Origin of the sequence: Enterobacter cloacae complex sp. SHL021 (genome assembly GCF_049237765.1) — a bacterium.
GTDB classification, from domain to species: domain Bacteria; phylum Pseudomonadota; class Gammaproteobacteria; order Enterobacterales; family Enterobacteriaceae; genus Enterobacter; species Enterobacter cloacae.
Window position 1 is genome coordinate 57,672 of record NZ_JBMKJG010000002.1, and the last position, 115,343, is coordinate 173,014.

At 55.1% G+C, this 115,343-nt stretch carries 93 protein-coding genes, 1 tRNA gene and 2 pseudogenes (2 of these 96 cut by a window edge); 46 read left to right on the plus strand and 50 right to left on the minus strand.

The window, feature by feature from the left end; genetic code table 11:
• From ACOTZF_RS02465 to arcA, 4 genes are all read right to left on the minus strand, one after another.
• Window positions 1-424 carry the 5' portion of a YfcC family protein gene (locus ACOTZF_RS02465; protein ID WP_029883481.1) on the minus strand. Its footprint begins 980 nt before the window's first position, so the window shows 424 of its 1,404 coding nt (coding positions 1-424); its start codon is at window positions 422-424; its stop codon lies beyond the left edge, outside the window.
• Window positions 425-471: 47 nt separating this feature from the next.
• Window positions 472-1,476: an ornithine carbamoyltransferase gene (argF, locus tag ACOTZF_RS02470; RefSeq protein WP_013095369.1), complete on the minus strand. Its 1,005-nt coding sequence runs from the start codon at window positions 1,474-1,476 to the stop codon at window positions 472-474.
• Between the two features lie 92 nt (window positions 1,477-1,568).
• On the minus strand, window positions 1,569-2,480 hold the full coding sequence (locus tag ACOTZF_RS02475) for a carbamate kinase (RefSeq protein ID WP_013095370.1): 912 nt from the start codon (window positions 2,478-2,480) through the stop codon (window positions 1,569-1,571).
• A 9-nt stretch (window positions 2,481-2,489) separates the two neighbouring features.
• Window positions 2,490-3,710, minus strand: a complete 1,221-nt coding sequence (gene arcA, locus ACOTZF_RS02480) for an arginine deiminase (protein WP_038985625.1) — start codon at window positions 3,708-3,710, stop codon at window positions 2,490-2,492.
• 672 nt (window positions 3,711-4,382) lie between these two features.
• Here arcA and ACOTZF_RS02485 point away from each other — a divergent pair.
• From ACOTZF_RS02485 to ACOTZF_RS02505, 5 genes are all read left to right on the plus strand, one after another.
• Window positions 4,383-4,835 (plus strand): YhcH/YjgK/YiaL family protein, encoded by a 453-nt coding sequence (locus ACOTZF_RS02485; RefSeq protein WP_129253148.1) that lies wholly within the window; start codon window positions 4,383-4,385, stop codon window positions 4,833-4,835.
• A gap of 238 nt (window positions 4,836-5,073) precedes the next feature.
• On the plus strand, window positions 5,074-5,982 hold the full coding sequence (yagE, locus tag ACOTZF_RS02490) for a 2-keto-3-deoxygluconate aldolase (protein ID WP_058680796.1): 909 nt from the start codon (window positions 5,074-5,076) through the stop codon (window positions 5,980-5,982).
• A 14-nt stretch (window positions 5,983-5,996) separates the two neighbouring features.
• On the plus strand, window positions 5,997-7,964 hold the full coding sequence (gene yagF / locus ACOTZF_RS02495; RefSeq protein ID WP_348563250.1) for a xylonate dehydratase YagF: 1,968 nt from the start codon (window positions 5,997-5,999) through the stop codon (window positions 7,962-7,964).
• A gap of 223 nt (window positions 7,965-8,187) precedes the next feature.
• Window positions 8,188-9,570: an MFS transporter gene (locus tag ACOTZF_RS02500; RefSeq protein ID WP_129253181.1), complete on the plus strand. Its 1,383-nt coding sequence runs from the start codon at window positions 8,188-8,190 to the stop codon at window positions 9,568-9,570.
• Between the two features lie 11 nt (window positions 9,571-9,581).
• Window positions 9,582-11,192, plus strand: coding sequence for a glycoside hydrolase family 43 protein (locus ACOTZF_RS02505; RefSeq protein ID WP_129253152.1), 1,611 nt, complete (start codon window positions 9,582-9,584; stop codon window positions 11,190-11,192).
• Window positions 11,193-11,196: 4 nt separating this feature from the next.
• On the opposite strand, the gene xynR is transcribed toward ACOTZF_RS02505, so the two are convergent.
• From xynR to argL, 3 genes are all read right to left on the minus strand, one after another.
• Window positions 11,197-11,955: a DNA-binding transcriptional repressor XynR gene (gene xynR / locus ACOTZF_RS02510; protein ID WP_129253154.1), complete on the minus strand. Its 759-nt coding sequence runs from the start codon at window positions 11,953-11,955 to the stop codon at window positions 11,197-11,199.
• Between the two features lie 174 nt (window positions 11,956-12,129).
• On the minus strand, window positions 12,130-13,134 hold the full coding sequence (gene argF, locus ACOTZF_RS02515) for an ornithine carbamoyltransferase (RefSeq protein ID WP_129253156.1): 1,005 nt from the start codon (window positions 13,132-13,134) through the stop codon (window positions 12,130-12,132).
• Window positions 13,104-13,199, minus strand: coding sequence for a putative translational regulatory protein ArgL (argL, locus tag ACOTZF_RS02520; RefSeq protein ID WP_213014347.1), 96 nt, complete (start codon window positions 13,197-13,199; stop codon window positions 13,104-13,106). Before argL ends, argF (ACOTZF_RS02515) begins: the two co-directional genes overlap by 31 nt.
• Before the next feature lie 99 nt (window positions 13,200-13,298).
• On the opposite strand from argL, the gene rraB reads away from it, so the two are divergent.
• The 5 genes and pseudogenes from rraB to ACOTZF_RS02545 all read left to right on the plus strand — a co-directional run bounded on the left by rraB (window position 13,299) and on the right by ACOTZF_RS02545 (window position 16,943).
• Window positions 13,299-13,724 carry a ribonuclease E inhibitor RraB gene (gene rraB, locus ACOTZF_RS02525; protein WP_006810300.1) on the plus strand — a complete coding sequence of 142 codons (426 nt, stop codon included), beginning with the start codon at window positions 13,299-13,301 and terminating at the stop codon, window positions 13,722-13,724.
• 46 nt (window positions 13,725-13,770) lie between these two features.
• The gene (miaE, locus tag ACOTZF_RS02530) at window positions 13,771-14,529 is read left to right on the plus strand and encodes a tRNA isopentenyl-2-thiomethyl-A-37 hydroxylase MiaE (protein ID WP_100168194.1); all 759 of its coding nucleotides are present in this window, start codon (window positions 13,771-13,773) and stop codon (window positions 14,527-14,529) included.
• A 30-nt stretch (window positions 14,530-14,559) separates the two neighbouring features.
• Window positions 14,560-15,282 (plus strand): topoisomerase II, encoded by a 723-nt coding sequence (locus tag ACOTZF_RS02535; protein WP_129253158.1) that lies wholly within the window; start codon window positions 14,560-14,562, stop codon window positions 15,280-15,282.
• Between the two features lie 106 nt (window positions 15,283-15,388).
• Window positions 15,389-15,473: transfer RNA gene (locus tag ACOTZF_RS02540), tRNA-Leu, on the plus strand.
• Window positions 15,474-15,671: 198 nt separating this feature from the next.
• Window positions 15,672-16,943, plus strand: a pseudogene (locus tag ACOTZF_RS02545) (tyrosine-type recombinase/integrase).
• A gap of 88 nt (window positions 16,944-17,031) precedes the next feature.
• Here the strand turns inward: ACOTZF_RS02545 and zorE are convergent.
• The 3 genes from zorE to zorA2 are packed head-to-tail and all read right to left on the minus strand — an operon-like array spanning window position 17,032 to window position 20,493.
• Complete coding sequence (zorE, locus tag ACOTZF_RS02550; protein WP_038981703.1) at window positions 17,032-18,123, minus strand: type II Zorya anti-phage system protein ZorE; 1,092 nt, start codon at window positions 18,121-18,123, stop codon at window positions 17,032-17,034.
• Window positions 18,124-18,126: 3 nt separating this feature from the next.
• Window positions 18,127-18,834 (minus strand): type II Zorya anti-phage system protein ZorB2, encoded by a 708-nt coding sequence (gene zorB2, locus ACOTZF_RS02555; protein WP_023343022.1) that lies wholly within the window; start codon window positions 18,832-18,834, stop codon window positions 18,127-18,129.
• Window positions 18,835-18,840: 6 nt separating this feature from the next.
• The gene (zorA2, locus tag ACOTZF_RS02560; RefSeq protein WP_038981704.1) at window positions 18,841-20,493 is read right to left on the minus strand and encodes a type II Zorya anti-phage system protein ZorA2; all 1,653 of its coding nucleotides are present in this window, start codon (window positions 20,491-20,493) and stop codon (window positions 18,841-18,843) included.
• A gap of 213 nt (window positions 20,494-20,706) precedes the next feature.
• Here zorA2 and ACOTZF_RS02565 point away from each other — a divergent pair, with 213 nt between their 5' ends.
• The 6 genes from ACOTZF_RS02565 to ACOTZF_RS02590 all read left to right on the plus strand — a co-directional run bounded on the left by ACOTZF_RS02565 (window position 20,707) and on the right by ACOTZF_RS02590 (window position 46,867).
• A complete protein-coding gene (locus ACOTZF_RS02565) occupies window positions 20,707-24,066 on the plus strand; it encodes an STY4851/ECs_5259 family protein (protein WP_129253161.1) in 3,360 nt (1,119 codons plus the stop codon).
• Window positions 24,066-30,392: a DEAD/DEAH box helicase gene (locus ACOTZF_RS02570; RefSeq protein ID WP_038981708.1), complete on the plus strand. Its 6,327-nt coding sequence runs from the start codon at window positions 24,066-24,068 to the stop codon at window positions 30,390-30,392. The genes ACOTZF_RS02565 and ACOTZF_RS02570 overlap by 1 nt, the downstream gene beginning before the upstream one ends.
• Before the next feature lie 224 nt (window positions 30,393-30,616).
• Window positions 30,617-33,475: a DEAD/DEAH box helicase gene (locus ACOTZF_RS02575; RefSeq protein WP_038981710.1), complete on the plus strand. Its 2,859-nt coding sequence runs from the start codon at window positions 30,617-30,619 to the stop codon at window positions 33,473-33,475.
• A 2-nt stretch (window positions 33,476-33,477) separates the two neighbouring features.
• Complete coding sequence (locus ACOTZF_RS02580) at window positions 33,478-38,412, plus strand: class I SAM-dependent DNA methyltransferase (protein WP_038981712.1); 4,935 nt, start codon at window positions 33,478-33,480, stop codon at window positions 38,410-38,412.
• A complete protein-coding gene (locus ACOTZF_RS02585) occupies window positions 38,412-44,753 on the plus strand; it encodes a DEAD/DEAH box helicase (RefSeq protein ID WP_038981714.1) in 6,342 nt (2,113 codons plus the stop codon). Before ACOTZF_RS02580 ends, ACOTZF_RS02585 begins: the two co-directional genes overlap by 1 nt.
• Window positions 44,750-46,867: an ATP-dependent helicase gene (locus tag ACOTZF_RS02590; RefSeq protein ID WP_038981715.1), complete on the plus strand. Its 2,118-nt coding sequence runs from the start codon at window positions 44,750-44,752 to the stop codon at window positions 46,865-46,867. Before ACOTZF_RS02585 ends, ACOTZF_RS02590 begins: the two co-directional genes overlap by 4 nt.
• Window positions 46,868-47,284: 417 nt before the next feature.
• On the opposite strand, the pseudogene ACOTZF_RS02595 reads toward ACOTZF_RS02590, so the two are convergent.
• The 3 genes and pseudogenes from ACOTZF_RS02595 to ACOTZF_RS02605 all read right to left on the minus strand — a co-directional run bounded on the left by ACOTZF_RS02595 (window position 47,285) and on the right by ACOTZF_RS02605 (window position 49,311).
• Window positions 47,285-47,425 (minus strand): annotated as a pseudogene (locus ACOTZF_RS02595) (AlpA family phage regulatory protein).
• A 288-nt stretch (window positions 47,426-47,713) separates the two neighbouring features.
• Window positions 47,714-48,298, minus strand: a complete 585-nt coding sequence (locus ACOTZF_RS02600) for a class I SAM-dependent methyltransferase (RefSeq protein WP_038981716.1) — start codon at window positions 48,296-48,298, stop codon at window positions 47,714-47,716.
• On the minus strand, window positions 48,298-49,311 hold the full coding sequence (locus ACOTZF_RS02605; protein ID WP_038981717.1) for an HNH endonuclease domain-containing protein: 1,014 nt from the start codon (window positions 49,309-49,311) through the stop codon (window positions 48,298-48,300). The genes ACOTZF_RS02600 and ACOTZF_RS02605 overlap by 1 nt, the downstream gene beginning before the upstream one ends.
• Window positions 49,312-49,757: 446 nt before the next feature.
• Between ACOTZF_RS02605 and ACOTZF_RS02610 the strand changes: the two genes are divergently transcribed.
• From ACOTZF_RS02610 to ACOTZF_RS02625, 4 genes are all read left to right on the plus strand, one after another.
• Complete coding sequence (locus tag ACOTZF_RS02610) at window positions 49,758-50,225, plus strand: SymE family type I addiction module toxin (RefSeq protein ID WP_080314640.1); 468 nt, start codon at window positions 49,758-49,760, stop codon at window positions 50,223-50,225.
• Window positions 50,226-50,405: 180 nt separating this feature from the next.
• Entirely contained in the window at window positions 50,406-50,921 is a 516-nt protein-coding gene (locus ACOTZF_RS02615; protein WP_306458811.1) for a DUF2778 domain-containing protein, read from the plus strand.
• Window positions 50,896-51,159 carry a hypothetical protein gene (locus ACOTZF_RS02620; protein WP_038981718.1) on the plus strand — a complete coding sequence of 88 codons (264 nt, stop codon included), beginning with the start codon at window positions 50,896-50,898 and terminating at the stop codon, window positions 51,157-51,159. Before ACOTZF_RS02615 ends, ACOTZF_RS02620 begins: the two co-directional genes overlap by 26 nt.
• 9 nt (window positions 51,160-51,168) lie before the next feature.
• On the plus strand, window positions 51,169-51,711 hold the full coding sequence (locus ACOTZF_RS02625) for a hypothetical protein (RefSeq protein ID WP_224085174.1): 543 nt from the start codon (window positions 51,169-51,171) through the stop codon (window positions 51,709-51,711).
• On the opposite strand, the gene ACOTZF_RS02630 is transcribed toward ACOTZF_RS02625, so the two are convergent.
• Both ACOTZF_RS02630 and trpS read right to left on the minus strand, forming a co-directional pair.
• The gene (locus ACOTZF_RS02630; protein WP_058679390.1) at window positions 51,646-52,017 is read right to left on the minus strand and encodes a hypothetical protein; all 372 of its coding nucleotides are present in this window, start codon (window positions 52,015-52,017) and stop codon (window positions 51,646-51,648) included. The two genes, ACOTZF_RS02625 and ACOTZF_RS02630, sit on opposite strands and share 66 nt — an antisense overlap.
• 576 nt (window positions 52,018-52,593) lie before the next feature.
• Window positions 52,594-53,598, minus strand: a complete 1,005-nt coding sequence (trpS, locus tag ACOTZF_RS02635) for a tryptophan--tRNA ligase (protein WP_038981719.1) — start codon at window positions 53,596-53,598, stop codon at window positions 52,594-52,596.
• A 199-nt stretch (window positions 53,599-53,797) separates the two neighbouring features.
• Between trpS and fosA the strand changes: the two genes are divergently transcribed.
• The gene (gene fosA / locus ACOTZF_RS02640) at window positions 53,798-54,223 is read left to right on the plus strand and encodes a FosA/FosA2 family fosfomycin resistance glutathione transferase (protein ID WP_038981720.1); all 426 of its coding nucleotides are present in this window, start codon (window positions 53,798-53,800) and stop codon (window positions 54,221-54,223) included.
• On the opposite strand, the gene ACOTZF_RS02645 is transcribed toward fosA, so the two are convergent.
• Complete coding sequence (locus tag ACOTZF_RS02645; protein ID WP_129253173.1) at window positions 54,209-55,216, minus strand: LacI family DNA-binding transcriptional regulator; 1,008 nt, start codon at window positions 55,214-55,216, stop codon at window positions 54,209-54,211. The two genes, fosA and ACOTZF_RS02645, sit on opposite strands and share 15 nt — an antisense overlap.
• A 185-nt stretch (window positions 55,217-55,401) precedes the next feature.
• Between ACOTZF_RS02645 and ACOTZF_RS02650 the strand changes: the two genes are divergently transcribed.
• Both ACOTZF_RS02650 and ACOTZF_RS02655 read left to right on the plus strand, forming a co-directional pair.
• Complete coding sequence (locus ACOTZF_RS02650; RefSeq protein ID WP_129253175.1) at window positions 55,402-56,490, plus strand: cellulase family glycosylhydrolase; 1,089 nt, start codon at window positions 55,402-55,404, stop codon at window positions 56,488-56,490.
• Between the two features lie 50 nt (window positions 56,491-56,540).
• Window positions 56,541-57,962 carry an MFS transporter gene (locus ACOTZF_RS02655; RefSeq protein WP_129253177.1) on the plus strand — a complete coding sequence of 474 codons (1,422 nt, stop codon included), beginning with the start codon at window positions 56,541-56,543 and terminating at the stop codon, window positions 57,960-57,962.
• Here ACOTZF_RS02655 and ACOTZF_RS02660 read toward each other — a convergent pair.
• The 4 genes from ACOTZF_RS02660 to ACOTZF_RS02675 are packed head-to-tail and all read right to left on the minus strand — an operon-like array spanning window position 57,925 to window position 62,671.
• Entirely contained in the window at window positions 57,925-58,746 is an 822-nt protein-coding gene (locus ACOTZF_RS02660; protein WP_014830493.1) for an alpha/beta fold hydrolase, read from the minus strand. The genes ACOTZF_RS02655 and ACOTZF_RS02660 overlap by 38 nt on opposite strands.
• A gap of 30 nt (window positions 58,747-58,776) precedes the next feature.
• Window positions 58,777-60,396 carry an MFS transporter gene (locus tag ACOTZF_RS02665; protein WP_013095408.1) on the minus strand — a complete coding sequence of 540 codons (1,620 nt, stop codon included), beginning with the start codon at window positions 60,394-60,396 and terminating at the stop codon, window positions 58,777-58,779.
• Entirely contained in the window at window positions 60,393-60,800 is a 408-nt protein-coding gene (locus ACOTZF_RS02670) for a DoxX family protein (RefSeq protein WP_129252086.1), read from the minus strand. The genes ACOTZF_RS02665 and ACOTZF_RS02670 overlap by 4 nt, the downstream gene beginning before the upstream one ends.
• Window positions 60,800-62,671 (minus strand): amidohydrolase, encoded by a 1,872-nt coding sequence (locus ACOTZF_RS02675; RefSeq protein WP_038418608.1) that lies wholly within the window; start codon window positions 62,669-62,671, stop codon window positions 60,800-60,802. Before ACOTZF_RS02675 ends, ACOTZF_RS02670 begins: the two co-directional genes overlap by 1 nt.
• Window positions 62,672-62,888: 217 nt before the next feature.
• Between ACOTZF_RS02675 and ACOTZF_RS02680 the strand changes: the two genes are divergently transcribed.
• From ACOTZF_RS02680 to ACOTZF_RS02700, 5 genes are read left to right on the plus strand one after another with little or no spacing between them, the layout of a single operon-like run.
• On the plus strand, window positions 62,889-63,575 hold the full coding sequence (locus ACOTZF_RS02680; RefSeq protein ID WP_013095411.1) for a hydrolase: 687 nt from the start codon (window positions 62,889-62,891) through the stop codon (window positions 63,573-63,575).
• Between the two features lie 60 nt (window positions 63,576-63,635).
• Window positions 63,636-63,848 (plus strand): DUF1427 family protein, encoded by a 213-nt coding sequence (locus ACOTZF_RS02685; protein ID WP_013095412.1) that lies wholly within the window; start codon window positions 63,636-63,638, stop codon window positions 63,846-63,848.
• On the plus strand, window positions 63,845-64,105 hold the full coding sequence (locus ACOTZF_RS02690; RefSeq protein WP_013095413.1) for a XapX domain-containing protein: 261 nt from the start codon (window positions 63,845-63,847) through the stop codon (window positions 64,103-64,105). Before ACOTZF_RS02685 ends, ACOTZF_RS02690 begins: the two co-directional genes overlap by 4 nt.
• A 22-nt stretch (window positions 64,106-64,127) precedes the next feature.
• The gene (locus ACOTZF_RS02695) at window positions 64,128-64,508 is read left to right on the plus strand and encodes a response regulator transcription factor (RefSeq protein WP_013095414.1); all 381 of its coding nucleotides are present in this window, start codon (window positions 64,128-64,130) and stop codon (window positions 64,506-64,508) included.
• A gap of 9 nt (window positions 64,509-64,517) precedes the next feature.
• Window positions 64,518-70,100, plus strand: coding sequence for a trifunctional serine/threonine-protein kinase/ATP-binding protein/sensor histidine kinase (locus tag ACOTZF_RS02700; protein WP_348563252.1), 5,583 nt, complete (start codon window positions 64,518-64,520; stop codon window positions 70,098-70,100).
• Between the two features lie 3 nt (window positions 70,101-70,103).
• On the opposite strand, the gene ACOTZF_RS02705 is transcribed toward ACOTZF_RS02700, so the two are convergent.
• Both ACOTZF_RS02705 and ACOTZF_RS02710 read right to left on the minus strand, forming a co-directional pair.
• Window positions 70,104-70,721 carry a response regulator transcription factor gene (locus tag ACOTZF_RS02705; protein WP_023620669.1) on the minus strand — a complete coding sequence of 206 codons (618 nt, stop codon included), beginning with the start codon at window positions 70,719-70,721 and terminating at the stop codon, window positions 70,104-70,106.
• Between the two features lie 179 nt (window positions 70,722-70,900).
• A complete protein-coding gene (locus ACOTZF_RS02710) occupies window positions 70,901-71,287 on the minus strand; it encodes a VOC family protein (protein WP_029882203.1) in 387 nt (128 codons plus the stop codon).
• Between the two features lie 81 nt (window positions 71,288-71,368).
• Between ACOTZF_RS02710 and ACOTZF_RS02715 the strand changes: the two genes are divergently transcribed.
• From ACOTZF_RS02715 to ACOTZF_RS02725, 3 genes are all read left to right on the plus strand, one after another.
• Window positions 71,369-72,139: a DeoR/GlpR family DNA-binding transcription regulator gene (locus ACOTZF_RS02715; protein WP_038981735.1), complete on the plus strand. Its 771-nt coding sequence runs from the start codon at window positions 71,369-71,371 to the stop codon at window positions 72,137-72,139.
• A 63-nt stretch (window positions 72,140-72,202) separates the two neighbouring features.
• Window positions 72,203-72,799, plus strand: a complete 597-nt coding sequence (locus tag ACOTZF_RS02720) for an ATP-dependent Clp protease proteolytic subunit (protein WP_013095419.1) — start codon at window positions 72,203-72,205, stop codon at window positions 72,797-72,799.
• 136 nt (window positions 72,800-72,935) lie between these two features.
• On the plus strand, window positions 72,936-74,057 hold the full coding sequence (locus ACOTZF_RS02725; RefSeq protein ID WP_129252082.1) for a cupin domain-containing protein: 1,122 nt from the start codon (window positions 72,936-72,938) through the stop codon (window positions 74,055-74,057).
• 96 nt (window positions 74,058-74,153) lie between these two features.
• Here the strand turns inward: ACOTZF_RS02725 and ACOTZF_RS02730 are convergent, their stop codons facing one another.
• Window positions 74,154-75,569: a PLP-dependent aminotransferase family protein gene (locus ACOTZF_RS02730; protein ID WP_129252080.1), complete on the minus strand. Its 1,416-nt coding sequence runs from the start codon at window positions 75,567-75,569 to the stop codon at window positions 74,154-74,156.
• 176 nt (window positions 75,570-75,745) lie between these two features.
• Here ACOTZF_RS02730 and ACOTZF_RS02735 point away from each other — a divergent pair, with 176 nt between their 5' ends.
• Complete coding sequence (locus ACOTZF_RS02735) at window positions 75,746-75,907, plus strand: DUF1127 domain-containing protein (protein ID WP_020687816.1); 162 nt, start codon at window positions 75,746-75,748, stop codon at window positions 75,905-75,907.
• Window positions 75,908-75,993: 86 nt separating this feature from the next.
• Here the strand turns inward: ACOTZF_RS02735 and ACOTZF_RS02740 are convergent, their stop codons facing one another.
• Complete coding sequence (locus ACOTZF_RS02740) at window positions 75,994-77,382, minus strand: PLP-dependent aminotransferase family protein (RefSeq protein ID WP_129318204.1); 1,389 nt, start codon at window positions 77,380-77,382, stop codon at window positions 75,994-75,996.
• Between the two features lie 102 nt (window positions 77,383-77,484).
• On the opposite strand from ACOTZF_RS02740, the gene ACOTZF_RS02745 reads away from it, so the two are divergent.
• The gene (locus ACOTZF_RS02745; protein WP_129318203.1) at window positions 77,485-77,964 is read left to right on the plus strand and encodes a carboxymuconolactone decarboxylase family protein; all 480 of its coding nucleotides are present in this window, start codon (window positions 77,485-77,487) and stop codon (window positions 77,962-77,964) included.
• Here the strand turns inward: ACOTZF_RS02745 and ACOTZF_RS02750 are convergent.
• The gene (locus tag ACOTZF_RS02750; RefSeq protein WP_023620661.1) at window positions 77,951-78,853 is read right to left on the minus strand and encodes a LysR family transcriptional regulator; all 903 of its coding nucleotides are present in this window, start codon (window positions 78,851-78,853) and stop codon (window positions 77,951-77,953) included. The genes ACOTZF_RS02745 and ACOTZF_RS02750 overlap by 14 nt on opposite strands.
• 100 nt (window positions 78,854-78,953) lie before the next feature.
• Between ACOTZF_RS02750 and ACOTZF_RS02755 the strand changes: the two genes are divergently transcribed.
• From ACOTZF_RS02755 to ACOTZF_RS02785, 7 genes are all read left to right on the plus strand, one after another.
• On the plus strand, window positions 78,954-80,369 hold the full coding sequence (locus tag ACOTZF_RS02755; protein ID WP_058678941.1) for an aldehyde dehydrogenase family protein: 1,416 nt from the start codon (window positions 78,954-78,956) through the stop codon (window positions 80,367-80,369).
• A gap of 94 nt (window positions 80,370-80,463) precedes the next feature.
• Window positions 80,464-80,787, plus strand: coding sequence for an antibiotic biosynthesis monooxygenase family protein (locus ACOTZF_RS02760; RefSeq protein WP_061772024.1), 324 nt, complete (start codon window positions 80,464-80,466; stop codon window positions 80,785-80,787).
• On the plus strand, window positions 80,780-81,178 hold the full coding sequence (locus ACOTZF_RS02765; RefSeq protein ID WP_058678940.1) for a hypothetical protein: 399 nt from the start codon (window positions 80,780-80,782) through the stop codon (window positions 81,176-81,178). The genes ACOTZF_RS02760 and ACOTZF_RS02765 overlap by 8 nt, the downstream gene beginning before the upstream one ends.
• Window positions 81,150-81,845, plus strand: a complete 696-nt coding sequence (locus tag ACOTZF_RS02770) for an ArsR/SmtB family transcription factor (protein ID WP_038418621.1) — start codon at window positions 81,150-81,152, stop codon at window positions 81,843-81,845. The genes ACOTZF_RS02765 and ACOTZF_RS02770 overlap by 29 nt, the downstream gene beginning before the upstream one ends.
• A gap of 202 nt (window positions 81,846-82,047) precedes the next feature.
• Window positions 82,048-82,518, plus strand: coding sequence for a MarR family winged helix-turn-helix transcriptional regulator (locus ACOTZF_RS02775; RefSeq protein ID WP_013095432.1), 471 nt, complete (start codon window positions 82,048-82,050; stop codon window positions 82,516-82,518).
• A complete protein-coding gene (locus ACOTZF_RS02780; protein WP_095440265.1) occupies window positions 82,515-83,582 on the plus strand; it encodes an HlyD family secretion protein in 1,068 nt (355 codons plus the stop codon). The genes ACOTZF_RS02775 and ACOTZF_RS02780 overlap by 4 nt, the downstream gene beginning before the upstream one ends.
• Window positions 83,572-84,648: a DUF2955 domain-containing protein gene (locus ACOTZF_RS02785; RefSeq protein ID WP_013095434.1), complete on the plus strand. Its 1,077-nt coding sequence runs from the start codon at window positions 83,572-83,574 to the stop codon at window positions 84,646-84,648. Before ACOTZF_RS02780 ends, ACOTZF_RS02785 begins: the two co-directional genes overlap by 11 nt.
• Here the strand turns inward: ACOTZF_RS02785 and ACOTZF_RS02790 are convergent.
• Window positions 84,618-85,916, minus strand: coding sequence for a DUF445 domain-containing protein (locus ACOTZF_RS02790; protein ID WP_129252076.1), 1,299 nt, complete (start codon window positions 85,914-85,916; stop codon window positions 84,618-84,620). The genes ACOTZF_RS02785 and ACOTZF_RS02790 overlap by 31 nt on opposite strands.
• Before the next feature lie 169 nt (window positions 85,917-86,085).
• Here ACOTZF_RS02790 and ACOTZF_RS02795 point away from each other — a divergent pair, with 169 nt between their 5' ends.
• Entirely contained in the window at window positions 86,086-86,373 is a 288-nt protein-coding gene (locus tag ACOTZF_RS02795) for a BrnT family toxin (RefSeq protein ID WP_058683981.1), read from the plus strand.
• Entirely contained in the window at window positions 86,360-86,662 is a 303-nt protein-coding gene (locus ACOTZF_RS02800) for a BrnA antitoxin family protein (protein WP_023620649.1), read from the plus strand. The genes ACOTZF_RS02795 and ACOTZF_RS02800 overlap by 14 nt, the downstream gene beginning before the upstream one ends.
• 30 nt (window positions 86,663-86,692) lie before the next feature.
• Here ACOTZF_RS02800 and ACOTZF_RS02805 read toward each other — a convergent pair whose 3' ends face one another.
• Both ACOTZF_RS02805 and ACOTZF_RS02810 read right to left on the minus strand, forming a co-directional pair.
• On the minus strand, window positions 86,693-87,331 hold the full coding sequence (locus tag ACOTZF_RS02805; RefSeq protein WP_129318101.1) for a LysE family translocator: 639 nt from the start codon (window positions 87,329-87,331) through the stop codon (window positions 86,693-86,695).
• 48 nt (window positions 87,332-87,379) lie between these two features.
• The gene (locus ACOTZF_RS02810) at window positions 87,380-88,123 is read right to left on the minus strand and encodes a helix-turn-helix transcriptional regulator (protein WP_048972195.1); all 744 of its coding nucleotides are present in this window, start codon (window positions 88,121-88,123) and stop codon (window positions 87,380-87,382) included.
• A 137-nt stretch (window positions 88,124-88,260) separates the two neighbouring features.
• On the opposite strand from ACOTZF_RS02810, the gene ACOTZF_RS02815 reads away from it, so the two are divergent.
• Window positions 88,261-89,631, plus strand: a complete 1,371-nt coding sequence (locus ACOTZF_RS02815; RefSeq protein ID WP_129252072.1) for an NAD-dependent succinate-semialdehyde dehydrogenase — start codon at window positions 88,261-88,263, stop codon at window positions 89,629-89,631.
• Window positions 89,632-89,672: 41 nt separating this feature from the next.
• On the opposite strand, the gene ACOTZF_RS02820 is transcribed toward ACOTZF_RS02815, so the two are convergent.
• The gene (locus tag ACOTZF_RS02820) at window positions 89,673-89,993 is read right to left on the minus strand and encodes a hypothetical protein (RefSeq protein WP_013095439.1); all 321 of its coding nucleotides are present in this window, start codon (window positions 89,991-89,993) and stop codon (window positions 89,673-89,675) included.
• Complete coding sequence (locus ACOTZF_RS02825) at window positions 89,993-90,538, minus strand: YfaZ family outer membrane protein (protein ID WP_013095440.1); 546 nt, start codon at window positions 90,536-90,538, stop codon at window positions 89,993-89,995. The genes ACOTZF_RS02820 and ACOTZF_RS02825 overlap by 1 nt, the downstream gene beginning before the upstream one ends.
• A 402-nt stretch (window positions 90,539-90,940) precedes the next feature.
• Here ACOTZF_RS02825 and ACOTZF_RS02830 point away from each other — a divergent pair, with 402 nt between their 5' ends.
• The gene (locus ACOTZF_RS02830; RefSeq protein ID WP_045295464.1) at window positions 90,941-92,299 is read left to right on the plus strand and encodes an esterase-like activity of phytase family protein; all 1,359 of its coding nucleotides are present in this window, start codon (window positions 90,941-90,943) and stop codon (window positions 92,297-92,299) included.
• Window positions 92,300-92,357: 58 nt separating this feature from the next.
• On the opposite strand, the gene yjiA is transcribed toward ACOTZF_RS02830, so the two are convergent.
• From yjiA to hpaG, 14 genes are all read right to left on the minus strand, one after another.
• The gene (yjiA, locus tag ACOTZF_RS02835) at window positions 92,358-93,311 is read right to left on the minus strand and encodes a GTPase (RefSeq protein ID WP_038981101.1); all 954 of its coding nucleotides are present in this window, start codon (window positions 93,309-93,311) and stop codon (window positions 92,358-92,360) included.
• A 10-nt stretch (window positions 93,312-93,321) separates the two neighbouring features.
• Window positions 93,322-93,525: a YbdD/YjiX family protein gene (locus ACOTZF_RS02840; RefSeq protein ID WP_003856610.1), complete on the minus strand. Its 204-nt coding sequence runs from the start codon at window positions 93,523-93,525 to the stop codon at window positions 93,322-93,324.
• A 114-nt stretch (window positions 93,526-93,639) separates the two neighbouring features.
• Window positions 93,640-95,793, minus strand: a complete 2,154-nt coding sequence (locus tag ACOTZF_RS02845) for a carbon starvation CstA family protein (protein ID WP_029882188.1) — start codon at window positions 95,791-95,793, stop codon at window positions 93,640-93,642.
• A gap of 205 nt (window positions 95,794-95,998) precedes the next feature.
• Window positions 95,999-96,901 carry a helix-turn-helix transcriptional regulator gene (locus tag ACOTZF_RS02850; RefSeq protein ID WP_020688847.1) on the minus strand — a complete coding sequence of 301 codons (903 nt, stop codon included), beginning with the start codon at window positions 96,899-96,901 and terminating at the stop codon, window positions 95,999-96,001.
• A 178-nt stretch (window positions 96,902-97,079) separates the two neighbouring features.
• On the minus strand, window positions 97,080-97,592 hold the full coding sequence (locus tag ACOTZF_RS02855) for a 4-hydroxyphenylacetate 3-monooxygenase reductase subunit (RefSeq protein WP_020688846.1): 513 nt from the start codon (window positions 97,590-97,592) through the stop codon (window positions 97,080-97,082).
• Window positions 97,593-97,609: 17 nt separating this feature from the next.
• On the minus strand, window positions 97,610-99,172 hold the full coding sequence (gene hpaB / locus ACOTZF_RS02860) for a 4-hydroxyphenylacetate 3-monooxygenase, oxygenase component (RefSeq protein WP_013095447.1): 1,563 nt from the start codon (window positions 99,170-99,172) through the stop codon (window positions 97,610-97,612).
• 177 nt (window positions 99,173-99,349) lie between these two features.
• Window positions 99,350-100,282: a 4-hydroxyphenylacetate catabolism regulatory protein HpaA gene (hpaA, locus tag ACOTZF_RS02865; protein ID WP_029882186.1), complete on the minus strand. Its 933-nt coding sequence runs from the start codon at window positions 100,280-100,282 to the stop codon at window positions 99,350-99,352.
• A 9-nt stretch (window positions 100,283-100,291) separates the two neighbouring features.
• The gene (hpaX, locus tag ACOTZF_RS02870; protein WP_040020168.1) at window positions 100,292-101,638 is read right to left on the minus strand and encodes a 4-hydroxyphenylacetate permease; all 1,347 of its coding nucleotides are present in this window, start codon (window positions 101,636-101,638) and stop codon (window positions 100,292-100,294) included.
• A 21-nt stretch (window positions 101,639-101,659) separates the two neighbouring features.
• Window positions 101,660-102,457 carry a 4-hydroxy-2-oxoheptanedioate aldolase gene (gene hpaI / locus ACOTZF_RS02875; RefSeq protein ID WP_038981110.1) on the minus strand — a complete coding sequence of 266 codons (798 nt, stop codon included), beginning with the start codon at window positions 102,455-102,457 and terminating at the stop codon, window positions 101,660-101,662.
• Window positions 102,458-102,466: 9 nt separating this feature from the next.
• Window positions 102,467-103,270 (minus strand): 2-oxo-hept-4-ene-1,7-dioate hydratase, encoded by an 804-nt coding sequence (gene hpaH / locus ACOTZF_RS02880; protein WP_061771700.1) that lies wholly within the window; start codon window positions 103,268-103,270, stop codon window positions 102,467-102,469.
• Window positions 103,271-103,337: 67 nt separating this feature from the next.
• Complete coding sequence (locus ACOTZF_RS02885) at window positions 103,338-103,718, minus strand: 5-carboxymethyl-2-hydroxymuconate Delta-isomerase (RefSeq protein ID WP_129252068.1); 381 nt, start codon at window positions 103,716-103,718, stop codon at window positions 103,338-103,340.
• Between the two features lie 9 nt (window positions 103,719-103,727).
• Window positions 103,728-104,579 carry a 3,4-dihydroxyphenylacetate 2,3-dioxygenase gene (hpaD, locus tag ACOTZF_RS02890; protein ID WP_029882183.1) on the minus strand — a complete coding sequence of 284 codons (852 nt, stop codon included), beginning with the start codon at window positions 104,577-104,579 and terminating at the stop codon, window positions 103,728-103,730.
• Between the two features lies 1 nt (window position 104,580).
• Window positions 104,581-106,047: a 5-carboxymethyl-2-hydroxymuconate semialdehyde dehydrogenase gene (hpaE, locus tag ACOTZF_RS02895; protein ID WP_013095454.1), complete on the minus strand. Its 1,467-nt coding sequence runs from the start codon at window positions 106,045-106,047 to the stop codon at window positions 104,581-104,583.
• The gene (hpaG, locus tag ACOTZF_RS02900) at window positions 106,044-107,321 is read right to left on the minus strand and encodes a 4-hydroxyphenylacetate degradation bifunctional isomerase/decarboxylase (protein ID WP_040020160.1); all 1,278 of its coding nucleotides are present in this window, start codon (window positions 107,319-107,321) and stop codon (window positions 106,044-106,046) included. Before hpaG ends, hpaE begins: the two co-directional genes overlap by 4 nt.
• Before the next feature lie 268 nt (window positions 107,322-107,589).
• Between hpaG and hpaR the strand changes: the two genes are divergently transcribed.
• The gene (hpaR, locus tag ACOTZF_RS02905; RefSeq protein WP_013095456.1) at window positions 107,590-108,030 is read left to right on the plus strand and encodes a homoprotocatechuate degradation operon regulator HpaR; all 441 of its coding nucleotides are present in this window, start codon (window positions 107,590-107,592) and stop codon (window positions 108,028-108,030) included.
• Between the two features lie 83 nt (window positions 108,031-108,113).
• Window positions 108,114-109,778, plus strand: a complete 1,665-nt coding sequence (gene tsr / locus ACOTZF_RS02910; protein WP_013095457.1) for a methyl-accepting chemotaxis protein — start codon at window positions 108,114-108,116, stop codon at window positions 109,776-109,778.
• Window positions 109,779-109,850: 72 nt separating this feature from the next.
• Here the strand turns inward: tsr and ACOTZF_RS02915 are convergent, their stop codons facing one another.
• From ACOTZF_RS02915 to ACOTZF_RS02940, 6 genes are all read right to left on the minus strand, one after another.
• Window positions 109,851-110,369, minus strand: a complete 519-nt coding sequence (locus ACOTZF_RS02915; RefSeq protein WP_129252066.1) for a GNAT family N-acetyltransferase — start codon at window positions 110,367-110,369, stop codon at window positions 109,851-109,853.
• Window positions 110,369-112,660, minus strand: a complete 2,292-nt coding sequence (gene opgB / locus ACOTZF_RS02920; protein ID WP_038981280.1) for a phosphatidylglycerol--membrane-oligosaccharide glycerophosphotransferase — start codon at window positions 112,658-112,660, stop codon at window positions 110,369-110,371. The genes ACOTZF_RS02915 and opgB overlap by 1 nt, the downstream gene beginning before the upstream one ends.
• Window positions 112,661-112,930: 270 nt before the next feature.
• The gene (locus tag ACOTZF_RS02925) at window positions 112,931-113,413 is read right to left on the minus strand and encodes a DUF2501 domain-containing protein (protein WP_013095460.1); all 483 of its coding nucleotides are present in this window, start codon (window positions 113,411-113,413) and stop codon (window positions 112,931-112,933) included.
• Between the two features lie 83 nt (window positions 113,414-113,496).
• The gene (gene dnaC, locus ACOTZF_RS02930; RefSeq protein WP_013095461.1) at window positions 113,497-114,234 is read right to left on the minus strand and encodes a DNA replication protein DnaC; all 738 of its coding nucleotides are present in this window, start codon (window positions 114,232-114,234) and stop codon (window positions 113,497-113,499) included.
• Window positions 114,231-114,776: a primosomal protein DnaT gene (gene dnaT / locus ACOTZF_RS02935; protein ID WP_014830554.1), complete on the minus strand. Its 546-nt coding sequence runs from the start codon at window positions 114,774-114,776 to the stop codon at window positions 114,231-114,233. Before dnaT ends, dnaC begins: the two co-directional genes overlap by 4 nt.
• Window positions 114,777-114,924: 148 nt before the next feature.
• Window positions 114,925-115,343 carry the 3' portion of an organic hydroperoxide resistance protein gene (locus ACOTZF_RS02940; RefSeq protein WP_013095463.1) on the minus strand. It continues 10 nt past the right edge of the window, so the window shows 419 of its 429 coding nt (coding positions 11-429); its start codon lies beyond the right edge, outside the window; it ends in the stop codon at window positions 114,925-114,927.

Genomic DNA, 115,343 nt, shown 5'->3' on the forward strand with positions numbered 1-115,343 from the left:
CTTCGGCCATGCCGTAGATGGTGCCGCCTGCGGCGAACAGCGCCATCAGGATCGGGATCATCCACTCTTCACGCCCGCGTAATCGCGTGGTGACGCGCTCGATCCCGGCGTCGATCGCCCCGGTTTTGGTGACGATCCCGAGAAATCCCCCGATGATCAGAATAAACAGCGCTACGTCGATCGCCCCGGCCTGGCCGGACTCCGGATCGTACAGCCCGGCAATGGGAGCCATCAGTACGGAAACCAGCCCCTGCGGGTGGGCCGCCACGTGCGCGTAGGTCCCGGCAACCGGCACGTCCTTGCCGAGCGCCTCGTTCATTGCCATATGGTACTGTCCGGCCGGAATAATCCACGTCAGCACGGCCACGACGGCAATCAGAAAAAAGAGAATGGTGTAAGCGGAGGGAAACTTAAACTTGCCCATGATGTTCTCCTGAACCCCGGCGCACCCCGTGGCGCGCCGGGCGGTGATTAGTCGCCGAGTGTCGCCACCATGACGGCTTTTATGGTGTGCATACGGTTTTCTGCTTCGTCGAAGACAATAGAGTTTGGTGATTCAAAGACCTCTTCCGTCACCTCCAGCCCTTTCAGGCCGTAGGCCATCTCAATTTCGCGGCCCACTTTGGTGTGTTCGTTGTGAAACGCCGGCAGGCAGTGCATAAACTTGACGTTCGGGTTGCCGGTGGCCTTCATCACCTGCGCATTGATTTGATACGGCTTCATCAGGCTGACGCGCTCGGCCCAGGCTTCCTTCGGCTCTCCCATGGAGACCCACACGTCGGTGTAGAGGAAATCGGCTCCCTGCACACCTTCTTCTACGTCGTCGGTAAGGGTGATGCGTGCGCCCGTTTCTTTGGCGATGGCGCGGCACTGCTCAACCAGCCCCGCTTCCGGCCAGAAGGACTTTGGTGCCACCAGGCGGATATCCATCCCCATCTTGGCCGCACCGACCATCAGCGAGTTGCCCATGTTGTTGCGCGCGTCGCCCAGATAGGCAAAGCTCAGCTCCGGCAGGGTTTTGCCCGGCGAGTGCTCCAGCATGGTCATCAGATCGGCGAGGATTTGAGTGGGGTGGAACTCGTCAGTCAGGCCGTTCCATACCGGCACACCCGCGTACTCGCCCAGCTCTTCAACGATGGCCTGGCCGTAGCCGCGATACTCGATGCCGTCATACATGCGGCCCAGCACGCGGGCGGTGTCTTTCATCGACTCTTTATGACCAATCTGTGAGCCGCTTGGGCCGAGGTAGGTGACCTGCGCGCCCTGGTCAAATGCGCCCACTTCAAAGGCGCAGCGGGTACGGGTGGAGGTTTTTTCAAAAATCAGGGCGATGTTTTTCCCGACCAGCGTTTGCTTCTCACGTCCGGCTTTTTTGGCGGCCTTCAGTTCGATGGCGAGGTCGATCAGGTACTGGATCTCCGCCGGGGTATAGTCCAGCAGTTTGAGGAAGTTGCGGTTTTTCAGGTTGATGGTCATGTGGGAAATCCTTTTTAAAATTTTGCTGTCTGGTGCCCTCACCCCGGCCCTCTCCCACGGGGAGAGGGAGAGTCGGGTGAGGGGGAAGTTATTCAGTTACGAATCAACGTGCCTTTCTCGCCCGCGAGGATCTCCGCGCCGTCGGCCAGCGCGCCGATCCCGGCAATCCCGTTGCAGGCCTCAACAAACTCGCGGCAGGCGGCCACTTTCGGCCCCATTGAACCGGCGTCGAACGCCATGCCCTTGAGCAGTTCCGGCGTCACCTGTGCCAGCGGACGCTGGGTTGGTTTGCCCCAGTCGAGGTACACCGCGTCGGCATCGGTGAGGATCAGCAGGGCATCCGCCTCAATCTGGCGCGCCAGCAGGGCGGCGGAGAGGTCTTTGTCGATCACCGCCTCAATGCCGTGATAGCCATTGGCGTTTTCCACCACCGGTACGCCGCCACCGCCGTTGCAGATCACCAGATGGTCGCGCTGGATCAGCGCCGCGATGGCGTCGCTCTCAACGATGCGTTTCGGCTGCGGAGAGGGCACCACGCGGCGGAAGTAGCTGCCGTCGGCCTTGAACACCCAGCCTTTCTCCGCCTGCAGCGTTTTTGCCTGGGCTTCGCTGTAGACCGGGCCGATGTACTTGGTCGGGTTGCTGAAGGCCGGGTCGGCGGCGTCCACCTCCACCTGGGTGAGCAGGACGCTCACCTCGCGCTGGGGCAGGCTGTTTTTCAGCGCCTGCTGGAGCATGTAGCCGATCATCCCCTGGCTTTCGGCACCGAGAACGTCCAGCGGGTAGGGGGCGACTTTGTCGTAGGCGCTGTTCTGCAACGCCAGCAGCCCGACCTGCGGCCCGTTGCCGTGCACCAGCACCACGCGCCACTGCTCCGTCAGCCCGGCGATGGTTCGGGCCGCGAGATCGATGTTTTTACGCTGGATCTCGGCTTCTAGCGGTTCGCCGCGTTTGAGCAATGCGTTGCCGCCCAGGGCCACAACCAGAGTGGGTTTTCGTTCCATAGTGGCTCCTTAAATTCCGTCGCGTTCCAGTGGGCAGCTCATGCAGCGCGCGCCGCCGCGACCGCGTCCCAGTTCGTCGCCCGGGATAGGTAGCACGGTGATCCCCGCTTTGTCGTATTTCTCGTTGGTCCAGACGTTGCGCTCGTAGCCGATCACCACGCCCGGGCGGATGGTGAGCACGTTATTGGCGTCGTTCCACTGCTCGCGCTCGGCTTCAAAGGCGTCGCCGCCGGTGGTGATCAGGCGTACCTGATTAATGCCGAGCGCTTTCTCGATGGCGTGCAGCAGGTCGGTTTCCTGGGTGCGCAGCAGGCCGCCGCGTCCGTCCGGGGTGAGCGTCCAGCACTGGGCGTCTTTACGCACCACTTCCGGGTAGACGGAGAAGGTGTCCACGTCGATGTGGGTCATGACGGTGTCGAGGTGCATGCAGGAGCGGTGTTTTGGCAGCTCAACGGCAATCACGCGCTCGGCCTGGCGATGTTTAAACAGGCTGTTAGCGAGGAACTCCACGCCCTGCGGGGTGGTGCGTTCAGACATGCCAATTAATACCGCGCCGCGGCCAATCACTAATACGTCGCCGCCCTCCAGGGTGGCGTGGTCATAATTAATATTCTCGTCGCCGAAATACTTAATAAATTCGCCATCGGCGAATGCCGGGTGCCAGCGATATATGGCTCGCAGGTTATTGGTTTCACGCTGGCGGGCCGGTTTGGCCATCGGGTTAATGGAGACGCCGTTATAAATCCAGCACGAGGTATCGCGGGTAAATAAATGGTTTGGCAGCGGCTTCATAATAAAATCATTCGCCGTGTGGGTATCCACCACCATATTTTTAATCGCCGCCGGAATTTCACCGTAGGTTAATCCGCCGCTCAGTCTGCGCGCCAGTTCCCGGTGCGGCATATCTGCCAGCCAGCCGCGCACGTCGCTGGCAAAGGTTGGCCCGAGACGGTAGTCGGAGATTTGCGTCTCCAGCAGCCAGGCTTTCGCCTCTGTAATATCAAGCGTTTGAGTGAGAAGGTCGGTCAACAGCAGGACTTCCACACCCTGCTCGCGCAGCGTGTTTGCGAAAATGTCATGCTCCTCACCCGCCCGCTCAACCGAGAGCACATCATCAAATAACAGTTCCTGACAGTTTGATGGCGTTAAGCGCTTAAGACTTAAATTAGGGCGGTGCAGCATCACGCTACGCAATTGACCAATTTCAGAACCGACATAATGCTTTTCCATAATTATTCCTTTAACTGTTTTTCAGAATAAAAAGGGCATGCGCCATATTCGTGTAATGATATGGCGGCTAAGCTCAATTGATTTCGTGGTCAATAGTAGGCGCTTAAATAAACCGTATTGTGATGTTGCTCACGTGAAATTAGGTATTGAGTGGTTTGTTTTCATTTGCATGATTCGCATCAGATAATGATTAATTTGATATTATTAGCCGGTGAATAGCTAAGCAGGATCCGTTGGCATTATTTGAGGTTGTTATTATTTTGTAGAATTTAATGTTTTGACATATTTGGTTATGTTGTTGATTTTAAATGATTTTATTTCATGTGCGGAATGGCTATGCAGAATAGCCAATTAACTATTTTTGACTTAAGAAAAATCAATAAATAATTATGGAATTTAATAGCAAATAATCAAAATGATAAAGTGTGAAGCTGGCGCGAGTTTTATGATGAAGGCAGTACAATCAGTGAGTTAGCGTCACGGCATCGTCACGACGCGCTGAGGTTATGCATAACAACTGCATAAATGCCTGTGAGGGATTAACAGCAGATTAACACCTTTCCCGATAAACATGCGTTCGCGCAACTCTCCGCGAAAAAGGGCTGGTATGGCAGTTTGAATTCTCGTATAAAAGATAAAAATGAAACAGTGTTTTATTATGAGGGTTTAATTATGATTATCGGCAACATCCACCATCTGCAAGCCTGGCTACCGGAACCCCTGCGTCTGGCCATCGAGCACGTTAAAGCCCACGTCACCGACGCCACCCCGCCGGGCAAACACGACATCAACGGCAGCAACCTGTTTTATCTGGTCTCCGAAGACATGACCCAGCCGTTTGCCGAGCGCCGCGCGGAGTACCATGCGCGCTATCTGGACATTCAGATTGTGCTCAAAGGGCAGGAAGGGATGACGTTCAGTACGTTGCCACACGGCACGCCGGACACCGACTGGCTGGCGGATAAAGACATCGCGTTCCTGCCGGAAGGCGAGCAGGAGAAAACCGTGGTGCTGAGCGAAGGGGATTTCGTGGTGTTCTGGCCGGGTGAAGTGCATAAGCCGCTGTGCGCGGTGGGGGGGCCTGCTAAGGTCAGAAAAGTGGTTGTTAAGATGTTGGTGGAGTAATTTCCCCTCACCCCGGCCCTCTCCCAAGGGGAGAGGGTGTAAAAGTTCCCTCTCCCTGTGGGAGAGGGTTAGGGTGAGGGCACCAGACCGCACCCTCTAATATGTGATCCAGCTTAAACTTCCCACACTCCCTCCTCATCTCTCATTTACCTGCGCTTTTTCTGCGTCATAGTATGATTGTTAAATTAATGAACGCTGTTCTATAATGTAGAACAAAATGATTCAGCAAGGAGATCTCATGCCGCAGTCCGCGTTGTTCACGGGAATCATTCCCCCTGTCTCCACCATTTTTACCGCCGATGGCCAGCTTGATAAGCCGGGCACCGCCGCGCTGATCGACGATCTGATCGCGGCAGGCGTTGACGGCCTGTTCTTCCTGGGCAGCGGCGGTGAGTTCTCCCAGCTCAGCGCCGAAGAGCGTAAAACCATTGCCCGCTTTGCTATCGATCACGTCGATCGTCGTGTGCCGGTGCTGATCGGCACCGGCGGCACCAACGCCCGGGAAACCATTGAACTGAGCCAGCATGCCCAGCAGGCGGGGGCGGACGGTATCGTGGTGATCAACCCCTACTACTGGAAGGTGTCTGAAGCGAACCTGATCCGCTATTTCGAGCAGGTGGCCGACAGCGTCACGCTGCCGGTGATCCTCTATAACTTCCCGGCGCTGACCGGGCAAGATCTGACGCCGGCGCTGGTCAAAACCCTGGCCGACTCGCGCAGCAACATCGTCGGCATTAAAGACACCATCGACTCCGTGGCCCATCTGCGCAGCATGATCCACACCGTCAAAGCCGCCCATCCGCACTTCACCGTGCTGTGCGGCTACGACGATCATCTGTTTAATACCCTGCTGCTCGGCGGCGATGGGGCGATCTCGGCCAGCGGCAACTTTGCTCCGCAGGTGTCGGTGAATCTTCTGAAAGCCTGGCGGGATAAAGACGTGGCGAAAGCGGCTGAGTATCATCAGACCTTACTGCAAATACCGCAGATGTATCAGCTGGATACGCCGTTTGTGAATGTCATTAAAGAGGCGATTGTGCTCTGCGGCCGCCCGATTTCTACCCACGTGCTGCCGCCCGCCTCTGCGCTGGACGAGCCGCGTAAGGCGCAGCTGAAAACCCTGCTGCAACAGCTCAAGCTCTGCTGAGCCGGACGATAACCATGACCATCGAGAAAATTTTCACCCCGCAGGATGATGCGTTTTATGCCGTCATCACCCATGCGGCGGGGCCGCAGGGCGCGCTGCCGCTGACTCCGCAGATGCTGATGGAATCCCCCAGCGGCAATCTGTTCGGCATGACCCAGAACGCCGGGATGGGCTGGGACGCCAACAAGCTGACCGGCAAAGAGGTGCTGATTATTGGCACCCAGGGCGGCATCCGCGCCGGTGACGGACGGCCGGTTGCGCTGGGCTACCACACCGGGCACTGGGAGATCGGCATGCAGATGCAGGCCGCGGCGAAGGAGATCACCCGCAACGGCGGGATCCCGTTTGCGGCCTTCGTCAGCGATCCGTGCGACGGGCGCTCGCAGGGCACGCACGGGATGTTTGATTCCCTGCCGTACCGCAACGATGCGGCGATTGTGTTTCGTCGTCTGATTCGCTCCCTGCCGACGCGCCGGGCGGTTATTGGCGTGGCGACCTGCGATAAAGGGCTGCCCGCCACCATGATTGCGCTGGCCTCGATGCACAATCTGCCGACCATTCTGGTGCCGGGCGGTGCGACGCTGCCGCCGACCGTCGGAGAAGACGCGGGCAAGGTGCAGACCATCGGCGCGCGCTTCGCTAACCACGAACTGTCATTGCAGGAGGCCGCCGAGCTGGGCTGTCGCGCCTGCGCGTCGCCGGGCGGCGGATGTCAGTTCCTCGGCACGGCGGGCACCTCGCAGGTGGTGGCGGAAGCGCTCGGTCTGGCGCTGCCGCACTCCGCGCTGGCGCCGTCCGGTCAGGCGGTGTGGCTGGAGATCGCCCGCCAGTCGGCGCGGGCGGTGAGCGAGCTGGATAACCGCGGCATCACCACGCGCGATATCCTCACCGATAAAGCCATCGAAAACGCGATGGTGATCCACGCGGCGTTCGGCGGCTCTACCAATTTACTGCTGCACATCCCGGCCATCGCCCACGCGGCGGGCTGCACGATCCCGGACGTAGAACACTGGACACGCGTCAACCGCAGGGTGCCGCGCCTGGTCAGCGTGCTGCCCAACGGCCCGGACTATCACCCAACCGTGCGCGCCTTCCTCGCGGGTGGCGTGCCGGAGGTGATGCTCCACCTGCGCGATCTCGGTTTGCTGCATCTGGATGCCATGACCGTCACCGGCCAGACGGTGGGCGAGAACCTCGACTGGTGGCAGGCGTCCGAGCGCCGTAAGCGCTTCCGCCAGTGCCTGCGCGAGCAGGACGGCGTGGATCCGGATGATGTGATCCTGCCGCCCGAGAAGGCAAAAGCGAGAGGGCTGACCTCGACGGTCTGCTTCCCGACGGGCAACATCGCGCCGGAAGGCTCGGTGATCAAGGCCACGGCCATTGACCCGTCGGTGGTGGGTGAAGATGGCGTTTACCGTCATACCGGCCGGGCGAGGGTATTTGTCTCGGAAGCTCAGGCCATTAAGGCCATCAAGCAGGAAGAGATTAAACAGGGCGATATCATGGTGGTGATCGGCGGCGGGCCGTCCGGTACCGGCATGGAAGAGACCTACCAGCTCACCTCTGCGCTCAAACATATCTCGTGGGGCAAGACGGTGTCGTTAATCACCGATGCGCGCTTCTCGGGGGTGTCGACGGGCGCCTGCTTCGGCCACGTGTCGCCGGAAGCGCTGGCAGGCGGGCCGATTGGCAAGCTGCGCGACAACGACATCATTGAGATTGCCGTGGATCGCCTGACCCTGACGGGCAGCGTCAACTTTATCGGCACCGCAGAAAACCCGCTGACGCCGGAAGAGGGCGCGCGCGAGCTGGCAGTAAGACAGACGCACCCGGACCTGCACCCTCATGACTTTTTGCCGGACGATACCCGCCTGTGGGCGGCATTGCAGTCGGTGAGCGGCGGCACCTGGAAAGGCTGTATTTATGACACCGATAAAATTATCGAGGTAATTAACGCCGGTAAAAAAGCACTCGGACTTTAATTATTTTTGAGCGATACCGTCTACGGGAAATATCCCGTGGACGGTTTTCGCGTATCTTAAATTTATCAATTTAAACAATGCGTTGCGATATATCGGTGGCGTCACAAAAGCAAAATATCGTAATTCGGAAATAAGATATGACCATTGCTGGTTAATTGAACAGCTCATTACACTCCATTAACACGATGTTGTGAAATCAGCATACGAAAATAAAGGTGCGATGATGATGCAATTAACCATGAAAGATAAAATTGGCTACGGGCTGGGTGACACCGCCTGCGGCTTTGTCTGGCAGGCCACCATGTTCCTGCTGGCCTACTTTTATACCGACGTGTTTGGCCTGTCGGCGGGCATTATGGGCACGCTGTTTTTGGTCTCCCGCGTGCTCGACGCCGTGACCGACCCGCTGATGGGGCTGCTGGTGGACCGCACCCGCACGCGCTACGGCCAGTTCCGCCCGTTCCTGCTGTGGGGGGCGATCCCGTTTGGCATCGTCTGCATGCTGACCTTCTACACGCCGGATTTCTCCGCGCAGGGCAAAATCATCTACGCCTGCGTAACCTACATTCTGCTGACCCTCGTCTACACCTTCGTTAACGTGCCGTATTGCGCCATGCCGGGTGTCATTACCGCCGACCCGAAAGAGCGTCACGCCCTGCAGTCGTGGCGTTTCTTCCTGGCGGCGGCGGGCTCGCTTGCCATTAGCGGCATCGCGCTGCCGCTGGTGAGCATCATCGGCAAAGGGGACGAGCAGGTGGGCTATTTCGGCGCCATGTGTGTGCTGGGGCTGACCGGCGTGGTGCTGCTCTACGTCTGCTTCTTTACCACCAAAGAGCGTTACGCCTTTGAGGTTCAGCCGGGCTCGTCGGTGGCGAAAGACCTTAAGCTGCTGCTGGGCAACGGCCAGTGGCGGATCATGTGCGCGTTCAAGATGATGGCGACCTGCTCTAACGTGGTACGCGGCGGGGCGACGCTTTACTTCGTCAAATACGTGATGGATCACCCGGAGATGGCGACCCAGTTTTTACTCTACGGCAGCCTCGCCACCATGTTCGGCTCGCTCTGCTCCTCCCGTCTGCTGGGCCGCTTCGACCGGGTAAAAGCCTTCAAGTGGATTATCGTCGCCTACTCGCTGATCAGCCTGCTGATTTTCGTCACCCCGGCGGAGCATATTGCCCTGATTTTCGCCCTCAACATCCTGTTCCTGTTCGTCTTCAACACCACCACGCCGCTGCAGTGGCTGATGGCCTCTGACGTGGTGGATTACGAGGAGAGCCGCAGCGGGCGACGCCTCGACGGGCTGGTGTTCTCCACCTATCTGTTCAGCCTGAAGATTGGCCTGGCGATTGGCGGGGCGGTGGTGGGCTGGATCCTGGCGTACGTGAACTACTCCGCCAGCAGCAGCGTGCAGCCGGTCGAGGTGCTCACCACCATCAAAATTCTGTTCTGCGTGGTGCCGGTGGTGCTCTACGCGGGCATGTTCATCATGCTGTCGTTCTATAAGCTCACCGATGCCCGCGTGGAGGCCATCAGCCAGCAGCTGATCAAGCACCGCGCGGTGCAGGGCGAGGCCGTTCCCGACGCCGCGACAGCCGCATCCCATTAACCGGAGGCAATATGGAAATCACTAACCCAATACTCACCGGCTTCAACCCGGACCCGTCTTTGTGCCGTCAGGGCGAGGACTACTACATCGCCACCTCGACCTTCGAGTGGTTCCCGGGCGTGCGCATCTATCACTCCCGTGACCTGAAAAACTGGTCGCTGGTCAGCACCCCGCTGGACCGCGTGTCGATGCTGGACATGAAGGGCAACCCGGACTCCGGCGGCATCTGGGCACCGTGCCTGAGCTATGCCGACGGCAAATTCTGGCTGCTCTACACCGACGTAAAGATTGTCGACTCGCCGTGGAAAAATGGCCGTAACTTCCTCGTCACCGCGCCGTCCATCGAGGGGCCGTGGAGCGAGCCGATCCCGATGGGCAACGGCGGGTTTGACCCGTCCTTGTTCCACGACGACGATGGCCGTAAGTACTACCTCTACCGTCCGTGGGGGCCGCGCCACCACAGCAACCCGCACAACACCATTGTGATGCAGGAATTCGATCCGCAGACCGGCACCCTCTCGCCCGAGCGTAAAACCCTGTTTACCGGCACGCCGCTCTGCTACACCGAAGGCGCGCACCTGTATCGCCACGCGGGATGGTACTACCTGATGGTCGCCGAAGGCGGCACCAGCTACGAGCACGCGGTTGTGGTGCTGCGTTCAAAAACCATCGACGGGCCGTACGAGCTGCACCCGGACGTGACGATGATGACCAGCTGGCACCTGCCGGAGAATCCGCTGCAGAAGAGCGGCCACGGCTCGCTGCTGCAGACCCACACCGGGGAGTGGTACATGGCCTACCTCACCAGCCGCCCGCTGCGCCTGCCCGGCGTGCCGCTGCTGGCCACCGGCGGACGCGGCTACTGTCCGCTGGGCCGCGAGACCGGTATCGCCCGCATTGAATGGCGCGACGGCTGGCCGTACGTGGAAGGCGGCAAGCACGCGCAGTTGACCGTGAAAGGCCCACAGGTGGCGGAACAGCCTGCATCCATTCAGGGCAACTGGCGGGAGGACTTCGACGGCAGCACGCTTGATCCGGAACTGCAAACCCTGCGCATCCCGTTCGACGACACTCTCGGCTCGCTCACCGCGCGCCCGGGCTATTTACGGCTCTACGGCAACGACTCGCTCAACTCGACCTTTACCCAGTCGACCGTAGCGCGCCGCTGGCAGCACTTCGCTTTCCGCTCCGAAACGCGGATGCAGTTCTCGCCGGTTCACTTCCAGCAAAGCGCGGGGCTGACCTGCTACTACAACAGTAAAAACTGGAGCTACTGCTTTGTGGACTACGAGGAGGGGCAGGGGAGAACCATCAAGGTTATTCAGCTAGACCACAACGTCCCGTCATGGCCGCTGCACGAGCAGCCGATTCCGGTGCCGGAGAGTGCGGAGAGCATCTGGCTGCGGGTGGACGTGGATACGCTGGTCTACCGCTACAGCTACTCGTTCGACGGCGAGACGTGGCACACCGTGCCGGTAACGTATGAGGCGTGGAAACTGTCGGATGACTACATCGGCGGGCGCGGCTTCTTCACCGGCGCGTTTGTGGGGCTGCACTGCGAGGACATCAGCGGCGACGGCTGCCACGCGGACTTCGACTACTTCACCTACGAGCCGGCATAACGGCTCAGGCCGGGTAGCCCAGCGCGCGTGAGAGCTGGAGCCCGGCCTGCTGAAGCTGCTCGCGGAAATCAGCCAGCCCGGCATCGTCCACGCGGGAGGTCAGCGTCGACAGGCTCAGGGCGGCAATCACGCGGGACTCGTGGTTCCACACCGGCACCGCCACGCAGCGCACGCCCTGCTCGTTCTCTTCGCTATCCAGGGCATAGCCCTGCTCGCGGGTCTGCGCGAGGGCGCTCATTAAGGCTTCGCGAGAGGCGAGGGTGGAAGGGGTATAGGTGGTGTACTGATAGCCCTCAAGCAGGGCGTTCAGCTCGGTCTCGCCCAGCCAGGCAATCAACACCTTGCCGATGGCGGTGGCGTGAACCGGCAGACGGCGGCCAATGCGCGAATAGGCGATGGCGGCCAGCTTGCCTTCAATCTTCTCGATATAAACCCCTTCACGCCCGTCCAGGATCCCCAGATGGGTCGTCTGCCCGGTCCGCCGGGACAGCTCCGTCAGCCAGCCTTTCGCCTTCTGGCGAATATCGATGGAGCCCACAACGAAATGACCGCGCTCGACCAGCTTCATGCCGAGGCGATACTTGCCGTTCTCCGGGTTCTGATCGATATAGCCATGCAGCTGCAGGGTTTTCAGCAGCGAGTGGAGGGTACTCTTGCTCAGCCCCATCAGTTTGCTGATGTCGGTGATCTTAAGCTCGGTGGCCTGCTCGTTGAACAGGTCGAGGATCTGCAACGCACGTTCAACAGACTGAATAATCGGCATAATGCTGGTATGTCCACGCTGGAATTAAGGCGAAAACGTACCTTTTTCGGGGTGAAAAATCAATGAAGGGGAGGTAAAAGCAAAAACGACAACAAGGTTGTCGTTTTTTAGTGTTTTCCCCCTCTCCCCGTGGGAGAGGGCCGGGGTGAGGGCACCAGCGCGCAGAGGACCCAATCACTCCCCAAGCGTCGCCACCATCACCGCCTTAATCGTATGCATCCGGTTTTCCGCCTGGTCAAACACAATGCTCGCCGCCGACTCAAACACTTCGTCCGTCACTTCCATCCCGCCGTGCAGATCGAACTCCTTCGCCATCTGCTTGCCGAGCGTGGTCTGGTCGTCATGGAACGCGGGCAGACAGTGCAGGAACTTCACGTTCGGGTTGCCGGTCAGCGCCATCATCTGCGCGTTCACCTGATACCCACGCAGCAGCGCAATCCGCTCCGCCCACTTCTCTTTGGCTTCGCCCATCGACACCCACACGTCGGTATAGATAAAGTCCGCACCCTTCACGCCCGCCGCCACGTCTTCCGTCAGGGTGATTTTGCCGCCGTGCTTCTGGGCCAGCGCGCTGCACTCCGCCACCAGGCTCTCTTCCGGCCAGCAGGCTTTTGGGGCCACCAGGCGCAGATCCAGCCCGGTCAGCGCTGCCGCTTCCAGCATTGAGTTGCCCATGTTGTTGCGCGCGTCGCCCGCGTAGACCAGCGTCATCTGGTTAAACGCCTTGCCCGGCAGGTGCTCCTGCATGGTCAGCAGATCCGCCAGCAGTTGGGTCGGATGGAACTCGTTGGTCAGCCCGTTCCACACCGGCACGCCCGCGTACTGCGCCAGCGTTTCGACCACTTCCTGGCCGTGGCCGCGATACTGAATGCCGTCGTACATCCGCCCGAGCACGCGCGCGGTGTCCTTAATTGACTCTTTATGCCCAATCTGGCTGCCGCTCGGCCCTAAATAGGTGACGCGCGCGCCCTGGTCAAATGCGGCAACTTCGAAAGAGCATCGTGTACGGGTTGAGTCTTTTTCGAAGATGAGCGCGATGTTTTTGCCAGTAAGCTTTTGTACTTCCTTGCCATTTTTTTTATCGGCTTTGAGCTGTGCGGCAAGAATCAGCAGAGAAGTGAACTGTGCAGGGGTAAAGTCGAGCAATTTCAGAAAGTGTTTCTTGTACAGATCAGACATTTTATCCTCACATGGCGAACGCCACTTATTGAATTAAAATTCACTTTATATGTGTAATTATTCATTTGCAACCCCGTTTAACAAATCTTTCTTACAAAGGTGGAGGCAAACACGTCCGTGTGTGAAAATAGAAGTATCTGCCGCACTTTAAAGAGGAATGACCCATGGCAAACCCGGAACACCTGGAAGAACAACGCGAAGAGACGCGTCTGATTATTGAAGAGCTGCTGGAAGACGGTAGCGATCCGGACGCGCTGTACACCATCGAGCACCATTTCTCTGCGGATGATTTCGACGCGCTGGAAAAAATGGCGGTGGAAGCTTTTAAACTGGGTTACGAAGTGACCGAGCCGGAAGAGCTGGAAGTGGAAGAGGGCGATACCGTCATCTGCTGCGACATCCTGAGCGAAGGCGCGCTGAAGGCGGAGCTGATCGACGCGCAGGTAGAACAGCTGATGAACCTGGCCGAGAAGTTTGACGTGGAGTACGACGGCTGGGGAACCTACTTCGAAGATCCGAACGGTGAAGACGGCGAAGAGGGCGACGACGAAGATTACGTCGACGAAGACGACGACGGCGTGCGTCACTAAGCGTTTCAGGCGGTGGCGCGCGCCACCGCTTTTTCAAGGCAGAACCATGGATTACCCGCAGATACTCGCCCCCGTACTTAACTTCCTCCAGTGCCCGACCCCGCAAGCATGGATTGATAAAGCCCGCGACCCGGCGAACCTGCCGCTGCTGCTCACCGACCACATGGTGTGCGAGCTCAAGGCCGCCCAGACCGCGCTGCTGCTGGTGCGTAAATACGTCGCCGACGAAAGCGGTGCCGATGCGCTGCTCGACTGGCTCAAACCCTACGAACTGTTCACCTTCCGCGACGGCCCGGAGCCGGACTTCATCGCCCTGCACAGGCAGATAGGCAAAAGCGTGATGCCCAAAACCGACGACCCGTGGGGCCAGGCGCTCATCGACAGCATGGTGCTGCTGATTAAAGAGGAGCTGCACCACTTCTGGCAGGTGCGCGAGGCGATGCTGGCCCGCGACATTCCGTACGTCAAAATCACCGCCAGCCGCTATGCCAAAGGGATGCTGAAGGAAGTGCGCACCCACGAACCGCTGACGCTGATCGACAAGCTCATCTGCGGTGCCTACATCGAAGCCCGCTCCTGCGAACGCTTCGCCGCGCTGGCCCCGTTCCTCGACGACGACCTGCAGAAGTTCTATCTCTCGCTGCTGCGCTCGGAAGCGCGCCATTATCAGGACTACCTGACGCTGGCCCAGCAGGTGAGCGACGACGATATCTCACCGCGTATAAAGCTTTTTGGCGAAATTGAAGCCACACTTATCTCGACACCGGACAACGAGTTTCGCTTCCACAGCGGCGTGCCGGTGTAAACCGGCATAACTCAAGGATAAGGATGCGAGATGAATAAAACGTGGACCCGTATTGTGATTGTCGTCATTGCGGCTGCCGCCGTGGCGTTCTGGGTGTTTTTCGACAGGCAGCGCGCCCCGGAACGGCAGATGGATAACGCCCTCAACGCGATGCCCGCCTGGCAGGTGATTAAGGAGCAGGAGCCCGCGCTGCATCAGCGCATCCTCGACCAGATGGCCGCCCTGCAAAAAGCGGGCGAGCCGGAGCAGCAGATTATCGACACCATCCAGCCGCAGATCCTGCATCTGCAGATGACGCGCCTGCAAAACGCCCCGGACGCCAACGTGGTGAACTACATGACCATCAACATGGAGCAGACCGCCGCCATCCAGAAGGTGAGCGACGACGCCTGCTTCCGCTTCCTCTACCCGATGGTGAAGGGTGGCATCAACCCGATGCGCATGCTGGATAAAGACCTGATGGCGCGACGCATGCAGGCCGATGCGGACATGATGCGCGCGGCCTACGGCAAAAATCGCCACACCGTTACCCCCGCTGAACGCGAGGCGGCCGTCGAGGATGTGCGACCGATTATGAAGGCGCTTGCCGATAAGTACGGTGAGGACATCCAACTGCTGCAGATGCCGGAGAAGGCGGTGGGCAAAGAGAAGCTCTCCTGCGATATGGTGCAGGAGATGTGGGCCAAGGTGCTGGCGCTGCCGGAGCAGAAGGCGGCGAGGGTGATTAGGCTGGCGGTATCTGAGCTGGACTGACGAAGGGCGCTGGTTTTTTGGGCACTTAGCGCGGGTTTCGCGCGTCGTCGCTTGCATGGCGGCGCGCGACAGGTATAATCCACAACGTTTCCGCATCCCCTTCAGTGCCGAAGTGGCGAAATCGGTAGACGCAGTTGATTCAAAATCAACCGTAGAAATACGTGCCGGTTCGAGTCCGGCCTTCGGCACCATCGGAACATCAATAGACGTCAACGGACGTCTTTTTTTGTGCCTGAAATCCAGTATCCGCAAGGCTTTCCTCGCTTTTTCATTCAACCTAAGTCAACCTGATTAAATCTACATCAACTTACTTATGTTGGTACATCTGCCGGAATATTCCGGTTCGATTATGTTTATACTCACGCAGAACCCTTGAAAAGATACTCATCATGGCTCTGAATGAAGTGAAGGTTCGTTAAGCTAAGCCTGAAGCAAAAGATAAACTTACTGACGTTGAAGCCATGGTTTTGCTGGTTCACCCTAACGGCTCCAAATACTGGCGACTGCGTTATCGCCTCGGCGGCAAAGAGAAGATGCTGGCGCTGGGGAAATACCCCGAAGTCTCGCTGGCGGATGCACGGGCTCGCAGGGATGAGGCCCGTAAGCTATTAGCGAATGGCGTCGATCCTGGTGAGAACAAGAAAGTCGTTAAGGTAGAGCAAGAGCAAGAGGCGATAACATTTGAAGTGGTTGCCAGAGACTGGCACGCCAGCAATCAGAAGTGGTCTGCATCACATAGCGCTCGTGTATTGAAAAGCCTGGAAGATAATCTCTTCGCTGCTATCGGTAAGCGGAACATTGCTGAGTTGAAGACACGGGATTTGCTTGTACCCATCAAAGCGGTGGAGTCATCCGGGAGTCTTGAGGTCACCGCCCGTTAACAGCAGCGTACTACCGCGATTATGCGCTTTGCTGTGCAGAGCGGCTTAATCGACTACAACCCAGCGCAAGAGATTGCTGGTGCGGTTGCTATGGCGAAAAGACAGCATCGCGCTGAACTAGAGCTTAATCGCATTCCTGAACTACTTCATCGCATTGATCACTACTCTGGCAGACCGTTAACCCGACTGGCGGTTGAGCTCACTTTGTTGGTTTTCATCCGTTCAAGCGAGCTGCGATTTGCCCGTTGGTCAGAAGTGGATTTTGAAACAGCTATGTGGACGATCCCGGGCGAGCGTGAGCCACTGGAAGGAGTTAAGCATTCTCAGCGTGGTTCGAAGATGCGGACTCCACATCTTGTTCCCTTATCGCGTCAGGCCTTAGCGGTTTTGGAAAAGATCAAAAGTATGAGCGGGAATCGAGAGCTGATCTTCGTTGGCGATCACGATCCGCGTAAACCCATGAGTGAAAACACGGTGAACAAGGCTCTGAGAGTGATGGGCTATGACACGAAAACGGAAGTATGTGGGCATTGGTTCAGGACAATGGCGTGTAGTTCTTTGATTGAATCGGGATTGTGGTCGAGGGATGCAGTAGAGCGTCAGATGAGTCATCAGGAACGTAACTCTGTACGTGCGGCTTATATTCATAAGGCTGAACACTTGGGGGAGCGTAGGTTGATGTTGCAGTGGTGGGCGGATTATCTGGATGCGAATCGGGAGAAGCAGACTTCACCATTTGATTATTCTACGATTTACAAACAGTCTTTTGACGATAGATAAATATGAATTATTAAGAGAACCCAAGTCAAAATTTACAGAGATTAGTATTAATAATCAACTGCTGTTTGTTCAGACTTGGGTTGTATAATTAGAAAATAACCCCTGCTTGTATTTCTTTAACGAGTTCTCCCACGGAGAATACTTTCCAACCATCGACTTTTACCGGTGTTAAATTTACTGCAATTTTTGAAACCGGCCAGGCAGCTTCTACGGTGGCAATAATTTCATGCTCCGCGTTTTGTAAGTCTAATCCCGGAACTGGTGGCGGGTATCCTTTGTGTTGCATAATGTTTATATCACCATGAATCGATGGATCTGTCAGATCGTAAATATCCTTCCAGGATTCAGCCTTCAAAAGCCCTTGTTGGGAACGTAAGCGTTGAATGATTGCCATGTCAGCCTGAGTGACAAATATTCCTTCGTGCAAAGGTTGCTTTCGATGGCAATCTTTACACAAGACGAGTAGATTTTCAGCTGAGTTATCATATTTAATACCATTTTTGTGGTGAACATCGCATAGACTTTTCATGGACATTAAATTCACACCACAATCACTACATTTGTAGTTAGCTTGTTCTCGAGTAGTTCTGGATATATCCTTCCAATTTTCTACATAGCCGCTATTTGATTTATCATAGATTCCTTTAGGCATATGGCGAAAGCAGGTACTATAATCTGAAAAAAATTCATTCAAAGAAAATGATTTAAATATTACTCTTTTCTGTTGTTTATCTATACTTCCTTTGTAATTAAGGCGTTCTAGGCAGTTCATACAAACTTTAAGAGCGACATCTTGGCTCCGACCGAGCCCATCATCAATTTCAAATAAGCCATCAACACGATTTGTTGCATGATACCGTTCAAATCGATTTTTTTGGCGCATGTCATCTAATGTTCTACACCAGGCAATATGAAATCGCTTCCCTTTCTCTCCATCTTCAATAGCCGCATCATAACGTCCGGTATGGTCTCTAATATACAAAAGAACCTGTCTCCCTTGGTAGGAAATAAGACCACTGCCGGGATCAAGATCTTCAATTCTAACTTCTTTACCTGCAGAAAGTTCGATATCAATTGGATCAAAAACTACAGGCGTTTCGTCAAGAAAAAAATCTACGCCTTCCGGCAACATTTTTCTTCCTAACTGAATAAGTTCAGAAATGTCGATAGATAATTTCATCTCTTACTCCTGAATTATTTTTCTAATCTGCAACTCGGCATTTGTTACAACTTTAAATGTTACTCGGCGAGAGCGATTGGGATCTTCTTTACCAGATTTATCAAGAATAGGGTGTGCGGAAGAATATCCAACGGCAGCAAATTTACTTTTTACCCACTTCTGGTGTGCTGCGCTTTCTTTTAAACCATAGACATACTGCAGTACTGCTCGTGTTCGCCCTTGCGAGAGTTCCATGTTATTAAAATAGGCCATGTCAGAATTGGACGCTCCAGTCCAGTCAGTACTTGTATGTCCCTCAATACGTACTTCAGTAATATGTTCCTGGTAGTTATCAAGAACTTTAAGGTAGCGAGGGAAGAAATTATCAAGGATCTGTTTAAATTTTGGCTTAAGCTCTGTGCTACCTAAACCAAATAAGACATCGGGTGATTTGAAACGGACCTCAAGAGTTTGTTTGTCAATTTCAGCATCCCAAGCTGGCAAATCCTTTGTAAACTCAGTTTCTAGTGCATTATAGAGTTGAAGTTGAGCATTTTCATAGGCGACAGCCACTTCTTTAATTTTTTCTTTTTCAATACGCACATAGTGCATGTAGGCGATAGAAATAAACATAAATACCATCATCAGACCTGCCATTAAATCTGACATTGAAACCCAATGTTCATTATCTTGATCTTTTTTAGGGGCCTGCTTGCCAAGGATTTTATCCATTAGCAATTATCCTCGTTTTTGATTAGCAGAAATTAATGTTTGCAGTTGTCCCATGACAGCTTGATACTCTTTGAGTAGTCGCTCGTAGTTACCGACAAAACCTTTGCTGATTGAGAGCAGAGCATTCCCTAGTGATTGCATCTCACGATTCATTTCGCGCTCTGTTGCTTGCTCAAAAGCATGTAACTGCTCGTTAATTGAACTACCAAATTTCTCAATTGACTCTTTCACCTGAGATGTCAGTCCCGCGCTTGCTTTATCAAACGAAGATTGCATTGAACCAAACATGTTATCGGCATTGCTAGATAATTGTTGATTAAATTTCTCACCTGTCTTACTGAACATATCAATAACATTAGTAGTGTTTTGTTCCATATTTCGATGCAATTCTCTTGAGTGTGTTTCCAGAGATTTCAGGAACTCATCACCACTTTGTTTCATCTCCGTAATAGTGTCTCCTAGCGTGCTGGTAAGAGTTTCAGAGGAATTGCTGACATCATGCGCCATTGATGCAAAAGCTTGCTGTGTCTGAGTCACTGATTGTCTGAAACCTTCAGTGCCTTCATCAAGGGCAACTCGCATCGAATCAGCATTGATAAGTATCTGCTGACTGGTTTGTTCAAGAGACGCGCTGACATTCGCGGCACCTAATTTTAAGAGTTCACCCACTTCAGACATTTTTGTTTGAATTTCAGGTAAAACATCAGTTGCCTTATCGCGTATGGCGACAAAGGTTTCCAGATGACGGGAGAGTTCACCAATTTGGTGCTGATTCACTTGCAGCACGTCACGAAGCTCAGCCATCGCAAGAGGAATCTCTTTGCATTCTTCCCAGATCCCTGCGACAGCTTTTCTGGTTTCGACTAAAGATTCAACACTTTGTTGGTATTGCTCACCCATCTGCTCAACTTGGTTTTTATAGTTTTCCTGCCAGTCGACAAGTTTTTTTACAGAAGTATCAAGTGCTTTGAAATTCTCACCGAATTGTTCAGTTAAATTATTGTTGAAATCAATAATAACTTGCCTAAGGGCATCGATAATTTGTTCGGTTGCTCCTTTTGCCATCAGGTCTGCAAATTGCTGTAATTGTTCCCAGAGCTTATTGCTGAAATTAGAATGGTTAGATATTTGTGCCCGGGAGGTATCACTGATTTCATTACGCAGTAGTTTTATTTGGGCAACAATGGAACCCTCTTCGCTACCACTCATGCCAGCGATTAATTTCACTAAATGCTTATTTTGCTCTTTTAATTCTTGATGGATATGCTCAGGAGTAACCGACGCTGGAATATCCGCCTCCAATTGACGACGTTTATTGGCAAAAAAGAAAGCATCTAATCCATTAAACAAAATTGCGAAAAACATTCCAACAATACTGGTAATGAATGCTGTTTTAAGACCTCCTAATAATACCGGGATGCTGGTATCAATGCTTTCAGTATTAAAATTAAGCAATCCAATAATGATACCGATAAAAGTACCCAGTATGCCTAATGCTCCCATTAATGTTGGAGCATACTCTCGGAATTTGTTATGAATGTTTTTATGATCACACCACCATGCAGCACAAAATACAAAGATAACAGCCCAAATAAAAATGTTTGTGACGAGTGTGGAATCAATTGATTGAAACAAATGTTCAAAAAGCTGAGCTAACATTGTTATTCCTGTAATAATCACAATTAGTAATGCTGGTGTAAAAATTGTATGTACACCTTGTAAAGTATAAGGTCTTTATGCTGGTGAAACTTCGTTGATTCTATCAACTTTCGCCAAGATATACATGATTTCTGTCATATTTGGTGGGTCTCAGGCGTTGAGCTTTCATGAAATCATAGTAATCTGTTACGAATTGTATCAATCGAAGGCTGGTTGCTTGTGAAAACTCCAGTTAACCCACTCTTGCGATGGCTCAATGCATTTTTTAGCAGTCGCTCATTACCCGGAGCTGATGGTAGGGCGCTGTATGCTTACCGTTGTCATGATGCAGAGTATGAAAGTTTGACTGCTCTTCTTCGTGCCCATGTTCCACGTAACTACCCTAAAACCATATTCATTTCTTACAGTGATGTTTTGTTCAGCATATACGCCGCTGAGTTTATCCGCCGTAACCATACTGCAGGACATCCAAGATGGGACGTTATTTTAGAATCGATTGGCTGGAAGGTACCTTACGCACATCGGCAAAAGCTGGTAAATGATGGGATTCGTTACTGGAAAAGAAAGGTGAGAAGTCTGGGTCAAGCATCGGGTTATCTGCATACTCTGGCTTGCGAAGGCGGTTTGCCCATCCGGATGATTGAAAATGAAAGTGGCTATTTAATAACCTATTTCAGACGAATTTATCAGGCACTACGCGGGCAATCGTCAAGGCGTCCTGCGGAGATAATCGCACAAGAACTGGGCGACACTATTCCTGTGACAATGCAAAATGAACTCGTCTACGAAATAGCTGGTGAATTTTGCGAGACACTTCATACGTTACTCAATGAGCATACCACTCATGGTCAGGACCCCGTATCCTCACTACGCAAACAATATCCTGACTGGCATCTTCAACTTCCGTTGGTTCTCCCGGAAGAGAATGCCTCAGAGATTGTAAGACGACTACTTTCTCAATCTTCAGAGCCCCGTATATCAAGCAATGTGCTGGTTGAAAGGATATGGATTGATGTTGATGACAGTTGGTATTGCGATGCCCGGTTTCGATTTCCGGCCACAATGCGCACTGAACAGCTAATATCCCTGTTTGAAAGCAATATTCAGCCGGAACAAACACGACTCATCATTTCTGCAAAATGGAGAAATGGTGGGGCCCGGTTGGCAATGCTAAGCCGTTATGAACAGCAAGATTGGCGAGTGGAGTTATTACCCTTCGCTATGCAAAAACTCTCTGGGGCAGATGCGATGACCGAAATATCGTTGTCGCTCCATGAAGGGCCGATTCTGCTAGGTCACGTAATTCCCAAAGGGGGTTATGAGCTTACCGAAGATTTACCATGGGTTTTTGAAGCGATGAATGAGAGCGAGTCGCAGTTAAAACTTGTCGGCATGGGATCTGTTAGTTCCAGGCAAAACTCTCTTTTTATTTCGCTACCGACAAATAGTCATTTGGATATTAGTGGAGAAGGTGAGTTTGATATCCCGAGGTTGCTGAAAAATAGTGAACGTAGCTTAACTAAAATAAGCGGAGTATTCAGCGTTGTTTTACATGATGGCGCAGTTTGTACGATTCGCACGCAGCAACTTTATGATTCTGCGATTGAGTATTATATAAAGCCGACAGAGATCGATCTGGTAAAATCTGATTATCCTGTCCATCGTGCCTGGCCAAAGATCGGCTGGAAAAAGGATATGCAGCATGGCATTGTCCCAGAGAACGAACTTTTTTGGCGATCTATTCGTTCAGGTAACAACTATTGGTTTTCTGTCGCATCAGTAATGCCGAAAGGGCAGATAGAAGTCAGGCGAATAGTCAATGGTGAGGTTTTATTTAGCGGTAAAGTTGTGATTTTGCCAGCAGATTTCGATATTCAAATTATTCCCGAGACTGCTCAGCAAGGAGTTATTGTACTCTCTGGTATAACGGATGCAAGGGTTGATAAATATTCAAACAATGAAAAAGTAACACTTAAATCAGATTATTTGCAAAACGAGTGTGTTATTGATTGTAATTCATCACAGATGCTAGAGAGCACCATCAATTTACGAGTATCCTGGAAAGATGGTTCTAATCTTAAATTGTTATTACCTAAGCCCGTTAGCGGTGGACGGTTTGTAAGTAATGATGGTTCTGTTCATTTTGACGGTGTTGCATCTATAGCACATTTGCATGGCGTGGACGCTGAGCTGTTAACAATATCTTGTGCCGGGAAAGGATATCTTAATATCGAGTTGTTGGATGAAAACCCGATGTCAGAAAAATTTCATTATTTACATGCGGATATTACATTGTTATCTGGCCGTAATGAAAAATTGCAACAGATTTCACTTTATGAGAATTATAATCTGCTGAACGCCATGCTTGCATGTGCATGGAAAAATGATAGTACATTACGTGTTGATTTTTACTCTGACAGATTTGGTAAGGACAAAACAACACTCAATATTAAACGCTACGATGGCCGTTTTATTGAGGGTGATGAAAGATTGCTGGTTGATATAAAAGATTCTATTGTTTTTCCTTACCATAAAATAGACGACATGGTTGTTGAAGCCATTTCTCTTAATACTCCTGACTTATGCACAGTCCTGCTGAACAAAGATGAGTCTGGTTATGATTTCTCGACGTTGAATAATCAAGATGGCCCATGGTTAATTGTGGGTAAAATTGATGGTGCAATTCGTATTGCACCAGTGATTAAATGGATGCTACCTACATTACAGACAGATGATTTATTTCTAAATGCTATATGTAACGCAGAGCCAGAACAACGTAAGGAATATTATAATGCTCTGTTTTTGGAAGTGAAGAATAATCCTTTGCAAAACTCTTGTTCTTTGTTGGTTGATTACATTAAAAAATACAAGCTGAATAATAACTTGCCTTTACTTGAACTGGATTTATTTAGAGAGATTTCGAGTAATTATTGCGTGGTTGTTCAGTTGCTAATATCGTCATGTCTTTCTGGGGATAGTGATACTATTTATGATATACAGGAGGAATTGCCCTTCTCATGGGGGTGGATTCCTGTTTCAATATGGAAAGACGTCTTTGAACAGTGTTGGTATTCTCTGGAAAATCAGATTAATGATAAAGCGTTTGCATTAAATATACTACAACCATTTATTGCATTTATAAATCATCGAGCGCATATCGATCGCCGATTAGTTCCCATCGCTAATATGTTGCTTACACATAGTGAAATATTACCTGCAGGTTGCACTGTATTGCCATCGGTAAGCCGTGAGCAGTTTAATGATGCCAAACAGATGCTATTAAGAAACCCAAATAGTTTTGGTCGTGTCAGTATTTTTTCTAAAGAGCTTTGGGATAGTGCTATTGATCCAGATCTTAAATCTTTTTTTAATAAATTTTGGATCGAAAACACTTATCACACTCGTTTTGAAAAACGGTTTAATTTGATGTTAGTCGCGGCGCTGCTCTCCCAAAGAAACAATAAACTTATGCATCAGCTAACTGCGCTTTTTGAATTTCACTATCAGCAAGCCCCGCAGCAATTGGGGGTTATCTATCAGTATTATTTTGAGCAAGCAGGAGTATGTCATTGATGAACGTTCAGCAACTGCATTATGCGCCACTTCTAAATCAGCTTCATCAGCGAGCGGTGAGGTCGGTGGTAAGTCAGCTGGCATTGCGGAGCAAGTCGTTGAGTCAATATCTGGAATCTCAATATTTCCAGCCCCCAGGTCAGGGGGGATCACTGCTTGCAGATCCGGTATTTGAAAGCACGTTTGGATGGATGCCTGCGGATGAAACAATGGAGGATTTGCGTGACAAACTGATATCCAGCCCGCTGGTTGATGCATTGAGCAATGCGCCAGTGCCGTTTCGTCATCAGCTAACTGCGTGGCGAACGATTCTTGAAGACAAGCAGTCCCTATTAGTGAGCAGTGGTACAGGGTCAGGAAAAACAGAATGTTTTATGGTGCCGGTGCTGGAAGATCTTATTCGTCAGCAAAGTTTGACCCGACAGTCACTAACAGGGACGCAGGCTATTTTCTTGTATCCGTTGAATGCGTTAATAAATAGCCAGCAGGAGCGGCTTCGCGAGTGGACTCGTGGGTTTAAAGGAAAAATACGTTTCGCACTATATAATGGCGAAACACGGCATACCAAATTTGAAGTTCAGGAAGACCAGCTCAAAGCACCTGAACAGGCATTGAGTCGGGAAGCCATTTATGAAGCCCCACCATCCATCATGGTGACGAATACCACGATGCTGGAATATATGCTGATTCGTCGCAAAGATGCCCCTATCATTGAAAAGTCCCAGGGAATGCTGAAGTATATCGTCCTTGATGAGGCTCACAGTTATATTGGCTCTCAGGCAGCTGAGTTGGCGCTGCTTTTACGTCGCGTCATGCAGGCCTTCAATGTTGGACCTGGTACAGATAAACCTGTGCAAATCATTGCTACCTCGGCCACTATTGGTGAAGATTCTCCTGAAGGTAATAAAGAACTTGCTAAATTTGTTGCCGATCTCGCGGGGGCCACAGAACGTGATGTAAAAGTAGTTCGCGGCTATCGACAAATACCGCCGATATCGGAGTCTCTTATTCGTCATGAATATCCCACATCTTTAGCATTTCTTAACTCACTAAGTTCTCAGGAACTTTACCAACAGCTGTGCCATTACCGTGTGGCCCAGCAATTGCGTCAGGCGTTAACTCGTCCCGGACGCCTGGCGGTACGTTTGAGTGAATTGCTCAATGTTGCCAGAAGAACCTGGCCAGACATTAATCACCGTGAGCTGCTGCAGCTTCTCGATCTGATGGCGAAATCGCGAGAGGGTGAATCTAAATTTTCACTAGCTTTTACGCCATTACGTATGCATGGGTTTATCCGAACACTCGCGGGCCTATGGGCATGTTCAAATAAACAATGCGCACATAAAGCGAGTGAATTAGGTGAGAGTGACTGGCCATTTGGTCAGGTATGGTTTGAACAACGCCAATATTGTGACTGTGGTGCGCCTGTATTTGAAATCTTACGTTGCTCCGGGTGTGGTTCAGCTTATTTGTCTGCCAAGGAGGAAGTGCGCGGTGATGGAACGAGCTGGTTGGTGGCGCAACCTGCTGCTGCCGAAGAGGATGAGTTTGCTCTTGATCTCGATGTTTATTCTGATGATGAAGATAACAACGAATTAGAAAATAACTCCCAATTTGATCGTCTTATAGCGAGCGATGGTGAAAAATATATCATTTCACTGGAGGAAGCGACGGCGGGTAAAATCGACCGCGAGGCGCAAAAGCACTATGAGATAAATCTGCTAAGACCTGAATCTCGAGGTGAGGGACGCAATAATTCCTTTGCTTGTGTTTGTTGTGGTGACACCCAACGGAAAAATAATCCTTTGTTCCGTCCGCTTCGACTCGGTGCACCCTTTTTTTTAAATGAAATTATTCCTACTCTGCTTGAATTTTCGCCTTTACCGCAAACAAGAGAAGAGCAGTTAGGACCGTTTTATGGTCGACGTTTGCTCACCTTTACGGATTCACGTCAGGGAACCGCCCGTATCTCTGCCCGATTACAGCAGGACGCAGATAAAGCTACGTTACGAACCCTTTGTTATCAGGAACTGGCAAATATTAATGAGCCATCAGTAAAGCTCAGTCCGGCACATTGTGCATTGTTAGAGAGTTTTATTACCCAGTTTTCTATCCCTCCGTTAAAAAATTCCATCGACGCACTGAGAAAAGCGATGGTTTCGAATGAGAAGCTTAGCCCAGCAGACGTTCAGGCGCTTAGAATTATCGAGCCGATGGTTAGTTCCTTAAGTCAGGAACATGCTGAAGCAATGCAAATACTCCTCGTCAATTCAGGCAATCAGCAGAAGAAAACCATGTCGTGGCAAACTCTGTCTGAACAACTTGTTGGCAGTGTGGACCTTGCGGACAGAATGAGAGGCAGTTTTAAAGACTTGTCTGGACTTGAGCTTACTAAACAACAGTTTGCTGATTTTTGTTTATACAGTGAGTTTGGTCGCCGCCCTAAAAATGCCTGGACCCTCGAAAGTCTGGGGCTGGTGGCCATTCACTATCCATTTATTGATAAAGTCACAACCTGCCCGCAGGACTGGAAGACATTATTACCCGACCCCGATAAGCAATTACCGGAATGGCGTAATTTATTGAAGATTACCCTTGATTTCTTTATACGTGAAAACAGTGCCGTTTTTTACGAAAACGAGGAGTACCCTCGCTGGATGGGAGCACGTTTCCCGGTAAAAATGCTGCAGGGGCCAGATAAAAAATACAAAGGGCAGAAACGTGATCAACTTTGGCCACAAATACGCGATCGTCATTATAACCGGGTCATTAAGCTATTAATTGCTGTCTTTCCGGCAATACAGCCTGAGCAGGCTCACTGGAAAGCGCTGGTTAATTACTTAATGAATGAGGTCTGGGAAGCTATTCGACCATGCCTGCGTCAGTTTGAATCGGGTTATCAATTGGACATTAAACAACAAGCTGAATTTTACAGTCCAAAGCAAGTCTGGCGTTGCCCCTATACTCGCCGTGCGTTAGATGTCACTTTATTGGGTTATTCTCCGTATTTACCAGGTAGCAAAGAGATAGCACCTGAAAAAGCTGTATTGATTGAAATGCCTGAGCTTCCTGCGCGTCACTGGCGTTTATCTGGTGGTGGAGAAATGGCGCGAGAAGAGCGCCTGCACTGGCTGGAATGTAATGAACGCATTCAACATGCTCGGGAGGAGGGGGTATGGTCTACTCGCAGTGATCGATTGGCCCTGAAAGATAGCTGGTATCGTCTGGAGGAACACTCAGCGCAGCGAACACCAGAGAAGAACCAGTTTAATGAAAAACAATTTAAAGCAGGGAAAGTCAATGTGTTGAACTGTTCCACGACCATGGAAATGGGCGTGGATATTGGTGGTATGAGTTTGGTCGCGATGAATAACGTTCCTCCGGCTCCGGCGAATTATTTGCAGCGTGCTGGCCGTGCTGGCCGTCGCGGTGAAAGCGCATCTGCCGCCATTACGTTATGTAAAAACACCGCGCATGGAATGGAGGTATTCAAAGACCCTCTCTGGGCGTTCAACACCGTTGCGAGTGCCCCACGGGTTCGTTTTGGTAGCAGTAGTATTGTTCAGCGGCATGTTAACGCATTGGTTTTAGGTGCGTTTTTACGAGCTGAAGTTCCTGATGCGACAAAACTGAGTTGTAAATGGTTCTTTGAAGGTGATGAGAGCCAGTGTCTTCGTTTTCTCCATTGGTTAAATCATCAGGCCGATCAGCTGGCGGATAAACTTAAACGCCTTACCCAGGGAACTGTACTGATGTCATTGACGCCGCCACAGCTCTTGACTCGTACGCAAACGATGATGCAGCTGGTTGATACTCGTTGGAGAAGCCAACTTGCCATACTGTTGGAAAACATCGAAGCGTTGAAAACAGATAACAGCGCGTGGGAAGAAACGCCAGCAGGCAAAGCAATCACTTATCAGCTTCGTGATTATCGCGGTGCTTATCTGTTTTCTAAACTCATCAGTGAAGCGTTCCTGCCGGGTCATGGTTTCCCGGTTGGCGTGGTCAATTTCAATTATCTGACCGCGGATGAACTGGAAAGACGTCGCGCAATAAAAGCCACTCAGGCTGACCCTAATGAAGGGGGAGAAAACTTTTCTCGCCGCATTGAAAAACTGCCCAGCCGTGACCTGCCCACAGCATTACGTGAATATGCTCCTGGTGCTGATGTGGTATTGGGCGGAAAAGTATATCGTTCCTCGGGTATTATGCTTGGTAAAGTACTTGCCAGCGGGCAGGAGCTGTCTGGCGATCATCATATTCCGTGGTTCTGGCATTGCCGTAAATGCGGCGCGGGGGCGACCAGCGCCACCCGGCCTGTCGAATGTTGCCACTGCAAGGCAGATATACAGCAGCTTGATGTGAAGCGGTATTTACAGCCTGTCGGTTTCGCGACAGACATTCGTTATCAGGCACATAATGATGTATCCATGCCTGCGCAACTTCCCTGGAAAGATCCTCGTGTTCTTGTACCTTCTTCGGTATGGGTCTCCTTACCCGATGCTGGACTCGGACGTTACCGTTTTAGTCATAGCGGGGAATTGTTCCACTTTAGTGAGGGTGAATTTGGTCATGGCTACGCAATTTGTCTTTCCTGTGGCCGGGCAGAATCTCAAACCCAGCCCCAGCGTACTCCGGAGAATCTAAAGAACCCGGAGAAGGAAAATACACACTACCTGTTGAGAGGCGGTAGTAATGATCGGCAGGGGAACAATAAATTGTGCCACGGTCATGTTCATAAAGATCTGTGGTTGGGATATAGCAGCCGTACAGATATGGTTGAGCTGCAACTCAGTGATGATAGTGGCTTACTGATCAGGGATGATGTTGCCGCGCGTTCCCTTGCGGTTGCTTTGCGTGAAGGATTAGCGCATAAATTGGGTATCGAAAATACTGAGCTGGGCGTGACGACACAGCAAGCGCGCGATATCGATGGCTTCACTGGATATTCTATCTTTATTTACGATAATAATGCTGGTGGTGCGGGTTATGCAGTGCAATTGATCGATAATTGGTCGGATGTCTTTAATTACGCCAGAAAATTGCTCGATTGCAGCTGTGATAAATTCTGCCACCACTGCTTGCTCAGCTACGACAGTCAGCATTATGTCGGCAAATTAGATCGTCACCAGGCATTAACCCTGCTCACTAATCTTCGTCTACAGCGGCTTAATCTCGCGCCAGAATATCAGTACTTCGGAGAAAGTAGTCGGGTTGAAACCAACCCACTCAGTTTGCGTATTGCGCAATGCCTGAACAGCGAGGTTTATGATTCTTGCTCGTTGGTTCTTGCTGGGTCGCAGGAACAGTGGAGTTTTGCGCAATGGCCATTATTTAAAGAGTTACTCCAGTTTGCTTCCGCTGGGGGCAATGTTGAGTTGCTGATTGCCACGCAGCTGGAAAACTTAGCTGATAGCACCAGACATCAGCTTTCCGCGCTAGCGGCGATACCGGGTGAATGCTTGCAAGTGAAATCTATAGACACTGCGCAACTTGTGCAAGGGAATGGGCACTTACTGGCACAGGTCACTCGTGAGGGGCAAACCCAACAGTGGGCCGCTGCCGACAGTGCCACCGTTTCGCCCGGTGAATTATGGGGACAAAGCTCGGCATCGCCGGTAGTGACGATTAAAGGGGCGTCCAGAAAAACATTCTCGGGTCAGACTTTGAGTGCAGAAGACTTACTGCCAGCATTGCCCGCCGGGGCGGTACGCATCAATCTCAGCCAACAACTTGACGGTCAGGTGGAAGGTTTTGGTTCGCGTTTCTGGGCACTGATAGCTCAGCAGCATGCTGGCTGGAAGAAGGTTTTTACTAATCGACGCGAAATTACTCACGTCCATTATAGTGATCGTTATCTCAATAGCCCATTTACTGTACGTTTGTTAGGTGAAATTTTGACGGAATTGGTTGAACAGGGGCTGGCAGAACGTGCCGAACTCACTGTTTCAGTTAAAAAGTTAGAGTACAGTTCTCGCCAACACGATTCACTCTATAACGCATGGCTTGATGAGCAGGATCGCCAGCAAGTTATGACCACGTTGCTGGAAGAGGGCTACCTTGGGCCAGCCTGGTCAGGGAAAATCTCATGGTTAGCAGGAGATAATCAGAACACCGATCACGGACGTGAACTGACCGTGACCTTCAGCGATGGCAGTGAACATTATGTGTTGCTCGATATGGGACTGAGTTACTGGCGTTGTACAGGTGACACATTCTTCGATTTTTCAGGACGAATACCGAATCAGGTCGAGCGCCTGGCAACATGCCGGGCATTGGTTATAGCCCCGGATAATGGATTGAAGAGTTATATCATCGCAGGCTAAACGAATTCTCCCCCACCGACTCAGTGTGGGGGAGTTGACCCAGCTCACTTTTTAACTATCGCTGTTTGAAATTTATGCGTTATTTCTGCGTATTACATTCCATTTTATCCCCCCTGACGCCACCCTTCATGTTATCTTTAAGACCCTCTTTTTTATCGCAGTGTGCCGCACCACATCGCTCGGGATAGTGTTACCGCCACTGCCTCATACAGACAGAAAAACCGATGAATAAGCAAAATTATGCACCTGGGATGCGGGTGGTTATTCGTGATGCAGAGTGGCGCATTCGCCGGGCGGATGACAGCGGAGATGGTGGTTACCTGCTGACCTGTGATGGCATTTCGGAGCTGGTACGCGGTAAAGAAGGGCTGTTTCTGACAAAGCTGGAGCAAAAAGTCGAGATTCTTGATCCAGCAAAAACAAATTTGGTGGAAGATGAGTCAGCCAATTACCAGGCGGCTCAATTGTACATAGAGAGCCAGCTACGCCAACGCGTCCCGACTGACAGCAAAGTCCATTTTGGACATCAGGCTGCGATGGATTCCATGCCCTTTCAGCTCGATCCCACGCGCATGGCACTGGCGCAGCCGCGCCAGCGGATATTAATTGCTGATGCGGTAGGGCTGGGTAAAACGCTGGAAGCCGGTATCCTGGTTTCAGAGCTGATTCGCCGCGGACGTGGCAAACGCATTCTGGTGCTGGCGGTTAAATCCATGCTCACGCAATTCCAGAAAGAGTTCTGGAGCCGTTTTGCTATTCCGTTGACGCGGCTTGATTCCGCTGGTTTACAAAAGGTGCGTAACCGTATCCCAACCAACCACAACCCGTTTCACTATTTCGATAAGACCATTATCTCCATCGATACTCTGAAACAGGACATCGAATATCGCCACCACCTGGAAAATGCCTGGTGGGATATTATTGTTATCGATGAAGCGCATAACGTCGCTGAACGTGGGACCAGCTCCTTGCGCAGCAAACTGGCAAAATTGCTTGCCGGACGCAGCGATACGCTGATTATGCTCTCGGCCACGCCGCATGACGGTAAGGCTGAAAGTTTTGCCAGCCTGATGAATATGCTCGACCCGACGGCCATTGCTAATCCGAAAGAGTATGAATACGCCGATTTTGCCGATAAAAATCTGGTTGTGCGTCGCTTCAAAAAAGACGTAAAAGATCAGATGGCTGGCGAGTTTCCGGAACGTAATATCGTCAAATTGATGCGCCCGGCAACCGGAGCTGAAGAGGAAGCCTACCGCCGATTGGTTGAGAGTCAGTTCCGTGACGATGATGATGAAGACTCGCGGTCAAATAAAGGCCGCCTGTTCAAAATTACGCTCGAAAAAGCGTTGTTCTCTAGTCCAATGGCATGTGCCAGCGTGGTGGCTAACCGCCTGAAGCGGCTTGAGAACCGCAAAGAAATAAACAGTCAGAGCCAGATTAACGAATTAGAGTCACTGCTGCTGGCGCTCAATAATATTGATGCCAGTCAGTTCAGCAAGTATCAGTTATTGCTGGAGACCATCCGTAACGATCTCCGCTGGAAAGCGAATAACACGGAAGATCGTTTGGTGATCTTTACCGAGAGTATCAAAACGCTCGAGTTCCTTGAGCAGCAACTGCGTTCCGATCTCAAGCTGAAAGACGATCAGATTGACACGTTGCGAGGCGATCAGGGCGATACAGTTCTGATGGAAACCGTCGAAGCGTTTGGCAAATCCCAGTCTCCGCTGCGCCTGCTCATCTGCTCGGATGTCGCGTCTGAAGGTATCAACCTGCACCACCTCAGCCATAAAATGATTCACTTCGATATTCCGTGGTCGCTGATGGTATTCCAGCAGCGTAACGGACGTATTGACCGCTACGGACAAAAACACCAGCCACAGATCCGTTACTTGCTGACTGAAGCCAGTGAACCGCAGATCAACGGTGATATGCGCGTGCTGGAAGTGCTGATCAATAAAGACGAACAGGCGCAGAAGAATATCGGTGACAGCTCCGAATTTACCGGCAAATTTACCCAGGAAGAGGAAGAAGAGCAGGTTGCTGAATTCATGATGCAGGACGATGGTGCCAGCCTGTTCGATGATCTGTTGAATAGCAATGTCACTGAAAATACTGGAAACGACCTGTTTGGCGAAATCTGCAGCGCAGTGTCCAGCGATGCCTCAGCCGTGACCGAAAGCGACATTAGTCTGTTTGATAATGAGCAGGCATACTGCGAAAAAGCGCTAGGCTATCTGAAGGCCTGCGGCCAGACCGTGCAATACGATACCTTGCCTGATAACACCTTATCGCTGGTCGCACCGGAGGAGTTACGCCGTCGCTTTAACCAGTTACCGCCGGAAATTGCCCCGGAAAACTGGCAGCTTTATCTAAGCCAGGACAAAACTGTTATTACGGAAGCCATTTCGCGTGCGCGCGGTGAGCAACATGCCTGGCCCGATGTGCAGTATCTCTGGCAAATCAACCCGGTCGTACAGTGGTTAGACGACAAAATTCAATCCGCCTTTGGTCGCCACCAGGCTCCGATAATGCGCCTGCCGCACCTGTTTGAGCCAGATGAAGATCACTTCATCCTTTCCGGGCTGTTCCCGAACCGTAAGTCGCATCCGATGGTGAACCCGTGGCTGGTGGTGAGCTTTAACCGCGAAACGTTAAGCGGTAGCCTGCCTTTTTCTGAGTTCCTGAAACGACATCCGCAATTGAGAAGCAAACTGACTAACAGTGGTGGTAAAGATCGTAACCACCAACGCCAGCAGGTTCTGCTGGAAGCGGCAATCGCCCATGCGCGGGATGTGTTTGTTCACGATCGAAATGCTTTTGAGGAGCATATCAATCAGCAGCTCAGTGAACATCTGCAAAAGCTGGATGTTCTGCGTGGGCGTCAGCTGAATCAACTGGAGCTGGATTTTGCCGATAATAAACAACAGCTTTCAGTGAAACAGAGCCGCAAAGAACAGCGTCAGCGCGAAATCGAACACAATTTTGACAGCTATATCCAATGGATTGAGGACACCATGACCACCGAAAAAGAGCCCTACATCCAGGTTATTGCTGTAATCACCGGAGCGGAGGGCTAATCATGGCGCTGGTCGGTATTAATAACGAAAACGAATTTTACTCCAACCATTATCTGGGCGAAGTCTTTACCAGCGATATCCGCGATGTACTGGAACCCTGGATTGAGCAGGAAAATGCCGCTCGCGAAGCTGAACGCGCAGCCCGTGAACTGGGCAAAGAGGTTGAGGCGGGCTACCGCGCACCGTGGAACCAGCTTAACAGCCTGGTGACAGAGTTTTTCCGTAAACTCACTGAACATGAAAAACAGCGCCAGATCCCACAGCGTCTTGCCGATCAGCGCAGTCGCTGGCAGCCGCTGTTAAAGGCATTGGGTTATGAACTCAATCCGCATATTCAGATGCTGGATGACGATACGCCTTTGCCGGTATTGGCTCGTTACAACAGCACCGATGGCAGTCCGTGGCTGTGGATTGTCGAAGCACATGACCAGGAAGAAGGAACGCTGGATCCGCTGGCGTTGTCACTGCTGACCGCGCAGTTCCCGGCAGATACCGATAAACATAAGCGCGACAGTCTGCGTAAAAAAGCGAACGGCGAATACCGCAGCTGGCAGGATCTGCTCTCCACTGTGGTCTTTACACAAAATGAACCGCCGCGTTTTGTGCTGCTGCTCGGTAACCGCCAGCTGTTATTGCTGGATCGTACTAAGTGGGCGCAAAACCGTCTGCTGCGCTTTGACTTTGAAGAAATTTTAAGTCGTCGCGAGATAGATACCCTGAAAGCGACGTCGGTGTTGTTACACAAAGACTCGCTGTTACCCGGCAGCGGTGCGCCATATCTCGATTCGCTGGATGACAATTCGCACAAACATGCGTTTGGCGTGTCGGAAGATCTGAAATATGCCCTGCGTGAGAGCATTGAGCTGTTGGGTAATGAAGCGATGCGTTATCTCATCGACAACGAGCTGGCTTATTATACCGGGAAACGTGCTATTAACCCGGATGAGTTGAGCCGCGAATGCCTGCGGTATATGTATCGTCTGTTGTTCCTGTTCTATATCGAAGCGCGCCCGGAACTGGGCTATGCGCCGATGACCGCCAAAACCTATCTACAGGGCTACAGCCTGGAAACGCTGCGCGATCTGGAGATGATCCCGCTGACCAGCGAAGAAGATCGCAATGGGCGCTACTTCCACGATAGCCTGAATATGCTGTTCAAACTGGTGCGTGACGGCTACAGCGGCGGCGTGAAAATGCAGAGCGACCTGGAGAGCGGCGATCGGATCACTATTCACAGCCATCAGTTCAGCGTGCCGCGTCTGGAAAGTCATCTTTTTGAAGCGAATAACACCCGTATTCTTAACCGTGTGGTGTTCCGCAACGAAACCCTGCAACAAATTATTCAGGCGATGTCGTTAAGCCGCCCGGGTAAAGGACGTTTTAATCGTCGGGGGCGTATCTCCTATCGCCAATTGGGTATCAACCAGTTAGGTGCAGTGTATGAAGCGCTGCTCTCTTACCGAGGGTTCTTTGCCAGTGATGACCTCTACGAGGTCAAAAAAGCCGGAGAAGAGTTTAACGAGCTGGAGACAGGCTACTTCGTCAGCAAAGACGAGATCGGCAAATACCACGACGACGAGAAGGTTTACGAAAAAGACGGCAGCCTGCGTATTCACCGTAAAGGCAGCTTTATCTATCGGATGGCCGGGCGTGACCGCGAAAAATCCGCCTCTTACTACACCCCGGAAGTGCTGACCCGCTCGTTAGTCAAATATGCCCTGAAAGAGCTGTTTAAAGAGCAAATTGATCCGATTACCGATCTGCACGCCAAAGCCGACGCAATATTAAACCTCACCGTGTGCGAACCGGCGATGGGCAGCGCAGCGTTCCTTAACGAAGCCATCAACCAGCTGGCGGAAGCTTACCTGTTCCACAAACAGCAGGCGGAAGGTCGCCGCATTCCTCAGGATCGCTACACCCAGGAGCTGCAACGGGTGAAGATGTACATTGCCGACAACAACGTATTCGGCGTGGACTTAAACCCGGTGGCGGTGGAGCTGGCGGAAGTGTCGCTGTGGCTGAACGCCATCAGCGGCGATACATTTGTACCGTGGTTTGGCTACCAGCTGTACTGTGGCAACTCGTTGGTGGGCGCACGCCGTCAGGTGTTCAACAAGAGCGAGCTGACCTACAAAAAAGCGAAAGATCCGAGCTGGCTTAACAGTGAACCGACCGAGCTGGCGATGAATATTCCACGCGAAGAGAAGCAGATTTTCCACTTCCTGCTCCCGGACAGCGGCATGGCCAACTACAGCGACAAAACCGTTAAGCAGCGCTATCCGGATGATTTCAAAGCGTTGGACAGCTGGCGCAAAGAGTTTACCAAAAGCTTTGCACCGCATGAGATTGTTGATGTGCAGCGCATCAGCGGCAAAGTGGAAGCGCTCTGGAACACATTCCGTCAGCAGCTGAAAGCCGAGCGCCAGAAAACCGCCGACAATTATCCGGTTTGGCCTGCGGAAAATACGACCCAAGCCCGCTCTTCTTTAAGCAGTAAAGATGAAACCTTTAGCGGCCGCCTCGAAGATAACAGTACCTATCAGAAACTGCGCTGGGTGATGGACTACTGGTGTGCGCTATGGTTCTGGCCAATCGACAAAGTGGATGAACTGCCGGATCGCGGTATGTGGCTGATGGAGATGGAGACTCTGCTCGATGGTATTGTCGTCACGGAAAGAGTCACTGAAGTTGCAGAGCAGGCCACCGGCAATCTGTTTGCCGACGAGGATATTGTGCGTGAAGAATCTTCGCTGTTTTCCGGTGCAGGCCGCCTGAAAACTGAAGTACTGTTCCGTCATTTGCCGCGTTTGGCGATTGTTGATGCGCTGAAGAAGCAACATCGTTTCTTCCATTGGGATCTGGAGTTTTGCGATTTGTTTGCCGAACGCGGCGGCTTTGACCTGATGCTCGGAAACCCGCCGTGGCTGAAAGTTGAATGGCAGGAAGCGGGCGTGCTGGGCGACTATGAGCCGGAGTTTGTTCTAGGCCGATTGAGTGCTTCGAAGTTGGCGACATTGCGTCATGAAACCTTCAATCGAATTCCGCTGCTCGAAAATGCCTGGCGCAGCGAGTATGAAGGCTGTGAGGGGATGCAGAACTTCCTGAATGCGCAGCAGAACTACCCTGTACTGCGCGGTGTGCAGACTAATCTGTATAAATGCTTCCTGCCGCAGGCATGGCGCTTAGGGGCGCAGAAAGGTGTGGCAGGTTTCCTGCATCCGGAGGGTATCTATGACGATCCTAAAGGCGGGCAGTTGCGTGCGTCGGTGTATCCGAGGTTGAGGGCGCATTTTCAGTTTCATAACGAATTGAGTCTTTTTGCTGAAGTGCATCATGCAACGATGTTCAGCATTAACGTATATGGACCTCAGAATACAACACCGTCCTTTATTAACATGTCAAACGTTTACGCAGTAAGCGCTATTGATGCCTCTTTTGAACACAACAATGCAGGCCCTGTTCCTGGTATCAAAGATGAGCAGGAAATTGAAGGCAAAATCAAAGTTTCCTGGAATACGTCGGGCCACCGTTCACGTCTAATTCATATTGGTTTGAAGGAGCTCTCTTTATTTGCTCGTCTGTATGACAGTGAAGGAACGCCAGCCTGGCAGGCACGTTTGCCCGCTTTGCACGCAGAGCAACTTGTTGCTGTACTGGAAAAGTTTGCTAATCAGCCGAAGAGATTGGGTGATTTACAGGGGCAATATTTATCCCTGGAAATGTGGCACGAAACAAACCAGCAGAAAGACGGCACTATTGAACGTAAGACACAGTTCCCTGAGGATGCATCACAATGGGTATTGTCTGGCCCGCACTTCTTTGTTGGGACACCGTTCTACAAGACTCCGCGCGAAAACTGTACGTTAAACAGCGATTACGATTGTTTGGACCTGTTAACCCTACCCGACGACTATCTGCCGCGCACTAACTATATTCCGGCATGTGATGCACAGGAGTATGCAAAGCGCACTCCACGGGTTTCGTGGAAAGAACAGGATGAAGACGAGCCGAGGAAGGTGACGGATTATTATCGTTTTGTGAATCGCGAAATGATTGGTTCCTCATCTGAAAGAACACTGATTACTACAATCGTGCCTCCGGGCGTAAGCCATATTCACACCTGTTTAAGTACTGTTTTTAGTAACCAAAAAGAACTCTTGGATTTCTTTTGTCAGACTATATCGCTACCGCTAGACTTTAGAGTTAAAAGTACAGGTTCCGGGCATGCTAATATTTCAATGCTTAATCAGCTGCCATTATTAACTAAAGCTGTCTACCGTAAAGCATTGCATACCCGAGCCCTATGTTTGGTATCTTTGGTAAATGATTATGCAGCTCTCTGGGAATCCTGTTATAACTCAGACTTCAACACCCAGCGCTGGAGCCGCGATCTCCCACAACTTCCCCAGGATTTCTTCGCTGATCTGACCCCAGAGTGGCAGCGTAACTGCGCCTTACGCTCCGACTACAGTCGCCGTCAGGCGCTGGTGGAAATCGACGTGCTGGTGGCACAGGCACTGGGTTTAACCCTCGAAGAACTGCTTACTATCTACCGCGTTCAGTTCCCGGTCATGCGTCAGTATGAAGCCGATACCTGGTATGATCAAAACGGCCGCATTGTCTTTACCCCAAGTAAAGGGCTGGTGGGCGTCGGCCTGCCGCGTACCGCGCGTAAAGCGGACCTGAAAAATGGTTTTGTCTTTAACGTCGACAGCCCAGACTGGACCGGCGGCGACTGTACCGATCAAGCCATCGGCTGGGATGATGTCAAGCATCTGCAAACCGGTACCGTCAGCGTCACTTTTGATGACTATACCCGCAGCGACGAAGGCGAGCGCCGAACCGTCATTTGGCAGGCTCCGTTTATCAAACCCGACCGCGAAGATGATTATAAAGTGGCCTGGGCATTCTTTGCACAAGATAAGGAGAGCGCCTGATGCTGCCTTCTGTTGTCAGTCGGCAGGTTGCCGACAGCGTTGCCTCCTTTTTACGGGCAGCCTTTCCGCTTAACAGCCCGTTGTTTAACGGCGAAGAAAATAATAACGTCTCGATGCTGGAGCAATTTTTGGCCCAGCCGGAAACGCTGCTGAAAGGGCCGTATCTTTCCGCTCAGCTGCCGTTTCGTAAAAGTGACTTACCGCTGAACTTCTTCCCTAACCTGACGCTGCCGTTCCCACCGCATGCGCATCAGGCGCAGGCGTTCCAGCGCCTGGGTATCGAGGTGCCTCAGCCGACGCTGGTGGCGACCGGGACGGGTTCCGGTAAAACGGAATGTTTTATGTTCCCGCTGCTTAACCATTGTGCTGGGTCATCAGAGCCCGGCGTTAAAGCGATCATCATTTACCCGATGAACGCCCTGGCAACCGATCAGGCCAGCCGTTTCGCCAAAACCATCGCCAGCGATCCGCAGCTGCATGGCAAAGTAACCGTCGGCCTGTTTGTCGGCGACAGTGAAATCGAACCCAGCAAAAAGATGTCTGCAGATAAAGTCATCACCTGCAAACATACCCTGCGTGAGAACCCGCCGGATATCCTGCTGACCAACTATAAGATGCTGGATTACCTGCTGATGCGCCCCGGCGATCAGAAGCTCTGGCGCTATAACCAGCCTGGGTCACTGCGTTATCTGGTGGTGGATGAACTGCATACGTTTGATGGTGCGCAGGGGTCGGATTTGGCCTGTCTGGTGCGTCGCTTAAAGCATCATATTGGTGTCGATGACAAGCGTTTTGCCTGTGTGGGGACGTCAGCTACCGTAGGTGACGAACTGGGACAACTACTCGATTATGCGAAAACGATCTTTGATCAGCCGTTTAGCGATGACGCGGTTATTCGCGAAGATCGCTACACGGCGGCGGAATATCTGCAAGGTTATACCATCGAGTACAGTCAGTATCCGGGCCAGGATGTCAGCGCTGCGCTGGATCCGCAAACGTACGCCAGCCCGGTAGATTATCTGAACGGACAAATTCCACTATGGTTTCCGGATAGTTCACTGCAATTACCTGCCGATCTGGACAGCGATCTCGGACGTGAAAAGCGTATTGAGTTGGGCTCATTGTTACGCCGCCACAGCATCCTGCACGTACTGCTTGAGGATTTGCAGGGGGGTATTTTGTCGGAACAGCAGTGCCTGGAAAATCTCCAGGTGATGCTGGCGGAAAGCGCCGGGCATGCAACCCGCGTGCTGCAAAGCATTCTGGCACTGATTGCTCAGGCGCGCCTGGATGTTCCAGAAAAACAGGAAGATCGGGAAAAACGCCTGCAGTCGAGTAAAGCGCGTCCTGTTCTACCTTTTGTCCAACTACGTTCTCAACTGTGGCTGCGTGAGATGCGCCGCCTGGTCGCCAGCGTGTCAAAAATACCTGAGCTTGTTTTTGCTGATGATGTCGCGGTGGAAGACCGCGAACATTACCTTCCCGTTATTCACTGTCGTGACTGCCATGCTACCGGTTGGGCGAGCCTGCGCCATGGTCAGAGCGTTCAACTCGAAACCGATCTGGACGGTATTTATCGTCAGTTCTTCGAAAAAGGCCGTTCTATTGTACTGGCCTTCCCGGATAACAACGATAAACCTGTCAGCGGTGTTCACCAGAAACTGTGCCCTTCCTGTTTAAAGCTCAATAAGCAATCTAACGTGCAGTGTGGGCATTGTGGCCATACTGATCTGCTACAAGTACTTATCCCGGATATGCTCAAAGAGCGTAAGGATGAACTGGAATTTGCCAACGAATGCCCGTACTGCAACAGCAAACAGGGTATTTCGATTCTTGGGTCACAGGCAGCCAGCCTGTCGGCGGTGATGATCCATCAGCTTTATGGTAGCCAGTTCAACGAACATAAAAAGCTGATTACGTTTTCTGACTCAGTGCAGGATGCCGCACACCGCGCCAGCTTCTTTACCGCCCGAACCTGGCCGTTAATGGTACGGGGACAAATCGCCAGCGTGTTGGGTGAAAAAGAAACTTTACCGTTGGATGCCTTTGCGGCACGCGTCTGCCAGCAGACGCGTGAACGTTCACCGGATGATGCTCATTTTGCCGCGAGCTTCATCGCGCCCAACATGCAGTGGATGAACGATTACCAGACGCTGAAGAACGAAGGCCAGCTGGCAGAGAGTTCCGATTTACCGGAACTGGTTTCTCTTCGTCTCGACTGGGAGGTATACAGCGAATTTACTCTACGCGCGCGAATTGGACGTACGCTGGAGGCCACCGGTTACGCAGCGGCAGGAATTGATATTGCACGTTTCAATTCAGCGATAACGGCGCTTCACCAACAGCTTGTCGAAGAGCTGGGTGATGAAATGGTTGGGGTCAGCGTTGAGCAGGTGGCACACCTGGTGATTGGCGTTCTTTGGCATCAGCGGCAGGCGGGAGCCGTTCTGCATCCGGCGTTCGAAAGCTATCGGCGTGAGGGTAAGACCTTTATGATGACGCAGAAGGAGCGAACTTCACGCTATATGCCATCTATTGGTCCGAAAACGCGTAAACCGGCCTATGCCTCGTTTGAAAAAATAAATGGCTTCCATCGATTGATTGGTGCGAAATCCAACCCCAGCTGGTATCAGCATTGGATCAACCGCACACTCAGCAACGGTAATAATCTGTTTATCAGCAGCCTGGCAGAGACGGTTTTACGACGTCTGTTTGCGGCACTGAAAATGGCCGGGTTGGTAAAAGATTTTGATACAAAAGGCAAAGAAGCATGGGGGCTAGTACCTTCGGCGCTGGTGGTGAGCCGCGATGTTGTTCAGCTAAACTGCTCTTGCTGTCGTGAGGTTGTTCGGGCACCGGCCGATCAGGGGTGGCACTGGCGAAACGCGCCATGTCTTTCTCTGCGCTGTGAAGGCCGCTATCAGGAAACTGAAAATACAGTGACCTGGCACTGGGATAATATGGACATCGCTCGTGTTCAGGGGGCAGAGCATACCGGATTACTGAGCCGTGAAGATCGTGAGGCTACGGAACAATCGTTCTACCGCGGTAATCAGCCATGGAATATCAACCTGCTTTCGGCAACACCGACGCTGGAGATGGGGATCGATGTGGGTGACCTTTCTACGGTATTACTCTGTTCTGTTCCACCCGCGCAGGCTAATTACTTACAGCGTATTGGTCGTGCCGGGCGTAAAGACGGCAATGCACTTAACATCACTGTGGCTGAGGGGAACCCACACGATCAGTTCTTCTTTGAAGAGCCTCTGGAGATGATGCAAGGGCAGGTACAGGCCCCTGGTGTGTTCTTGAACGCAACGGCTATCCTGGAGCGTCAGCTGGCTGCATTCTGCATGGACAACTGGGTGAAAACCGGCGTCCCGGCATCTGCTATCAGCAAAAACGTGAAGCAGATGCTGGACGAGCTGGAGTTTGGACACAAGTCTGGGTTCCCTTATAACTTCCTGCGTTATATTGATCAGCATCATGTGTATATTGCTCAGCAGTTCTCATCCATCTTCCCTGATCTTACGGAAGACACTCGTCTACAGTTACTGTCATATTTGCAAGGGGCACCAGGGCAGCGTTCTCTGGTTCAACGTATCGAACAAGCATTAAAACTGCTGGTGGAGGATCGCAAATCGTTGCGTTCCCGAATTGATAAACTCAAGCGCAGTATCGACAAGCTGGATAGCGACCCGCACGATCAAAACTTTGACAGCGATATGCGCGAGTTGACTTCGGAACGTCAGGCGCTAATGACGCTGGTGAACCAGATCAATAACAAGCAAACGCTTAATTTCCTCACCGATGAAGGATTACTTCCCAACTATGCCTTCCCGGAGGCCGGTATTACGCTGCGTTCTGTGCTGTGGCGGCGCAAGGACGGTGGGGAAACGCGTGAGTATCAGAACACGACCTACGAATACGAGCGTCCGGCTTCAACGGCGCTGGCTGAGCTTGCCCCGTTGAATAACTTCTATGCGGGTGGGCATAAAGTTGAAATCGAACAGATTGATCTGAAAGTGTCTGAGCCTGAAAACTGGCGTATTTGCAGCCACTGTAACTACAGCGAGAATATCGATCAGACCGGCGATCAGCATAAATACTGTCCAAAATGCGGCACACCAGGTTGGGCTGATGCCGGGCAAAAAACGACATTACTGAAGCTTCGTCAGGTTTATGCCCGCTCAAGCGCGCGTGACAGCCAGATCAGTGATGAGAGCGATAGTCGCGAACCGGCATTCTTCCAGCGACAGCTACTGGTCAGCTTCGAAAAAGAGGATGTATCGGCCGCTTATGCTATTGATGAAGGAGAAATCCCGTTTGGCTTTGAGTTTTTGAGCAAAGTGACTCTGCGAGATATCAACTTTGGCAAAATGGCGGATGATGCCAATGAGCTGATGATCGCAGGAGAGGCAAAGAAACGCACCGGGTTTAAAGTTTGCCTCGGCTGCGGCATGGTGCAGCGCCCTCGAGATCATGAACCACGTCATGACCTGAGCTGTAAATATCGCGCTGAACCCGAAAAAGCGAAGTTTGAAGATTATCTCTATCTTTATCGCCAACTGGAATCTGAGGCATTGCGTATCCTGCTGCCAGTGACCAGCTACAGCAACGATCGCGTGGTGGAAGCCTCCCTAGGGGCAGCCATTCAGCTTGGGCTTAAACATTACTTCAAAGGTAACGTGGATCATCTGAAAGGCGTGGTGTATCGCGAGCCGGAAAATGAGGGCGAATCCTGGCGTCAGTATCTGGTGATTTACGACACCGTACCAGGGGGAACCGGCTCACTCAAAGAATTGATGCGTACACCTGACAACCTTCTGAAATTACTTGAGCTGGCCTACAAGGCGCTAGTGGAATGCAGCTGCAACCATGATACGCATAAAGACGGCTGCTATCGCTGTGTTTACGCTTACCGTGACCGCGGGCGTATGAAGTATGTATCAAGAGATCAGGCGCGTCTCTTACTGGCGAAAATCCTGAAGGCCAGTGCTGCTATACGCGTTATTGATTCCATCAAAAACATTTCGCTTGATGCCATGATGGGGAGTGAACTGGAAAAACGGTTCATTCACTGCCTGCAGGATAACAAAAATCTTCTCGTGAGCCGGAGTTATGCCCATCAGAATGCAGGCTGGATTATTAATACCCGTACAGAACCGGCGATGAGCTGGCATCTCAAAGCACAGGTTGATTTAGGGGTTAAAGAAGGAGTAGGCATCCTTAGCCGACCAGATTATGTGCTCTATCCTCTGATGCAGTCAGAAAAGATAAAACCGGTAGCAATTTTCCTGGATGGCTTTGCTTTTCATAAAGATAGCGTGTCGGATGATGTCCAAAAACGGCAGGCGATTAAAGACAGCGGTAATTTTTGGGTATGGACAGTGACCTGGGCAGACCTTCAAGAACAAGGTATTAAACATGTACAGAATGTTATGGGGCTTGGTCATAACCCGGATATGAAACAGCCTAAGTTTTATAACCCGTTCCATGATACAAACTTTGCTACGCTTGAAGGTTCATTCAGGGAGAGAAACAGTTTTGCACTGCTACTCGATTATCTCTCTGATCCCGGTAATAAAACTCTGCTATGGCAGAAAATGGCCGCTGCCTTTGCCTGGGTGTGGTTGGATCCTAAAAAGTCGCAGGATACTGGAGCCAAACAAAAGTACGCCTATGAAATGCAGGAGAACGCTCCCGCTTATCGGTTGAATGCACTTTTGCCTGATGAACCTTTTGTATTTGGTGGTTTACTGGATAGCTGTAGTTCATCACAACAGTTCATTGAGCTGGCAGCTGTTGTACCGCAACAAGCCATTAAATCAACGACAAGCATTGAACAAATGCGAAATTGGTTGAGGCTGCATATTTGCTTTGACGATCGTTATTCCCAGGATGATGGCTATGAAGCCGGATTTAACGGTTTCTGGTGGATGGTGAATTTACTGCAGTTCCTGCCAGATATGACATTTACCAGCCGTAAAGCTGTTCATTTACCGCAGGAGGCTGAAACGGTAAAAATGCAGACTTCGGTTGTAGTGGATATTCAGCCTGACGAGAGCTGGGCAGAAATACTTGAGTTTGGCTTATTGGGCGCAGAAGAAATCGCTTTGCTTCAGTCGTTATCACTACCGGCACCGACGGTTGGATATGAATTGCAGGATGACGATGGCGAAATTATTGCAGAAGCCGATCTCGCCTGGCCATTACAAAAGCAAGCCTTGATTATTGATAATCAGGAGTTTACTGCTTTATTCGCAAGTAAGGGTTGGCACGTTGCATTCGGGCCAATTGACGAAAATACATTGCAGCATCTGTCCGGAGGTGACAAATGACGATTCCAACGCCAAAGGTGGCACTTTCTGATGGTTTTCTGGGGGCTTTTGCGCGGATTCCTAAAGCGCAGCAAAAAAAGGTCCAGGAATTCATCTCTAAGTTCCGCCAGGATCCGACGAGTAATGGGCTGAACTACGAAAAGATCCACGATGCACGCAGCAATAATGTGCATTCCGTGCGTATAGACCAAACCTACCGGGGGATCGTCCTGAAACCTGAGCAGGGTGCTCTGTATATGCTGATGTGGGTGGATAAGCACGACGAAGCCTACGACTGGGCGCGGCGACACGAATGTGCGATTCACCCGGTAACCGGTGCGATTCAGGTGATTGATACCAGCTATATCAAACCTACCCCCGAGCCGACTGTTGTCGATAAACCCAAACTCTTTGCTGCGTATACGGCAGAGCAGATCCTCGCGCTGGGTGTTCCTCCTGTGTTTATTGAGCAGGTGATGGCTCTTGTGGATACCACAGGGCTGAATCAGCTGGAAAGCGTGATGCCAGCAGAAGCTTGGGAGCCCCTACACTGGCTGGCAGAAGGTCTGGATTACCAAGAAGTGGTGGAGGAGTTTAACGATCACCGTGATGAGCCTGTTGATACCAACGACTTTATTGAGGCAATTGAGAGAAGTAAACGTCGTTTCCATGTCGTTGAAAATGAACAGGAGCTACTGCAAATGCTCAATGCGCCACTGGAAAAATGGCGTGTATTCCTGCACCCGAGCCAGCGAAAACTGGTGGAGTCTCCGGCAAATGGTCCGGTGCGAGTGTTAGGTGGTGCAGGCACGGGCAAAACAGTTGTTGCGATGCATCGTGCACGTTGGTTATCCCAACGCCTGGCCGATAAACCCGGTAAAAAAGTTCTGTTCACAACCTTCACCCGTAACCTGGCGGCGGATATTCGCGCCAACCTCCAGCGTTTGTGTAGCCGTGAGGAGATGGCGCGTATTGAAGTTGTTAACATTGATGCCTGGATGAGCGAGCAGCTTAAACGCCATGGATATGATTTCCGCGTGGTCTATGACAGCGATGAAGGGCGACGTAAATGCTGGAACTATGCCTTGCAGCAAGTTCCTGCTGAATTGGGATTACCGGATAACTTTTATTCTGAAGAGTGGCAACGTGTTGTTCAGCCGAATGCGGTTTACAGCCGTGAAGAATATCTGAAGGTGAGTCGTATTGGTCGTGGCACGGCGTTATCCCGTATTCAGCGCGCGAAAATCTGGCCTGTGTTTGAAGAGTTCCGGGCACAAATGGCGCGAGCCAAACTGCGAGAGATGGGAGATGCCATGCATGAGGCTATCATTCTGTTTAAAGAAAAACAGGTGCAATTGCCTTATAGCAGTATCGTAGTCGATGAAGCTCAGGATATAGGCGCACCGGCCTTTACCCTTATTCGTAGCCTGGTTCCAGAGTCTCCTAACGATCTCTTTATCGTGGGTGATGGACATCAGCGTATTTACCGCAATAAAGTCGTTCTAGGTCAGTGTGGGATTAACGTTCGTGGGCGCCGTAGTAAAAAACTGAAAATTAACTACCGGACTACAGAAGAGACGCGACAGTTTGCTGTCGGGTTGTTAACCGGCGTTAAGGTTGACAACCTGGATGGTGAAACTGATGCCAGCAACGATTATTTATCATTGCTTCATGGTGAAAAACCCATGATCACTCATGCTTCAGATTTTAAAGAAGAGGCTGCGACGATTATCAAGCAAATTCAGGCGTTGTTAGCCAATGATGTCCGTTCCCAGGATATCTGCATTACCGCTCGTACGAAGCATGCTTACGAGCGTTATGCTTCTGCTCTGAATGATGCTGGAATCGAGACCTATAATTTAGGTCAGGATAGTGGTGATAGTGATCAACGCCCTGGTGTGCGTATGGCAACGATGCACCGCATTAAGGGGTTGGAGTTCCAGTATGTGTTTCTTGCGGGCATCAACGATGGTGTTGTGCCGGAAGTCAAAGCAATTGCATCTGATGACCCTGTAGAACAGCGCGATGCATTATTTAATGAACGAGCGTTGCTCCATGTGGCTGCAACGCGCGCGGTAAAAGGATTGTTTGTTTCTTCGTACGGCGTACCAAGTACATTATTAACAGTGGAGTAATATTTTTTTTGTATGGGCCCGGAGGGGAAAACTTTCCTGGCCCGTATATCAATTCTTTTGCTATCTGCCATTCTTAATAGTTGTTTTTAGTTGATTCAACCTTCAGATATAAGGTCATAATAATTAATGAATGAGAAGCATAGGGAGGGGGGTGTCATGCACTGTCGCGTGTTGTCTGCTCAATAAAATTAATATTTAATATATCAATATGCACATGGATACTTTTTCAACGACTATGGCTAATCATTAAATTGCAATTTTGATATTGATTCTCTGGAATTAATTGTAATTTAGTCGTCATGGGGGTAATGTATTTTTAATAATTGTATTACACCAATTGCACTGTAGTTTATGACTACTTTAATTACGAGATTCAGAAATGCGATAATACAACCACTCTTCTACCTCACTTTTTAATCAGCGGGAAGCTCTGCCCAGCTTAATCGGCTTAGGATATGAGGCTTCTTTTATCAGCTTATAGAATCATTTATCTGTTAGCCCCGTTATGAAACGCATGTCTACCAACTGGTCATCGAGTAAAGAAATTTGTTCTCTCATGACTTTGTCTCCCATTGTGGGATTATCCTGAGCTGGTGGTTGATTGCTCGTTACCACCAGCCCTTCCACATTAATGGATTTATACGTAAAAAAGTGCAGAACGTGAGTTACACGGTGCGAGGACACCCCAGTCCGCTGGAGAGTGGTACCTCAATGGATAATGACCGTGTTTTTGATCTTCTTTAGCGAGATAGCTGATTATGTAGCGCAGGGTATCGATGGCTTCGGTAACCAAGGTAATGAATGACTGAGTTAACCAACTCCCTATCGATTAGAACTACGTGTTGATCAAGCGGCGGTTTTTCGTAATATCCCATTCAGCCATGTCTCATCCCTGTCCGGGCGGTTATCCTGAGTCGCCCACAGCGAAGCTATCTCAATCCCCGGAACCGCCTTCAATAACTCCCGCAACCCCTCTTCATCCAGATCCGTAAACCGTCTTTCACCCTGCACACGCTCACCGTTGCCATACTTAAAGGACACGTACCAGACGCCGCCAGGCTTAAGCGCATCCGCAAGCTTCTGCATCACCGCAGGCAACTCAGAAGAGGGGACATGCAGCAAAGAGGCACAGCACCAGATCCCATCGTACTGCGCTTTAGCGTCGATCTCTGAAAATGTCGTCAGCTGCACGGGTAGCCCGGTATGTTGCCTTGCCAGCTCCACCATCGCGGAAGAGGCATCAAAAGCATCCACCAGATAACCCATTTCATGAAAGGCTTTTGCGTCCCGACCAGAACCACAGCCCGCATCCAGAACCCGGGCACCATTAGGCAGTTGTTGCGTGAAGGCGTCGTAGAGCGCGGTCATATCGACATTGACCGTGCCATCGAAGAAATCCTGTGCGTGATTCTGATAGTAGTGAAGTGTCATTAAAACGTTGCCTCGCCTTCCGCGTTGGGTTTCCAGGTATGGATAAGTTTGTCCAGCGCGGCCTGCCAGTTACGCTGAAGAAAGCTTCTCCGTGCTTCAGGACGTTGCCCTGTCTGTAGAACAATCGTCTCATGTAACGGCAGTTTGCTCTGAATAAAATACTCATTGCGTGTGTGTAACCGCTGCAGGAGCCTGAGCTCGGGAATGCGTGCAGATTTGCCTTCAACGCCACGGTTACAACACCGACAGGCCAGCACTAAGTTCCATACGCCGTTAATATTGCTCACTTCTTGGCGGGCAGCCCAGGGAATAAAGTGGTCGACGTCCGCCAGTTCTGCGTCTCCCGGTACCAGACTGATGGGTTTAAAGCAGTAAAAACATCGTCCTTTCTGGTAACCATTCAGGCTGTCGCGACAGCTGGTGATGTCTACGCGACGCGCATTTACCCTCGTGAACAACAGCTGATTATCTTCATCGAACTCCACGCCCACAAGGTTACGTGAAATCCCCATAGACCAGGCCTGTTCTACCAGGTTCCAGCGGGCATTAGTTTCAAAGGCGAGGTTTTTATACTGCAGGCGTTCGCTCAGTAAAAAGAAGTTATCCGTCAGGCGGATCCCGTTGTGGGTTTTGCGCTCATCGAGGAAAAAACGTTTTTCGATCTCACCCTGGTTCACGTAATGAAAGGCATCGATCACGTTGTTAAAGCCAAGGCGCACCGTCGCTTCAATGAGCTGAGCGTGGGTGATTTCACCTCTGTTGAACTTCAGGCAGGTTTCCAGAAATTGACTGCTGCGGGAGGTGATCTGTTTTGGCGCATGCTTCAGATGTTCGCAAAGATAGCGGCTGAACGGCACGGCAAGCTGGTCGAGCGTAATCAAATCGCTGCCTGTTTTATCCACTTCATACAACGCTGACGCCAGCGCAAATTTGTAAGATGCGACGTTCCTTCCAAAGAGGATCACACCACGCCAGTAGTTCTCAAGCGTCGGATCGGCCTGATAAAATTCCATCGATGAAGTCCTGTTACGGTTGGCTGGGCAGGGCGTTACTAAAGCCTGTAACAGGATCACATAACAAAATCAGGGTGATGTAAATCGTTAATCTATAGGTTTGATGAATTTTTGAGAGATATGTGAGAAAGGCGTGGTGGCAACCGATGCGGCATTAGCGCCAGGTGCGAACGAACAGATATCTGGAGGAGGTGAGTTGTAGTGATTTCCAGACGAAGCGTTGTCATTTCTCGAATTAAAACCCTATTTCCTGAATCCCCCTCGCAAATTCCAAATTTACTCCACACCAAACTGCTGTATTTATATTCAGCCCTGTATAATGAGCATCAGAAATTACGCCGAACGGCAAAGGAAGTATCAAAGAATATTTAACGAGGAATTCGCGATATGAAGGTGCTGCAACACCCCCATACCGCTAACCACCAGCAACTGAAAAGGAGTTGAAAATGGCTGCGACGAATTTTAAGCCAGAGTTTACTGTTTGCAAAACAGAATCAGACGCTTTCACCAGCATGATTGAAAACCGCGAGCTGGTACGCAAAAACAGCGCCCGCCGTCTTCACGGCAACCAGCCCAACGCGGCACCCATACATCCCCGCGCGGAAACGCCGCAGGACAGTGCCGCCTGCTGCGAACTCTATGCACGCATAGACATGAAATATCTTCTGCTAGGCGGGGACTGGTTAACCCGTGCAGGCTTTATCAACGGCATGCCGGTGAAAATCCGCGCAATGAAAGACTGCATCGTGATTACGCCACAGCATACAAGAGAATTATGGGGATGCCTGGAAGGCATGAGTGTGGTGAATATAAATAAACAGAAAGTCGCGCAGTGGTTAAAAACGTTTCCGGGCGCGTTGAATGATACTGGGGATATACCTATGGTGAAGCGCAGAAATGGTCTGGCAGAGTAAGAATAATATCTAAAATATCCCTTCTGTAATCATGTAAAAGGATAGGTTAATACGGGCTTGAATACACGTGTCCGTATTTTTCTTTTTTAAATGAATTATCTAATTCCGCTGGTACACCCAATAAAACGGTTGTAACATTCTCCGCAAAGCGACAGGGAGATTGCTATGCAAATTTGTAGGATGGATTACAACGATGTCTCCGCAGATGGAAGAACATTGACATTACACGTCTATGGGGTTGGGGCATTTCCTGTTTTTTCAGGTGTCGAACCCGTAACCAATATTGCAGAGTGCGCCTTTATCAGGAATGCTGCGTTACCGGTGGGTACATATTGGATCGTTGATTCACCGGAAGGAAGTGTTGCTAATCGTGTTGGGCGATTTGTAAAAGACTTAAAGAACGGGACCGATCATTCTGAATGGTTCGGCTTGTTTAATGCATCGACCATGGCTGATAACGTATTTGTGAATGGGGTCGACAGAGGATCATTTAGGCTTCACCCATTGAGGCCGAATGGCGAAGGAGAGTCGTGGGGATGCATAACGTTCTATAATATCCCTGATTTTCAGCTGGTCAGACAATCTTTGCTCGCACGTAAGAAGATTCGTGTTCCTGGTGGCAAAGGGTTGATGGCATATGGGCATATAGATGTAACAGGAAGGGTCGATTATGCTTCATGCAAAGTTAAAAAATAATATCCTGATTGGTCTGGCATGCCTCATTGCTTCCTTCTTTATTGTCCTGTTTCCTTTGGGAGGTTTACTCGATTACTTATCTCAAGCCAGCAATGATTTTTTAAATCGTACCGGTCTGGGGTTTGCTGATGGTGAAGCAGACCCATCATTCCTGTGGGTATTGGGTGGGATGATGGTCGTCGTTACCGCACTACTGATGTTCGTCATCCGAAAGATATGCAGCCTGAAACGGGCATGAGATATTTCATTGAAGATTTTTTCGACAATCCCGTCAACAGTCCTGAAGTGGTACGTACTTTCGACTGCCACGGTATTTATCCTCGGATGGCTGTTTGTCTGCCTTGTGGCATACGGTTCTGATGACACGACTGTTTATACAGAAAACGATTTTTTCCACTACCACCTGCTGACAGACGGGGAGATTGAAAACGCCCCTAAAGTAACGGACGACTATTATTTTGAGGCGCATTCGGGCGATGGTTACGAACCTTCAAACAGTATCATTTTTAAAGGCGCTACCAGTGCTGCGCCGTTGCGCGCTTATCTCGAAACGTTAGGGTATGTGAAGAAAAAGCGTAGCCTGGAAGTGAAGGAGGTCTGGTCGACACCCGAACGGTTAAACGCAGATTTTTTCTATCTGAACTTCAATACGGTTACGGGTGACATTGAACTGACCAAAGTGATAGGTAACGGGCATGTATCCCATGCCCGTAGTAAGAAAAAATCACTCGTGTTTTATCTGCTCTTTCACAGCCTTAACCAATACAGCATGGAGTTCGCCAACGGTTAAATCGCGTATCACAGGTTCGGGAATGCCTCGCAACCTGCGAATTAAACGGCAGATACCAAAGTAATCTATGCCCTCGGTGCTAAAAAGAAACTCGTTTTCAGCGAGAGAAAAAGTTTTCTCATAACCATCTTCTTCAGTGACGAGCGTAACGCCAAACGCGTCCTCGCAGTCTTCAATCAGGGCATCGCCATCCATGCCGCATATATCGAGGTCGGCTTCGATCAGGGTGTTCTCATCAATGCGCTTGCGATGATGTCCTGAGGACTGACGTACAACTTCTATGACCTGCGAAAGAGTGGGATTCATTATGTTGGATTCCATGGGGGAAGAAATGGCGCAGATATTTATAAAGAGACCGAATTAACGCCTGGGACTTATTATTGAAGGTACAAAGAAAATCAAAACAATCCACGCAAACATCCCAATGATTTTTAGCGGCCAGGGTTCGAATACATCAAAGCACACAATTGTGCCTATTACTAATAGTGGTCCTCCCAATAATTCAAGTATTCCTTCTAAAATAGATAACTTATGAGGCAATACACGATTCAGTAAAACGGCCATGAAATGTGCGCATCCTAAAGTAATGATTATAGCTATAGTGCATTCTTTCCAGTTATCAGTGACGCCCACGCATATGAGGCATAACACAATCACAAAAACACAAAGTAATGTATTCAGCATGGAAATAATAAACTTGCTCATAACATTTTCTACGACGTTCGAAAAATATAAAGAATCTATGAATATAGCGCTCTCAACAGAATAACAAACGACATTAGCTAAAAATGCATTTAAGAGACTCTTGCGCTTTAACTATTATTTTAATCGGCTACAAAGCGGCTTCGTGCTCTTCCCACGCACTCCACCGCTAAATCGACTTTAACTAAACACCGGCACCCCCAGCCCAACCTTCACCTCCCTCAACGTCCCCTGCGTCACCCCCTGCGCCCGTTCGGTCCCGCGCTTCAGCATCGCCATCAGCTCCCCTTTATCCTGCATATACATCGCCCTCCGCTCCCGCATCGGCGCAATCAGCTCCTGCAGGCACGCCTCCAGCTCGTTCTTGCACGCCCGGTCACCCAGCCCGCCCGCCTGATAGTGCTCCTTCATTGCCGCCACTTTGTCCTTGTCCGGATGAAACGCGTCGAGGTACGTAAACACCACGTTCCCCTCAATCTGCCCCGGGTCGCTCACCTTCAGGTGGTTCGGGTCGGTGTACATGGCGCTGACCGCACGATGAATGGTCTCTTCGCTGGCCGAAAGGTGCAGCGTGTTGCCCAGCGATTTCGACATCTTGGCGCTGCCGTCGATGCCGGGCAGGCGGCTGGTGTCGCTCAGCATCGCCTTGCAGTGGCGCAGCACCGGGGCGGGCAGCAGGCTGTTCATCTTGTGCACAATCTCGTTGGTCTGCTCAATCATCGGCAGCTGGTCGTCGCCGACGGGCACGTACTCGGCCTTAAACGCGGTGATGTCCGCCGCCTGGCTGATGGGGTAGGCCATAAACCCGACCGGCAGCGAGCGGGCGAAGCCCTTCTGCGCAATCTCGTTTTTCACCGTCGGGTTACGCTCCACGCGGGCGACGGTGACGATGTTCATATACAGCATCGTCAGCTCGGCGAGGGCGGGCAGGGCGGACTGCAGGCAGATCGTGGTCAGGTTCGGGTCGATGCCGGCGGCGAGATAGTCGGCCAGCACTTCGGGGATGTTGTCGCGGATCTTCTGCGGGTTGCTGCCGTTGTCGGTCAGCCCCTGCAGGTCGGCAATCAGCACAAACTGGTTGTGCGTCTGCTGCAGCGCCACGCGCTGGCGCAGCGATCCGACGAAGTGGCCAAGATGCAGCGGGCCGGTTGGACGGTCTCCGGTGAGGATGGTTGGTGCGTTCATAAAGACTCCTTAATGTGCAGTTGCCGAAAGGTGTCTTAGAAATGTGAAAGCCGCCTTTCGGCGGCTATCTGAAAATGGGGAAAACTACTCCGTGCCGCCTTTAAGAAGGCAGCCACCAGCGGTTTACGGTGAGCACGGCGTGGTTTATGTTCATGCTTTTACCGTATCACGTCCGGCGCAAAAAACAAAAGGGCACGTCATGCTGCAATCACTCAACCACCTGACCCTCGCGGTCAGCGACCTGCAAAAAAGCGTCACCTTCTGGCACGAGCTGCTGGGGCTTGCGCTGCACGCCCGCTGGAATACCGGGGCCTATCTCACCTGCGGCGATCTGTGGGTCTGCCTGTCGTACGACGAGGCGCGCAGGAACGTGCCGCCGCAGGAGAGCGACTACACCCACTACGCGTTTACCGTGGCGGAAGAGGATTTTGAACCGTTCTCGCACAGGCTGGAGCAGGCGGGCGTCACCGTCTGGAAGCAGAATAAAAGCGAGGGGGCGTCGTTCTATTTTCTCGACCCGGACGGGCACAAGCTGGAGCTGCACGTGGGCAGCCTCGCCGCGCGGCTGGCGGCGTGTCGCGAGAAGCCCTATGCGGGCATGGTGTTTACCTCAGACGGGGCTTGAGGCGCGTACCTTCAGCCTGCCCGCCAGCGTCACGTGCGTGGCGGCATCTTCCTGATTACACAGGTACTCCACCGCCAGCCGTCCCAGCTCGCTGTAGGGCAGCTGGATACTGGTCAGCGGCGGGGTGAGCTGCTCGGAAATCTTCTGGTCGTCGTAGCCCGCCAGCAGCATGTCCTGCGGGATGCGCACGCCGTTCACCGCCAGCGCCTGATAGCAGCCAATCGCCAGCCAGTCGCTGGCGCAGAAGATGGCGTCCGGGCGCTCGGCCAGTTCCAGCAGGGAAGCTGTCGCGGTAAAGGATTCGCTGAACTGCCAGTTGGTCTGGCGCACCAGGCTGTCGTCGCACGCGAGTCCGGCCTGCTGCAGCGCCGCCTGGTAGCCTGCCAGACGCTGGCGCGAGGCCTCCATCCAGCTCTCGCCGGTGATGTGGGCGATGCGCGTGGCCCCGCAGGCTATGAGGTGTTTAGTCACCTGGAAGGCGTTGGCGTAGTCGTCCGGGATAAACGACGGCAGCAGCGGCGAGCCGGGGTCGCGCTGGTTAAGCAGCACCAGCGGGATGCGGGTGCAGTCCTGGAACGCCGTCATGTCCACCAGCGTGGTGACCGGAGAGGCGAGAATAATCCCGATGCAGTTGCGCTTCTCCAGCTGGCGGATGATGTTCAACGCCAGCTCGATGTCGTCGCCGTAGTCGTAGACGGTGAGCAGGGTCTCGTTGCGCCACGCCGCTTCCCGCGCCTGGCTGATGGCGTCGATAAACGGGTCGAAGCTCTGCATGGAGCTCACCAGCAGGGCGATCTCTTCCTGGTTGCGCGGGGCGTGAACGGCGGGGAGGCGGTCATAGCCGAGCTCGGTAGCGACGCCAATCACCCGCTGGCGGGTGTCGTCGCTGAGCTTGATGTTGCGGGACTGGTTAAGCACCAGCGATACCGTCGCCTGCGACACGCCCGCCGCCCGCGCAATATCGTTCATCGTCACTTTCGTTTTTCGCTTCATCCGTCCTCTCCCTTTCGCGACTTTGCATCATACCCTAACCGCACGCTTTAGCGCCGTCGATCACGTTTCTCATTCATCGAAGCGTGAACTTTGTGAGGGCCGTCGCTTTTCTAAACGCCGTAATTTGCGCATTTATCCCGCAACTAATATTTATTAGCTAAATATTATCAGTAAGAGGACGCGTAATGAAAGAGCAGTGGAGCAGGGAGCAGGCACAGGCGTGGTATCAGCAAAAAGGCTGGCTGTGCGGGTTTAACTACCTGCCGTCGACGGCGGTGAACTGGACCGATATCTGGCAGGAAGAGACCTTCGATGCCGCCACCATCGAGCGCGAGCTGGGCTGGGCGGCGGAGGCGGGTTATAACACCCTGCGCATCAACCTGCCGTTTATTGTCTGGGAGCACGACCGCGACGGGCTGATGGCGCGCATTGACCGCTTTTTGACGATTGCTGACGGTCGCGGCTTCAGCACCATGCTGACCCTGATGGACGACTGCGGCTTCTCCGGCGACGAGCCGTACCTCGGCCCGCAAAAGCCGCCGGTGCCGGGCAAGCACAACAGCCAGGCGGCGGCGAGCCCGGGGCGCGACAAGGTGTGCGATCCTGACTGCTGGCCGCAGATTGAGCGCTATATCCGCGACGTTGTCCGCCAGTTCCGCGACGATAAGCGCGTGCTGCTGTGGGATCTCTATAACGAGCCGGGCAACCGCGGCATTTTCGCGACGGGCACGCAGGAGGTGCAGTACGACGCGAAGCTGGAGACCTGCGCGCATGAGTTGATGAAGCTGGCGTTCCAGTGGGTGCGTGAAGAAGACCCGACCCAGCCGCTCACCGTCTGCGCGTGGCGTCTGCCGCCGGAAGAGGAGGGCGAGACGTTCTTCCAGCATCCGCTGGACCAGACCGCACTGGCGCTCTCGGACGTGGTGAGCTTCCACGCCTACACCCACACCGGCCGTATGACGGCGATTATTCAGCAACTGCAACAGCTTGGTCGGCCGCTGTTCTGCACCGAATGGCTGGCGCGCCACGTGGGCAGCACCATTGAGGAGCAGCTTCCGCTGATGTACGCGGCGAAGGTCGCGCCGTACCAGTGGGGGCTGGTGCGCGGCAAAACCCAGACGTGGCTGCCGTGGCCGGTGGTGATGACGGAGTCCACGGACTACTGCCGCCTCTGGTTCCACGACGTGTTCGAGGAGAACGGCATTCCGTTCTCACGCCGTGAAATCGCATTAATGCAGCAGCTGCGCAAGATCGCCCCGCAGGCGCAGGGCTAATAATATTGACCCGGCGGCCGACCGCCGGGCAACCAGGCAGGCATATAACAATGGCAATGACAATGAAAATACCGTCTCGCGAGTTGTGGTCTTATTTTGGCTATGGTTTAGGTCAGTGTTTTAGCTTTGGTTTAGTGGGTTCGTTTATTAACTATTTTTACACCGACGTGCTGGGGATCTCGGCGCTGGCGGCCAGTACCATCTTCCTGATTGCCCGCGCGTGGGACGCGGTTCACGATCCGCTGTTTGCCAGCATTATGGACACCATTAACAGCCGGTTCGGTAAGTTTCGCCACTTTTTGCTGATCGCGCCGCTGCTGATCACCGGCGTCACGCTGCTGTCGTTCTATAAAATCGAAGCGGACATGACCACCAAAATCCTCTACGCCGGGGTGACGTATATCCTGTGGGGGACGCTGTATGCCATCTCCGATATCCCGTTCTGGTCGATGTCGTCGGTGATGACCAACGACTCCGCCCAGCGCACCCGCGCGGTGACGGCGGCGATGCTTGGGGTGAACGCGGGCATTGCCTGCGCCAACATCTTCTTCCCGAAGCTGGCGGCGTTCTTCGCCCAGTACAGCAATGACAAAGGCTACTTTATGGCGGCGCTGGTGATGATGCTGGTGGGCCTGCCGCTGATGCTTAACGGCTTTATGCAGATCAAAGAGCGCGTGCCGCCGAGCCCGGAAAAGGTGACCATCCGCGACACCTTCCACAACCTGCGCCAGAACAAGCCGCTGTTTATTGTGCTGCTGTCGTTCTTTTTCTGCGTGTTCCACAACGTGGCGGGCGGTCTCTATATCTACTTCTTTATCAATAACCTGGGCGACGGCGGCCTGCAGATGGCGATTGGCGTGATGGGGATTGTGGCGGCGGTGCTGTGCCTGGTGGCCCCGATGCTGACGCGCCGGATGCAGAAGCGGAAGTTGTTTATGATCCTCTGCGGGCTGGACGTGGCGGTGCGCGTGGTGATGTGGTTCATCGGCTATCAGCAGGTGACGATGCTGTTTATTCTGCTCGGCCTGAGCACGCTGTTCGTGATGATGACCAACATCCTCACCTCGTCGATGATTGCCGACACCATTGAGTACGCGGAGTACCACACCCACAAGCGCTGCGCGGCGATCACCTTCTCCGGGCAGACCTTTACCGGCAAGATGTCGGTGGCGGTGGGCGGCGGGCTCATCGGCGTGTTTCTGACGATGATCGGTTACGTGCCGCAGGCGCAACTTCAGAGCGAAGGCGTGCTGTCGGGGCTGTTCTTCGGGATTTGTTTGTTACCGGCGATTGGCTCGTTGATCCGCATGGGCTTTATGTCGCGCTTTACCTTTACCGAGGAGAAGCATGCGGAGATTTGTCGGCTGCTGGCGGAGCGGAACGCGTCTGCGAAAGCGCCGGGTGGCGGCTGCGCCTTACCCGGCCTACAGAAAATTACAGTGACTTCACAAACGCCAGCAGATCTTCGTTGAGCTGGTCCTGGTGGGTCAGCGCGAAGCCGTGCGGCGCGTTGTCGTACACCTTCAGCGTGGCGTTTTTGATCATCTCTGCCGCCAGCTTGCCGGTGCTTTCAAACGGCACGATCTGGTCGTTGCTGCCGTGGATCACCAGCGTCGGCACGTCGATTTTCGCCATATCCGGGCGGAAGTCGGTTTCGCCGAACGCGGTCACGCAGTCGATGGTGCCCTTCAGTGACGCCAGCAGGGCGATGTTCAGCGTCTGGGTCAGGGCACCGGCAGAGACGGTCTGCCCGGCATTGATGCCGTAGAACGGGGTGGCGAAGTCGCTGATGAATTGGGCGCGATCTTTACGCAGGCCGTCGCGAATGCCGTCGAACACGCTCTGATCCACACCCTGCGGGAAGGTATCTGATTTACCGAAGATCGGCGTGACCGCGCCCAGCAGCGCCAGACCGGCCACGCGTGCGCTGCCGTAGTTATTGATGTAGCGGGTCACATCGCCGCCGCCCATGGAGAAGCCCACCAGCGTCACGTCCTGCAGGTCCAGGGTGGTAATCAGGTCGTTGATATCGGACGCAAAGGTGTCGTAGTCGTAGCCGTTCCACGGCTGATCCGAGCGGCCAAAGCCGCGACGGTCAAAGGCGATGGCGCGGAAGCCGCGTTCGGCCAGATAGTTCAGCTGGCTGTCCCACATGTCGCCGTCCAGCGGCCAGCCGTGGCTGAAGAGAACCGGTTTACCCGCGCCGCAGTCTTTGTAGTAAATCTGCGTGCCGTCTTTTGCCTTAAACGTTGCCATAGTGTGTTCCTGTACAGGTGATGGTTATGGTTATACCGGCGCGACCAGGTAGCGAATAGCCGGTGATGTTGTGCCCTGATGAAAAGCCAGAACGCGGCTCTGCAGCAGGAGGTCATTCATGGTGTGGCGCTCCTGCTGGCGCAGATGCTCAATCCAGGAGCCCATCAGGAAGGTCTCGATAAACAGTCCGGGGCGTTCGATATCCTCGTACACCGCCCAGCTCATCGCCCCGGCGCGGCGGCGCACCCGGCGCAGCTCGTGCACCGCCTGCAAAAACGCTTTCGCGTTGTGCGGGTCGATGATGTACTCGTGCGACACCAGCACCGGGCCGCGCTCGTTCGGCAGGTCGATCTCCACGCCGTCCAGCGGCTGGCCGCTGAGGTCGAGATTTAAATCAGGATCTTTCTCCAGCTTCCAGCGGAACACCGTCGCGCTCGCCAGCACCATTCCCAGCGTGGCGACCACCAGCGAAGTCGGGGTGCCAAACTGCGAAGCGATCTGTCCCCAGAGGGCGCTGCCGGCGGTCATCGAGCCGAAGAACACCGTCAGATAAACCGCCAGCGCGCGGGCTTTCACCCAGCGTGCCGCACTGCGCTGCGCGCCGAGATTGAGGGTCGAGAGCACCGCAATCCACGCGAAGCCGGTGAAGAACTCAAACAGGTTCAGCAGCCAGAAGTGGCGTACGAACGCCAGCGCCAGCATGGTGAGGGCAAACGTCAGGCTGGCGGCCACCATCAGGCGGTCAGCGTTCAGCCGCTGGCGCAGCCGCGGCAGCAGGATCGCCCCGGCAATCGCCCCCAGGCCAATACACGCCAGCATCACGCCGTAGCCCGCCGGGCCTAAGCCCAGCTCGCGGCGCGCCACCAGCGGCAGCAGGGCCCAGCCCGCGCTGCCGAAAACGAAGAAGGCCACCGTGCGCACCAGCACGTTGCGCAGCACCGGCGCGGCGTGCACGTAGCGAATGCCGGAGCGAACCGCCGAGAAGAAGTGCTCCGGCGGCAGGCGCTGCACTGTCGGTGCGGGACGCCAGCGCCACAGCACCCACGCCACGCCGACCACGGAGAGCGCGTTCAGGGCAAACACCATCCACGGCCCGGCCAGTGACAGCAGAAAACCGCCCAGCGCAGGGCCAATCGCCCGGCTGATGTTCACCCCGAGCGAGTTGAGCGCCACGGCGGCACCCAGCTCCGGCTTGCTCACCAGGTCAGGCACCACCGCCTGGAACGGCGGCGAGCTCATCGCCGCCCCCACGCTCAGCAGAAACGTCGTCACCAGCAGAACCGCAGGCGTGACGTGGCCGGTGAAGGAGAGCACCGCCAGCCCGGCGGCGGCGATGAACACCCACAGCTGGGAGAAGAGCAGGTATTTACGTCGGTCGACGATGTCCGCCATCACCCCGGACGGCAGGGCGAAGAGGAACATCGGCAGGCTGCTGGCCGCCTGTACCAGCGCGATATCCAGCGGATCGGCGCTCAGGCTCAGCATGCTCCAGTTAATACCGACGTCGCTCATCCATGAGCCGACGTTAGAGACCACCGTGGCGATCCACAGCATGCGGAACACCGGCTGGCTAAGCGGCTGCCAGGGCGAAACCGTCGGAGCGGGCGTCGTTTCGACGTGGGCGTCACGAACGTCGTTAACCTGGGTCATGCAAATTTCTCCGTTACCTTAAGCTGCAGCCGCCACTGGCCCGGCCCGGTCAGGGCAAGGGTGGTGAAGATAATCAGCAGCAGCCAGCCAAACTGCCCTTCGGCAATCGACCAGTTGGGGTGAACCGCCAGCATCGCCACCAGCAGCACGGCAATAATCGGCAGGCACGCCAGGCGGGTGTAGACACCCGCAATGATAAACAGCGGACAGATCACCTCGGCGACAATCGCCGGGATCAGGCTCGCCCAGGGCCCGAAGCCGAACGGATCTTCAATGCGCGTCAGCTCTTCGCTGAAGTGCAGCACTTTCGGCAGGCCGTGCACGTACAGCAACAGCAGGCTGCCGGTCAGGCGCAGGAAAAACAGCCCCAGGTCTACCCGGGGCGGAGCAAAGGTGTTTTTCATCAGAATGCAAAGCAGCTGCAGCCCAGCGCCCCCCAGAATGCGTTATCGTCCGACACCGGTATCTCTGACGTGCGGGCAAAATCATGCTGGTGGCTGTGCACCCCGCACGGGCCGCTGCAGTGGTGGACGGCGTTCATACCCACGCGTGTGGCCTGCGGCGGCGCGCTGCGGTAGTGGCCCGGCACCTTCACCACCGGGGACCACTCGGGAAGAACCGGAATGGCCGGCGGGGCCAGCGGGCCAAAGCTGCCTGCGGCGTAGACGATATCGCCGTTGACCACCGTCAGGACGGATTCGATGCCCTTGATCTCCTCTTCCGGCACGCGGAAGTAGTCTTTGCTCAGCACCGCCAGGTCGGCGAGCTGGCCGACTTTGATCTGCCCCTTCTGGTTTTGTTCGCTGGAGAACCATGCGCTGCCCTGGGTCCAGAGCATCAGGGCGGTGTCGCGATCCAGACGGGCGCTGTGATCGTACATCTGCATCCCGCCGACGGTACGGCCAGAGACCAGCCAGTAGAGAGCGGTCCACGGGTTGTAGCTCGCCACGCGGGTGGCATCGGTGCCTAAGCCCACCGGTACGCCGGTCTCCAGCATTTTTGCCACCGGTGGCGTATGGCGGGTGGCTTCAATGCCGTAGCGCTCGGCAAAGTATTCGCCCTGGAAGGCCATACGGTGCTGCACGGCAATGCCGCCGCCGAGCGCTTTGATGCGGTCGATGTTGGCCTGGGTGACGGTCTCTGCATGGTCGAAGAACCAGTGCAGGCCGTTGAACGGAATATCGCGGTTAACTTTTTCGAACACGTCCAGCATGCGGCTGATGGACTCGTTGTAGGTGGCGTGCAGGCGGAACGGCCAGCGGTGCTCTACCAGATGGCGCACTACGCGCTCCAGCTCATCCTCCATACCCGGCGCGAGGTCAGGGCGTGGTTCGAGGAAATCTTCAAAATCGGCGGCGGAGAAGACCAGCATCTCGCCCGCGCCGTTATGGCGGAAGAAGTCGCTGCCCTGGCCCGGCGTGAGCATGTCGGTCCATTTCTCAAAGTCTTCCAGCTCGTGGCCCGGACGCTGGGTAAAGAGGTTGTAGGCGATGCGGACGGTCATCTGCTTCTTCTCGTGCAGCTCGGCAATCACCTCGTAATCTTCCGGGTAGTTCTGGAAGCCGCCGCCCGCGTCGATGGCGCTGGTCAGCCCCAGACGGTTCAGCTCGCGCATAAACTGGCGGGTGGAGTTAACCTGCTGCTCCAGCGGCAGCTTCGGCCCTTTGGCCAGCGTGGCGTAGAGGATCATGGCGTTCGGACGGGCGATCAGCATCCCGGTCGGGTTGCCGTTGGCGTCGCGCTGGATCTCGCCGCCCGGCGGGTTTGGCGTGTCTTTGGTGTAGCCAACCACCTTCAGCGCGGCGCGGTTGAGCAGGGCGCGGTCGTAGAGGTGCAGGATAAAGACCGGGGTATCCGGCGCGGCGTCGTTAATTTCATCCAGGGTTGGCATGCGGCGTTCGGCAAACTGGAACTCGCTCCAGCCGCCCACCACGCGCACCCACTGTGGCGATGGCGTGCGCAGGGCTTGTTCTTTCAGCATCCGCAGGGCATCGGCCAGAGACGGCACGCCTTCCCAGCGCAGCTCGAGGTTGTAGTTCAGCCCGCCGCGAATGAGGTGCAGGTGGGAGTCGTTCAGGCCGGGGATGGCGGTGTGGCCTTTTAAATCCACCACTTTAGTGCCGTCGCAGTGGTGTTGCATCACCTCGGCGACGGTACCCACTTCCAGAAATTTTCCGTCGCGCACGGCGACGGCTTCCGCCACAGGATTCTCGCGATCGACGGTGTGAAACTGGCCGTTAACCAGAATGAGATCGGCTTTTCCAAGGGTAACCATAACTGCTCCTGACTGAGAGGGGAATGGTCAGGATTATGGGAACCGGTTTCGGCAAAGATCCAGTTATACAATAGGATAGGTATACCAAAGTATAACTATACCTAAGGTTAACTATACGAAGAGATAATTACGCACAGGCGCAGAAGGCCGCAGGATGGGGGCGACTTTATCGGCGTGGCACTCACGGCGATTTCACCCTTAACCACTGGAAAATGCTATGACCTCTTCAAAGCTCGAAGTATTAACCCCTGCGAACTGTCAGATTATTTTCATCGACCACCAGCCACAGATGGCGTTTGGCGTGCAGTCTATTGACCGCCAGGTGCTGAAAAACAACACCGTGGCGCTGGCGAAAGCGGCCAAAGTGTTCAACATCCCGACCATCATCACCACCGTAGAGACTGAAAGCTTCTCCGGTAACACCTACCCGGAGCTGCTGGACGTGTTCCCGGGCCAGGACATTCTGGAGCGTACCTCCATGAACTCCTGGGATGACCAGAAGGTGCGCGACGCGCTGAAAGCCAACGGCAAGAAGAAGGTGGTGGTTGCCGGTCTGTGGACCGAAGTGTGTAACAACAGCTTTGCCCTGTGCGCAATGCTGGAAGGCGACTACGAAATTTATATGGTGGCGGACGCGTCTGGCGGTACCACCAAAGAAGCCCACGACTTTGCCATGCAGCGCATGATCCAGGCGGGCGTGATCCCGGTGACCTGGCAGCAGGTGATGCTGGAGTGGCAGCGCGACTGGGCGCGTAAAGAGACCTACACCGCGGTGATGGATATCGTGCGCGAGCACTCCGGCGCGTACGGCATGGGCGTGGATTACGCTTACACCATGGTGCACAAAGCGCCGTCTCGTCAGAAGAGCGAGCACCGTACCTTAGCGCCGGTCCCGGCCCGCTAAGTCCCGGCGGCAGGCTGGTCCCTCATCCGGCCTGCCACTGACTGCTTTCTGGAGTTCTCTATGAGTACAGGGTTGATATCCCTTGCGGCAGGCGTGTTGATCGGCCTGATGTATGCCGCGCTGAAGGTACGCTCCCCCGCGCCGCCCGCGCTGGCGCTGATTGGCCTGCTGGGGATGCTGGCCGGGGAGCAGGCGACGCGCCATCTGTTAGCCCGCGACAGCGTGGTGAGCGTTCCGGCAGTGGTTCACCATCCGGCAGGAGAGTCATCATGAAGGCCTGGATAATTTCGCTGGTGTGCGGCGTGCTGGCTGGGGTAATTTACGCTCTGCTCAACGTCCACTCTCCGGCACCGCCGGTTGTCGCCCTGCTTGGCCTGTTTGGTATGCTGGTGGGCGAACAGCTGATCCCGGTGGGACGTCGCATACTGAATCGCGAACCGCTGACTCTGGCCTGGTTTCGTCACGAGTGTGTGCCGAAAATCAGCGGCACGGCGCCTCCCGCGCCCGTGAAGGAAAACCGCGACGTTTAATGATTTTTTGAGGAATAAAAGCATGACGCTGCCGTGGCGCATTGCCATCATTGATGACGAACGTTCTGTCCGCAGCGGGCTGAGTAACCTCCTGGAGTCGGAAGGGTATGCGACCGACACGTTTGATTCGGCAGAGGTGTTTCTGAGCCACCCGTTCGCCCTGTCCGGCGCGGCGCTGGTGATCACCGATATCAAGCTGCGGGGCATGAACGGCCTGGAGCTGTTTGAAAAGCTGCGGCTGCTGGCTGCCCCGCCTCCCCCCGTACTCTTTATCTCCGGTCATGCTGATGAAAATATGCAGCGGTACGCTCTTGATTTGGGCGCCGCTGCATTTTTGCGTAAGCCTATTAACATCGATATTCTGCTGGATCATATTCAGCGGGAGCTGGCCCGCCGACAATAAGGATCGCGGATGAACGAAAACGAGCTGCCTGCATTCTGGCCCGCCCAGGGAAATCTCCATGATGGGCGGGTTTTTGTCCTTAAAGAGGATGTCATTTTTACCGTGCTGGCGCAGGAGGGCGGGATCTCCTGGATGAATGCCCGACATCCTCATTCTGGCGGCTCCTTTATCATTGCCACCGCGGTCAGCGACGAAGAAGAAGAGCGGGCCACCCGGCTGCTCAAAAATGAGTTTGCGTTGCGCGATCACCTGCAGGACAGCTGGGCCATTCGCGCCGTGGCCTCCACCCAGTACCGGGGGCGTTTTGCACTGGTGTACGCGCCATTTTCGTTTGAGCTGCTGGCGCGACGCGCGGGCAGGGCGATCTCGGGGATCGCCCGGTTTATCGAGCTGGCGATCCAGATCTGCACGCCGCTGCGTCAGATGCACCTGCAAAACCTGATCCACGGTGATATCAAGCCCGGCAATATCTTTGTTCATCACGATTCAACCTGCCGTCTGGGCAGCTTTGGCCTCTCATGCAGTATCTCCGGGGCCTTTTCCCAGACCCGGCTGGCCGTCTCTGGCGGTACGCCCGCCTATATGTCCCCGGAGCACACCACCCGCACACAGCGGGCCGTCGATTGCCGCAGCGATCTATACAGCCTGGGCATTGTGCTTTATGAGCTCCTGACCGGACGCCTGCCGTTTGAGCTGGGCGAGAACGAGCAGACCAACTGGGCGCATTACCACATTGCCTCTGAGCCGCTCTCTCCCGCCGTGTTGCGCCCGGATGTGCCCGACATGCTGTCGACCATCATTCTCAAGCTGCTGGAGAAGCAACCCGATAACCGCTACCAGACCGTCGACGGGCTGATTGCCGATCTTCGACGCTGTCAGGCGACGTTAACCTCCGAAGGCGAGATCGTCGCCTTTACGCCCGGCCAGCAGGACCGGACGCCGGCGATCCATCTGGCGGACTCCCTGTTTGCGGCGCATCCGCAGGCAAACGACGTCATCGCCGCGTTTGAGCGGGTGGGGCAAAACATTGTGCCGGAGCTGGTGACGATCGGCGGGCCGTCGGGGATCGGTAAATCCTCGATTATCGCCACGGCGCTAAAAACGTTGCAGCAGCGCAGGGTGCTGCTGGCGGTGGGCAAGGTCGATCAGTTTTCGCCGACGTTACCCTACGGCGTATTAAGCTCGGCGTTTCGCACCCTGACGCTGCACCTGCTCGGGCTGCCTGCGGAAGAGGTGGCGAAGTGGAAAATCCGCCTCTCGCGCGCCCTGGAAGGATATGAAGAGCTGGCCGTCAGCCTGGTGCCCGAGCTGGGGTTGTTGCTGGAGAGTAAACCTCGCTTCTCGGCAGATACATTTTCCATTGATGCCCGGGCCCGCTTCAGCCATATGGTGCTGGCGCTGGTTAAAACCTTTGCCACTCAGGGCTGCCCGCTGGTGCTGGTGCTTGACGATCTTCAGTGGAGCGACGCCGCCAGCCTGCACACGCTGAAACATCTGCTGGTGGCCTGCGGCGCTATCCCGCTGCTGCTGGTGGTGGCCCACCGCGATATCGGTTCGTTGTCCGAACCGACACTGCAACAGCAGCTGGCGAGCCTGCCGGAGGCGGCGCAAAACGCGACTGAAATTGTCCCGCAGGCGCTGTCCGTGAAGGCGGTGGCGCGCTGGCTGGCGACGATATTTCGTACCCGCAGCGCGGCGACGTCCGACCTCGCCACGCTGATCCACGAGAAAACCGGGGGCAACCCGCTCTTTGTGCATGAGTTTTTCCGCCGCATTGTTGATGACGGGCTGGTGGTGCATAACAAGTATCAGGACAAATGGCAGTACGATCTGCAGGCGATTCGCGCCCGGCATTACACCGAAAACGTCGTCACCCTGGTGCTGGAAAAGCTCGAAGAGATGCCCGACGAGACGCGTCGTCTGCTGGGCAGCATTGCCTGTCTTGGCGGCACGGGCGAGCTGGAGATGCTGTGCCGCGTGGTCGGGATGTCGGTGGCGGAAATCCGTTATGCGCTGCACCCGGCGGTGATGGCGCAACTGATTGTGCTGACGGAAAAAGCGTATGCCTTTACCCACGACAGGGTGCAGGAGGCTGCCTTCGCGCTGCTGGATCAGCGTGAGAGGAGCCACCTGCACCTGACCACCGCCAGCCTGCTGGCCGAGGCCGCGCGTCAGGCGGCGGGGAACGAACTGCTGTTCCGCGCCGTGCACCACGTGACGGCCGCGCTGGACAGCATTCAGCCTGCGCCGCAGCGCCAGATGTTCCGCGAGCTCAGCCTGCTGGCCGCACGGCGGGCGAAGCGCACCGGCGATTATCATTCGGCCCTGAGCTACATTCAGACCGCCAGAGCGCTGGGCAATGCCGGGGCGGTGTCTGACTTTATGCTCGACATCGAAGAGGCGGGCTGTGAATTTGCGCTCGGCCACCTGGAGCGAACCCGCGAGCTGTGTGATGCGATCCTCGGCTGCCCCGGCGGGCTGACTGAAAAAGCGCTGGCGGCTAACCTGCTGGTGGAAGTCTACATTCGCCAGTCGGACAGCCGTCTGGCGCTGGAGGCGGCGTTGTGCTGGCTGGGGATTTTTGGTATCCAGATCAGCCACTACCCGGAAGACGTCGAGTGCGACGAAGCCTGGAAACACTTCTGCAACCGCGTGGGTGACGCGCCGCAACAGCATTTTGTCCAGCTCTCGCAAATGGACAACCCGCAAACCGAAGCGGTGATGAACCTGCTGTATAGCGCCAGCATTTGCGCCAGCTTTATCTGTCCGCGCCTGCACTTTTTGCTGCTCTGTCGCATGATGCACCTGACCCTCGACCACGGTATCACCGGCGCCTCCACCACGGCGATGGCCTGGTTTGGCGTATTGATTGGTCAACGCTACGCCGAGTATCGCCTTGGTTTCCAGTACGGCACGCTGGCCCGCGAGCTGGTAAACCGTCACGGCTACGATGCCTTTGAAGCCAAAACCCTGCTGCCGCTCGATCAGCTCAGCGTCTGGACCCAGCCGCTGTCGTTCACCATCGAGTGCGCCAAGGCCTGCTTTACCGCCGCCGTCACTCACGGTGATATGACGGTGGCCTGCTTTGCGGCCTGCCATCAGGTGATCAACTTCCTCTCGCGGGGCGATCATCTGGACGGGGTGCTGACCAGCATCGATCGCGGTCTGGCCTTTGTCCGTAAAACCCACTTCCAGGACATCGAAACGATTTTGATGCTCCAGCGCGGCTACGTTGAGTTTCTGCGTACGCCGGTCATCGGCACCTGGAGCGCCGCGCAGGTGCTGCCTGAAGCGATGCTGCCAGCGGCGCCTGAGCAGGCCCCGGAGCAGACCTCGACCATGCTGTTCTGGTACTGGCTGTACCGTGGGATGGCGCACTTTACCTGCGGGGAGTATGCCGCCGCGCAGGCGGAGCTGGAGCAGGCGGGCTGGTTCGCGTGGTCTGCGCCAGGCCACATTCACCTGCTGGATTACCATCTCTACAGCGCCCTGTCGCTTTCCAGACAGCTGACGCCGGAGACCTTCTCGGCGAATCACCGTCGCAGCATTCACGCCCACTACGACAAAATAGCCCTCTGGGCGCGGATTAATCCGGGCACGTTTGCCGACAAAGAGGCGCTGATTTACGCCGAAATCGTGCGTCTGGACGGGATGAACAGCATTGCGCTTGAGCAGTATGAGAAAGCGGTGCGCCTCTCGCGGGAGGGTGGTTTTAATCCGCTGAACGCGCTGGCCCACGAGCTGGCAGGGCGCTTTGCCCTTGCCTGCGGCTACCCGACCGCATCTGACGCCCACTTCCGCGGGGCGATCGCCGCCTGGGGCCGCGCCGGTGCACAGGCAAAAGTGCGCCAGCTTGAGCAGGATTTTCCGCATCTTCTGAGCTCCGCCCAGGCCAGCGCTTACGACACGGTGGCTTTCGCGCAGAATGAAGTGATTCGCGATCTGCAAAGCGTGATCAAGGCGTCACGCGCGCTGTCTGAAGAAATTAACCTTGAGCGGTTGATCGAAAACCTGATGACGCTCCTGCTTGAACGGGCCGGGGCGCAGCGCGGTCTGCTGCTGCGCGTAAGCGACAACCATATCCCGGAGATCGAGGCCAGCGCGTGGACCAGTACCGACGGCGTGCGGGTGCGGATCCTGAAAGAGGTCCCGATGGCGACCGATATGCCGCTGTCGGTGCTGGCGGCGGTGATCCGCACCGGGCAGGAGATCCGCACCGGCAAGCCGGAAGAGTTCCACCCCTTTAGCCAGGATCCTTATCTCGTGACCTCGGGGGCGGCCGTGATGTGCGTCCCAATGTTCAAACAGGCGCGGCTGGTGGGCGTGCTCTACCTGGAAAATCGCCTGATGCCGGAGGTCTTTACCGCCGAGCACTCCCGCGTGGTGAGCCTGCTGGGGGCGCAGGCGGCGGTTTCGCTGGAGACGGCGCGCCTGTATGCCGAGCTGCTGGCGGAAAACATCCAGCGTCGTCGCGTGGAGAAAGAGCTGCGATCCAGCCAAACCTCGCTGATGCTGGGCGAGCAGATCAGCCACACCGGCAGCTGGCGCTGGGAGCTGGAGCAGGATCTGATGTTTATCTCCGAAGAGTACGCCCGCATCCTCGGCCTGCCTGAACAGCAAAAGAAGATCTCCATGGCGGAGTTTTTGACCTTTGTGCATCAGGACGATTACGCCCGGATCAGTACCATCGTCACCCAAAGCGTACGCGAAGGGCTCTCCATGCGGGCGGAGTTCCGCATTAACCGTACCGATGGCTCAACCCGCTATATTCTCGGGATTGGCGATCCGGTGGGCGTGGGCAGCGAGGTGAACGAGTATTACGGCATCATCACCGACATTACCAGCCAGCGGGCGGCGGAAGATGCGATGCGGGTGGCGCAGGCAGATCTGGCGCGCGTTTCCCGGGCGACCACCGTCGGGCAATTGACCTCTTCCATTGCCCATGAGATCAACCAGCCGCTGATGTCGATCGTCTCCAACGCCGGGGCGAGCCTGCGCTGGCTCAACCGGGAGCCAGCCCGGCTGGATAAAGTGCGTGAAGGGCTGGAGGAGATCGCCGCTGAAGGGGCGCGGGCGGGGGAGATCATCCGCAGCATTCAGTCCCTGACGCGCAAGCAGGATCCGACCTTCTCACGCATCGATCTGCACTACCTGGTCCACCATATCATCGCGCTGTCGCGCAGCGAGCTTGAGCAGCGACACATTAGCGTCGATTACCTTTTGCAGGCACAGGATAGCTTTATCACTGGCGACAGCGTGCAGATCCAGCAGGTGCTGCTCAACCTGGTGATGAACGCGGTAGAGGCGATGGCCGAGGTGAAAGATCGCTCTTGCACCATCACCATCAGCACCAGCAATGCAGAAGGGAGAGTGCTGGTGGAGATAGCCGATACCGGCAGCGGCATAGAGCCTGAGCGGCTGGAGAAGATTTTTGACTCGTTCTATTCCACCAAAGCGCAGGGCATGGGGATGGGGCTGACCATCAGCGCCAGCATCATTGAGCGGCACTGCGGAAAACTGAGCGCGCGCCGCCGGGAGCCGCACGGCACCGTCTTTGCCTTTACGCTGCCGCTTGCGGCACAGGAAGGGTAACGGCTATTCCGTTGGCAGACTTTTGCTCAGGCGTTCCACGACCCTGACCAGCTCTGCCACGGAGCGCACCTGCATCTTCTCCATCACGCGGCGGCGATGGACTTTCACCGTGATTTCGCTCACCCCAAGCTCGGCGGCGATCTGCTTGTTCAGCAGGCCGCTTATCGCCAGCTGGAGCACTTCATGTTCGCGCGGGGTAAGAGACATATGGCGCTGCTTCAGGGCGTAATGCTCTTTGTTACGCACGGCGTTGTTTTCCGCCAGCCGGAGCGCGGATTCAATGGCGTCGATAAGCGCGGCGGATTCAACCGGTTTGGTCAGAAACTCGTAGGCCCCGCCTTTGATGGCGCGAACCGACATCGGGATGGTGCCGTGGCCGGTGAGGAAAATAATCGGGATCTCACGCCCGCTGTCCCTGAGGGCATCAGCCACCTCAAAACCGGAGATGGTGGGCATTTGCATATCGAGGATCACGCACGAAGGCAGATCCTCGAAGCGGTGCTGAAGAAATGCTTCTGCCGATGAAAAGCCGATAGCGTTCAGGTCTGCCGATTCCAGTAGCCCGGTCACGGACTGCCTGACGGCGTCATCGTCATCAACCACATACACAATGTGTTCCATTCACCGCCCCGGTGCTGATTTAAATGTCGAGGATGCAAACCGTCCCTTTGGTTACGTAAGAGACTGTTTATGCTGACTTTCATCTTAACACATTAAATATCATTATCATTTAACAATATGATAACCATATGAAGTATAGCGAGCCGGAACAGGGGCGGTGAAGGAACGAAACGCTGTTTTTATGCACCGACAAGCTCAATGCGATTGCCGTCCGGGTCCGCGATTACCGCTTCATAGAAGCCGTCCCCGGTCATACGCGGGGCGCTAAGCAGCGTGCCGTTTGCCCTGGCCTGTGCCGCCATGCTGTCCACCTGTGCTTTTCCGCCGACGTTGATGGCGATATGCGCCCAGCCGATAAATTCCGGGTGGGCAGGCGCGTCGGGCAGGTCCGGAATGGTCATCAGCTCAATCGTCGGCCCCTCGTCCAGGGTAATAAAATGGGACTCAAAACCCGGACGATTTTTACTGACGTAGCGTGCGTTGCTGCGGCCATTAAACACCGTTTCCCAGAACTGAACCTGGGCGTTAAGGCTGCGGGTCCAGAGTGCGACATGTGCAATATTCATTGTAACCCTCGTTGTTTGTGTTGCGCGGTTATGCAACATTATGCGCATTGATACTCGATTAGAATTATTAAAGGACTTTCAATGCTCGATTATGCAGCTTTTCCTGAACAGCGACAAGCGCGGATCCGCCAGATCCTTCAGAAGAGCGGAAGGGTGGTCTGTACCGAGCTGGCGAGCCAGATGAACGTATCCGAGCACACGATTCGCCGTGATTTACATGAACTTAGCAAAGAGGGGTATTGCAAAAAGGTCTACGGCGGCGCGGTGCTTCAGCTTCCGGATGCGGGTAATTTTTTAAGCCGCGAGCAGAAAATAAGTGCAGAAAAGCACACAATCGCGCAGAAAGCAGCAACGCTGGTTCAGGCGGGCGGGTGCATTTTTATCGACGCGGGGACAACAAACCTGGCGCTGGCGAAAGCCCTCCCGGCGGATCTCAACGTCACGGTGGTGACCAACTCCCCGGCCATCGCCACGGAACTGCTGCGCCATCCCCTGTGCGAGGTGATCATCACCGGCGGGCAGATCCAGCGGGCATCCGGCGGGTCGGTGGGCGCCACGGCCGCGGGTCAGATCCAGGGCATTATCTTCGATCAGGCCTTTATTGGCGGCTGCGCGATGGATCCACAGATGGGACTCACCGGCTTTGACTTTGCCGACTGCGAATTCAAAAAGGCGGTTATCGCCCAGAGCAACCAGACCATCGTGGCCCTGACGGCAGACAAACTTCCCGGCGTGGCACGCTTTGTGGTGTCGACGTGCCAGGACATTGATGTGCTGGTGGTAGAAGAGGCGCTGGAACAGGGCGTTGTCGACGCGTTTGCGGCCCAGGACATTCGCATTGTGTGCGCCTGAGGACTTTCACGGGTAAAACAGGCTACACTCTGGTTTTAAGCGCTAAATGCTGAGGACATAACAATGCACTACACACTGAAAGACGGCGATAAGGATAAAGCGGAAGGGACACAGAGCGCACTGCAGCAGAAGCTGCTGGAATCCCGCTCGATTGTTATCTCCGGTGAAATCAACCAGGCGCTGGCAGAGAAAGTCATCACCCAGCTGATCCTGCTGCAAAGCGTGAGCAACGATCCGATCAAACTGTACATCAACAGCCAGGGCGGTCACGTGGAAGCCGGTGATACCATTCACGACTTCATCAAGTTCATCCGCCCGGACGTGCACGTGATCGGTACCGGCTGGGTGGCGAGCGCCGGGATCACCATCTTCCTGGCGGCGAAAAAAGAGCATCGCTACTCGCTGCCAAACACCCGCTTTATGATCCACCAGCCGCTGGGCGGCGTGCGCGGTCAGGCGACGGATATTGAGATTGAAGCGCGCGAGATCATCCGCATGCTGGACCGGGTGAACAAACTGATCGCTGATGCCACCGGCCAGCCGCTGGAAAAAGTGAAAAAAGACACCGACCGCAACTTCTGGATGTCTCCGGCCGAAGCGCTGGATTACGGCATTGTGGGTAAACTGATTACCCATTATGACGATCTGAAGCTGGATTAAGTTTTTAACGCCGTGTACGTGTCGGGTGGCGGCTACGCCTTACCCGACCTACGCGTGCTGGTTTGACCCATGACAAGTTCCCCCTCTGCCTTCTTGCCTATAATCGCGCCTGTTTCCCCTCTCACTGGTGCTATCCATGGCGTATCAACTGAACCTGAACTGGCCGGAATTTTTTGAGAAATACTGGCAAAAAAAACCCGTTGTGCTGAAAAATGCCTTCCCGAATTTTGTCGACCCGATTACCCCGGACGAGCTGGCAGGCCTGGCGATGGAGCCGGAGGTCGATAGCCGTCTGGTGAGCCATTTCAACGGCAAATGGCAGGCCAGCAATGGTCCGTTTGAGCACTTTGACGGCCTGGGCGAAACCGGCTGGTCGCTGCTGGCGCAGGCGGTGAACCACTGGCACATGCCGGCGGCGGAGCTGGTGCGCCCGTTCCGCGTGCTGCCGGACTGGCGTCTGGATGATCTCATGATCTCCTTCTCCGTGCCGGGCGGCGGCGTGGGCCCGCATATCGATCAGTACGATGTGTTCATCATTCAGGGGATGGGCAGCCGTCGCTGGCGCGTGGGTGACAAGCTGCCGATGCGTCAGTTCTGCCCACATCCGGCGCTGCTGCACGTGGATCCGTTTGAACCTATCATCGACGAAGATCTGGCGCCGGGCGATATTCTCTACATTCCACCAGGATTCCCGCACGACGGCTTCACCCATGAAACCGCGCTGAACTACTCTGTGGGTTTCCGGGGGCCAAACGGCCGCGATCTGATCAGCAGCTTTGCCGATTACGCGCTGGAAAACGATCTGGGCGGAGAGCATTACAGCGATCCGGATCTGACCTGTCGCGAACACCCTGGGCGCATTGAGCAGTACGAGCTCGATCGCATTCGCCAGATGATGATCGACATGATCGGTAAGCCGGATGATTTCACAAAATGGTTCGGTAGCTTTGTCTCCACGCCGCGTCACGAGCTGGATATCGCCGCCGCCGAGCCGCCGTATGCGCCCGAGGAGGTGCTGGACGCGCTGCAGGGCGGCGAGAGATTGTCTCGCCTGAGCGGCCTGCGCGTGCTGAATATCAACGGCAGTTTCTTCATCAACAGCGAACAGCTCGAGACGGTAGACGCGAAGGCGGCTGACGCGCTGTGCCGCTACACTGAGCTGGGCCAGGCCGAACTGGGCGATGCGCTGAACAACCCGGCGTTTGTCGAGGAGCTCACCGGACTAATTAACCAGGGGTACTGGTATTTCGACGAGTAGTGCGGCCTGTTGCCCGGTGGCGCTGCGCTTACCGGGCCTACAACGGCAAGAGCGTAGGCCGGGTAAGGCGAAGCCGCCACCCGGCAAAAAACCGCACTATTCCTCCATCGCAATCACAATCGCTTCACCCATCTTCTTCAATGCCTCGCGATGCTTATCCGTCGGCGGTAATGCCACGTTAATCCGCAGGCAGTTGCGGTACTTCCCGGAGGCGGAAAACAGCGACCCGGCCGCCGCCTGGATCTTCAACCGGCACAGCTGCTTGCTGACGCACACCATGTCGACCTTCTCCGGTAGCTCCACCCACAGCAAAAAACTGCCCTGCGGGCGCGTCACGCATATGTCTGCCGGAAAATATTGCCGTACCCAGCAGGTATAAGTTTCCATATTCTGCTGATAAATCTGGCGCATACGGCGCACGTGGCGATGATAATGGCCGTCGCGGATAAACGCCGCCACCGCCATCTGCGTGCCCGGCACGTTAAACCCGCCCGCGGCGTATTTCATGTGCATCACCCGGTCGTAGTAGCGTCCCGGCACAATCCAGCCGACGCGTAACCCTGGCGCCACGGTTTTGGTAAACGAGCTGCAGAGGATCACGCGGCCATCAATATCCATGGAGTGAATGGTTCGCGGGCGCGGGTATTCCGCCGCCAGCTCGCCGTAGATATCATCCTCGACGATCACGATATCGTGCCGCTGGGCCAGGGCCAGCACCTGCTTCTTACGCGACTCCGGCATGATAAACCCAAGCGGATTATTGCAGTTGGGCACCAGGATGACCGCTTTGATGGGCCACTGCTCCAGCGCCAGCTCTAATGCCTCAATGCTGATCCCGGTTTGCGAATCGGTCGGAATTTCTATCGCCTTGATGTCAAACCCGCGCAGCATCTGCATGGTGCCGTGGAACGACGGCGACTCGACCGCCACAATGTCTCCTGGTTTACAGACTGACAGCAGGGCGATGGAGAGCGCGCCGTGGCAGCCGTTGGTGATAACAATCTCGTTCGCCGCCACGGTGGAGCCCCCGTCGAGCATCAGCCGGGCGATCTGCTCGCGCAGCTCAAGGCGCCCGTCGAGTACGTCATAGCTCAGCATTTCGGCGGGGTTGTGCTGTGCGATGCGGCTCATCTCACGCCACAAGGGCTTCAGGCTCGGCTGGTTAACGTCTGGCGAACCGCCGCCAAAGGAGATCATCTCTTTGTCGGCGCGGGCATCCAGCAGCATCATCACCTCATCCCACTGGGTGACGTCCACCGGGCGCTGCACCGGGCGCGTCATGGCCGGCACCGGCGGCAGGGCCTTGCGCTTAGACACAAAATAGCCGGAACGCGGCTGGGGAGTGATGAGCTGCAGGTTTTCGAGGATCTGATAGGCCTGCTGTATGGTGCTGATGCTCACGCCGTGCTCCTGGCTCAGCGCGCGTACCGACGGCAGACGTTCACCGCTGCGATACAGCCCTTGTTCAATGCGTTCTGCCAGTAGATTGGCCAGATGTTGGTAGCGCGTCATGCTGTATCCTTTGTTGTCACCATACAGATTACAAAACCAGTACAGATTGCCGCAAAAAACGGCATGCAGATACCGTTTTAGCGGATCTGTATGTTAAACAAAAGTTGTTTTTGAGTCTGTATTGCTAAAGCCGTTTTCCACGATCATAGCCCCACTGACACGGTGAGGAGAGCATCATGGAATTCTACGAAAATCGTTCAAAACGTCCGTTTATCGCGTTTGTGTGGGTAGCGAAAACGCTGCGTAACTGGTATCGCGTCAACCGTACCCGCCGCATTCTGAGCCAGATGAGCGACGAGCAGCTCAAGGACGTTGGGTTGTCGCGGTATGATGTGTGAGACACGTCGCCGCCGGGTGGCGGCTGCGCCTTACCCGGCCTACTCGATCCCGTAGGCCCGGTAAGCGTAGCGCCACCGGGCGATGTTTAGCTCAACAGCGCAAGCGTCTGCCGCTTCGGTCTTTCCAGCAAATCCACCGCCTCCTGATATGACCGCACGTTGTTATAGCCCATCACCAGCCCGTAACGTTTGCCCGACCCGCGATACCACTCTGAAAGGGCATTCACCTGCAGCTGCTGCGCTTGCCAGCAGCACGCCACCTCCCGATCGTTGCTGCCTTTCGCCAGAAACGCCACGATATGCATTCCGCCGTCGTTTTGCTCGGTGAAAAACAGATCGCCATATACCTCACGCAGGGCGGCAATCATCCACTCCCGGCGGGTCTGGTACAGCGCGCGCATCTTCTTGAGATGACGGAAAAAATGGCCCTCGTTGAGAAAGGTGGTGAGGATTTTTTGCGTCAATACCGGCTGGCCGCTGGCGACGATGTCCACACAGTCGGTAAATGCCTCAACCGTGCTGGCGGGCATCACGATGTAGCCCATGCGTAAGGAGGGCATAATGGTTTTACTGAAAGTGCCCATAAAGATCACCCGATCATGGCGATCGAGGCTTTTCAGCGACGGCAGCACCTTGCGGGTATAGTGAAATTCTCCGTCGTAATCATCTTCAATAATCCACGCCCCGTTCTGGCTCGCCCAGTCGAGAAGCTGCTGTTTACGCGGCAGAGAGAGCGTTACCGCCAGGGGGCTCTGGTGAGAGGGCGTCACGATAGCAAAACGGGCGTCGCGGTGATGGTGCAACAGATACTCCGTGTCGATGCCGCAGCGATCGATCGGCACGGTGTGCAGACGTGGCACAATCCGCTTAAGCAACTGCTGGCCCATGAAATAGCCCGGATCTTCAAACACCACTTTGTCGCTGCGGCTAGCGAGCGTATCGAGGATCAGGCGCAGGCTGCCGCTGTAGCCGCTGGTGATCAGCACCTGTTCGGCGGTACACGAGAGCCCGCGGGAGATATTCAGATAGCGGGCGATGGCCTGGCGCAGGGGATACCAGCCCAGCACCGGCGGGTTGAGCATCTCTTCCGGGCGCATGGAGCGCGTCGCCTGGCCTGCCAGCAGTAACCATTTTTTATAGGGGAAGCTGTCGAGGGAGGGAATGCCGGGGCGCAGAAAACCCGCTCGTTCACGCTGGCTGATAAGCGATGCCGGGAGTGTACCGGTGGTGTGATCCGCTGGAGCTGGCGTCGCGGGCAGCAAGAGATCGGGATTGACCCGCGTGCCGCGCGCGCCCTGGCTCACCAGGTACCCTTCGCCGATTAAAATGGCATACGCCGTTTCGACGGTTTTGCGCGCCACCTTGAGCTCTTCGGCCAGTACGCGAATGGCGGGCACCTTATCGCCAGGCTTCAGCACACCGCGCGTAATGTTGTCGCGATAGCGGGTGTAAATGTCGTGATAGCCCGGCTTCATGTCCTACCTCATTTTATGGTTTTTGTATCTTTTTACTATGTCATGACCCGCGTAAATTGTCCTCATCGCATGACACATACCGTGTAAATAAGAGGAAAGACAATGAGCACTCGCGTAAACCACCATAAAGTCACTCCAGCCCTTGCCAACGCGCTGTCCGCCCTGAGCATGGAAGTGGCGAAAACCTCCATCGACCCGGCGCTGAAGCACCTGATCGACATTCGCGTTTCCCAGCTGAACGGCTGTACCTTCTGTCTGGATATGCACTCCAAAGAGGCCAAAATTGCCGGGGAGCGCGAACTGCGCCTTTACCACCTGGCGGTCTGGCGCGAATCTCCGCTGTTCAGCGCTCGCGAGAAAGCGGCGCTGGCCTTCGCCGAAGCGTTGACCCAGATTGGCGTTCACGGGGTGAGCGACGCGTTGTACCGCAGCGTGGCGGAACACTTTTCTGACGTGGAAATTTCAGAGCTGAACTTCGCCATCGTGGCGATCAACGCCTGGAACCGTTTAGGCATTACCTCGCGCATGGCCCCCGGCTCGCTGGACGCAGCTTACGGGCTGAACAAGGCTAACCTGGAATAATCCCGCGCTCGCGGATCATCGCCACCAGCGCCCGCAACCCCGGCGGGACGTGGCGATGGCCTGGATAGTAAAGACGCAGCCCGGCAAACGGCTGCGTCCAGTCGTTTAACACGCTCACCAGTTCCCCGCTTTTCAGCTCGTCACGGATATAGAGTTCCGGTAAAAAGCCAATCCCCAGCCCTGCTTTGACCGCGCGGATCGAGGCAAAAAGATCGGATGTCGCAAAACGCGGCGGCACGGCCAGCGCATACTGGACTCCCCGACGGGCCAGCTCCCAGCGGTAGATCCCACCGTGGGCCATGCGCATCCCGATCCCCTGATGCAACAGCAGATCCTCCGGCGTTTGCGGGATACCGTGGCGGGCAAAATAGTCCGGTGTGGCGGTCACGAGCTGGCGGATCTCTCCGGTCAGCGGTACGGCGATCATATCCTGCGGCACCGCCTCTTCAAGGCGGATCCCGGCGTCGTAGCCTTCAGCGACGATATCGATCATCCGCGCCTCGCTCACCGTTTCAACACGCATTTTCGGGTAGCGGATCATAAAGTCGATCAGCAGCTGGTCCAGAAACAGGGAGCCAATATTGTTCGGCACGTTCAGGCGCAGGGTGCCTGCGGGTTCACCGGTGTCGCTGTGGATCTCTTCCCCGGCCTGACGAATTTCCTGCAGCGCCGGACCGATGCGCGCCACATAACGCTGCCCGGCGTCGGTGAGCGCCACGCTGCGGGTAGTGCGGTTAAAAAGACGCGTCTCGAGGCGGCTCTCCAGCCCGGCGATGGCGTTACTCACCGCCGTGGCGGACATACCCAGCTCCTGGGCGGCACCGCGAAAGCTGCCGCGTCGTACCACCGCCATCACCACTTCCAGCTCTGTCAAACCTGAACGATGCATAGATTATCCTGAAAATCGAAACAACCCTTGCAGCATAGCGTGGATTATCGCAACGGAGTAGTCGTGCCAGACTGTGTCCACACAGCCTGAGGAGGTTTATATGCACCACATCGAACAGATTTTTATCAACGGCGAATTTTTTACCCCGCATGGCACCGAGCGTTTTGATTTATACAACCCAGCGACGGCACAGGTCATAGGGCAGGTGCGTCTGGCAGATGAGGTCGACGCTGAACGCGCCATTGCGGCCGCCAAAGCGGCGTTTCCGGCGTGGTCGCAAACCACAAAACAGGAACGGATTGCTGCGTTAACACGTATGCATGCCGCTGTTGCCGCCCGTCATGATCAGCTGCTGGAGGCGATAATCGAAGAGTACGGCGCACCGGCTGCGCGCTCGGCGTGGATGGCCAGTTATCCGGCCGATGTCATAGCCCAGGCGATTGAGGCCCTGGAGGCGTTTGAATTTTCATTTTCAGCGGGGGCGGCATCGGTGCAGATGACGCCGCTAGGCGTAGCGGGTCTGATCACGCCGTGGAACAGCGATGCGGGGTTTATCTGCGGCAAACTGGCGGCGGCGCTCGCGGCGGGCTGCACGGCGGTGATCAAACCCAGCGAAATGAGCGCCCTGCAAACGCAGATCATCACCGAGGCGCTGCGTGATGCCGCATTGCCAGCGGGCGTGTTTAATATCATCACCGGGCGCGGCGAGACGGTGGGGGAGACTATTAGCCGCCACCCGGACGTGGCGAAAATCTCGTTTACGGGGTCGACGAATACCGGCAAAGCGATCCTGCGTAACGCGGCGGAGGGTTTTAAGCGCGTCACGCTGGAGTTAGGCGGTAAATCGCCGACGATTTTGCTGGATGATGTCGATCTTGCACGGGCGATCCCGCTGGTGATTCAGGCCGGGTTTATGAACAGCGGGCAGGCGTGCGTGGCCGGCACACGTATTCTGGTGCCGCAGTCGCGCAAGGCCGAGATGGAAACCGCCCTGGCGCAGGCGGTGGCGGCGGTGAAATCCGGCGACCCGCGCGAAAGCGCGACAGAGATTGGCCCAATGGTCAGCGAAAAGCAGTGGCTGCGGGTGCAGGGGTATATTCGCAAAGGGCTCGACGAAGGCGCGCGACTGCTGGCGGGCGGCGAAGGGCGACCGGACGGGACGCGGGACGGCTGGTTTGTGCGCCCGACGCTGTTTACTGATGTGAACAACCAGATGACCATCGCGCGTGAGGAAATTTTTGGCCCGGTGCTGTGCATTATTCCTTATCAGGACGAGGCGGAGGCTGTCGCGATTGCCAACGATACCGAGTACGGCCTGAGCGCGATGGTGCTGGGGCGTGACACCGGGCGTGCGCGTCGCGTGGCGCAGCAGATTGTTTCCGGGCGCGTGCTGGTAAACACCCTCGCGCATGAGCCAAAAGCCCCGTTTGGCGGGTTTAAACACTCCGGCGTGGGACGCGAGATGGGCGAATGGGGAATTGGGGCGTTTATGGAGCCGAAGTCGATTGTGGGTTAAACCCTGCCCGGTGGCGCTACGCTTCGCTCCATACCGAAGCATCCTTGTCATCTGTCCTGCATTCTCTTCACACCATCACAACGGAGAGACCTTCATGATCGCAGTCATTTTCGAAGCCAAAGCCGCGCCGGCGCATCAGGCGCGCTACCTGCAGCTCGCGGCCGAACTTAAACCCCTGCTGGCGGATATTGACGGTTTTATCGATATCGAACGTTTCCAGAGCCTGACCACCGGCGGCAAAATTCTCTCGCTCTCCTGGTGGCGGGACGAAGAGGCTATCCGCAACTGGAAGCAGAACGTTTTTCATCAGGCCGCGCAGGCCGAGGGGCGGGAGTCGATTTTTACGTACTACCGCATTCGGGTGGCACAGCTGGTGCGGGAATACAGCGCCGAAAACGGAGGGCACGCGGATGTATGATGTTCATGTGATTTTTAACGATATGCCGGGTGAACTGGCACGCTTTGGTCAGCTGTTGGGCAGTAAGGGGATTGGGCTGGAAGGCGGTGGCGTATTCGGCGTTGAGGCGCATTTTCTGGTGGAAGACGGCGAAAAAGCCCGCCATGTTCTGCTTGAGGCCGGATTTAACCTGAAAGCGGTTCGTCAGCCCATCATCAGAAAACTGCGGCAGGAACGCCCCGGCGAACTGGGGGAGATAGCTGCTGCACTGGCGGCTCGCGGGGTGTCTATTCTTACCCAGTACAGCGACCACGCGAATCACCTCATTCTGCTGACGGATAATGATAAGCTGGCCGCAGCAATCACCGAACCCTGGGCAACCTATGTTAAAGACGAGCTTACCGCCAGATAACAGCGCAGCGCTGGAGCAGGCCATTGCCGCAGTAGCAGCCGCAATGGCCGATCCGTCGCGCGTGAAAATGCTTTGTGCGCTGATGGACGGGCGGGCGTGGACGGCCACCGAGCTGAGTGCGGCGGCGGATGTGGCGCCGTCTACCGCCAGCGGGCACCTTGCGCGGCTGCTGGACGGAAAGCTCATTACCTGCCTGTCGCAGGGGCGCCATCGCTATTATCGCCTGGCAGGGCATGACGTAGCGGAGCTGGTGGAGCAGATGATGGGGCTGTCGTGGCACCGCATTTCTCCGCCGGAAACCAGCGCGCCAAAAGCCCTGCGTGAAGCCCGCACCTGCTACGACCATCTGGCGGGCGCGGTGGCGGTGCAGATCTACGATTTCATGCAGGCCGAAAGTTGGCTGGAGCCAGACGGTTCGGCACTGACCCTGTATGGCCGGGAGCAGTTTCTGAAACTCGGTATCCCGTTAAGCACTCATCCCCGGCGAAAGGCCTGTTGCGCCTGTCTGGACTGGAGCGAGCGGCGGTTTCATCTGGGCGGTGAAGCCGGTGCGGCGTTGCTCATGCATCTGGAAAGCAAGGGCTGGATCCAGCGGGTAGCGGGGTATCGGGAAGTGGTGCTTACGGCTTCGGGGAAGGGCGCCATTACCCGACATTTTAGCCGCTAAACTCCGCTGCGGGCTGTACCCTCACCCCAACCCTCTCCCTTAAGGGAGAGGGGGTCCTCCGTGCAGGCATTATTGTATGGGGAACCCTCAGCCCGCCGGGAGAGGGAGATATCCTTTCGCAATTCCTGCTCTTTCGCCTCGCGTTTCTTGATACTTACCCTGATAACTATTATCTTGACGACGTGTTTCGAGAGGTCCCCCCATGAGTGAAGAACAACTGTTTTGCCGCAGGCCGATGGGCATGCGGATGGCGATGATTGTGCGCCAGTGGCGCGCCGTTATTGACGACGCCATTCTCGATACCGGGTTAACCCAGTCGAGCTGGACGGTAATGATGCAGCTTCATCAACTGGGGGATAACGTCTCGGTGAGTGAGCTGGCGGAGGTGCAGGGCATTGAACTGCCGCCGCTGATGCGCACCCTGACACAGCTGGAAAAGCAGGGATACCTGCTGCGCACTGTATCGCCTTATGACAAGCGCATCCGGCTTCTGACGCTGACGCCTGAGGGAAAAGCCATCCTAAAAAGGCTCACCCAGGTGATTGAGACGTACCAGACACGCGTATCGCAAAACATCGCGCCTGAGCATATCGAAATTTTCAGCGCCACCTTGAATCAAATCGCCTGCAATTTGCGGACAATCCGCGAAGAAGATAACAAGACCGAAAAATAATGACTCCTGAACAAAAGTTTGCCCGCTGGGTAAGGGTGAGTATTGCCTCTTTCCTGCTGATGTTTGTCTACTTTGTCGTCGCCGATATCTGGATCCCGCTGACGCCGGACTCCACCGTCATGCGCGTGGTGACGCCGGTTTCTCCGCGCGTCTCCGGGTATGTGTCGGCCGTGCACGTACACAACAACAGCCAGGTGACGCGGGGCGACCTGCTGTTTGAGCTGGATGACACGCCGTTTCGCAATAAAGTGGAAGCGGCGCAAATCGCGCTTGAGCAGGCACGCCTGTCCAATGAACAGCTGGACGCGCAGATCGCCGCCGCCCAAGCCAGCCTGAAAACCGCCGTGCTGACCGCGCGTAACGACAAAGTGACCTTTGACCGCTACCAGAAGCTGAGCACGTTACAGAACGTCTCGCAGGCGGATCTGGATAAGGTCCGTACCACCTGGCAGAGCAGCGAGCAGTCCGTGAGCTCGATTCAGGCGAACATCCATAACCTGCGCATCCAGCGCGGCGAGCGGGAAGAGCACCGCAACGTGACGCTGCAAAAATACCGTAACGCGCTGGATGAGGCGGAGCTGAACCTCGGCTGGACGAAAGTTTACGCCCAGGCGGATGGTACGGTCAGCAACCTGCAGTTGAGCCCCGGGTTTTATGCCTCGTCCGGCTCGGCGGCGCTGGCGCTGGTGAATAATCAGACCGATATTGTGGCCGATTTTCGTGAAAAGAGTCTGCGCCATACCCATCAGGGGACCGATGCCGCCGTGGTATTTGACGCCTTTCCGGGACAGGTTTTCCGCGCCCACGTGACCAGCAGCGATGCGGGGATCCTTGCCGGACAGGAGGCGGTGAGCGGCGAACTGTCCGCGCCGGAAACCTCCAACCGTTGGGTGCGCGACGCTCAGCGAATGCGCATTCACGTGGCGCTGGATGAGACGCTGCCGAAACCGCTCCCGACCGGCGCTCGTGCCACCGTGCAGCTCTACAACAGCGAAGGGCCGTTTGCGCGCTTCTTCTCCGGGATGCAAATCCACCTGGTGAGCCTGCTCCACTATGTCTATTAGCACGCTGGCGCGGGTCTTTACCCCGCACGGCAACATCGTCTATACGGCCAATGACTTTCGCCAGACCCTGCGCATCGTCTTTGCCGGGATGATCGCGCTGAGTATTTCAAGTTTCTATAACACCAGCTACGGCGTGTTTTATGTGGTCTACCCCATCATGCTGCTGTCGCTGGTGCCGGTCTTTAACCGCCATGTGGCGAAGCAGTTTATCTTCAGCGCATCGCTAAACTGCGTCGAAATGGTGATTATTATCGGCTATCTGTCCCAGTGGCCGGTGATCATGACGCTGGTGGTTTTTGCGCTGTATGTCATGCGTTTTCGCTTTATGAGTAAGGGGCCGCTGTTCCTGTTCGGGTCGATGGGCGTGGTGTGCCAGAGCGTGATGCTCAACTTTATGAGCTATCCCACCACCGACTGGCACACGCTGCTGTTTTCCAACATTGAAGCGAGTGTGATGGCGGTATGCCTGAGCGCGCTGATGAACTACCTCCTGCCGGACGTTGAGCCGCGCAAGCCGCCGCCGCTGATCGAGAAAGATGATGCCCGCGTGCGACACGAGTCTCTGCTCTCCGGCACCGTTGCGACGATGATTTTTGTCATCTTCCAGATAAGCGATTTGAGCGATTCGCTTTCGGCGCTGATGGCCGGTGTGTTGATTCTGTTCCCGATGCACTATCGCGGCGCGGTGATGAGCTCTATCTGGCGCGTGGCTGGCGTGGTGCTGGGCTGTCTCTATATTCTGGTGGTGCAGCTTATCCTCTACGATCACAGCAGCCACATGCTACTGATGATGCCGCTTATCGGCCTCGGGCTGGCGTTTGGTGCGCGTCTGCATGTGATGGAGAAGGTGGGAGCCGGCGTTGGGTTTGCCAGCATCACCACCATCGGGATTATGTTCGGTCAGAACATGCACCCGGACAGCGACCTGGTGTTCAGCGATCTCTACCGCATCACCTCGGTGACCTTTTCCCTGGTGGCGACGCTGACGATGGTGTTTCTGGTGCACTTGATCCTCAATCGCTTTGAGGCGACGCGCTACGTCATTGCACCACCCAAAACGGAGTAATGCGCAAGCACGGCGGGCAGTTGCGAGAGTAAAAACAGGATCAGGCCAATTGTCCCGCCCACCAGGGTGCCGTTGACGCGGATAAACTGCAGATCTTTGCCGATATTAAGCTCGATCTGGCGGGACATATCTTTGGCGTCCCAGCTTTTTACCGTGTCGCTGATATGACGGGTGAGAAACGCCGCGAAATCCGGTGCCACGCGGTGCGCCGCCTGCTCGAGGTGCTCATTGAGCGATGCCCGCAGGCTGTCGTCACCGAGCAGCGTTTCGCCAAACCACTGCCCGGCGTTGGCGATGCGCTGCTTCACGCGGGAATCCTCACGTTGCATATCCGCCTTCAGCCACTGGCGCAGGTCAGCCCACATCTCACCCAGATAGCGGTTAAACGCGTCGTCATTCTTCAGGTAATGCTTGATGTTCTCTGCCTTTGCGGCCATCTCCGGATCGTTTTTCAGGTTGTCGATAAGCTTCAGCGTGGCGCGGTCGAACGCCTGGCGGATCTGGTGGGTGCGGTCATGACTGACGTCGTCCAGCAGGGTATTCACCGCGTTTGACACCATCTCCGCGCTTTGATCGCCCAGCCACTCGGTGGGCAGCACCATCGCCTTGCGCGGATGCTCGGTCTTAAGCCAGTGGACGATCTGGTCTGAAATAAATTCCCGCGTGCTATCGCGTTGAATCAGGGTGATCAGGCGGTTGATGATGGCGTCCAGCAGTACCTGATGGCGGTTGTTTTTGGTCATGCTCTCCAGCATCACTGCGCTGGTTTCGGTGAAATCGACCTTGTCGATGGCCTTATGCACCGCGCGTTTGAGCAGGCGCTGAATACGCCCGTCATCGGTCAGCTCAAGAAAACCGCCCATCACCTGAATCAGATGCTGCCCGACACGCTGGGCATTGTCGGGCTTGCTAAACCAGGTGCCAATCATCTGCGCCGGCTCATAGCGGCGGATCAGCGCCACCAGCGACTGGGTGTCGAGAAACTTCTCCTGCACGAACTGGCCGAGATTATCGCCAATCCGGTCTTTATTGCGCGAGATAATCGCCGTATGGCGCGAGATAAACGGAATAGGCACCCGGCGAAACAGCGCGACGACCGCAAACCAGTCCGCCAGCGCGCCAACCATCGCCGCCTCGGCAATGGCCTTCACGCCGCGCACCCAGAAGGTTTGCGGCAGAAACAGGGTGGTGATAAACGCCGCGACGGCAATCAGCAGCAGCGACAGCGCCAGCAGCTTGGCGCGTTTGAGTTCAGCGATTTTTTCCATGGGTTAAGGATAGAGGGAGACGGGGGGAAAGTGCAAAGACGGGAGCGTTACACCATCTTCGCTTCTGGAATCCGCCTTCCGAAATTAAACACCGCTTTTGCTTAATTGGTTTAATCCTTGCGCAGTTTGTATATGCTTTTTTGTATATACAATCAGGGAAGGGTACACTATGCCAACGGAGTATGAGTGGGATAGCGATAAGGCGAAAAGTAACCAGCAAAAACATGACATACGCTTTGAGGATGCGGTTTTGGTTTTCGACGATCCTTATCATTTGTCTGTTCAGGAGCGCTATGAGAACGGTGAGTTTCGCTGGCAAACCATCGGCCTTGTGCAAGGCGTCATTGTTATCCTGGTCGCACATACGGTACGTTTCGAAAGCGGAGGCGAAATTATTCGTATCATTAGCGCACGTAAGGCGGACCGTAAAGAGAGGAGCCGTTATGAGCATCGTTAAACATAAACGAGGTAGTTCGCCTGAGGTTAGCGCTCGTCGTGACGCTGAGCTAAAAGCATTAGCTGAAAAACCAGAAGCAGAAATCGATTACAGCGATATTCCTGCCACGGACGATAAACAGTGGTCCGGGGCGGTGCGAGGGAAGTTCTATCGGCCACTTAAAACGCAGGCATCTGTACGCATTGACGCCGACGTGATGGAGTGGCTGAAACGGCCTGGAAAGGGTTACCAGACGCGGCTAAACGCCATATTGCGTGAAGCGATGCTGCGCGACCAAAACAAAAAATAAACCACGGGCAGCGTTGGGCTGCCCCTTATTTCAGCTTATCAGCTCCAGCAGCCGCCACAGTACCCACCCGCCAAACCCCATTAGTACAACCCCTGCCGCCCGCTCAATTAGCCACAGCGAACGGCTGAGCCTCTGTTGCACCGCGGGCAGCCCCATCAGCGACACCAGCGCCAGATCCCACACCAGCACTACCATCACCATCCAGACGCCGCAGGTCGCTTGCTGAAGCAGCGTGACGTTCGGCCCCAGCAGCGCCGTCATCAGCGCCAGATAGAACAGGGCGTTCTTTGGATTTAACAACGCCGAGCCGAGCCCCAGCAGGATCTGCTTACGCAGTGAAGGGAAGCGCTGATGGGTTTCATTCAGCGCCAGCGCTTGCGGGCGGCTGCGCACCAGATGCGAGCCGATCCACAGCAGATACAGCGCCCCGCAAAGCTCGATAAGGGTAAACAGCCACGTAAACTGGCGCAGCGCGCTCCAGCCAATGATCACCAGCAGAATATACAGCCCGTTGCCCGCGGCGATGCCGATGCACAGCCCGGCGCTGCCGCGCACCCGGTAGCGCGCCGCGTAGCCCACCAGCAGGAAGAAATCCGGGCCCGGGCTTAACAGGGCGACAAAATGCGCCAGCGCCAGAGCGAGAAAAGCGGAAGGGAATAACAGTTCCATAGCAACCTCTGTGTAAAAAACCGAGGTCAGACTACGGCGATGCAAACGCTATTTATTGTCCGATATTGATCGGCCCGTGGCGTACTGGCGCGGCGTGGCGGCGGTATAGCTCACAAAGGTCTTATGAAAATGGCTCTGATCGGCAAACCCGCTCTGGTAGCCGACATCGGCAATATCATCCCCGGCGCGGAGCCGCGCTTTGGCGTATTCCACGCGGGAGATGTTGAGAAAGCTGCCCGGCGTCAGGCCAGTGTCCTGCCTGAAGGTGCGGATCAGCGTCTCCTTGCGCAGCGAGAAGCGATGGGCAAGGTCGTCGAGTGACGGCGGGCTGGTTAAATCGGCAAGAAACGCCTGCTGGATGTGCTGGCTGGTTGTACGTAGTTCACCCGTGCGGCTGGCGCAGCGCGGAAGGGCAGAAATCAGCATGTTCAGGGAATTAGCCGACATGTTCTCAACAACGTTCTGGTAAAGAGCAAACAACGTGCTGTCGCGTATGACCTGTTCTGCCAGGGGATAATCCGTGTCGATATAGAGCATGTGATAGCTACGGGGCTGGCCCGCAACGGGGTTGCAGCTGTGCGGCACATGTGCCGGGATCACGATGAGATCGCCGGGGTGGAGGATGTACTGCGTGTCATTGCACCGGCAGCAGGTCTGGCCTTCCACTATCGCGCCAATCGAAAGTTGGGGGTGACAATGACGTTTATACGCCACGGTACTCTGCCACGTGCTGCGCAGCTCAAGGCCCGGAAGGCGGTTAAAGGTCTGGCGGATGTGTCGGGTATGGGTCATAGGCGCTCCTGTCAGGAACATTTTTATACCATGCCCTGGCCCTACTAAGAACCTTCCGGATATACCCAACTTTACGTCCATCACCCGTCATGTTGTCTACCCTTACTACCCTAAGCGGTAAAACATGGAGATTCGATATGGCTTATCAGACAGTAAATCCTGCCACCAACCAGCTCATCAAAGAATATCCCTCTCATACCGACGCGGATATCGAAGCGGCGCTGAAAGCGGCCGACGCCCTTTACCATTCGCAGTGGGCGAAAGGCGACATTGAACAGCGTCTGCCGGTGCTGCATAAGCTTGCTGACCTGATCGACGAACGCACCGAAGAGCTGGCTAAAATTGCCAGTCAGGAGATGGGTAAGCTCATCGAACAAAGCCGCGGTGAGGTGAAGCTGTGCGCGCAAATCGCCCGCTACTATGCCGATAACGCGAAGCAGTTCCTGGCCCCGGTGAAGTACCCGTCTGAACTCGGAGAAGCGTGGGTGGAGCATCACCCCATCGGCGTGCTGATGGCCGTGGAACCGTGGAATTTCCCGTATTATCAGCTGATGCGTGTTCTGGCACCTAACCTGGCGGCGGGTAACCCGGTGCTGGCTAAACATGCCAGCATCGTGCCGCACTGTGCCGAAACCTTTGCTCATCTGGTGCGTGAGGCAGGGGCGCCGGAAGGGGCATGGACCAACCTCTTTATCTCGTCTGAGCAGGTGGCGAACATTATCGCTGACGACCGCGTACAGGGGGCCGCGCTAACCGGCTCTGAGAAAGCAGGCAGCGTGGTGGCCGCGCAGGCGGCGAAGCACATCAAGAAATCCACCCTTGAGCTGGGCGGTAACGATGTTTTCGTGGTGCTGGACGATGCGGATCTTGATAACGCGGTGAAGACAGGCGTGAATGCGCGACTTAACAACGCCGGTCAGGTCTGTACCGCAGCGAAGCGCTTTATCCTGCATGAGAAAATTGCCGATGCCTTCCTGAGCAAATTCACCGAAGCCTTTAAGCAGGTGAAAATTGGCGACCCGCTGGATGAAAGCACCACGCTTGGGCCACTGTCGTCTAAAGATGCGCTCGAAACGCTGACAAAACAGGTCAACGAGGCGGTGAAAAAGGGCGCAACGTTACACTATGGTGGTAAACCGGTGCAGCGCGACGGGAGCTTCTTTGAGCCGACGATCCTGACAAATATCTCCCGCGACAACCCGGCGTACTTCGAGGAGTTCTTCGGCCCGGTGGCGCAGATATATGTGGTGAAAAACGATGACGAGGCGGTCGCCCTGGCGAACGACTCCCACTACGGACTGGGCGGTGCGGTGTTCAGTCAGGATATTGAACGCGCGAAGAAAATGGCGTCACGGATTGAGACCGGCATGGTGTATATCAACTGGCTCACCGATACCGCACCGGAGCTGCCGTTTGGCGGCGTGAAGCGCTCCGGTTACGGACGCGAGCTGTCGGATCTGGGGATCAAAGAGTTTGTGAACCAGAAGCTGGTGGTGGTGCGTAAGTAAGCGGCAATAAAAAACCTGCCAGTAGGCAGGTTTTTTAGAGATTATTGCACTTCAATTTTATCCCAGCCGCTTTTGAACATGCAGCTGTCTACGAGGGTCGCCCTGCGATCCTCATTGGCGTCTTCAACCGTGTAGCTCGTGGAAATATCCTTTTTCTTGTTCTTCAGATCCGTTTTTTCCGAGTCCGAACCGGTTACGACGTTATCCGGGGGCAGATCGATCAGCGCCTGCGCTTCACATTCCGTGAGCTTTTTGTTCATTTCAGCGTCGCTGACGCCCGGTTTCACCCATTTGTACTGGACGCAGCCGGTGAGCAGAAGCGTGAGGCTCAGAACGCAAAGCGCGGTAATGCGGTGTTTCATCAGAAGGTGACTCCACCGCCAACATACGCACCGTCAATCAGGGTGTGGCCTGGACGACCGTCTTTACCATCAACGCTCACGTGGCGGTAACCCACTTTCAGGGTCACAGGTGTAACTGGCGTCCAGCTTACGCCGCCGTTGGCTTCAACGTAGTTTTTCACGCTGTTGTTCATCCCTTCTGGTGCCACGTAGCCTTCACCATACAGATGAATGCTGTCGGTCAGGGCAACGTTTACGCCGCCACCGATCGGGAACGCCACGCCGTTATCGCCTTTTTTCGGGCCGATATAGATAGCTTTTGCACCCGCGTTCAGCATGACCGGGCCAAGACCCAGGTTATAACCTGCACCCACACCGCCGGTCTGCGTACCGTCATCGGTGTTTTTCAGCCAGTTGCTTTCCACATACAGGCCGGATGAGGATTTACCCATCTCCAGGTTGAGGTTGGTAAAGTTTTTACCCTGCTCAACGCTGCCACCCAGAGCCAGTGCAGAACCCGATACAGCAGTCAACGCAGTCAGCAGAAGGATATTCAGTTTTTTCATCTCATATGCCTCGTCATCAATTTAATCTGGGCGCACCTTAACAAGCGATGTTAATGACTGCAAATGTGATGAAAGTCGCCGTTTTATGCTGGTTTTGTTAATTATTTAATTTGGTGGTGTTGCGAGAGTGTTGGGTTGCGAGGTCGTCAACGGGTAATGATTTGGCGTTTAGAAAGTGTTTATTTTTTTAGCTAAACATAATCTGAACGAGAGCAGAAAGAGTGGTTCGCAGCGAATTAATTGGGTTTCTAATAATTTCCAGAATTGTTTCCGCTGTTACAGATAACAACAGAGCTTTACATTTCTTTGGCGCTCCGGCCCGCGCAATGTTGCCATTCGATGTCATTTTCCTGACACGTTTCTTCTTTACGGTGTGAGCTTCACTTTATGGATGCTAACAATATGAAAAGAAAAATTATTCCTGTGCTAATCGGTTGTGTGCTCTCTTTCTCTGCCCTCGCGGCGCAGCCTACGGCTGAGCGCTATGTCGTCAGTTTTCCAGAAGGCACACACGTGAACTACACCGGCGCATTTGCCAGTGCATTCCCGAACGGCCTTCCGGTTGGGATAGGTTCTGGCCTGCTGTTCACCGGGAAACAGGGCGATGCCCTGACCTTCGCCACCATTACCGATCGCGGTCCGAACGCGGATTCACCGAAAGTGGGTAAAAACGAAGCCAAAATTTTCGTTACGCCAGATTTCGCGCCGCTGCTGATGACGATTCGTGTACAAAACGGCAAAGCGGAGGCCATTGATGCCCGTCCTCTGCATGACGATAAAGGCGCGATCAACGGTCTGCCGCTGGAAAGCGACGTGATTGGATCCACCAATGAAGTGGCCTTCAGCGACACGTTAAAGAGGCTGAAGGGGGATAATCGCGGGCTGGATACGGAAGGGATCACCCCGGACGGTAAAGGCGGTTACTGGCTGTGCGATGAGTATGGCCCGTTCCTGATTAACATCGACAGTAAAGGGAAAATCCTGGCGATCCACGGTCCGCAGGCGGCGGAAGGGGAAAAAGCAATTGCGGGCGGTTTGCCAAATATCCTCAAATGGCGTCAGGCGAACCGCGGCTTTGAAGGCCTCACCCGTATGCCGGACGGGCGTATTATTGCCGCCGTGCAAAGTACGCTGGATATCGACGGTAAGAGCAAGAAAAAGGCGCTGTTTACGCGTCTGGTGAGCTTTGACCCGGCAAGCGGAAAAACCGCGATGTACGGTTATCCCATCGACAGCGCGGCTTACAGCAAAAACAGCGACGCTAAAACCGGCGACATCGTGGCGCTCGATAACCAGCACATCCTGCTGATCGAACAGGGAAGTGATAAAAACGACGGAATGCGTAACCTGATTTACAAGGTCGATCTCAGTAAGGCGAGCGACCTGTCAGGTTTCGACAAGCCGGGCGAGTATCCGGAGTTTGATGATGAGAAAACCCTGGCACAGCGCGGCATTACCCTTGCGCAGAAAACGCAGGTTGTTGATCTGCGCGCCCTGGGCTGGCAGCAGGAAAAGGCTGAAGGGCTGGCGCTGATCGACAGCAAAACGCTGGCGGTGGCGAACGATAACGATTTTGGCGTGAAGGTGGCGATGCAACATCCGGTCGAGGGCAAGAAGCTCAAGGATTATCGGGTGAACGCGGAAGGAAAGCTGACGCTGGATGATAAGCCGGTTAAAACGACCCTCAGCGTGAAGCCGCTGGAGAAACCGGAGTCTGACAGTGAGCTGTGGATTGTGACGCTGCCGGAGGCGGTGAAATAAGTTTATCTCTTACCCCTCACCCTAACCCTCTCCCAAAGGGAGAGGGAATGCCGGGCGGTTATCTCTTCAGCCCCGCAAACGCCGCCCGGATTTCCTCTTCCGGCAGCTGGATACCGATAAATACCATCACGCTGCGCGGTGTCTCGTCGCCCCAGGGTCTGTCCCAGTCCGCGCTGTACAGCCGCTGTACGCCCTGGAACAGCAGGCGGTTTGGTTCGCCGTCGATCCACAGCATGCCTTTGTAGCGCAGCAGTTTATCGGCAAACGACAGGAGCAGGTTCTCCATCACGCGGGAGACCTCGCTGATGTCTACCGGGTAATCCAGCTCCACCACAATCGACGCTACGTCGTTCTGCTTATCCGCCATAAAGTGAAAACGCGGTTTTGAGGTGACATGCTCTTCCAGCATAAAACCGTTGGTGTTGAACAGCTGAGACAGGTCGATATCGCCGTGCGTCACGGTGTATACCGGTGCGCGGGCGTTGATGCGTGCCAGGCGCTCGCGCAGTTTAACGCTCTCGCCCGCCACGTCGGTTTTGGTCAGCAGGATGCGGTCGGCGTAGCCCACCTGAGACTGGGCGATGGTGAACTGGTTCATCTGATCGTCGGCGTGAACCGCGTCGACCAGGGCAATCACGCCGTCCAGCAGGTAGCGCTGGCAAAGGATGTCATGCGAGAAAAAGGTCTGAATAATCGGGCCGGGGTCGGCCATGCCGGTGCATTCAATCACCAGGCGGTCGAAGTGGATGTCCCCACGATCGCGGCTGTCGAGCAGGTCCAGCAGGGCATCTTCCAGTTCGTTAGAGCGGGTACAGCAGATGCAGCCGTTGGTCAGGGTTTTGATCTGCGTGGCGCGATCGCCAATCAGCTGGTCGTCAACGGAGACTTCGCCGAACTCGTTTTCGATCACGGCGATTTTGAAACCGTGCTGCGCGTTGAGAATGTGGCGCAGCAGGGTGGTTTTACCGGCGCCGAGGAAACCGGTCAACAGGGTGACGGCAATCGGGGTCATGGTCTCTCCTTTAGCAGCAGCGGACGCCGCCTTCTCCACTTCCGCCGTAGCGCGCTTCCTGACGCTCGCGGAAGAATTCAGTGTAGGTCATGTAGGGCTTATCCGGGTGGTTGGTTTTCATATGCTCAACGTAGTTGTCATAGTCCGGAATGCCAATCAGCATTTTCGCTGCCTGACCGAGGTATTTTTTTGCTTCGCCTAAGTTACCAAACATTGTGGATTCCAGACAGGAAAAGCCCCTCACCCTAACCCTCTCCCCATAGGGGAGAGGGAACTTTTACACCCTCTCCCCTATGGGGAGAGGGCTGGGGTGAGGGGTATTAGTAGATTAATGGTGCGAAGAGGTCTTCACGCCGCCTTCCGGTACCGGCACGTACGGGGTCTCTTTGTCCGTACGACCTTCAGCGTTACGCACTTTCATCCAGGTTTTGATGCCGTAGAAGATAATGCTGTACACCACCACCAGGAACAGAATGCTCAGACCCGCGTTGGTGTAGTTGTTCACCACGATATGGTTCATGTTGGCAATCTGCTGGGCGGTGAGATCCGCGCCACCGGCGGCAATTTTCGCTTTGTACTGGTTAGCCATGTAGAAGAAGCCTTCCAGCTGCGGGTTGCTGCTGAACAGTTTCAGACCCAGCGCCCAGGTGGTGCAGAGCAGCAGCCACAGCGCAGGCACCACGGTGACCCAGATGTATTTGGTGCGTTTCATCTTCACCAGTACCACGGTGCCGAGCACCAGGGCAACGGCTGCCAGCATCTGGTTAGAGATACCGAACAGCGGCCACAGGCTCTTCACGCCGCCGAGTGGGTCAACAACGCCCTGGTACAGCAGGTAACCCCACAGGCCAACGCAGCCCGCAGTACCCAGCACACCCGCCACCAGCGAGTCGGTTTTCTTCAGGAACGGCACGAAGTTACCCAACAGATCCTGCAGCATAAAGCGGCCTGCACGGGTACCGGCGTCCAGCGCGGTGAGGATGAACAGCGCTTCGAACAGAATACCGAAGTGGTACCAGAAGCCCATGTCCGCCCATGGCAGCACTTTGTGGAACACGTGTGCAATACCTACCGCCAGCGTCGGTGCGCCACCGGCGCGGTTCAGCACGGACGGTTCGCCGATGTCTTTCGCGGTCTGCATGATCTGCTCAGGCGAAATCACAAAGCCCCAGGAGCTGACGGTCGCCGCCGCGTGGGCGCTGGCGTCCTTCAACTGCGCCATAATCAGCGCCGCGTTGTCACCGCCCATCTCATGCAGGTTTGGCATGGTGATGCCCAGGCCTGCCGGCGGGGTGTTCATCGCGAAGTAAAGACCCGGTTCGATGATAGACGCAGCCACCAGCGCCATGATCGCCACGAAGGATTCCATCAGCATGGCACCGTAACCGATGAAACGCGCGTCGGTTTCGTTGGCCATCAGCTTCGGCGTGGTGCCGGAGGAGATCAGCGCGTGGAAGCCAGAAACGGCACCACAGGCGATGGTGATAAACAGGAACGGGAACAGGGCGCCTTTCCACAGCGGACCTGTACCGTCAATGTACTGGGTCACCGCCGGCATTTTCAGTTCAGGGTTGATGATCACAATACCGATCGCCAGCCCGACGATGACGCCGATTTTCAGGAAGGTCGCCAGATAGTCACGCGGAGCCAGAATCAGCCATACCGGCAGAAGGGCAGAGATAAACGCGTAACCAATCAGGGCAAAGGTGATGGTGGTGTCTTTGAAGGTCAGCGCCGGACCCCAGTACGGGTCGTGCGCAATCACACCGCCGAAGTAGATAGAGGCAACCAGCAACACGATACCAATGACCGACACCTCGCCGACACGGCCAGGGCGCAGGAAGCGCATGTAGATCCCCATGAACAGCGCAATCGGCACGGTAGAGCAGACGGTAAAGACGCCCCACGGACTTTCAGCCAGCGCTTTCACCACGATTAATGCCAGCACCGCGAGGATGATGATCATAATCAGGAAGCAGCCGAAGAGGGCGATGGTACCCGGCACGCGGCCCATCTCTTCTTTGATCATCTCACCCAGCGACGAACCGTTACGGCGCGAGGAGATAAACAGCACCATAAAGTCCTGCACTGCACCCGCCAGCACTACACCAGCGAGCAGCCACAGGGTACCCGGCAGGTAGCCCATCTGCGCGGCCAGTACCGGGCCGACCAGCGGGCCAGCGCCTGCAATGGCGGCAAAGTGGTGACCAAACAGCACATAGCGGTTGGTTGGCACGTAGTTCAGGCCGTCATTGTTAATGACCGCCGGGGTGGCACGCGTCGGGTCGAGTTTCATGACCTTCTGCGCGATGTATAAGCTGTAGTAGCGATAAGCCACAAGGTAGACGGAAACCGACGCGACCACGATCCACAGGGCGCTTACGTGTTCGCCTCGGCGTAATGCGACAACCGCCAGACAGAAAGCGCCGAGGATCCCGAGTAAGGCCCAGGGCACGTGCTTCAGTAGTTTTTTAGTATCCATAGTAAGACCTGGTTTTTTATGTAAAGAAAAAAGGGTCAGGGTTCGTTGTGAGGAGGTATTGAGTAATGCTGGAGCGATCGTGCCAGAAGCTTGCGCGCGTAAAGGGGAGAAAATGGGTGAGTGGTTGAAAGTGCCTGGTGAGCGGTCAAAGGGGGCGGCGAGTGGTTCAGGCTCGCCGCCAGCGGGAGAAATAATGTGATACAGATCACCCGGTTACCGTGGCTGCGCTCCCCGCCAGGTAGCCTTCCAGCGTTTTAACCAGCTTTTCCTTAAGCCAGGCTGGCTCCAGGATCTGAATGTTGGGTAACCAGTAGAACAGCAGCGGCAGGATCTGGTTTTCATGTGCTGCCTGACAGCGCAGCGTCACGCCGTCGTGTTGCTCCTCCAGCAGCTCTTGTGCCGGGAGGAGATCGCGGCGCAGGAAGTAGTGTGAAATATTATCCTTAATAAATATTTTCACCTCGAAAGTATCTTCCGATACCCACGGATCGAGGTTTTTTTCCAACAGCCCGATCACATTTTCGTCCGGCGTAAAGGTGCGTTTCTGAATATCAAGCCAGCGAATCTGACTCAATGAGAAGGATTTTAACCGGCTATTTTCGGTAGCTTGTAAATACCATATATTTTTTTTGTTAATGAGTTTATAGGGGTTAATCAGCCGGGTTTTGCCTTTATAAACGATCTGGCAAACATTACAGTTTTTAATCGATTTTTCAATGTTGGATAAATGGCGACGAATATCACGTTCCGCCGTGTGCTCCGCCTCGTTGGCGAGAATAAGAATATGATTTTCGTCAACGCGGTTTTCGAGTTTCTCCCAAAACTCCGCGTTTCTTTCGGGGAAAAAGCTATCAGCATTCAGGAAGTTAGCAAGGGTATGGTGTAATCCTTGTCCGCCGGGCGATTGCGCGGAATGGATCAGCCGATATAGCCCGTTTCCGGTATGTTCCACAATCGGGGAGAGCGCATTTAAATCCCGGTAGACGGTACGCTCGGTAATATTAAATTTCTCCATCAGCGCACTGCGGTTTATCACACCGTTTAAATGTAGCTCAAGGAGAATATCGACCAGACGTTCAGCCGAGCGGCTCCGCGTCGTTTTAGCCATAAGGTCTTCCTGTATATTAGGGTATGCGCTGAATGATGCGGGTAGCACTGACACAGCGTGTCAGTATTCAGGCACAGAAAATTTCTCTTATGGCTATATAACGGCGTGATTTAGCGGAAACCTTAGGAATTTTTGCAGAAAGGCGCGCTGGCCTCAGGAGGGCCAGCGCGAGAGGGGATCACACGGCTGCTTCCGGCTCCATCATTACCGGGTGGAAACGGCGTTTGAAATAGATCAGGCCGTGGCCCTCTTCACTGAGGATGATATTTTTAATTTCAACAAGATAAACCAGATGCGTGCCGATGGTTTGCACCTGACTTATCTCGCCTTCCAGGCTTGCCAGCGCCCCTTTCAGCACCGGTTGCGCCAGCGGACCTTTCTGCCAACAGGAGAGGGTAAAGCGCTCCTCCATGGCCATCCCGGTCATACCGGCGAAGTGGCGAGCCATGATCTCCTGCTCGTGGTTGAGCACATTCACGCACAGTTTGCCGTTGCCCTGAAACACCGGGTTCATGGCGCTGTTGGCGTTGATACAGACCATGATCGACGGCGGGGAATCCGTTACCGAGCAGACGGCAGTGGCGGTGATCCCGCAGCGTCCGGCATCGCCCGCCGTGGTGATGACATTCACCGCGGCCGACAGGCTGGCCATGGCGTCGCGAAAACGCAGGCGTTGTTCATCTGAATGCATTGAAACCTCCCGCTGCGTTATTTCAGCAGCTTGTCCAGCATGTTGATATCGCTGTTGTTGTGCAGGTGTGGCACCGTCCAGCCGTGTTGGTCGTACTCAGACATGCAGCGGTCGACCATCGCCATCATTTTGTCCATGTTGCCGGAGCTTTGCGCCTGGCGCAGACACTGCAGGCGAATTTCGTCCTGGCTGCCGGAGTAGTTGATCTCATACAGCTCGTGACGGCCGCCAAATTCGCTGCCGATGGCATCCCACATCAGCTTCAAAATCTTGATGCGTTCGACGTGATCCATGCCGTTGGATCCGCGCACGTACTTCGCCAGATACTGATCGATCTGCGGGTTGTTCAGATCCCGTGCGCTGGAGGGCAGGTAGATCAGCCCGCTGGTGACGTTACGTTCGATGATGTTTTTAATCTTCGCGTAGGCCATTGGCGCCATCACGCGATAGGTTTGCAGCGCCGCGTGATCCGGCAGGTACGCGCCATTCACCCACGGCGTGGCTTCGGAACACATGGAGTCGCTCAGCGCCCAGAACATATTGCGCCAGGCGACCACTTCGCCGAGATCTGCCTGCACGCCGCGGAACTCCAGGGTGCCGGTACACTCCAGCGATTTTTTCAGCAGGGCGGTGATGAAGTCGAGCTTCACCGCCAGACGCACGCAGGCCTGCAGCGGGTACATGCGGGCAAAACCGCCTTCCATGGTCCAGCGACGGCAGCGGTCGAAATCGCGGTAGATCAGCACGTTTTCCCATGGGATCAGCACATTATCCATCACCAGGATCGCGTCGTTCTCATCAAAACGGCTGGAGAGCGGGTAGTCGTACGGCGAGCCGGTAGCGCCAGCCACCATCTCGTAGGAGGCGCGGGAGATCAGCTTCACCCCTTCGGCGTCCATTGGCGCGACGAACATCAGCGCAAAGTCCGGGTTTTCGCCCATCACCTGCGCGGAGCCAAAGCCGATCATGTTGTAGTGGGTCAGCGCGGAGTTGGTGGCAACCACTTTGGCGCCGCTGACGATGATCCCGGCGTCGGTCTCTTTTTCCAGCTTGATATAGACGTCTTTCACCTCGTCCGCCGGTTTGTGGCGGTCGATAGGCGGGTTGACGATAGCGTGGTTAAAGTACAGGCCGGTTTCCTGAATGCGGGTATACCAGTTACGGGCATTTTGCTCGAACTGGCCGTAGAAGGCCGGGTTCGCGCCAAGCGCGCAGCCGAACGCGGCTTTGTAGTCCGGCGTGCGGCCCATCCAGCCGTAGCTCAGGCGAGACCACTCGGCGATGGCGTCCCGCTGCTGACGCAGGTCGTCGGCGCTTTTCGCCACGCGGAAGAACTTATGGGTGTAACCGCCGCTGCCGGTGTCGGTGCCCCAGCACAGCGTGTCCTGCATGTCCGGTTTGTGCAGCGCGTCGTACATCTGCGCGATGGAGGCCGCCGCATTGCGAAACGCCGGATGGGTGGTGACGTCTTTAACGCGCTCGCCGTAGATATAAATCTCGCGGCCATCCTGCAGGCTTTTTAAATACTCTTCGCCGGTTAACGGGCGTTTGGTATCAGCGCGGAACTCTTCAGGCTTCATAGGGACCTCGTATCGGAATTGGTTTGTTAAATTTATGTTTTGTTTTTGTTGTTTAATTGAAGCGTGAGAGGGGCGGAACGTGAAGGGACGATTGGGACAACGGCAGGTACTTTTCGCGAGAGATGGCAGAGTGTGATTTCCCTCACCCTAACCCTCTCCCAACGGGAGAGGGGACGGTTACTCCCTCTCCCGTTGGGAGAGGGCAGAGGTGAGGGCAACAGGGGAAACCGGTACTTTCTGCGCCCGATACGCGCTGGGCGAGCAGCCCGTCAGGCGATTGAAAAAGCGGGCAAAATAGGCCGGATCCTTAAAGCCCAGCTGCCACGCAATCTCGCTGACCGTACTGTCGGAAAAGAGCAACAGCCGTCTGGCTTCGCGCAGCTGGCGGTCGAAGATCAGCCGCTTCGGCGGACGGTTGGCGAAGCGGCGGCAGATATCGGTCAGGCGGGATTCGGTCAGGTGGAGTTCACAGGCGTAGTCCGGCACCGTCCAGTGCTGATGATAGTGGGTGTCAATCAACTGGGTAAAGCGCTGGAACAGTTTTAACTCACCGCGCATGCCGCCTGAAGCGTGGTCGTCGAGCCTGGCGTTACGCAGCAGCAGGGTAAAGACCGCCTGCGCGAGCAGCACCAGGGTATGCTCGCGCCCAGGAAGTTGCCCGGTGGATTCCCTGGCAATCAGCTGCCAGTAGTGCCTGAGCGCCGCCAGCTCGTCGGGCTTATCGGCCAGCGACAGGCAGATTCCCGGCAAGCCAAACGCTTCTCGCGTGCCGGGGTAGAGCACCTCCAGCAGCGGCCAGATGAGATCCTCGCGTACCGTCAGAACGTGGCCATCGCTGTCGGATTCGGTGATAAACGCGTGTGGCACCGACGGCGGGGTAATGACGAACAGCGGAGCCTGTACCGAGTAGCGATGATCGTCGAGCTGGAGTTCTATCTGCCCGGTATCAAGAAAGTGCATCTGAAAATACTGGTCGTGACGATGCGCCTGCATGTCGCGGCCAAAAAAGGCCGCCATGCGGGCGAACGACTGATAGTGCACATCGTCGGTGCCCAGACTTTCGTCGTACTCTTTGCTGATATCGATATTGGCGACGGGGCTCTGGCACATAGCTCCTCCTCAGTGGATCTTCTGTGCCGCCATCCCCGGATCGCGTCCGAGGCTTTCCTGGCGGGTCATTGGGATCCGCGTCAGCACCAGCGCGCCCACCACCAGCAGCCCGGCGACGAACCACAGCCCGGAGCTGAAGCTGCCGGTAGCATCACGCAGAATGCCGATCAGCAGCGGGCTGACGGCGGATCCGACGTTGCCGATAGCGTTGATCACCGCCAGCGCCACCGCACGGGACTGCAGGCTAATAACCTGATCCGGCGTGGTCCAGAATATCGCCATGGCGGTAAACGATCCGGTTGAGGCCATGATGATGCCAAGCAGTTGGATCAGGCTGTGATCGGTGGCCGAGGCCAGCATCCATCCCGCCGCCGCGAAGAGATACGGCAGGATGGTGTGCTTTTTTCGCTCTTTCAGCCTGTCGGAGCGACGGCTCCACCAGATCATGCCGAGGATGGTGCAAAACTGCGGGATCGCCGCCAGCAGGCCGATCACAATGTTGCTGCTGCCGGTGTTGAAGCTTTGCAGGATCTGCGGCGTCCAGATGTTGATCGCACTCAGCGTGTTCGTCAGGCAGAAATAGGCCAGCGTATAGAGCAGTACCGCCGGAGTCAGGACTTCACGCAGCGTTGAACGCGGCGTGGCGGCATGCGCCACCGCCAGCTCTTGCTCACGGGCGATCATGGTTTTCAGCGTTTGCTTTTCTTCATAATCCAGCCAGCTGGCCTGATCCGGGGTGTCGTTAAGGTAGAACCAGGTCACCACGCCGAGCACCACCGACGGCAACCCTTCCAGCAGGAACAGCCACTGCCAGCCTTTCAGGTTCCACAGCCCGTCCATCGCCAGGATGTAGCCGGAAAGAATAGAGCCGAGCATCATGGTTACCGGCATGGCAATCATAAACAGCGCGTTGGCGCGGGCGCGGTGATAGGCCGGGAACCACCAGGTGAGATAGACCAAAATCCCCGGCAGGAAGCCAGCCTCGGCAATGCCCACCAGCATGCGCAGCACATAGAGCGTTTCCGGGCTGGTGGCGAACATGGTGCAGGTGGACGCGATCCCCCACACCACCATGATCCCGGCGATCCAGCGCCGGGCGCCGATCTTCGCCAGCATGATGTTGCTCGGGATCCCGCACAACACGTAGGTGACGTAAAAGAGCGTCGCGGCCAGGCCAAACATCGTGGAGGTGAGGCCCAGATCTTTGCCCATCGTCAGCCCGGCAAAGCCAATGTTGATGCGATCGAGAAACGAGAAGACAAACAGGATAAAGAGAAACACGATCAAACGACGGAACAGCTTATTTATAACGCGATGTTCAACAGCTTTATTATCTTGCAGGGTAGAGGTCGTCATGGTGCGCTCCAGATCTTACGTTTAGTAGACGGATTTATTGTTATTAACTGACGTAACCGGGTGATCGATAAAACGTGCCGCCAGCGCTTCGGCGCTGCGGGCGAGCAGGGTGGTGTCGACGCCGACGGCGACAAACAACGCACCGAGTTCGAGATAACGTTTTGCCAGCTGCTCGTTGGCCATCAGGATGCCGGGCGCTTTGCCGGCGCTCAGGATTTGCGCGATCGCCTGTTCAATGGCCGCCTGCACTTCCGGGTGCTGAGGATTACCGGCAAAGCCCATGTCGGCGCTCAGATCCGCCGGGCCGATAAACACCCCGTCGACGCCGTCCACATCCAGGATCTGCGGCAGGTTTTTTAGCGCCTCGCGGGTTTCGATTTGCACCAGCACGCACATGGCGTCGTTGGCCTGGTGCAGGTAGTCCGGGATGCGGTTCCAGCGCGAGGCCCGCGCCAGGGCGCTGCCCACGCCGCGAATACCCGCAGGCGGATAGCGCGTGGAACGGACCGCCAGACGGGCTTCTTCGGCGTTTTGTACCATCGGTACCAGCAGGGTTTGCGCGCCCACATCCAGCAGCTGTTTGATCTGCACCGGATCGTTCCACGACGGGCGGACGACCGGCTGGCTCGGATAAGGGGCGATGGCCTGCAGCTGGGTTAAGACGGTCTGCACGGTGTTCGGCGCATGTTCGGCGTCAATCAGCAGCCAGTCGAAACCAGCCCCCGCCAGCAGTTCGGCGCTGTAGCTGCTGGTCAGCCCCAGCCATAAACCAATCTGCGGCTTTCCGGCTTTCAGCGCCGTTTTGAATGCGTTTTGCATGGTTATCTCCTAGACAAAGCGGCAACTGATGGAGCCCATGTTGCCGTAGTCCACGTGGAAGGTATCGCCTCTGCTGGCCGCGACCGGACGGGTAAACGAACCGCCGAGGATGATCTGCCCTGGCTCAAGCTGCACGTCGTAGGGGGCAAGTTTGTTGGCCAGCCACGCCACACCGTTAGCCGGGTGGTTGAGCACGCCTGCGGCGACGCCGGTCTCTTCGATCACGCCGTTGCGATAGAGCAGGGCGGAGATCCAGCGCAGATCCAGCTCGTCGGGCTTAATCGGACGGCCGCCGAGGATCACGCCCGCGTTGGCGGCGTTATCGGAGATGGTGTCGAACACCTTGCGCGGGCGCTGGGTTTCCGGGTCAATGTTGTGGCAGCGGGCGTCGATCAGTTCCAGCGCGGGGATGACGTAATCTGTGGCGTTGTAGACGTCGAAGATCGTGCAGTTCGGGCCGCGCAGCGGTTTTGCCAGCACGAAAGCCAGCTCCACCTCAATGCGCGGGACGATAAAGCGATCGACGGGGATGTCGCTGCCGTCATGGAAGAACATATCGTCCAGCAGCGCACCGTAGTCCGGCTCGCTGATCTGCGAGCTGGCCTGCATTGCTTTTGAGGTGAGGCCGATCTTGTGGCCTTTCAGCACGCGGCCTTCGGCGATTTTCAGGTTCACCCATTCGCGCTGTACGGCGTAGGCGTCTTCAATCGTGATCTCCGGGTACTCCAGCGAGATCGCGCGGATCTGCTCCCGGGACTGCTCCGCCTGATGCAGGCGGTGGGCGATCAGGGTATGGGTGTGTTTGTCGAGCATGGCGATATCCTGTTTTATGTTTGTTTTCTCCCTCTCCCAGTGGGAGAGGGGACAGACCGTGCCGGTATTACTTAAACAACGCGTGTACGTTGTTTTGTTTGTAATTGAGCGTCGGGTGCAGTTCGTCGAGCTCAAACGACAGCGCCAGATACCGGGCGGCCATGAGGTTGGCAAAATGCGCTTTGATCAGCGCAAACAGCATCTCCCCCACGGCCTCGCGGCTTTCCTGGCTGCGCCCGGCACCAATCTTCAGCGTCATATGCACAAAGGCGTAATCCTGCTTGCCGTCCGCCATCTGCCAGGTATCCAGCCAGTGGGCGCGGCTGCGGATACCGCCGATGGGGAAAATACCGGTGGCGGCCAGCGCCTCGTTCACTTTGGCGAACAGCCCCGGCAGGTCGGCCTGCTCGCGGATGTTGTCGGTACATTCAGCGATAAAATGCGGCATGGTGGCTCCTTACGCGGGCAGCGGGAAAACGGCGTTAACCTGGCCGGTACCGGAGCTGGCGAACAGCTCGGTGAGGAATTCAACCTTGCCGTCGTATTTGTCCCAGCCGAGCATGCCCAGCAGCATCACCGTGTCGTGCATGTTGCCCTCGCCGTAGCAGTAATCGGCGTACTCCGGCAGCATGCTGCAGAACTCTTTGAACTGGCCTTCGCGCCATAGCTTCACCACCCGTTCATCCATCTGGCGGTCGAACTCGCGGGTGTAGCTATTCATCCCTTCTTCCGCACGCTGGTCGTCGATAAAGCGGTGCGACAGCGAGCCGCTGGCGAGCACCGCCACGGTGCCGTCATACTTTTCGATGGCGCTGACGATGGCCTCGCCCAGCCTGCGGCTGTCGGCGAAGTCGTGAACCGTGCAGAACGCCGAGATGGAGACCACTTTGAAGTGCTTATCCGCATTCATGTAGCGCATCGGCACCAGCGTGCCGTACTCCAGCTTCAGGCTCGGGATGTTGTGCGCTTTGGCGCGCACGCCAAGCTTGACCGCCTCGTCGGCGATCAGCTGCCCGAGCTCCGGGTTGCCGTCGTAGTCGTAGGTCATGTCGCGGATAAAGTGCGGCAGCTCGTTACTGGTGTAGACGCCTGAAAAATGGTCCGCACAGTTGATGTGATAGGCGCTGTTCACCAGCCAGTGGGTGTCGAAGACGATGATGGTGTCGACGCCCAGCTCGCGGCAGCGCTTGCCGATCTCTTTGTGCCCGTCGATGGCCCCCTGACGGCAGCCGTGGTTTTTACCCGGCAGCTCAGAGAGATACATTGACGGTACGTGCGTGATTTTTGCCGCTAACGCTAACTTTCCCATTTTAGATCCCCCATTTTGGAATCGGATGGTCGCCCATGGAGATGCAGACGTTCTTCATCTCCGCGAACACCTCAAAGCTGTACTCGCCGCCTTCGCGCCCGGTGCCGGAGGCCTTCACGCCGCCAAACGGCTGGCGCAGGTCGCGCACGTTCTGGGTATTCACGAACACCATGCCCGCTTCGATATTGCGCGCCAGACGCAGCACTTTGCTGACGTCCTGGGTCCAGATGTACGACGCCAGGCCGTACTCCACGTCGTTGGCCAGGCGCAGCCCTTCCGCTTCGTCCTTGAACGGCAGCAGGCATGCTACCGGGCCGAAGATCTCCTCCTGCGCCACGCGCATGCGGTTGTCGACATCCGCCAGCACCGTCGGGCGCAGGAAGTTACCGCCTTTAAGGTGCGCAGGCAGGTCGGCCGGTTTGTCCGGGCCGCCCGCCAGCAGGGTCGCGCCCTCCTCAATGCCCAGGCGGATATAGCCGGAGACTTTCTCCCAGTGCTGTTGGCTAATCAGCGCGCCAATCTGGGTGTTCGGATCGGTCGGATCGCCCACGCGCAGGCGGTTGGCGCGCTCGGCGAAGCGTTTGACGAATTCCGGGTAGATGCTCTGCTGGATGAAAATGCGCGAGCCCGCGGTGCAGCGCTCGCCGTTGATGGAGAAGATGGTGAACAGGGCGGCGTCCAGCGCGCGCTCAATGTCGGCATCTTCAAAAATCAGTACCGGGGATTTGCCGCCCAGCTCCATGGAGTATTTCTTCAGCCCGGCGTTTTTCATGATATTGCGCCCGGTGGCGGTGCCGCCGGTGAAGGAGACGGCCCGCACGTCGTGATGGCGCACCAGCGCATCGCCTGCCGTGGCGCCATAGCCCTGCACCACGTTCAGCACGCCCGCCGGAATACCCGCCTCCAGCGCCAGTTCGCCCAGACGGTCGGCGGTCAGCGGCGAGAGTTCAGACATCTTCAGCACGGCGGTATTCCCCAACGCCAGGCATGGGGCGACCTTCCAGGTGGCGGTCATAAACGGCACGTTCCATGGCGACACCAGCGCGCAGACGCCCACCGGCTGCACCAGGGTGTAGTTCAGCATCTTGTCGTCAACCGGGTAGGTTTTGCCGTTCATCTGCTGGCACACTTCGGCGAAGAACTCAAAGTTGTGCGAGGCGCGGGGGATAAGCACGTTTTTGGTCTGGTGGATGGGCAGGCCGGTGTCGGCGGTTTCCATCGCGGCAATGTCCGGCACGTTCTGGTCAATCAGATCGCCCAGGCGACGCATCAGACGCGCACGCTCTTTCATCGGCAGGTTGGCCCACTTTGGGAAAGCCTCTTTTGCTGCCGCCACGGCCTGATGGATTTCCGCTTCCCCGCCGGCGGCGACTTCTGCCAGCACCTCGCCGGAGGCCGGGTTGGTGGTGTGGAAGTAGTCGCTTCCCGCCACGTTTTTGCCGTTGATCCAGTGGTTAATCTTTTTCATTTTGCCGTCTCCTCACTCACAATCCGGTTTACCAGGCGACCCACGCCTTCCACTTCCACCACCACTTCATCCCCCGGTACCACGTCGGACAGTCCTTTTGGCGTGCCGGTGGCTATCATGTCGCCCGGCTGCAGAGTCATGAATTCGCTCAGGTATGCAATCAGGTATGGGATGCTGAAGATCAGATCCGCCGTGGTCCCTTCCTGACGTAATTCACCGTTGACGAAGGTGCGCAGGGTTAAGTTATGCGGATCGGGAATGGCTGCTTTTGGCACGATGTTGGGGCTGATGGGGGTTAACCCGTCGCGGCTTTTGACCCGCAGATTCGGGCGGTAGTAATTTTCGAGATAGTCGCGAATGGCGTAGTCGTTACAGACCGTGTAGCCCGCAACAAAATCCATCGCCTCGGCTTCACTGACCTTACGCGCGGTTTTGCCGATGACCACCACCAGCTCCGCCTCGTAGTGCATGTACTCAACGTTGTCCGGACGTACCGAGGTCTGGTTGTCGCCGTTGAAGGTATTGGGCGCTTTGATAAATACCAGCGGCTCGGTCGGTGGCGTGAATGCCAGCTCGCTGGCGTGATCGGCGTAGTTCAGGCCGAGGGCGAACAGCGTGGGGTGAGGGTGCGCGCCCTGAGCCATCGCCACGTCGCGTTCATCCACCACCGGGTTTTCCAGTGCCGGGAACCCTTCCGCCAGAATGCGTACCCGATCGCCAGGGCGGATCTCGACGCGGCTTTGCGGCGTGCCGAGCAAGATCGCATCGCCCGGATTCAGGGTCGCGAACTCGCTCAGGGCGCTCAGCAGTTCGGCGGCGTTGCGCTGTAGCCCGGCGGTGTTCCAGTGGTCCGCTTCACGGCCGTTGATTTCGGTGATGATAGTCAGGTTATCCACGTTGTCGACGGCGACCAGCTCACCCAGCGGACAAAACCCGTCCCGGCATTTGGCTTTGATTGCCGGGCGATAAAAGCTCTCTTCCGGCAGGCTTACCTCGTTGGCCAGTGCGTACCCGGCGATGTAGGCCGCTGCGTCCTCCACGCGAACTTTGCTGGCCGTTTTGCCCACCACCAGCGCGACGGTTGCGCCGCTCAGCACCGTCTCACCCAGCGGGAACGCGATGGGTTCACCTGCGCGGATCACCGTGTTGTGTGGCTTGATAAACCACACCGCGGTTTTTGGCGGGGTGTTGTAGGGGGCTTTTTCAAACGCCTCAGCCCAGGCGTCGCGCTGGCTTTGGTGGTTCAGCGCCACGGCAAAAACGGTACCTTTCATTGACATACTCCTCAGGCCGGAACGCCGGCGTTGATTTTGTTAATATGTTAATGATCTGGTTTTATGCTTTTGCTGATTATTTCGCAATCAGAAGTGAAATATTTGTGATATGAATAACAATAAATTTACATTTTCGTTTGAAATGATATATTTATCATCGTGTTAATAAAGTGCTGTTGTTTCTGTTAGACTTTTCGATGGTCAAAAAGTAGTTGATTAAAACAGCGATTTTGAATTGTTTACTTGTTAACAATAAGCGGGAGTGGCTATGCATGATTCTTTAACTATCGCCCTGTTGCAGGCGCGGGAAGCGGCGATGTCCTACTTCCGACCAATTGTGAAGCGGCATAACCTGACCGAGCAGCAGTGGCGCATTGTGCGTGTACTGGCTGAACATCCCTCGATGGATTTTCACGATCTGGCGTTTCGGACCTGCATATTGCGCCCGAGCCTGACGGGCATTCTGACGCGCATGGAGCGCGACGGTCTGGTGCTGCGCTTAAAACCGGTCAATGACCAGCGCAAACTGTACGTGTCGCTGACCAAAGAGGGCAACGCGCTGTACGAGCACGCTCAGGCGCAGGTGGAAGAGGCGTACCAGCAAATAGAGGCGGAATATACGCCGGAGAAGATGAAACAGCTGACGGCGCTGCTTGAGGAGTTTATCGCGCTGGGAAACCGCCATAACGCAGCGCGTGACGAAGAGTAAAAACCACAAATTAAAGGATGATTTTCGTAAAGTTTTCCCTTTCCAGGCCGAAAATTCTGTATCTGTCTGAAGGAAGAGAAAACATGTTAAACCGTATCAAGATTGTCACCAGCTTAATGCTGGTTTTAGCGATATTTGGCCTTTTACAACTGACCTCCGGTGGTCTTTTCTTCAATGCCCTGAAGCATGACAAAGAGAATTTCACCGTCCTGCAAACCATTCGCCAGCAACAATCCACGCTGAACGCCAGCTGGGTGGCGTTGCTGCAAACCCGTAACACCCTGAACCGCGCGGGCATCCGCTACATGATGGATCAGAACAATATCGGCAGCGGCGCGACCGTGAACGATCTGATGCAAATTGCCTCTGTGTCACTGAAACAGGCGGAAAAAAATTGGGCCGCCTACGAAGCCCTGCCGCGCGATCCGCGTCAGAGCGACGCTGAAGCGATGGAAATTAAGCGTAACTACGATATTTATCACGGCGCGCTGGCGGAGCTGATTCAACTGCTGGGGGCAGGCAAAATTAACGCTTTCTTCGATCAGCCTACCCAGAGCTATCAGGATGGTTTTGAGAAGCAGTATGTGAACTACCTGCTGCAGAACGACAAGCTGTATCAGATGGCGGTGGAAAACAGCAACAGCTCTTACAGCCAGGCGATCTGGGTGCTGATCAGCGTGCTGATGGTTGTGCTGGTGGTCATCGTGGGCGTGTGGCTGGGTATCAAGCAGGCGCTGATCTCTCCGCTGACCCGTCTCATCGACAACATCCGCCATATCGCCAGCGGCGATCTGGTGAAGCGCATTGAAGTGGAAGGCGCTAACGAGATGGGTGAACTGGCCGACTCGCTGCGTCATATGCAGAGCGAACTGGTGCGTACCGTTGGTGACGTGCGTAACGGCGCAAACGCCATCTACAGCGGCGCGAGCGAAATCGCGATGGGCAATAACGATCTCTCTTCCCGTACTGAACAGCAGGCCGCTTCCCTGGAAGAGACCGCAGCCAGCATGGAGCAGCTGACGGCGACCGTGAAGCAGAACGCCGAGAATGCCCGCCAGGCGAGCAACCTGGCGCTGAGTGCGTCTGAAACCGCACAGAAGGGCGGGAAAGTGGTGGATAACGTGGTGCAAACCATGCGCGACATCGCGGGCAGTTCGCAGAAAATCGCCGATATTATTAGCGTGATTGACGGTATTGCCTTCCAGACCAACATTCTGGCACTGAACGCGGCGGTTGAAGCTGCACGTGCGGGTGAGCAGGGTCGCGGATTCGCCGTCGTGGCAGGTGAAGTACGTAACCTGGCCCAGCGCAGTGCCCAGGCTGCCCGTGAGATCAAGAGCCTGATTGAAGACTCCGTCGGTCGTGTGGAAGTGGGCTCAACGCTGGTGGAAAGCGCCGGTGAAACGATGGGTGAAATCGTTAATGCGGTGACCCGCGTGACCGATATCATGGGCGAAATCGCCTCTGCCTCTGATGAGCAGAGCCGCGGTATCGATCAGGTTGGTCTGGCGGTGGCGGAGATGGATCGCGTGACTCAGCAGAACGCCTCGCTGGTGGAAGAGTCTGCTGCTGCCGCTGCGGCGCTGGAAGAGCAGGCGAGCCGCCTGACGCAGGCCGTCGCGGTGTTCCGTATTCAGCAGGAGCAGATGAAAGCACGTGAGTTTGCCGCTGCCAAAAGCGTTGCTGCACCGGTGGTGATGCGTAAACCGGCGACCGCGGATGCGGGCGATAACTGGGAAACCTTCTAAGGCCGTATGTGGTGCCGGGGGGCGGCTACGCCTTACCCGGCCTACGCAATGACGGTGCGCCGTCGGGCGATATTACAGAGGCAGGCGCATGGCACAGCGAGCGTCATACGCTAAACCGTGCGCCGTCTCTTCTTCGCGTTTTTCACGCAGTTCAGGCGTCAGCGTCGTTATCATTTCAAACCCCAGCCGCGCATAGAACGGCGCATTCCACGGCACGTCCCGGAAGGTTGTCAGCGTCAGCGATGCCAGCCCCCTTTTGCGGGCCTGGTAAGCGACACAGGCGATGAGCCGTCGGCCGATCCCTTTTCCCTGCCAGTCCAGATGCACCGAAAGCTCCACGATGAACAGCGACGAAGCATGCAATTCTGCGAGGATAAAACCGACCGGCAGTTCGTTGGCCAGCGCCAGCCAGCTCAATCCGCGTTCGGCGTAGCCGAGATGCTGTTCAGCGGAAATGACCTCGCCCTCTGCAAGCCAGGCGAGTTCCGGGTAATCCCGGAAACGCTGGCCCGCCGCGCGTTCAATGGCGGGCAGGGCGGTGACGTCACCGGGGCGTGTTGGGCGAACGGTGATGTTAAGGCCGACACGCATTAGCCTGCGTTACCCACGATTTTAATTTCGACCATGCCAATCCCGAGCTCGCGCGGTGAGTGGCCGAGAATATTGCCTTCATTGGTAGATTGCGGCTCTGGCGGCACAATCACCAGGGTATTACTCCGTGAAGGATTATCGAAATGCAGCGTGGTGGTGCTGACTTCGTTGCCAAGGGTCAGCGTCTGCTCGCTGTCGCCCACCCGTACCGGAACAGGGCGGTTAGCATTAGCGCCATACGCTTTGGCGGTGATCACCAGATCGAATTTCTGCGGCAAGGGGTGGGCATACTCAATTTTTACCTCATTGCCCAGCTGTGCGTTGGACCAGCGACCCCAGGACTCCGGACGAGAGATACCGCTGAACTGTTTAACCTCTTCCGGCGCACCGGCGACGTTGAAGATAAAGCTGTCCGCTTTATAACGAATATCGTTGTCGACGATTTTCAGCATATCAATGTTGCGCTGATAGCGGGCGGTATCGATAACCGTATCCCTGAAGGCGGTTTTGCCCTTCCATACTGGCTTATCTACGTGCTGCACGGTTTGCTCCCCGCCTAGCTGCCCCTGAGAGACGCACCAGTCCGTCGACAGCGCCAGCGGCGGCGACCAGAGCTGGCCCATTTTGTAGCACTTATCGACCCAGACAAAGTTATCACGCGGGGCAAACTCCGCCAGCTGGAAGCGCAGCGGCGCCGAGTATTCGCTTTCGGGCAGCGGCTCAACGCGGTTATCCGACACGCGCAGCAGCAGCGGTAGCCGGAAGTGGCTGCCTGAGAAGGCGATCGTTTTTTTATCCTGATCGATAGTGAAGTCTTTCATCTCTTTCGGGAAGTTCCACAGACGAATGATATCCGGCTTCCAGGCGAGGATTTTTTCCTTCATGTTGAGGAACACTTCGGACAGCGATTGTCCCGACAGCGTGCTGCGGCCCAGGCCAATAAAGTTGTCACCGCCAAGAATATCCAGCACCGTGGCGCCGTTATCCATCGAATTACGCTTGGTGGCGATTACCTCCTGCTGCGGTTTGTCGCCGCGCAGAACGAAGAACAGGTTGCTGCGATCCTGTTTGTTCAGCTGATCCCACGCGCTGTTTTTCATAGCCAGATGGTCTGAAGAGACCACGATCACCGTGTTTTTGAACCAGGGTGAGGCTTTAATTTTCTGAACAAGGGCGGCGATATGCTCCTGGCTACAGGTGACGGCGCTGAAGGATTTATTATCTTTGCCGTCAATGTCGTAGCGTTTGCGCTTGCAGGTGCGCGAGACAAAACCGTCAGGATGGTGAGTATCTACCGTCAGGGCAAAGAGGGAGAAGCGTTTCCCGGCGCGGGACAGTTCTTCGAATTTTTTCCAGGTCTCCTCCAGCACGGTATCGTCGTAGAAGCCCCAGTCGTTGCGGTAAGTGGGATCGGCGACGGTCGTTTTTAACTCTTCTGAGCCGTACAGATGATCAAACCCGTGTGATTTCAGGAACACATCTTTCCCGGCAAAGCGCAGGTTTGCCCCCTGGACAAAATAGTTCTCGTAACCGGAGTTTTTCAGGATGTCGCCCAGGCAGATATTCTGCGGGAAGAAGCTCGACATTGAAGCTGAGGCGTTGCCTTCAAAGGGGGCAAACAGAGGAATGCCGCACTGGGAGGCGACCATTCCGGCAATGGTGTAGTCGGTGCCGGGCAGCTGCATGGTGTGACTGAAGTCGAGGCCTTCGTTTTTCAGCGCGCCCAGATCCGGCGTCAGGTTCGGGAAGGCGTCGTTATCGAAATAGGTCCTCTCCAGACTCTCACCGTAGATGTACACCAGATTAAGCTTCGGGTTGGCTATCGTTTTCGATGGCTCTTTATAGTACGCCACGAAATCCGGGTCACCGTCGCGCGACTGGGATTTCACCAGCTCGGTGATCTGATGAAATGCCGGGCTGGCATCCACGGAGGCCAGCGCAAGGAAAAGCGCCAGCAGGCTGTAGCCATGATGGTGCGGAAGATGACGGCGGCGGCGCAGCACCCAGGCGAGCGCGCCAAAAATGGTCACCAGCGCCAGCACCAGGCCCAGACCGGGGAGGATATATTTACCCACGCCCGCGCCCGTCAGGCTATTGGTCAGGGTGTAGAGCACCGCATCGTTTATCCCGTCTCCGGTAAAGTAATCGCTGGCGTAGAGCGTAATGTTTAAAACAATAAAAATGCCGAGCACCACCAGCGTGGCGATAAACCACCAGGTGTTACGGCCAGCTTTCCAGGCGTAAACGCCGATGGAGGCCAGAAAAAGGGCAAGGGACATTAACTCTGACAACAGCATATCCTCATGACGCCAGGTGCTTCGCTGGCTAATTGATTATTTTTTGGGTAATACAATGTAATGGCGATGTCGCTAAGCTGCAATTTTAGTGTCACGAAAGTGTGCCGTTATTAGGAATTGGTTTAGAAAATCGTTTTTTTGAAGGCGGTCGCACCCTGCTGTACGGATGCTGAGACGAGGGCAGAAGGGGAAAATGCCGGTTTCACGCCGCGTTGCAAGACTAACGTATTAAACGCGGCGTGTTGTGGCAGGAAATGGGGCCGATCAGGAGATGAAATTAACGCCTTGTTTCAGCACCAGATCGCAGGCTTTGGTTTTCACCTGTTTCGCCAGAGATGAGTTGCCAAGGGTGCTCAGATTCAGCTGCTGACCATTTTGCGCGTTCAGCAGACCCTGAATGCCGTCCATGTAGTTGGTGTCGGCTTTCTGCTCCTGGGTGTCCAGACCCAGCTTACCGAGCACCTGGTTTTTCACATTTTGCGCATCGGTCACGGAAGCCAGCTTTTGCTTCGCACAGTATTCCAGGATGCCTGCTGCGTTGTTCATGGTGCCGGCACTCAGACTCTGGGAGCTATTGCCCAGCAGGCTGGTGAGGGAAGAGGCTGACAGCCCGCCCTGAGTGCTGCCGCTCTCTTTGGTGAGTTCGCTGGCGGCGCTGGAGAGGGACTCCTGCCATGACGCGGCATGGGCCATGCCGGTGACCAGCAGGGCGCCTAAAAGTGTGCTGAAAAGAATCTGTTTTTTCATAATGGCTTTCTCAAAAAGGTCCGTTTTGGGCCGGAAGAGGTCCAGTATATACCTCCGCTCCGGCGGCGATTCCTGGAACTGTCTTAATACTCTTTACCGGTGACGCGGCTGCGATAGCTTTCCCAGTCAAAGATGACGTAGAGGCTGTTGCCCAGCTTCATGCGATCCATCACGCGCTCGCCCAGTAAGCGGGTCATCTCGTCGATATTGTGGTTGGTCAGCATGCCGGTGGGACGCTTGGAAGAAGAGCGGCGATCGACAATCTGGTTAATGATCACCTTTTCATAGCGGGATTCGGTTTGAACACCAATCTCGTCAATAACCAGCAAATCCACATTGCTCAGATCGTTAAGCAGCTGCTCTTCGCTGGTTTCACGGTTGCTGAAGGTGTCTTTCATGGCAGACATGATATCGGCCACGGTAATGATTAACACCGATTTCCCGCGCAGAAGCAGTTCGTTGCAGATGGCGGCGGCCAGGTGATTTTTACCGGTGCCGGGCTTACCGCTGAAGATAAAGCTGGCGATGTTGCCGTCGAATTCGTCCACGTACTGCCGGGCGGCGGCCAGGGCGTTCATCTGCCCGTTGGTCTCAATTTTATAGTTATCGAATGAGCAGTTCTGATGCAGGGGGCGAATACCGGAGCGGTTAAAGGTACGCTGCATTTTCATCGCCCGGTTTTCACGGGCGAGGGCGGCAGCGCGGATCTCACCCTGTTCTTTTTGCCACGCCAGAAGTTCTTCACCCGTTGTGAAGGCAGGCTTCACATTGGCTGGCATCATCTTTTGCAGTCGTTTCATCAGGTCGCCGACGTTTTTCATTTCGCACCTCGGAATCCATTAGGGATCTGTTTATCCGGTTCTGAAAAAGCGTTGATATCGCGTTTTGGCTGGCCGTTATTGCTGGCGCGGTTAATTTGCAGATGGCGGGCGAGCTTTTGCTGCCACTGAATGTGGGTGAAGACTTTGCCCTCTGCCTGCCACCAGGCAATAAAGGCGGCAAGCTCCTCAGGGGTAGCCGGTTGCGTCAGCGCAATGCCCCACAATGCCGCCTGCCGCTGAAAATCCACATCCGGATGCCAGCCCGCGTACAGGGCAAATTTCCCCATCGGCACCGTGACGGGGGCGTTACCCGGCTCTTCAAAGAACTGGTTATCGAGCGTGACGTCACTTGCCGGGCGCGACAACCGCGCTTCTATCTCCAGAAGCTGCGCCAGACGCTCCGGGGTGAGGGCGTAAAACGCCGGGGCGTTATCGGCCAACACTGCAAGCGTGCCGCCTTCGGCGTGCGTCAACACACCGCGGGGATCGCGCATAAAGGCATCAATACCAGCAATGCTGGTGGTCAGAATTCTGGAGGACATAACGCTTTCTCTACTGATTACTACGGGCGTGATATGGGCTTATGGTAGCACAGAGAGGATGAGGGAATGGAGGGGATTTCCCCGGTGGCGCTGCGCTTACCGGGGCTACAGTCGTAGGCCTGATAAGCGCAGCGCCATCAGGCATTTATCACGCGATGATATTCAGGGTCACGTCGATGTTGCCGCGGGTCGCGTTAGAGTACGGGCACACAATGTGCGCGGCATCCACCAGTTTTTTAGCTTCTGCAGGATCCATGCCTTCAACGTGAATGTTCAGTTTGGCTTCGATACCAAAACCGGTTGGCAGTGGACCAATTCCCACTTCACCTTCAATGAAGGCCTCTTTTGGCAGCGTAAATTTGTCGCGCGCAGCCACAAATTTCATCGCCCCCAGGAAACAGGCAGAGTAGCCGGCAGCAAACAGCTGTTCAGGGTTGGTCACTTCGCCCCCCATGCCGCCCATCTCTTTTGGCACACCCAGTTTGACGTCCAGGACGCCATCGGAAGAGGTTGCGCGGCCGTCACGGCCTCCGGTCGCTTTTGCTTTGGCAGTGTAGACAACTTTTT

What these genes read in the sequence shown, in the direction of transcription:
- ACOTZF_RS02710 (WP_029882203.1), bottom strand. Translation starts at nt 71,287, where the DNA reads ATGAATATTGCACATGTCGCACTCTGGACCCGCAGCCTTAACGCCCAG.
- ACOTZF_RS02765 (WP_058678940.1), top strand. Translation starts at nt 80,780, where the DNA reads ATGTATGATGTTCATGTGATTTTTAACGATATGCCGGGTGAACTGGCA.
- ACOTZF_RS02795 (WP_058683981.1), top strand. Translation starts at nt 86,086, where the DNA reads ATGCCAACGGAGTATGAGTGGGATAGCGATAAGGCGAAAAGTAACCAG.
- ACOTZF_RS02570 (WP_038981708.1), top strand. Translation starts at nt 24,066, where the DNA reads ATGAACGTTCAGCAACTGCATTATGCGCCACTTCTAAATCAGCTTCAT.
- ACOTZF_RS02680 (WP_013095411.1), top strand. Translation starts at nt 62,889, where the DNA reads ATGACCTCTTCAAAGCTCGAAGTATTAACCCCTGCGAACTGTCAGATT.
- fosA (WP_038981720.1), top strand. Translation starts at nt 53,798, where the DNA reads ATGCTGCAATCACTCAACCACCTGACCCTCGCGGTCAGCGACCTGCAA.
- ACOTZF_RS02785 (WP_013095434.1), top strand. Translation starts at nt 83,572, where the DNA reads ATGTCTATTAGCACGCTGGCGCGGGTCTTTACCCCGCACGGCAACATC.
- ACOTZF_RS02615 (WP_306458811.1), top strand. Translation starts at nt 50,406, where the DNA reads ATGGATTACAACGATGTCTCCGCAGATGGAAGAACATTGACATTACAC.
- ACOTZF_RS02815 (WP_129252072.1), top strand. Translation starts at nt 88,261, where the DNA reads ATGGCTTATCAGACAGTAAATCCTGCCACCAACCAGCTCATCAAAGAA.
- ACOTZF_RS02805 (WP_129318101.1), bottom strand. Translation starts at nt 87,331, where the DNA reads ATGGAACTGTTATTCCCTTCCGCTTTTCTCGCTCTGGCGCTGGCGCAT.
- ACOTZF_RS02770 (WP_038418621.1), top strand. Translation starts at nt 81,150, where the DNA reads ATGTTAAAGACGAGCTTACCGCCAGATAACAGCGCAGCGCTGGAGCAG.
- hpaE (WP_013095454.1), bottom strand. Translation starts at nt 106,047, where the DNA reads ATGAAAAAGATTAACCACTGGATCAACGGCAAAAACGTGGCGGGAAGC.
- ACOTZF_RS02745 (WP_129318203.1), top strand. Translation starts at nt 77,485, where the DNA reads ATGAGCACTCGCGTAAACCACCATAAAGTCACTCCAGCCCTTGCCAAC.
- ACOTZF_RS02670 (WP_129252086.1), bottom strand. Translation starts at nt 60,800, where the DNA reads ATGAAAAACACCTTTGCTCCGCCCCGGGTAGACCTGGGGCTGTTTTTC.
- ACOTZF_RS02600 (WP_038981716.1), bottom strand. Translation starts at nt 48,298, where the DNA reads ATGACACTTCACTACTATCAGAATCACGCACAGGATTTCTTCGATGGC.
- ACOTZF_RS02715 (WP_038981735.1), top strand. Translation starts at nt 71,369, where the DNA reads ATGCTCGATTATGCAGCTTTTCCTGAACAGCGACAAGCGCGGATCCGC.
- ACOTZF_RS02485 (WP_129253148.1), top strand. Translation starts at nt 4,383, where the DNA reads ATGATTATCGGCAACATCCACCATCTGCAAGCCTGGCTACCGGAACCC.
- yagE (WP_058680796.1), top strand. Translation starts at nt 5,074, where the DNA reads ATGCCGCAGTCCGCGTTGTTCACGGGAATCATTCCCCCTGTCTCCACC.
- ACOTZF_RS02855 (WP_020688846.1), bottom strand. Translation starts at nt 97,592, where the DNA reads ATGCATTCAGATGAACAACGCCTGCGTTTTCGCGACGCCATGGCCAGC.
- ACOTZF_RS02730 (WP_129252080.1), bottom strand. Translation starts at nt 75,569, where the DNA reads ATGACGCGCTACCAACATCTGGCCAATCTACTGGCAGAACGCATTGAA.
- hpaG (WP_040020160.1), bottom strand. Translation starts at nt 107,321, where the DNA reads ATGAAAGGTACCGTTTTTGCCGTGGCGCTGAACCACCAAAGCCAGCGC.
- ACOTZF_RS02575 (WP_038981710.1), top strand. Translation starts at nt 30,617, where the DNA reads ATGAATAAGCAAAATTATGCACCTGGGATGCGGGTGGTTATTCGTGAT.
- ACOTZF_RS02775 (WP_013095432.1), top strand. Translation starts at nt 82,048, where the DNA reads ATGAGTGAAGAACAACTGTTTTGCCGCAGGCCGATGGGCATGCGGATG.
- ACOTZF_RS02535 (WP_129253158.1), top strand. Translation starts at nt 14,560, where the DNA reads ATGAATAAAACGTGGACCCGTATTGTGATTGTCGTCATTGCGGCTGCC.
- ACOTZF_RS02760 (WP_061772024.1), top strand. Translation starts at nt 80,464, where the DNA reads ATGATCGCAGTCATTTTCGAAGCCAAAGCCGCGCCGGCGCATCAGGCG.
- ACOTZF_RS02740 (WP_129318204.1), bottom strand. Translation starts at nt 77,382, where the DNA reads ATGAAGCCGGGCTATCACGACATTTACACCCGCTATCGCGACAACATT.
- ACOTZF_RS02665 (WP_013095408.1), bottom strand. Translation starts at nt 60,396, where the DNA reads ATGACCCAGGTTAACGACGTTCGTGACGCCCACGTCGAAACGACGCCC.
- ACOTZF_RS02475 (WP_013095370.1), bottom strand. Translation starts at nt 2,480, where the DNA reads ATGGAACGAAAACCCACTCTGGTTGTGGCCCTGGGCGGCAACGCATTG.
- ACOTZF_RS02655 (WP_129253177.1), top strand. Translation starts at nt 56,541, where the DNA reads ATGGCAATGACAATGAAAATACCGTCTCGCGAGTTGTGGTCTTATTTT.
- trpS (WP_038981719.1), bottom strand. Translation starts at nt 53,598, where the DNA reads ATGAACGCACCAACCATCCTCACCGGAGACCGTCCAACCGGCCCGCTG.
- ACOTZF_RS02830 (WP_045295464.1), top strand. Translation starts at nt 90,941, where the DNA reads ATGAAAAGAAAAATTATTCCTGTGCTAATCGGTTGTGTGCTCTCTTTC.
- hpaX (WP_040020168.1), bottom strand. Translation starts at nt 101,638, where the DNA reads ATGACGACCTCTACCCTGCAAGATAATAAAGCTGTTGAACATCGCGTT.
- argF (WP_013095369.1), bottom strand. Translation starts at nt 1,476, where the DNA reads ATGACCATCAACCTGAAAAACCGCAACTTCCTCAAACTGCTGGACTAT.
- ACOTZF_RS02675 (WP_038418608.1), bottom strand. Translation starts at nt 62,671, where the DNA reads ATGGTTACCCTTGGAAAAGCCGATCTCATTCTGGTTAACGGCCAGTTT.
- ACOTZF_RS02590 (WP_038981715.1), top strand. Translation starts at nt 44,750, where the DNA reads ATGACGATTCCAACGCCAAAGGTGGCACTTTCTGATGGTTTTCTGGGG.
- ACOTZF_RS02790 (WP_129252076.1), bottom strand. Translation starts at nt 85,916, where the DNA reads ATGGAAAAAATCGCTGAACTCAAACGCGCCAAGCTGCTGGCGCTGTCG.
- tsr (WP_013095457.1), top strand. Translation starts at nt 108,114, where the DNA reads ATGTTAAACCGTATCAAGATTGTCACCAGCTTAATGCTGGTTTTAGCG.
- ACOTZF_RS02610 (WP_080314640.1), top strand. Translation starts at nt 49,758, where the DNA reads ATGGCTGCGACGAATTTTAAGCCAGAGTTTACTGTTTGCAAAACAGAA.
- hpaB (WP_013095447.1), bottom strand. Translation starts at nt 99,172, where the DNA reads ATGAAGCCTGAAGAGTTCCGCGCTGATACCAAACGCCCGTTAACCGGC.
- ACOTZF_RS02500 (WP_129253181.1), top strand. Translation starts at nt 8,188, where the DNA reads ATGATGCAATTAACCATGAAAGATAAAATTGGCTACGGGCTGGGTGAC.
- ACOTZF_RS02580 (WP_038981712.1), top strand. Translation starts at nt 33,478, where the DNA reads ATGGCGCTGGTCGGTATTAATAACGAAAACGAATTTTACTCCAACCAT.
- ACOTZF_RS02735 (WP_020687816.1), top strand. Translation starts at nt 75,746, where the DNA reads ATGGAATTCTACGAAAATCGTTCAAAACGTCCGTTTATCGCGTTTGTG.
- argL (WP_213014347.1), bottom strand. Translation starts at nt 13,199, where the DNA reads ATGAATAATTACACATATAAAGTGAATTTTAATTCAATAAGTGGCGTT.
- ACOTZF_RS02630 (WP_058679390.1), bottom strand. Translation starts at nt 52,017, where the DNA reads ATGAATCCCACTCTTTCGCAGGTCATAGAAGTTGTACGTCAGTCCTCA.
- miaE (WP_100168194.1), top strand. Translation starts at nt 13,771, where the DNA reads ATGGATTACCCGCAGATACTCGCCCCCGTACTTAACTTCCTCCAGTGC.
- ACOTZF_RS02915 (WP_129252066.1), bottom strand. Translation starts at nt 110,369, where the DNA reads ATGCGTGTCGGCCTTAACATCACCGTTCGCCCAACACGCCCCGGTGAC.
- ACOTZF_RS02505 (WP_129253152.1), top strand. Translation starts at nt 9,582, where the DNA reads ATGGAAATCACTAACCCAATACTCACCGGCTTCAACCCGGACCCGTCT.
- zorE (WP_038981703.1), bottom strand. Translation starts at nt 18,123, where the DNA reads ATGAAATTATCTATCGACATTTCTGAACTTATTCAGTTAGGAAGAAAA.
- hpaR (WP_013095456.1), top strand. Translation starts at nt 107,590, where the DNA reads ATGCATGATTCTTTAACTATCGCCCTGTTGCAGGCGCGGGAAGCGGCG.
- ACOTZF_RS02820 (WP_013095439.1), bottom strand. Translation starts at nt 89,993, where the DNA reads ATGAAACACCGCATTACCGCGCTTTGCGTTCTGAGCCTCACGCTTCTG.
- ACOTZF_RS02705 (WP_023620669.1), bottom strand. Translation starts at nt 70,721, where the DNA reads ATGGAACACATTGTGTATGTGGTTGATGACGATGACGCCGTCAGGCAG.
- ACOTZF_RS02700 (WP_348563252.1), top strand. Translation starts at nt 64,518, where the DNA reads ATGAACGAAAACGAGCTGCCTGCATTCTGGCCCGCCCAGGGAAATCTC.
- hpaH (WP_061771700.1), bottom strand. Translation starts at nt 103,270, where the DNA reads ATGCTCGACAAACACACCCATACCCTGATCGCCCACCGCCTGCATCAG.
- ACOTZF_RS02720 (WP_013095419.1), top strand. Translation starts at nt 72,203, where the DNA reads ATGCACTACACACTGAAAGACGGCGATAAGGATAAAGCGGAAGGGACA.
- ACOTZF_RS02585 (WP_038981714.1), top strand. Translation starts at nt 38,412, where the DNA reads ATGCTGCCTTCTGTTGTCAGTCGGCAGGTTGCCGACAGCGTTGCCTCC.
- argF (WP_129253156.1), bottom strand. Translation starts at nt 13,134, where the DNA reads ATGTCTGATCTGTACAAGAAACACTTTCTGAAATTGCTCGACTTTACC.
- arcA (WP_038985625.1), bottom strand. Translation starts at nt 3,710, where the DNA reads ATGGAAAAGCATTATGTCGGTTCTGAAATTGGTCAATTGCGTAGCGTG.
- zorB2 (WP_023343022.1), bottom strand. Translation starts at nt 18,834, where the DNA reads ATGGATAAAATCCTTGGCAAGCAGGCCCCTAAAAAAGATCAAGATAAT.
- hpaD (WP_029882183.1), bottom strand. Translation starts at nt 104,579, where the DNA reads ATGGGAAAGTTAGCGTTAGCGGCAAAAATCACGCACGTACCGTCAATG.
- ACOTZF_RS02660 (WP_014830493.1), bottom strand. Translation starts at nt 58,746, where the DNA reads ATGGCAACGTTTAAGGCAAAAGACGGCACGCAGATTTACTACAAAGAC.
- ACOTZF_RS02850 (WP_020688847.1), bottom strand. Translation starts at nt 96,901, where the DNA reads ATGGCTAAAACGACGCGGAGCCGCTCGGCTGAACGTCTGGTCGATATT.
- ACOTZF_RS02695 (WP_013095414.1), top strand. Translation starts at nt 64,128, where the DNA reads ATGACGCTGCCGTGGCGCATTGCCATCATTGATGACGAACGTTCTGTC.
- ACOTZF_RS02645 (WP_129253173.1), bottom strand. Translation starts at nt 55,216, where the DNA reads ATGAAGCGAAAAACGAAAGTGACGATGAACGATATTGCGCGGGCGGCG.
- zorA2 (WP_038981704.1), bottom strand. Translation starts at nt 20,493, where the DNA reads ATGTTAGCTCAGCTTTTTGAACATTTGTTTCAATCAATTGATTCCACA.
- xynR (WP_129253154.1), bottom strand. Translation starts at nt 11,955, where the DNA reads ATGCCGATTATTCAGTCTGTTGAACGTGCGTTGCAGATCCTCGACCTG.
- ACOTZF_RS02650 (WP_129253175.1), top strand. Translation starts at nt 55,402, where the DNA reads ATGAAAGAGCAGTGGAGCAGGGAGCAGGCACAGGCGTGGTATCAGCAA.
- dnaC (WP_013095461.1), bottom strand. Translation starts at nt 114,234, where the DNA reads ATGAAAAACGTCGGCGACCTGATGAAACGACTGCAAAAGATGATGCCA.
- ACOTZF_RS02845 (WP_029882188.1), bottom strand. Translation starts at nt 95,793, where the DNA reads ATGGATACTAAAAAACTACTGAAGCACGTGCCCTGGGCCTTACTCGGG.
- ACOTZF_RS02885 (WP_129252068.1), bottom strand. Translation starts at nt 103,718, where the DNA reads ATGCCGCATTTTATCGCTGAATGTACCGACAACATCCGCGAGCAGGCC.
- ACOTZF_RS02800 (WP_023620649.1), top strand. Translation starts at nt 86,360, where the DNA reads ATGAGCATCGTTAAACATAAACGAGGTAGTTCGCCTGAGGTTAGCGCT.
- ACOTZF_RS02750 (WP_023620661.1), bottom strand. Translation starts at nt 78,853, where the DNA reads ATGCATCGTTCAGGTTTGACAGAGCTGGAAGTGGTGATGGCGGTGGTA.
- rraB (WP_006810300.1), top strand. Translation starts at nt 13,299, where the DNA reads ATGGCAAACCCGGAACACCTGGAAGAACAACGCGAAGAGACGCGTCTG.
- ACOTZF_RS02825 (WP_013095440.1), bottom strand. Translation starts at nt 90,538, where the DNA reads ATGAAAAAACTGAATATCCTTCTGCTGACTGCGTTGACTGCTGTATCG.
- ACOTZF_RS02810 (WP_048972195.1), bottom strand. Translation starts at nt 88,123, where the DNA reads ATGACCCATACCCGACACATCCGCCAGACCTTTAACCGCCTTCCGGGC.
- ACOTZF_RS02755 (WP_058678941.1), top strand. Translation starts at nt 78,954, where the DNA reads ATGCACCACATCGAACAGATTTTTATCAACGGCGAATTTTTTACCCCG.
- ACOTZF_RS02840 (WP_003856610.1), bottom strand. Translation starts at nt 93,525, where the DNA reads ATGTTTGGTAACTTAGGCGAAGCAAAAAAATACCTCGGTCAGGCAGCG.
- hpaA (WP_029882186.1), bottom strand. Translation starts at nt 100,282, where the DNA reads ATGTGCCAGAGCCCCGTCGCCAATATCGATATCAGCAAAGAGTACGAC.
- ACOTZF_RS02690 (WP_013095413.1), top strand. Translation starts at nt 63,845, where the DNA reads ATGAAGGCCTGGATAATTTCGCTGGTGTGCGGCGTGCTGGCTGGGGTA.
- ACOTZF_RS02620 (WP_038981718.1), top strand. Translation starts at nt 50,896, where the DNA reads ATGCTTCATGCAAAGTTAAAAAATAATATCCTGATTGGTCTGGCATGC.
- dnaT (WP_014830554.1), bottom strand. Translation starts at nt 114,776, where the DNA reads ATGTCCTCCAGAATTCTGACCACCAGCATTGCTGGTATTGATGCCTTT.
- hpaI (WP_038981110.1), bottom strand. Translation starts at nt 102,457, where the DNA reads ATGCAAAACGCATTCAAAACGGCGCTGAAAGCCGGAAAGCCGCAGATT.
- ACOTZF_RS02685 (WP_013095412.1), top strand. Translation starts at nt 63,636, where the DNA reads ATGAGTACAGGGTTGATATCCCTTGCGGCAGGCGTGTTGATCGGCCTG.
- yagF (WP_348563250.1), top strand. Translation starts at nt 5,997, where the DNA reads ATGACCATCGAGAAAATTTTCACCCCGCAGGATGATGCGTTTTATGCC.
- yjiA (WP_038981101.1), bottom strand. Translation starts at nt 93,311, where the DNA reads ATGACCCCGATTGCCGTCACCCTGTTGACCGGTTTCCTCGGCGCCGGT.
- ACOTZF_RS02925 (WP_013095460.1), bottom strand. Translation starts at nt 113,413, where the DNA reads ATGAAAAAACAGATTCTTTTCAGCACACTTTTAGGCGCCCTGCTGGTC.
- ACOTZF_RS02725 (WP_129252082.1), top strand. Translation starts at nt 72,936, where the DNA reads ATGGCGTATCAACTGAACCTGAACTGGCCGGAATTTTTTGAGAAATAC.
- ACOTZF_RS02605 (WP_038981717.1), bottom strand. Translation starts at nt 49,311, where the DNA reads ATGGAATTTTATCAGGCCGATCCGACGCTTGAGAACTACTGGCGTGGT.